This is a genomic window from Peribacillus sp. NPDC076916, assembly GCF_050269675.1.
Taxonomy (GTDB): domain Bacteria; phylum Bacillota; class Bacilli; order Bacillales; family DSM-1321; genus Peribacillus; species Peribacillus aracenensis.
In genome coordinates this window covers 345,296-460,638 of the sequence record NZ_JBNNIU010000001.1, presented here as the reverse complement: position 1 = coordinate 460,638, position 115,343 = coordinate 345,296, and the positions used below count along the sequence as shown (strand labels likewise).

111 protein-coding genes, 4 pseudogenes and 2 riboswitches (1 of these 117 cut by a window edge) are annotated in these 115,343 nt (G+C 39.7%); of the genes and pseudogenes, 80 read left to right on the top strand and 35 right to left on the bottom strand.

Annotated elements, in window-relative coordinates; all coding sequences use genetic code 11:
* Nucleotides 1–769 precede the first annotated feature (769 nt).
* Nucleotides 770–1,027 (bottom strand): hypothetical protein, encoded by a 258-nt coding sequence (locus ACQKFG_RS02305; RefSeq protein WP_427555900.1) that lies wholly within the window; start codon nt 1,025–1,027, stop codon nt 770–772.
* 618 nt (nt 1,028–1,645) lie between these two features.
* Between ACQKFG_RS02305 and ACQKFG_RS02300 the strand changes: the two genes are divergently transcribed.
* The 7 genes from ACQKFG_RS02300 to ACQKFG_RS02270 all read left to right on the top strand — a co-directional run bounded on the left by ACQKFG_RS02300 (nt 1,646) and on the right by ACQKFG_RS02270 (nt 8,547).
* Complete coding sequence (locus tag ACQKFG_RS02300; protein ID WP_427555897.1) at nt 1,646–2,479, top strand: hypothetical protein; 834 nt, start codon at nt 1,646–1,648, stop codon at nt 2,477–2,479.
* 425 nt (nt 2,480–2,904) lie between these two features.
* Nucleotides 2,905–3,144, top strand: a complete 240-nt coding sequence (locus tag ACQKFG_RS02295; RefSeq protein WP_427555894.1) for a helix-turn-helix domain-containing protein — start codon at nt 2,905–2,907, stop codon at nt 3,142–3,144.
* 19 nt (nt 3,145–3,163) lie between these two features.
* Nucleotides 3,164–4,027 (top strand): hypothetical protein, encoded by an 864-nt coding sequence (locus ACQKFG_RS02290; protein WP_427555891.1) that lies wholly within the window; start codon nt 3,164–3,166, stop codon nt 4,025–4,027.
* A gap of 488 nt (nt 4,028–4,515) precedes the next feature.
* Nucleotides 4,516–5,676, top strand: coding sequence for a hypothetical protein (locus ACQKFG_RS02285; RefSeq protein ID WP_427555888.1), 1,161 nt, complete (start codon nt 4,516–4,518; stop codon nt 5,674–5,676).
* Between the two features lie 252 nt (nt 5,677–5,928).
* Entirely contained in the window at nt 5,929–6,558 is a 630-nt protein-coding gene (locus ACQKFG_RS02280) for a hypothetical protein (protein WP_427555885.1), read from the top strand.
* Between the two features lie 346 nt (nt 6,559–6,904).
* Nucleotides 6,905–8,017 carry an SAP domain-containing protein gene (locus ACQKFG_RS02275; RefSeq protein ID WP_427555882.1) on the top strand — a complete coding sequence of 371 codons (1,113 nt, stop codon included), beginning with the start codon at nt 6,905–6,907 and terminating at the stop codon, nt 8,015–8,017.
* 191 nt (nt 8,018–8,208) lie between these two features.
* The gene (locus ACQKFG_RS02270; protein ID WP_427555879.1) at nt 8,209–8,547 is read left to right on the top strand and encodes a YolD-like family protein; all 339 of its coding nucleotides are present in this window, start codon (nt 8,209–8,211) and stop codon (nt 8,545–8,547) included.
* Nucleotides 8,548–8,913: 366 nt separating this feature from the next.
* On the opposite strand, the gene ACQKFG_RS02265 is transcribed toward ACQKFG_RS02270, so the two are convergent.
* From ACQKFG_RS02265 to ACQKFG_RS02255, 3 genes are all read right to left on the bottom strand, one after another.
* Entirely contained in the window at nt 8,914–9,276 is a 363-nt protein-coding gene (locus ACQKFG_RS02265) for a tyrosine-type recombinase/integrase (RefSeq protein ID WP_427556736.1), read from the bottom strand.
* 44 nt (nt 9,277–9,320) lie between these two features.
* On the bottom strand, nt 9,321–10,046 hold the full coding sequence (locus ACQKFG_RS02260; protein WP_427555877.1) for a tyrosine-type recombinase/integrase: 726 nt from the start codon (nt 10,044–10,046) through the stop codon (nt 9,321–9,323).
* Between the two features lie 349 nt (nt 10,047–10,395).
* Nucleotides 10,396–10,593, bottom strand: coding sequence for a helix-turn-helix domain-containing protein (locus ACQKFG_RS02255; protein ID WP_100533856.1), 198 nt, complete (start codon nt 10,591–10,593; stop codon nt 10,396–10,398).
* A 685-nt stretch (nt 10,594–11,278) separates the two neighbouring features.
* Here ACQKFG_RS02255 and ACQKFG_RS02250 point away from each other — a divergent pair.
* From ACQKFG_RS02250 to ACQKFG_RS02240, 3 genes are all read left to right on the top strand, one after another.
* Nucleotides 11,279–12,163, top strand: coding sequence for an AbaSI family restriction endonuclease (locus ACQKFG_RS02250; protein WP_427555873.1), 885 nt, complete (start codon nt 11,279–11,281; stop codon nt 12,161–12,163).
* 59 nt (nt 12,164–12,222) lie between these two features.
* The gene (locus ACQKFG_RS02245; protein ID WP_427555870.1) at nt 12,223–12,429 is read left to right on the top strand and encodes a hypothetical protein; all 207 of its coding nucleotides are present in this window, start codon (nt 12,223–12,225) and stop codon (nt 12,427–12,429) included.
* A 133-nt stretch (nt 12,430–12,562) separates the two neighbouring features.
* Nucleotides 12,563–13,057 (top strand): GNAT family N-acetyltransferase, encoded by a 495-nt coding sequence (locus ACQKFG_RS02240; protein WP_427555867.1) that lies wholly within the window; start codon nt 12,563–12,565, stop codon nt 13,055–13,057.
* 128 nt (nt 13,058–13,185) lie between these two features.
* Here the strand turns inward: ACQKFG_RS02240 and ACQKFG_RS02235 are convergent, their stop codons facing one another.
* Nucleotides 13,186–14,208 (bottom strand): IS1595 family transposase, encoded by a 1,023-nt coding sequence (locus ACQKFG_RS02235; RefSeq protein WP_427555864.1) that lies wholly within the window; start codon nt 14,206–14,208, stop codon nt 13,186–13,188.
* A 330-nt stretch (nt 14,209–14,538) separates the two neighbouring features.
* A complete protein-coding gene (locus ACQKFG_RS02230; RefSeq protein WP_427555861.1) occupies nt 14,539–17,115 on the bottom strand; it encodes an immunoglobulin-like domain-containing protein in 2,577 nt (858 codons plus the stop codon).
* Nucleotides 17,116–17,866: 751 nt separating this feature from the next.
* Between ACQKFG_RS02230 and ACQKFG_RS02225 the strand changes: the two are divergent.
* The 5 genes and pseudogenes from ACQKFG_RS02225 to ACQKFG_RS02205 form a co-directional block, all read left to right on the top strand.
* A pseudogene (locus ACQKFG_RS02225) lies at nt 17,867–18,768 on the top strand (hypothetical protein); the annotation flags it as partial.
* Between the two features lie 63 nt (nt 18,769–18,831).
* A complete protein-coding gene (locus tag ACQKFG_RS02220; protein ID WP_427556733.1) occupies nt 18,832–19,266 on the top strand; it encodes an HNH endonuclease in 435 nt (144 codons plus the stop codon).
* Nucleotides 19,267–19,614: 348 nt separating this feature from the next.
* Nucleotides 19,615–20,031 carry a hypothetical protein gene (locus tag ACQKFG_RS02215; protein ID WP_192203753.1) on the top strand — a complete coding sequence of 139 codons (417 nt, stop codon included), beginning with the start codon at nt 19,615–19,617 and terminating at the stop codon, nt 20,029–20,031.
* Between the two features lie 529 nt (nt 20,032–20,560).
* Nucleotides 20,561–20,821: a twin-arginine translocation signal domain-containing protein gene (locus tag ACQKFG_RS02210; protein ID WP_427555857.1), complete on the top strand. Its 261-nt coding sequence runs from the start codon at nt 20,561–20,563 to the stop codon at nt 20,819–20,821.
* A gap of 30 nt (nt 20,822–20,851) precedes the next feature.
* The gene (locus tag ACQKFG_RS02205; RefSeq protein WP_427555854.1) at nt 20,852–22,204 is read left to right on the top strand and encodes a peptidoglycan-binding protein; all 1,353 of its coding nucleotides are present in this window, start codon (nt 20,852–20,854) and stop codon (nt 22,202–22,204) included.
* A 226-nt stretch (nt 22,205–22,430) separates the two neighbouring features.
* On the opposite strand, the pseudogene ACQKFG_RS02200 reads toward ACQKFG_RS02205, so the two are convergent.
* Nucleotides 22,431–22,544: pseudogene (locus ACQKFG_RS02200) on the bottom strand (YjcZ family sporulation protein); the annotation flags it as partial.
* A 129-nt stretch (nt 22,545–22,673) separates the two neighbouring features.
* Here ACQKFG_RS02200 and ACQKFG_RS02195 point away from each other — a divergent pair.
* Both ACQKFG_RS02195 and ACQKFG_RS02190 read left to right on the top strand, forming a co-directional pair.
* Nucleotides 22,674–22,838: pseudogene (locus ACQKFG_RS02195) on the top strand (IS110 family transposase); the annotation flags it as partial.
* Between the two features lie 473 nt (nt 22,839–23,311).
* Nucleotides 23,312–23,659 (top strand): VOC family protein, encoded by a 348-nt coding sequence (locus tag ACQKFG_RS02190; protein WP_349729243.1) that lies wholly within the window; start codon nt 23,312–23,314, stop codon nt 23,657–23,659.
* A 242-nt stretch (nt 23,660–23,901) separates the two neighbouring features.
* Here the strand turns inward: ACQKFG_RS02190 and ACQKFG_RS02185 are convergent, their stop codons facing one another.
* Nucleotides 23,902–24,903, bottom strand: coding sequence for an SMI1/KNR4 family protein (locus ACQKFG_RS02185; protein WP_427555851.1), 1,002 nt, complete (start codon nt 24,901–24,903; stop codon nt 23,902–23,904).
* A 506-nt stretch (nt 24,904–25,409) separates the two neighbouring features.
* Here ACQKFG_RS02185 and ACQKFG_RS02180 point away from each other — a divergent pair.
* From ACQKFG_RS02180 to ACQKFG_RS02170, 3 genes are all read left to right on the top strand, one after another.
* Nucleotides 25,410–25,730 (top strand): hypothetical protein, encoded by a 321-nt coding sequence (locus tag ACQKFG_RS02180; protein WP_192203754.1) that lies wholly within the window; start codon nt 25,410–25,412, stop codon nt 25,728–25,730.
* 547 nt (nt 25,731–26,277) lie between these two features.
* A complete protein-coding gene (gene truA / locus ACQKFG_RS02175) occupies nt 26,278–27,015 on the top strand; it encodes a tRNA pseudouridine(38-40) synthase TruA (protein ID WP_192203755.1) in 738 nt (245 codons plus the stop codon).
* 92 nt (nt 27,016–27,107) lie between these two features.
* Entirely contained in the window at nt 27,108–27,632 is a 525-nt protein-coding gene (locus ACQKFG_RS02170) for a type 1 glutamine amidotransferase domain-containing protein (RefSeq protein WP_098371262.1), read from the top strand.
* Nucleotides 27,633–27,758: 126 nt separating this feature from the next.
* Here the strand turns inward: ACQKFG_RS02170 and ACQKFG_RS02165 are convergent, their stop codons facing one another.
* Nucleotides 27,759–28,451, bottom strand: coding sequence for a DUF421 domain-containing protein (locus ACQKFG_RS02165; protein WP_349728948.1), 693 nt, complete (start codon nt 28,449–28,451; stop codon nt 27,759–27,761).
* Between the two features lie 462 nt (nt 28,452–28,913).
* On the opposite strand from ACQKFG_RS02165, the gene ACQKFG_RS02160 reads away from it, so the two are divergent.
* From ACQKFG_RS02160 to ACQKFG_RS02145, 4 genes are all read left to right on the top strand, one after another.
* Nucleotides 28,914–31,016, top strand: coding sequence for a YhgE/Pip family protein (locus ACQKFG_RS02160; RefSeq protein WP_427555846.1), 2,103 nt, complete (start codon nt 28,914–28,916; stop codon nt 31,014–31,016).
* A 250-nt stretch (nt 31,017–31,266) separates the two neighbouring features.
* Nucleotides 31,267–32,109: an ABC transporter ATP-binding protein gene (locus tag ACQKFG_RS02155; RefSeq protein WP_427555843.1), complete on the top strand. Its 843-nt coding sequence runs from the start codon at nt 31,267–31,269 to the stop codon at nt 32,107–32,109.
* Nucleotides 32,042–32,794 carry an ABC transporter permease gene (locus ACQKFG_RS02150; protein WP_076367033.1) on the top strand — a complete coding sequence of 251 codons (753 nt, stop codon included), beginning with the start codon at nt 32,042–32,044 and terminating at the stop codon, nt 32,792–32,794. Before ACQKFG_RS02155 ends, ACQKFG_RS02150 begins: the two co-directional genes overlap by 68 nt.
* A gap of 41 nt (nt 32,795–32,835) precedes the next feature.
* Nucleotides 32,836–33,852: an aliphatic sulfonate ABC transporter substrate-binding protein gene (locus ACQKFG_RS02145; protein ID WP_349728944.1), complete on the top strand. Its 1,017-nt coding sequence runs from the start codon at nt 32,836–32,838 to the stop codon at nt 33,850–33,852.
* 135 nt (nt 33,853–33,987) lie between these two features.
* Here ACQKFG_RS02145 and ACQKFG_RS02140 read toward each other — a convergent pair whose 3' ends face one another.
* The gene (locus ACQKFG_RS02140; protein ID WP_427555839.1) at nt 33,988–34,926 is read right to left on the bottom strand and encodes a DHH family phosphoesterase; all 939 of its coding nucleotides are present in this window, start codon (nt 34,924–34,926) and stop codon (nt 33,988–33,990) included.
* Between the two features lie 455 nt (nt 34,927–35,381).
* On the opposite strand from ACQKFG_RS02140, the gene ACQKFG_RS02135 reads away from it, so the two are divergent.
* Genes ACQKFG_RS02135 through ACQKFG_RS02125 form a run of 3 tightly spaced genes read left to right on the top strand, consistent with a single transcriptional unit; the run spans nt 35,382 to nt 38,124 of the window.
* Nucleotides 35,382–36,569, top strand: a complete 1,188-nt coding sequence (locus ACQKFG_RS02135; protein ID WP_349728941.1) for a CaiB/BaiF CoA transferase family protein — start codon at nt 35,382–35,384, stop codon at nt 36,567–36,569.
* Nucleotides 36,570–36,583: 14 nt separating this feature from the next.
* On the top strand, nt 36,584–37,789 hold the full coding sequence (locus ACQKFG_RS02130) for an acyl-CoA dehydrogenase family protein (protein ID WP_349729242.1): 1,206 nt from the start codon (nt 36,584–36,586) through the stop codon (nt 37,787–37,789).
* A gap of 23 nt (nt 37,790–37,812) precedes the next feature.
* Entirely contained in the window at nt 37,813–38,124 is a 312-nt protein-coding gene (locus tag ACQKFG_RS02125) for a DUF3870 domain-containing protein (RefSeq protein ID WP_192203763.1), read from the top strand.
* A gap of 275 nt (nt 38,125–38,399) precedes the next feature.
* On the opposite strand, the gene ACQKFG_RS02120 is transcribed toward ACQKFG_RS02125, so the two are convergent.
* Nucleotides 38,400–38,834, bottom strand: a complete 435-nt coding sequence (locus ACQKFG_RS02120) for a CotG/ExsB N-terminal domain-containing protein (RefSeq protein ID WP_427555835.1) — start codon at nt 38,832–38,834, stop codon at nt 38,400–38,402.
* 154 nt (nt 38,835–38,988) lie between these two features.
* Here ACQKFG_RS02120 and ACQKFG_RS02115 point away from each other — a divergent pair, with 154 nt between their 5' ends.
* From ACQKFG_RS02115 to ACQKFG_RS02105, 3 genes are all read left to right on the top strand, one after another.
* Nucleotides 38,989–40,080, top strand: a complete 1,092-nt coding sequence (locus tag ACQKFG_RS02115) for a CotH kinase family protein (protein ID WP_427555832.1) — start codon at nt 38,989–38,991, stop codon at nt 40,078–40,080.
* Between the two features lie 146 nt (nt 40,081–40,226).
* Nucleotides 40,227–41,198: a TRM11 family SAM-dependent methyltransferase gene (locus tag ACQKFG_RS02110; protein WP_427555829.1), complete on the top strand. Its 972-nt coding sequence runs from the start codon at nt 40,227–40,229 to the stop codon at nt 41,196–41,198.
* Nucleotides 41,191–41,355 carry a hypothetical protein gene (locus ACQKFG_RS02105; protein ID WP_427555826.1) on the top strand — a complete coding sequence of 55 codons (165 nt, stop codon included), beginning with the start codon at nt 41,191–41,193 and terminating at the stop codon, nt 41,353–41,355. Before ACQKFG_RS02110 ends, ACQKFG_RS02105 begins: the two co-directional genes overlap by 8 nt.
* On the opposite strand, the gene ACQKFG_RS02100 is transcribed toward ACQKFG_RS02105, so the two are convergent.
* Both ACQKFG_RS02100 and ACQKFG_RS02095 read right to left on the bottom strand, forming a co-directional pair.
* Nucleotides 41,352–42,548, bottom strand: coding sequence for a M14 family zinc carboxypeptidase (locus ACQKFG_RS02100; RefSeq protein ID WP_427555823.1), 1,197 nt, complete (start codon nt 42,546–42,548; stop codon nt 41,352–41,354). The two genes, ACQKFG_RS02105 and ACQKFG_RS02100, sit on opposite strands and share 4 nt — an antisense overlap.
* 246 nt (nt 42,549–42,794) lie before the next feature.
* Nucleotides 42,795–43,760, bottom strand: coding sequence for an MBL fold metallo-hydrolase (locus ACQKFG_RS02095; RefSeq protein WP_427555820.1), 966 nt, complete (start codon nt 43,758–43,760; stop codon nt 42,795–42,797).
* A 326-nt stretch (nt 43,761–44,086) separates the two neighbouring features.
* Here ACQKFG_RS02095 and ACQKFG_RS02090 point away from each other — a divergent pair, with 326 nt between their 5' ends.
* Nucleotides 44,087–45,064 (top strand): 2-hydroxyacid dehydrogenase, encoded by a 978-nt coding sequence (locus ACQKFG_RS02090; RefSeq protein WP_192203768.1) that lies wholly within the window; start codon nt 44,087–44,089, stop codon nt 45,062–45,064.
* A gap of 437 nt (nt 45,065–45,501) precedes the next feature.
* On the top strand, nt 45,502–46,722 hold the full coding sequence (locus tag ACQKFG_RS02085) for a multidrug effflux MFS transporter (RefSeq protein ID WP_427556729.1): 1,221 nt from the start codon (nt 45,502–45,504) through the stop codon (nt 46,720–46,722).
* Between the two features lie 63 nt (nt 46,723–46,785).
* On the opposite strand, the gene ACQKFG_RS02080 is transcribed toward ACQKFG_RS02085, so the two are convergent.
* Nucleotides 46,786–47,571, bottom strand: coding sequence for an SDR family oxidoreductase (locus ACQKFG_RS02080; RefSeq protein ID WP_192203769.1), 786 nt, complete (start codon nt 47,569–47,571; stop codon nt 46,786–46,788).
* Nucleotides 47,572–47,776: 205 nt separating this feature from the next.
* Between ACQKFG_RS02080 and ACQKFG_RS02075 the strand changes: the two genes are divergently transcribed.
* From ACQKFG_RS02075 to ACQKFG_RS01985, 19 genes are all read left to right on the top strand, one after another.
* A complete protein-coding gene (locus ACQKFG_RS02075) occupies nt 47,777–48,763 on the top strand; it encodes a Gfo/Idh/MocA family oxidoreductase (RefSeq protein ID WP_349729238.1) in 987 nt (328 codons plus the stop codon).
* A 109-nt stretch (nt 48,764–48,872) separates the two neighbouring features.
* A complete protein-coding gene (locus ACQKFG_RS02070; protein WP_427555815.1) occupies nt 48,873–49,181 on the top strand; it encodes an iron-sulfur cluster assembly accessory protein in 309 nt (102 codons plus the stop codon).
* Nucleotides 49,182–49,202: 21 nt separating this feature from the next.
* Nucleotides 49,203–50,324: an NADH-dependent flavin oxidoreductase gene (locus ACQKFG_RS02065; protein WP_192203771.1), complete on the top strand. Its 1,122-nt coding sequence runs from the start codon at nt 49,203–49,205 to the stop codon at nt 50,322–50,324.
* A 278-nt stretch (nt 50,325–50,602) separates the two neighbouring features.
* Nucleotides 50,603–52,012: a GH1 family beta-glucosidase gene (locus ACQKFG_RS02060; protein WP_427555811.1), complete on the top strand. Its 1,410-nt coding sequence runs from the start codon at nt 50,603–50,605 to the stop codon at nt 52,010–52,012.
* Between the two features lie 551 nt (nt 52,013–52,563).
* The gene (locus ACQKFG_RS02055) at nt 52,564–54,204 is read left to right on the top strand and encodes a SulP family inorganic anion transporter (protein ID WP_353872793.1); all 1,641 of its coding nucleotides are present in this window, start codon (nt 52,564–52,566) and stop codon (nt 54,202–54,204) included.
* Between the two features lie 84 nt (nt 54,205–54,288).
* Nucleotides 54,289–54,702 (top strand): MerR family transcriptional regulator, encoded by a 414-nt coding sequence (locus ACQKFG_RS02050; RefSeq protein WP_427555808.1) that lies wholly within the window; start codon nt 54,289–54,291, stop codon nt 54,700–54,702.
* A gap of 226 nt (nt 54,703–54,928) precedes the next feature.
* Nucleotides 54,929–56,446, top strand: a complete 1,518-nt coding sequence (locus tag ACQKFG_RS02045) for a carboxylesterase/lipase family protein (RefSeq protein WP_427555805.1) — start codon at nt 54,929–54,931, stop codon at nt 56,444–56,446.
* Nucleotides 56,447–56,477: 31 nt separating this feature from the next.
* Nucleotides 56,478–56,711, top strand: coding sequence for a hypothetical protein (locus ACQKFG_RS02040; RefSeq protein ID WP_353871661.1), 234 nt, complete (start codon nt 56,478–56,480; stop codon nt 56,709–56,711).
* A gap of 48 nt (nt 56,712–56,759) precedes the next feature.
* Entirely contained in the window at nt 56,760–58,109 is a 1,350-nt protein-coding gene (locus tag ACQKFG_RS02035) for an amino acid permease (RefSeq protein ID WP_427555802.1), read from the top strand.
* A 17-nt stretch (nt 58,110–58,126) separates the two neighbouring features.
* Nucleotides 58,127–58,972 (top strand): tryptophan 2,3-dioxygenase, encoded by an 846-nt coding sequence (gene kynA, locus ACQKFG_RS02030; RefSeq protein ID WP_192203777.1) that lies wholly within the window; start codon nt 58,127–58,129, stop codon nt 58,970–58,972.
* A 396-nt stretch (nt 58,973–59,368) separates the two neighbouring features.
* Complete coding sequence (gene nadD, locus ACQKFG_RS02025; protein WP_349728920.1) at nt 59,369–60,022, top strand: nicotinate (nicotinamide) nucleotide adenylyltransferase; 654 nt, start codon at nt 59,369–59,371, stop codon at nt 60,020–60,022.
* Nucleotides 60,023–60,269: 247 nt separating this feature from the next.
* Nucleotides 60,270–61,301: a sulfate ABC transporter substrate-binding protein gene (locus ACQKFG_RS02020; RefSeq protein ID WP_192203780.1), complete on the top strand. Its 1,032-nt coding sequence runs from the start codon at nt 60,270–60,272 to the stop codon at nt 61,299–61,301.
* A gap of 70 nt (nt 61,302–61,371) precedes the next feature.
* Nucleotides 61,372–62,211 carry a sulfate ABC transporter permease subunit CysT gene (gene cysT, locus ACQKFG_RS02015; protein WP_260284063.1) on the top strand — a complete coding sequence of 280 codons (840 nt, stop codon included), beginning with the start codon at nt 61,372–61,374 and terminating at the stop codon, nt 62,209–62,211.
* Nucleotides 62,212–62,222: 11 nt separating this feature from the next.
* Complete coding sequence (cysW, locus tag ACQKFG_RS02010; RefSeq protein ID WP_427555797.1) at nt 62,223–63,107, top strand: sulfate ABC transporter permease subunit CysW; 885 nt, start codon at nt 62,223–62,225, stop codon at nt 63,105–63,107.
* Nucleotides 63,108–63,117: 10 nt separating this feature from the next.
* Entirely contained in the window at nt 63,118–64,182 is a 1,065-nt protein-coding gene (locus tag ACQKFG_RS02005; RefSeq protein ID WP_192203783.1) for a sulfate/molybdate ABC transporter ATP-binding protein, read from the top strand.
* Nucleotides 64,183–64,703: 521 nt separating this feature from the next.
* Nucleotides 64,704–66,122, top strand: a complete 1,419-nt coding sequence (locus ACQKFG_RS02000) for a PcsB-like coiled-coil domain-containing protein (protein ID WP_427555794.1) — start codon at nt 64,704–64,706, stop codon at nt 66,120–66,122.
* A 201-nt stretch (nt 66,123–66,323) separates the two neighbouring features.
* Nucleotides 66,324–66,758: a hypothetical protein gene (locus tag ACQKFG_RS01995; protein ID WP_192208180.1), complete on the top strand. Its 435-nt coding sequence runs from the start codon at nt 66,324–66,326 to the stop codon at nt 66,756–66,758.
* Nucleotides 66,746–67,045: a YxcD family protein gene (locus ACQKFG_RS01990; protein ID WP_192203785.1), complete on the top strand. Its 300-nt coding sequence runs from the start codon at nt 66,746–66,748 to the stop codon at nt 67,043–67,045. Before ACQKFG_RS01995 ends, ACQKFG_RS01990 begins: the two co-directional genes overlap by 13 nt.
* 228 nt (nt 67,046–67,273) lie before the next feature.
* Nucleotides 67,274–68,248 (top strand): aldose 1-epimerase, encoded by a 975-nt coding sequence (locus ACQKFG_RS01985; RefSeq protein ID WP_427555791.1) that lies wholly within the window; start codon nt 67,274–67,276, stop codon nt 68,246–68,248.
* A 41-nt stretch (nt 68,249–68,289) separates the two neighbouring features.
* Here the strand turns inward: ACQKFG_RS01985 and ACQKFG_RS01980 are convergent, their stop codons facing one another.
* On the bottom strand, nt 68,290–69,678 hold the full coding sequence (locus tag ACQKFG_RS01980) for an amino acid permease (RefSeq protein ID WP_353871664.1): 1,389 nt from the start codon (nt 69,676–69,678) through the stop codon (nt 68,290–68,292).
* A gap of 504 nt (nt 69,679–70,182) precedes the next feature.
* Between ACQKFG_RS01980 and ACQKFG_RS01975 the strand changes: the two genes are divergently transcribed.
* The 3 genes from ACQKFG_RS01975 to ACQKFG_RS01965 all read left to right on the top strand — a co-directional run bounded on the left by ACQKFG_RS01975 (nt 70,183) and on the right by ACQKFG_RS01965 (nt 72,010).
* Nucleotides 70,183–70,350, top strand: coding sequence for a YezD family protein (locus ACQKFG_RS01975; RefSeq protein ID WP_098371233.1), 168 nt, complete (start codon nt 70,183–70,185; stop codon nt 70,348–70,350).
* Nucleotides 70,351–70,522: 172 nt separating this feature from the next.
* Nucleotides 70,523–71,308 carry a serine hydrolase gene (locus tag ACQKFG_RS01970; RefSeq protein WP_192203788.1) on the top strand — a complete coding sequence of 262 codons (786 nt, stop codon included), beginning with the start codon at nt 70,523–70,525 and terminating at the stop codon, nt 71,306–71,308.
* 87 nt (nt 71,309–71,395) lie between these two features.
* A complete protein-coding gene (locus ACQKFG_RS01965) occupies nt 71,396–72,010 on the top strand; it encodes a YdcF family protein (RefSeq protein ID WP_427555787.1) in 615 nt (204 codons plus the stop codon).
* Nucleotides 72,011–72,043: 33 nt separating this feature from the next.
* Here ACQKFG_RS01965 and ACQKFG_RS01960 read toward each other — a convergent pair whose 3' ends face one another.
* Nucleotides 72,044–72,304, bottom strand: a complete 261-nt coding sequence (locus tag ACQKFG_RS01960; RefSeq protein ID WP_427555784.1) for a hypothetical protein — start codon at nt 72,302–72,304, stop codon at nt 72,044–72,046.
* Nucleotides 72,305–72,582: 278 nt separating this feature from the next.
* On the opposite strand from ACQKFG_RS01960, the gene cspC reads away from it, so the two are divergent.
* Complete coding sequence (gene cspC / locus ACQKFG_RS01955) at nt 72,583–72,783, top strand: cold shock protein CspC (protein WP_010331195.1); 201 nt, start codon at nt 72,583–72,585, stop codon at nt 72,781–72,783.
* A 125-nt stretch (nt 72,784–72,908) separates the two neighbouring features.
* Here cspC and ACQKFG_RS01950 read toward each other — a convergent pair whose 3' ends face one another.
* The 3 genes from ACQKFG_RS01950 to ACQKFG_RS01940 all read right to left on the bottom strand — a co-directional run bounded on the left by ACQKFG_RS01950 (nt 72,909) and on the right by ACQKFG_RS01940 (nt 76,395).
* Nucleotides 72,909–73,076, bottom strand: a complete 168-nt coding sequence (locus ACQKFG_RS01950; RefSeq protein ID WP_179086028.1) for a hypothetical protein — start codon at nt 73,074–73,076, stop codon at nt 72,909–72,911.
* 246 nt (nt 73,077–73,322) lie between these two features.
* Entirely contained in the window at nt 73,323–74,555 is a 1,233-nt protein-coding gene (locus ACQKFG_RS01945; protein WP_192208182.1) for an aminopeptidase, read from the bottom strand.
* Between the two features lie 352 nt (nt 74,556–74,907).
* Nucleotides 74,908–76,395, bottom strand: a complete 1,488-nt coding sequence (locus ACQKFG_RS01940) for an aldehyde dehydrogenase family protein (protein ID WP_076366967.1) — start codon at nt 76,393–76,395, stop codon at nt 74,908–74,910.
* A 271-nt stretch (nt 76,396–76,666) separates the two neighbouring features.
* Here ACQKFG_RS01940 and ACQKFG_RS01935 point away from each other — a divergent pair, with 271 nt between their 5' ends.
* Nucleotides 76,667–77,872 (top strand): MFS transporter, encoded by a 1,206-nt coding sequence (locus tag ACQKFG_RS01935; protein WP_192203791.1) that lies wholly within the window; start codon nt 76,667–76,669, stop codon nt 77,870–77,872.
* 38 nt (nt 77,873–77,910) lie between these two features.
* Here ACQKFG_RS01935 and thiE read toward each other — a convergent pair whose 3' ends face one another.
* The 5 genes from thiE to tenA are packed head-to-tail and all read right to left on the bottom strand — an operon-like array spanning nt 77,911 to nt 81,325.
* Nucleotides 77,911–78,543, bottom strand: a complete 633-nt coding sequence (gene thiE / locus ACQKFG_RS01930) for a thiamine phosphate synthase (protein ID WP_427555778.1) — start codon at nt 78,541–78,543, stop codon at nt 77,911–77,913.
* Complete coding sequence (gene thiM / locus ACQKFG_RS01925; protein ID WP_427555775.1) at nt 78,524–79,339, bottom strand: hydroxyethylthiazole kinase; 816 nt, start codon at nt 79,337–79,339, stop codon at nt 78,524–78,526. The genes thiE and thiM overlap by 20 nt, the downstream gene beginning before the upstream one ends.
* Nucleotides 79,336–80,142: a bifunctional hydroxymethylpyrimidine kinase/phosphomethylpyrimidine kinase gene (gene thiD, locus ACQKFG_RS01920; protein WP_427555774.1), complete on the bottom strand. Its 807-nt coding sequence runs from the start codon at nt 80,140–80,142 to the stop codon at nt 79,336–79,338. Before thiD ends, thiM begins: the two co-directional genes overlap by 4 nt.
* Complete coding sequence (thiW, locus tag ACQKFG_RS01915; RefSeq protein ID WP_192208183.1) at nt 80,111–80,632, bottom strand: energy coupling factor transporter S component ThiW; 522 nt, start codon at nt 80,630–80,632, stop codon at nt 80,111–80,113. The genes thiD and thiW overlap by 32 nt, the downstream gene beginning before the upstream one ends.
* A gap of 3 nt (nt 80,633–80,635) precedes the next feature.
* Nucleotides 80,636–81,325, bottom strand: a complete 690-nt coding sequence (gene tenA, locus ACQKFG_RS01910; protein ID WP_427555772.1) for a thiaminase II — start codon at nt 81,323–81,325, stop codon at nt 80,636–80,638.
* Nucleotides 81,326–81,415: 90 nt separating this feature from the next.
* Nucleotides 81,416–81,521, bottom strand: a riboswitch (TPP riboswitch).
* Between the two features lie 157 nt (nt 81,522–81,678).
* A riboswitch (SAM riboswitch) is annotated at nt 81,679–81,783 on the top strand.
* 176 nt (nt 81,784–81,959) lie between these two features.
* On the opposite strand from tenA, the gene ACQKFG_RS01905 reads away from it, so the two are divergent.
* A complete protein-coding gene (locus ACQKFG_RS01905; protein WP_192203796.1) occupies nt 81,960–82,148 on the top strand; it encodes a Fur-regulated basic protein FbpA in 189 nt (62 codons plus the stop codon).
* A 253-nt stretch (nt 82,149–82,401) separates the two neighbouring features.
* Nucleotides 82,402–82,596: an aspartyl-phosphate phosphatase Spo0E family protein gene (locus ACQKFG_RS01900; protein ID WP_192203797.1), complete on the top strand. Its 195-nt coding sequence runs from the start codon at nt 82,402–82,404 to the stop codon at nt 82,594–82,596.
* 68 nt (nt 82,597–82,664) lie between these two features.
* On the opposite strand, the gene ACQKFG_RS01895 is transcribed toward ACQKFG_RS01900, so the two are convergent.
* On the bottom strand, nt 82,665–83,171 hold the full coding sequence (locus ACQKFG_RS01895) for a GNAT family N-acetyltransferase (protein ID WP_192203798.1): 507 nt from the start codon (nt 83,169–83,171) through the stop codon (nt 82,665–82,667).
* Nucleotides 83,172–83,388: 217 nt separating this feature from the next.
* Here ACQKFG_RS01895 and ACQKFG_RS01890 point away from each other — a divergent pair, with 217 nt between their 5' ends.
* Nucleotides 83,389–84,090 carry a GDSL-type esterase/lipase family protein gene (locus ACQKFG_RS01890; RefSeq protein WP_192203799.1) on the top strand — a complete coding sequence of 234 codons (702 nt, stop codon included), beginning with the start codon at nt 83,389–83,391 and terminating at the stop codon, nt 84,088–84,090.
* Between the two features lie 53 nt (nt 84,091–84,143).
* Here the strand turns inward: ACQKFG_RS01890 and ACQKFG_RS01885 are convergent, their stop codons facing one another.
* Nucleotides 84,144–85,961 carry an ABC transporter ATP-binding protein gene (locus ACQKFG_RS01885; RefSeq protein WP_427555765.1) on the bottom strand — a complete coding sequence of 606 codons (1,818 nt, stop codon included), beginning with the start codon at nt 85,959–85,961 and terminating at the stop codon, nt 84,144–84,146.
* 202 nt (nt 85,962–86,163) lie between these two features.
* Here ACQKFG_RS01885 and ACQKFG_RS01880 point away from each other — a divergent pair, with 202 nt between their 5' ends.
* The 3 genes from ACQKFG_RS01880 (at nt 86,164) to ACQKFG_RS01870 (ending at nt 87,944) form a co-directional block, all read left to right on the top strand.
* Nucleotides 86,164–86,655 (top strand): DinB family protein, encoded by a 492-nt coding sequence (locus ACQKFG_RS01880; RefSeq protein ID WP_349728898.1) that lies wholly within the window; start codon nt 86,164–86,166, stop codon nt 86,653–86,655.
* A gap of 125 nt (nt 86,656–86,780) precedes the next feature.
* Nucleotides 86,781–87,269: a M15 family metallopeptidase gene (locus ACQKFG_RS01875; protein WP_192208185.1), complete on the top strand. Its 489-nt coding sequence runs from the start codon at nt 86,781–86,783 to the stop codon at nt 87,267–87,269.
* 132 nt (nt 87,270–87,401) lie between these two features.
* Nucleotides 87,402–87,944: an acyl-CoA thioesterase gene (locus ACQKFG_RS01870; protein WP_192203801.1), complete on the top strand. Its 543-nt coding sequence runs from the start codon at nt 87,402–87,404 to the stop codon at nt 87,942–87,944.
* 171 nt (nt 87,945–88,115) lie between these two features.
* Here ACQKFG_RS01870 and ACQKFG_RS01865 read toward each other — a convergent pair whose 3' ends face one another.
* Nucleotides 88,116–88,751 carry a Bax inhibitor-1/YccA family protein gene (locus tag ACQKFG_RS01865; protein ID WP_427555761.1) on the bottom strand — a complete coding sequence of 212 codons (636 nt, stop codon included), beginning with the start codon at nt 88,749–88,751 and terminating at the stop codon, nt 88,116–88,118.
* Nucleotides 88,752–89,245: 494 nt separating this feature from the next.
* Between ACQKFG_RS01865 and ACQKFG_RS01860 the strand changes: the two genes are divergently transcribed.
* The 8 genes and pseudogenes from ACQKFG_RS01860 to ACQKFG_RS01825 all read left to right on the top strand — a co-directional run bounded on the left by ACQKFG_RS01860 (nt 89,246) and on the right by ACQKFG_RS01825 (nt 96,456).
* The gene (locus tag ACQKFG_RS01860) at nt 89,246–90,271 is read left to right on the top strand and encodes an ABC transporter ATP-binding protein (protein WP_427555758.1); all 1,026 of its coding nucleotides are present in this window, start codon (nt 89,246–89,248) and stop codon (nt 90,269–90,271) included.
* Nucleotides 90,249–91,175, top strand: coding sequence for an ABC transporter ATP-binding protein (locus tag ACQKFG_RS01855; protein WP_427555755.1), 927 nt, complete (start codon nt 90,249–90,251; stop codon nt 91,173–91,175). The genes ACQKFG_RS01860 and ACQKFG_RS01855 overlap by 23 nt, the downstream gene beginning before the upstream one ends.
* A 15-nt stretch (nt 91,176–91,190) precedes the next feature.
* Nucleotides 91,191–92,156, top strand: coding sequence for an oligopeptide ABC transporter permease (gene opp4B, locus ACQKFG_RS01850; RefSeq protein WP_342615305.1), 966 nt, complete (start codon nt 91,191–91,193; stop codon nt 92,154–92,156).
* 22 nt (nt 92,157–92,178) lie between these two features.
* Entirely contained in the window at nt 92,179–93,078 is a 900-nt protein-coding gene (locus ACQKFG_RS01845) for an ABC transporter permease (RefSeq protein WP_427556724.1), read from the top strand.
* 19 nt (nt 93,079–93,097) lie between these two features.
* Nucleotides 93,098–94,851 (top strand): annotated as a pseudogene (gene opp4A / locus ACQKFG_RS01840) (oligopeptide ABC transporter substrate-binding protein).
* 109 nt (nt 94,852–94,960) lie between these two features.
* Nucleotides 94,961–95,149: a hypothetical protein gene (locus ACQKFG_RS01835; RefSeq protein WP_192203807.1), complete on the top strand. Its 189-nt coding sequence runs from the start codon at nt 94,961–94,963 to the stop codon at nt 95,147–95,149.
* 31 nt (nt 95,150–95,180) lie between these two features.
* On the top strand, nt 95,181–95,318 hold the full coding sequence (locus ACQKFG_RS01830; RefSeq protein WP_192203808.1) for a hypothetical protein: 138 nt from the start codon (nt 95,181–95,183) through the stop codon (nt 95,316–95,318).
* A 91-nt stretch (nt 95,319–95,409) separates the two neighbouring features.
* Nucleotides 95,410–96,456 carry a M42 family metallopeptidase gene (locus ACQKFG_RS01825; protein WP_427555751.1) on the top strand — a complete coding sequence of 349 codons (1,047 nt, stop codon included), beginning with the start codon at nt 95,410–95,412 and terminating at the stop codon, nt 96,454–96,456.
* Between the two features lie 148 nt (nt 96,457–96,604).
* Here ACQKFG_RS01825 and ACQKFG_RS01820 read toward each other — a convergent pair whose 3' ends face one another.
* A complete protein-coding gene (locus tag ACQKFG_RS01820) occupies nt 96,605–97,027 on the bottom strand; it encodes a pyridoxamine 5'-phosphate oxidase family protein (protein ID WP_192203810.1) in 423 nt (140 codons plus the stop codon).
* 177 nt (nt 97,028–97,204) lie between these two features.
* Between ACQKFG_RS01820 and ACQKFG_RS01815 the strand changes: the two genes are divergently transcribed.
* Both ACQKFG_RS01815 and cphA read left to right on the top strand, forming a co-directional pair.
* A complete protein-coding gene (locus ACQKFG_RS01815; RefSeq protein ID WP_349729564.1) occupies nt 97,205–98,017 on the top strand; it encodes a cyanophycinase in 813 nt (270 codons plus the stop codon).
* The gene (cphA, locus tag ACQKFG_RS01810; protein WP_427555746.1) at nt 98,014–100,635 is read left to right on the top strand and encodes a cyanophycin synthetase; all 2,622 of its coding nucleotides are present in this window, start codon (nt 98,014–98,016) and stop codon (nt 100,633–100,635) included. The genes ACQKFG_RS01815 and cphA overlap by 4 nt, the downstream gene beginning before the upstream one ends.
* 227 nt (nt 100,636–100,862) lie before the next feature.
* Here the strand turns inward: cphA and ACQKFG_RS01805 are convergent, their stop codons facing one another.
* Nucleotides 100,863–101,009: a hypothetical protein gene (locus ACQKFG_RS01805; protein WP_427555744.1), complete on the bottom strand. Its 147-nt coding sequence runs from the start codon at nt 101,007–101,009 to the stop codon at nt 100,863–100,865.
* A gap of 346 nt (nt 101,010–101,355) precedes the next feature.
* On the opposite strand from ACQKFG_RS01805, the gene ACQKFG_RS01800 reads away from it, so the two are divergent.
* Nucleotides 101,356–101,442: an IS3 family transposase gene (locus tag ACQKFG_RS01800; protein ID WP_353618332.1), complete on the top strand. Its 87-nt coding sequence runs from the start codon at nt 101,356–101,358 to the stop codon at nt 101,440–101,442.
* A gap of 123 nt (nt 101,443–101,565) precedes the next feature.
* Here ACQKFG_RS01800 and yidC read toward each other — a convergent pair whose 3' ends face one another.
* The 3 genes from yidC to ACQKFG_RS01785 all read right to left on the bottom strand — a co-directional run bounded on the left by yidC (nt 101,566) and on the right by ACQKFG_RS01785 (nt 104,385).
* Nucleotides 101,566–102,351: a membrane protein insertase YidC gene (yidC, locus tag ACQKFG_RS01795; protein ID WP_342615307.1), complete on the bottom strand. Its 786-nt coding sequence runs from the start codon at nt 102,349–102,351 to the stop codon at nt 101,566–101,568.
* 28 nt (nt 102,352–102,379) lie between these two features.
* The gene (locus tag ACQKFG_RS01790; RefSeq protein WP_192203815.1) at nt 102,380–102,667 is read right to left on the bottom strand and encodes a hypothetical protein; all 288 of its coding nucleotides are present in this window, start codon (nt 102,665–102,667) and stop codon (nt 102,380–102,382) included.
* Nucleotides 102,668–103,563: 896 nt separating this feature from the next.
* Nucleotides 103,564–104,385: a glycerophosphodiester phosphodiesterase gene (locus ACQKFG_RS01785; RefSeq protein WP_349729568.1), complete on the bottom strand. Its 822-nt coding sequence runs from the start codon at nt 104,383–104,385 to the stop codon at nt 103,564–103,566.
* 215 nt (nt 104,386–104,600) lie between these two features.
* On the opposite strand from ACQKFG_RS01785, the gene ACQKFG_RS01780 reads away from it, so the two are divergent.
* Nucleotides 104,601–105,917 (top strand): MFS transporter, encoded by a 1,317-nt coding sequence (locus tag ACQKFG_RS01780; RefSeq protein ID WP_192203817.1) that lies wholly within the window; start codon nt 104,601–104,603, stop codon nt 105,915–105,917.
* Between the two features lie 52 nt (nt 105,918–105,969).
* On the opposite strand, the gene ACQKFG_RS01775 is transcribed toward ACQKFG_RS01780, so the two are convergent.
* Nucleotides 105,970–106,386, bottom strand: a complete 417-nt coding sequence (locus ACQKFG_RS01775) for an organic hydroperoxide resistance protein (protein WP_076366919.1) — start codon at nt 106,384–106,386, stop codon at nt 105,970–105,972.
* A 181-nt stretch (nt 106,387–106,567) separates the two neighbouring features.
* On the opposite strand from ACQKFG_RS01775, the gene ACQKFG_RS01770 reads away from it, so the two are divergent.
* From ACQKFG_RS01770 to ACQKFG_RS01760, 3 genes are read left to right on the top strand one after another with little or no spacing between them, the layout of a single operon-like run.
* Nucleotides 106,568–106,951 carry a GntR family transcriptional regulator gene (locus ACQKFG_RS01770; RefSeq protein WP_427555737.1) on the top strand — a complete coding sequence of 128 codons (384 nt, stop codon included), beginning with the start codon at nt 106,568–106,570 and terminating at the stop codon, nt 106,949–106,951.
* Nucleotides 106,948–107,847, top strand: a complete 900-nt coding sequence (locus tag ACQKFG_RS01765; protein ID WP_427555734.1) for an ABC transporter ATP-binding protein — start codon at nt 106,948–106,950, stop codon at nt 107,845–107,847. Before ACQKFG_RS01770 ends, ACQKFG_RS01765 begins: the two co-directional genes overlap by 4 nt.
* Nucleotides 107,822–109,789, top strand: a complete 1,968-nt coding sequence (locus ACQKFG_RS01760; protein WP_427555731.1) for a DUF6449 domain-containing protein — start codon at nt 107,822–107,824, stop codon at nt 109,787–109,789. The genes ACQKFG_RS01765 and ACQKFG_RS01760 overlap by 26 nt, the downstream gene beginning before the upstream one ends.
* Before the next feature lie 99 nt (nt 109,790–109,888).
* Here ACQKFG_RS01760 and ACQKFG_RS01755 read toward each other — a convergent pair whose 3' ends face one another.
* On the bottom strand, nt 109,889–110,092 hold the full coding sequence (locus ACQKFG_RS01755; protein ID WP_061462203.1) for a cold-shock protein: 204 nt from the start codon (nt 110,090–110,092) through the stop codon (nt 109,889–109,891).
* 338 nt (nt 110,093–110,430) lie between these two features.
* Between ACQKFG_RS01755 and ACQKFG_RS01750 the strand changes: the two genes are divergently transcribed.
* The 3 genes from ACQKFG_RS01750 (at nt 110,431) to nhaC (ending at nt 114,425) form a co-directional block, all read left to right on the top strand.
* Nucleotides 110,431–110,652, top strand: a complete 222-nt coding sequence (locus tag ACQKFG_RS01750) for a hypothetical protein (protein WP_427555727.1) — start codon at nt 110,431–110,433, stop codon at nt 110,650–110,652.
* Nucleotides 110,653–110,980: 328 nt separating this feature from the next.
* Nucleotides 110,981–112,555: a peptide chain release factor 3 gene (locus tag ACQKFG_RS01745; protein WP_192203821.1), complete on the top strand. Its 1,575-nt coding sequence runs from the start codon at nt 110,981–110,983 to the stop codon at nt 112,553–112,555.
* Between the two features lie 490 nt (nt 112,556–113,045).
* Complete coding sequence (gene nhaC / locus ACQKFG_RS01740; RefSeq protein WP_427555723.1) at nt 113,046–114,425, top strand: Na+/H+ antiporter NhaC; 1,380 nt, start codon at nt 113,046–113,048, stop codon at nt 114,423–114,425.
* A 107-nt stretch (nt 114,426–114,532) separates the two neighbouring features.
* Here the strand turns inward: nhaC and ACQKFG_RS01735 are convergent, their stop codons facing one another.
* On the bottom strand, nt 114,533–115,343 hold the 3' portion of the coding sequence (locus tag ACQKFG_RS01735) for an FtsW/RodA/SpoVE family cell cycle protein (protein WP_427555720.1). It continues 383 nt past the right edge of the window; only the last 811 of its 1,194 coding nucleotides appear in the window; its start codon lies beyond the right edge, outside the window; the stop codon is at nt 114,533–114,535.

Here is a 115,343-nt window from a genome sequence, read left to right as displayed (position 1 = left end):
AGGGTCATACTTACAGTTAAAATGAACCATACTACATCAATCAAAACATAGGGCGTCTCTGCAGTTTTCTATAAGCGATCAAGAGGTTATAGTTCCGATAATATTAAAAGGGTTATCTATTATTGATTTGTACTCAGCAGGAGGCGCAGTAATCTAAAGGATTACAAAGGTCATTTCTATTAGTCTACGCGTCTCTTGGTCGTAGGAATAGCGAGGAACTCCTTCGAAAGGATTTCTTCGCAAACTCTCGGGATCTAACGGTGTACTTTATTCATGAATCTATTCATCGAATGCAACGAATGAACAACGTAATAATGCGGATTGAATGAATGCATAAAACTATTAACAAGTCTATTCGCATTGAAACATCGAACGAAGACCGAGAAAACAACGTTCTTGAGAAATACGAAATGTAACTCTTCGCTGTTGTGTTACGTATTGTATGCGTAAATATTGCATGAAAATGCACGGCAGGGCGAGACAAAATCCTCGATAACCGTTTACCCCAGGCCTCCGGCCCGAAAAGGCCCAGCACTGCTATATAAAATTAGTAACCACAAATTCCACCTCAAGGGGGGAAAGGCGATCTCACCACGAAGCAGCAGCTCGAAAAATTTTCGCTAGTAAAAAATATTTCAGGGTGTCGCATATATCTATAAGTCGAGGGTGATATCGAAAAGAAGTCGTATGGTAGATTTGTCGTTGAGGTAGTGTAAAAAAAGGGAGAGTGTTCGTAGCACTCATCCAAACAATTAATTATATTATGTTGTTATCGCCTTCGGATCTTCGATAGCCTTGTGATACTACTAATCTTTCCTTCTAATGTGCTAATTCGTTGTTCATGTGTTTTGTTGCTAGGGTGTTCGGAATGTGTATCCGGAACTTGCTTTTTTTCCGCCTTGCTTACCCAGTCCCTTAGTGTTCGAGGTCTTAGTCCAAAAATATCGGCAGCTATGTTTATATCCACCCCGTCCATTTCCGCAAATCTTATCATGTACTCTTTTTGTACTCCGTCTATCTTTTTCATACTAATGTCCCTCCAGTAATTACTTTCCGCATTATTATACAAATAAAAACAGCGAATAAAAACATTTTCGTGAATTTAATCTCCTAGCTTATGTCAATTTTGTGAATGAACATGTAAATATAAATTTCTTTTATTCTATTTCCTTTTTTACCATGACATCTTATCGCCTACGAAGAAAAGAGTTTTGATTGCAAATCGTGGGGTCAATTCCGACCAACAACAGCCTTTTGTGGGGTCAATCCCGACCATATGAAAAGGGGTCTCAGACTTAGAGCTGAAAGGGTTTAATGCATTTTTGGTGTGTTGTGTATTCTTTATTCTTAGGAAACACAAACAAACATTACAGTCGAATAAATTCTCCTGTTATCGCATCAAGGATATATCTATATCACGTTATTGTAAGAGAATGCGAGTACCTACGATATTACATAGTGATTGCGAGGGCGAAAGCCCGTAGCTGGGCGAAGCCCAAAGTATTAAATAACGAATTAATGAACGAAAGAGCCTTCGATATCTAGGGGCTCTTTTTCGTGCTGAAATTATGTATCAAGAACGTAATAACCTTCGCTAATGCATAAGAAGGCACGAAGCCTTTAACATGAAAGGGGGAGAAATTCGATGGAAACAAAAAGGCGAGGAATCATAGATATGGATACGGGGTGGTTATTACAAGAGCTTCGCCCCAAAACAGAACAGCAAATGCGTTACGCAGCGAAGAAAAGAGCAATCGAAGAAGGAAAAGGACCGAATTTTATCGCATGCTTTCCGCAAGAGTTACGAAAGATAAACCACGAACTAACGCTTATAGAAGCAGGGGCAGCGATGCGACTACTCGGTTACTTACGATGGAAGGAGAACGGAAGGCTAATCGACTGCGGCAAGTCGCTGAATATTAAGGATCTTGCGAAGATATTCGGTAGGGGATCGACTGCCACGAAGAGTATCATAAATCGTCTCGAAGCGTTCGAACTCGTTAGCAAGGCAAGAGATGGACGGTCGAATGCGTTCTTTATTAATCCTCGATTCTTTCAATTCGGAGGGGAAATCCATACAAAAGACTATACGAAGCTCTTTATAGTAAAGTCCCGAAACCTTGTGGAAGAGCTTTCTATTCAAGAAGCGGGTCTACTATGGAAAGTAATACCGTATTTTCATTTCGCTACATACTATCTATGTGAGAATTATACGGAAAAAGATGCGCGGATAATCAGACATATGTCGCGGGAAACGCTTGCGTACCATATCGGGCACGATAGAAAAACTGTGGGAAAACTCATGAGCGGGCTCAACAAAAAGGGAGCTGTACTTATTAACCAAGCAAACGGATCAAAAAGGTATCTCATCAATCCAGATCTTATTTTCCGTAAGGTAGCCGATAAAGATGAATACACGCGTAACGTAAGGAAGTTATTTAAGCAGCATGAGGAAATCATCAACAAGGAAAGAGAATAAAAGAGGGAGGAGGAGCTAGTGGGCAAAACGGAAAAAAGACATATGTCCTCTGTCTACTCTTCTATTATGTGTATTTCCTGTAGAATCATCGAGTCGTCGATTAATTGTCGATGAGTTTCTTCTAATTATATGTGGTACGGAATTTTGTCGTTCTTTCGTGCGGAGAATTACTTCGAAATGCAGTCGTTAAAGTGTTTTCGGTAAAAAATTTTCCGTCATTATACAATAAAGTATGCCCAACCCGCTATATAGATGAGAAGGCATTTCCCCCTTTCACCTCCTACATTTCTTCTCCTGTCTCCGCAGAGTACAGAATAATTACTTCCTTAGGCTATTTAAATTTACTCTGCGGGATCTCCTAAAGAAATATGGAATTATTTTTTCGTATATTGGTAATAAAATTTCCGTTGAAAAGGAGGCTATTAATGCATATAACACACGACGAGTTACGGCTATTCCGTAATTTACATGGTGCAACGCTCCAGCAGGTCGCTGAGAAAACGGGGTTTTCACCAACATCAATTCTGCGATACGAGCGTGGGGAGAGACTGATCCCGCAAGGCTTTGCAGAGGTCTTCTATGAGCATTTCTCAGTTACTCCGAATTTTAAGACGGATGTAATGATGCTCAGAGCTATCGTAAGGAACAACAAAAAAACTTATTAAAACTAGGAGGAAACAATCAATGAAACTAAACATACAAGACATGCGAGGCCTAATCGAGTACATAAACGAAGAGCATAACGCTACAACCCGATATTTCCGTGAACAGATAATCGATCCCTTTCGTGAGAAAAAGGCAGATATAAATCGCTCTCGGGACTTAAGTGACGTGGGTAAGCTAAATAAAATAGCCGAGCTACAAAAGGTTTACGAGAGGAAGGCCCTTGAACTAAGTCGGGATTTACATACAGGGACGGAGGAAACGGCACGCATGGTAAAACAAGCTGCGGAGGAACTACTCATTAGTGAAATCAAACCGGTAGACCCTCACAAGAAAGCTCTTTTCGACCAGAAAGTCGAGAAGCTTACAGCAGACGTTAAATTCGCCGTGACACCGAAGCGAGCTTCCGACGCCTTAAAAGAGCTCCTAACTCTTGCGGACGAACCTGCCTTAGCAAACGAGGTAAAGGGTAAGATTCTCGAACTCTCCGATTACGTGGTCGATGCGTCGGCTCCGATCGAGAGGGTGAAGGTTCGTAAAGAACTGGGAGACCTATACAACACAGCGTCTAGAAAGGCAATGCCGGAAGGGGGGGAGGAAGCGGCGGGCATCTTAGAATCGGCGACTCGACTAATCGAATCCTCGGGCATCTCACAACCAGTCGTAACGGCTCTACGTGAGGTTTCGATCCACGCATCGACCTTCATCTATAACCCGGAAGAGGGGCTTGCTACCTTAAACGTAACCGAGCCGTGCCCGCAGGATGCGCAGAAGACGGCGCAGCAAGAAAGCCTCGAGCGCTTGGCGGAAAAGGCGAGACGTACAAATCATATCGACGATAGAATCGCTTACACTCAAGCGAAAATGGCACTGATGCGAGCTTAAATAACGAGAGCGCTAAAAAGGTCAATACTGTATAAACACCATATAAACAAAACGGAGCTATTCGCTTTTTTCTTGCGAAGGCTCTTTTTTATTAAGGAGGGAAAGAAAATGGGAAGACAAGGGCCAAAAGCAGAACCAAACGTTTTAATGGAAAAAAAGGTACGTTGAAAATGAAGCCCTGCGTATCATGCGACAAAACGCTAATTAACTAACGGGTGCGGTCTTTATTAAGAAGGATCGCTTTTTTTATGGGACTAACGGGGCAGTTTAGTTCAAGCGTGCTGTTTAGTCTTTGTTCAACAATTGGGCCATATTCTTGAATAACTAATTGTGGAAATAATGGATATTTGAGATGATTGTTATTAAGTTAAAGGGCAGTTTAGTCAAAAATACTTTGTAACTATCTAACTAACTTTGATTTTGGGGCGGTGCGATAGATAAAGAAATTGAGTATGGGGTGAATTAGATTGGTCTATGGAGATATAAAGTTGAATCTATTAAATCATTTTAGAATTAGTAAATGGGAAAGTTGTCCTTGTGGCAGTGGAAAGATATATAATGACTGTTGTAAAAATAAAGAAATCTTACCAGCTCAAGTATCAAAAAAACCACCAGAAGTTCAGGTAATGGAAATGATGCGAAAGTCTATGAAAAAATGCTGTATGCACCCAGACCAGAATAATTGCAAAGGTAAAATTAAGGGTGCTCATGCTTTGCAAAATAATAAAATAGTATCTTTACTGGGAGGTAGCGAACGGCATGTTTACTTATTAGACTCTAAGAAAAGTCCTTTGTTAGTTCCTCTTAAAAATGGCAAAACGGAACTTATCGTTGAAGTAAGTAAAACAAGTGTTAAAAATGCAACTACTCAAACTTGCTTTTGTGACTTGCATGATAATATAGCTTTTGCAGTAATTGAAAAAGGAGCACCTGATTTTGATGAATCAAATGAGGTAATGAAATTTGTCTATGCCTATAAAGCCTTTATATTTGAATATTATAAGCAATGGATGGCTATGGATATTTTTAGAATCAGTTTTGCAAACCGCCCCGAGGTATTCAATACATTTAAAATGGTAGGAATGTATCGAATGTTACATCTCAAAATGAACGAATTTGAACCAATAAAAGAACATTTTGATAATCAAATTCTTACAGGGAAACATGGTGGTATTAAAACTTGTGTTGTCAAATTGCCTGAACAAATAAAATTTGCAAATTATGCTTACATTGCTCCAGATTACGATTTGGACGGTCGAAAAATAAAACATACTATAAAAGGAGTAATGCATCGGATTGCTGTAACAGTTTTTCCAGAAAAAACACAGTCGTACATTTTATTAAGTTGCTTGGAGAGTGAGAAAGCAATATATCAAAACTTATTTAATCAACTACAAAATTCATCGATAGATAAAATAAAGTTATATTTGTCAATGTTCTTGCCATTGTATTCGGAAAACATGGTATTAAGCCCAAATCTATGGAATAACTGGGATGAAGAAACTCGAATGGCTTATACCTTTTATGCCAATCGACAGGGAAATGATGCTATTATTTATAGTAAAACCATTGGTATGAGTTTACGAAATGCCGCAAAAAACACTACTTTTGATTATAGTAACAGAGGTAAAATAGATTTATTTGTATGAGGACATGTGGGGAATACCCTTACAACAAGGAAGGATAAGTGATTCCTAAAGTCCTTTACCTAAGTCTTTAACAATGCCCATTCCGTTATTTCAAAGAGCACGTTTCTCTAGGATCGTGTCTTTTTTATTTTTGGGCTAATTAATTGAATAAGGCATAGAGGATTGAGTAGCTTAACGGAGAATTTCATATATATACAAGGCTTAACTAAAATAACAAAAAACCACCATTTAAGGTGTTGAAGGAGATTTTTTTTGGAAACACAAATTACTTATTCTACAAATGAATTGGAAAATGCTATTGATTATTTAGAAAAAGCAGCATTCTTTTTTAATGAAAGTAATGATAAACACCGTTTTAAATGGCTAATGATTTCTTTACATGGAGCTTTATATAGTTTTGGAGTATGTAATATAAAGGGCACAAATCCAAGTAAAAGAATATTCAAGACTATTAAGAGAAAGGAATTAGAAAGGATTATTGAAAGAGTTAAGAGAAATTATACTGATTTTATTTATGGTGATCAAAGTGACGAATCTTTTTTACAGTATGGAACATTTATGAGTGGAAAAATTCTAGATATAAATAGTGTATTATCAAGATGTGAATCAGAAGCGTATATGATGCAATTTACACATAGTAAAACGTTAAAAATTGGGGCCGAACAAAGATTGGCCATTGACAAGTTAATAAGGTATCGAAATGATTTTGCACACTTTAAACCAATGGCATATGGGATTACGGGGGATTACGAAAATGATATTGTACTTCCAGTATTAAAAGTTATTGAATTTTTAGCCCTGGAAACAAATAATATATTATATCTTCAATTAGAGAGTTGCGAGAGAGTTAAGCATGCTATCAAACACTTTTCTTTAAATTAGTGATTAATCCCGACAATAACAAACAGGGATGGTCCAGGACGATTTTCAACAATCGAGTGTGACTCTTTAATAAGAAACTTATCTTAATGACTACCATGAAAATAGGTTTTTTAAGAATGGAAAAATGACAATACTTAAGAAGACCATGCTCAATTTTTTTAAAAGAGGAGAGTGTTAATTAATTAGTCTATGGATTAGGGGTGACTGGATTAAGGTCAGTTTTCAGTATTGACATTACCTAACCATTTTCATTCTTTGTGGTGAATCGCTGATTTTTACGATACATGGATGATAAAAGGGAGCGTTAGTTAAATTACATATTACGGAAATAAAAGAGGGGGGTATCATGGGCTTCTTTAATATTATTAAGAAAGTCTTTTCGGGGAATGGTTCTCAGCAGAGCACAAAAAGTTACACGGAAGCATCTTCGAAAATATCATCAAAGGTTTCATATTCTTACGTGATTGAACCAATTCTAACAAAAAAGTTTCCGAACGGGCTAGTACCGGGAGAAATACTGTTAATTAATTGGATAGCAGGAAAAAACAAGGACGCGCAATTCCCTCGCTATTTCGAAACTACATATGGGATCGACGCTCAACGTTCATTATATAAGTTATTAAAAGAAGGTTACGTAGCAGAAGCGTCGGCTATCGAATCGCTATCTTCATTAAAGCTTCCCGAATTAAAAGAAATTTTGAAATCGAAAGAGTTAAAAGTAAGCGGGAACAAAGCTGATTTAATATCGAGAATCGGAGATAACTTCACAAATGAAGAAGTAGATACGTTTATAGATAGTCCAATGCTCAAAGTAACCGAAAAAGGCGATAAAGTCCTGGAGGAGTATTATTATATCGTTCCTGCACATCGTAACGACTCAAAAGACGGAGTGTATAACGTAGCGACCACGATTAGACACGTCAACAAACTAAGCTATAAACCGAAGAACGGGGATGTTTCGTGGGCTTTGTTTCAAAAAGCGTACATGAAACATGCGGAAGAATTTAAATACGGTTTAATGCGTAATGATATACTTAATATGGCAAGGCAGTTAGAAAGAGAGAGAAAATATAAGGACTCGTTATTTCACTATTTAAGAGTATACATAATCGACCTAAGCGGATTGAGTAACAGTTCTCGTTTAGATCACCCCAAATTGATGATGTACGAGGTACCTTCGAAGCATCAGATTAAAAAGTTAATTGAGATTTTAGAATACGATGAATCGGATATACAAGACTTTTTTGTTGATACGTGGGATAAAACAAGCCCGGGTTTAAAGTATCACTATTTAACGTCAGAAGAGTGTTTGCGTTGTCTTACTTACTCATTAAAAGATGAAGATGATAATGTAGAAAAGGCGTTGTTTAACGCATACGATCGATTAAATAAAACTATGAACGAAGAGCCCTTTCGCAATAAATATGGACTAGAGTTCCCGATTGATTACACGGGATAATACGAATGAATCGGTGGTATCGCCCTGGCTTGACAAGAATGGTTACATAATTGAAATTTCAGATTTATGTCAGTTCATTCGTAATCTTGAAGTACGCTTAGCCTCGAATTAATTCGGGGTTTTCTTTTGTATGTTTACAGAACGTTTGTTCGTGTTATAATATCGTTATCCATACGAGGGGAATGATGGATATGACGTTACGTGACCGCGGAAAACTAAAGTGGGCGCCTGCTGCCTTTCTACCGGAATATACGAAGATGCTGCGTGATTTGGATACGGATTATCATCGACAACAAAAACCGATTATAGACGAGTTTCAGTATGAAGAGTTCGACCAGCGGATTTGCTACTCAATGGAATATAATTTTGCGGTGAAGATTACGAAGTGGGTGGACGGCTTTAATCACGAAATAGTTGGACGCATACATTACATCGATCCTATACATAAGGAAGTGCGCCTGAAAACGGAAACTGACGAAGTGGAACGCTTAAAGATGGCGGAGATAATTGCCGTAGAAGTTATCGAATAAGTACCCGACTGTAGCTCGGCTTTTTCGCTGATAAGAGATTTCCTCACCCCCCACTTTGAAACGTTTTTGTGAATCGTCAATTTTAAATTTGAGCCCTTTGGATTTTACTTCCAATGTCCTTGACTCTGCTAGTAAGAAAGTGGTACAATCGCCATAATAGGTCGAATGACCGTTCAATGACCGTTTCAACAAGCGATTAAATAGGCGTCCAAAGTTACGTAATTTTTACCGAACGTGGGTTCGAATCCCTCACAGGTCATCAACTAACAAAGGCTTAAATCCTTGATATAACAAGGATTTGGGCCTTTTTTTGTTTTGTCTTACGGGATGCGTTTAGATCAATGATAGTGATTTGCTCACATTTTGCTAACGAGACTTCTGAAGTGCGTTGTGGAAAATATCAGCGACTTCATCATCTTGGTTTGGCATCATATGGGCGTAATGCTCTAACGTGATGCTAGGTTTCGAATGTCCTAAACGAGTTTGTACTTTGACGATATCTACCCCTTCAGAAATTAAGACGGAAGCGTGTGTGTGCCGGATATCGTGAAACCGAATGGGTGTTACGTTAGCCGCTTCACTTATACGCTTCATCACACGTAACACGTTCCGTGGATCTTGAAAGGTGCCAATCTCCGTACAAATGACTAAGTTCTGGTCTTGATACTGTTCCCGAAGTCTTTTTCTCTGGGTTTCTTGACGTTCCTTATGAGCCTTTAATGCCTTGATCAGGAAATCTTGAATCGGAACCTGCCGTTTTGATTTTTTCGTTTTCAGCGTGGATAATTGATACCCTTTATTAGGAATGTGAGAAAGGGACCGTTGTATCCGGATGACTTTTTTTCAAAGTCAATATCGCTCCATTTTAACCCAAGGAGCTCACCTTTCCTCATACCCGTATAAATGGCGAGTAAGAAGGTTAGATAATGTCGTTCCCCTTTGCATTGATTAAGGAACGAATCAATCTCATCAAAGGACCATATCTTCATTTCTTCTTTTTTCACGGAGGGTGGATCAGCATTGATCACCGGATTGAAACTAATCTTTTTCCACTTTACAGCTTGACCGAAGGACTGATTTAACAACTGGTGTAATTTTCGAATGGTACTTGTACTATACTCCTCATCTAATTTGAGGTTATAAAAAGCATCGATATCTTCGGTCGTAATTTTTGAAAGCATTTTGTTGGCAAAAGGGTTTTCCCGTATTAAGTGCTTATCCATCAAATACTTTCTGCTTGAGGCCGTTGTTTCTTTAATCCTTTTTTGATAATGGGACGTAAACCAAAATTCCATATAGGATGAAAAGGATTCTTTGCTCGGATCGACAAATCGATCTTCATCCAGTTCAGTCTGAATCTTTCGAAGAGCAGCTTGTGCATCTTTTTTTCGAGAGAACCCGCCTTTTGTTTTTTGCCTTCGTTTACCCGTAATAGGGTCTCGGCCTATATCCATAATATATGTCCAAGTATTTCCTCTTTGTTTAACAGTGCCTTTCATTTTGCTTGCCCCCATATCCTATTATAGTTCGTGTTTGAACAATGGAAAGCAAGTGGTCTAGTATCAGTTTGACCACTTACTTTCCGTTCTATAAGCCGCTCTTTTCCTCTAGTTTTCAGATTGCAGCTTGAAAAGTATTGCTCGTGTATCTTTTTGGCGTATGAATCTGCTTTTTATTTTTTGTCTACATTCACCTGTTAGCGAATTTTTCTCAAAATCTCCTATATGTCCAAGAGTTTCCTCTCTTTTTTGAGCTACCTCTCATTATGCTAACCACCGTAAATGTTTGATAATAATTATGTAAGGGAAGTAAGTAGTTCATTGATATGACCACTACGAACTTCCGGTTTTATAAGCTGCTCACTTGTTGTTGGGTCAGCCAATTAAAAAACTCATCACGGAGCACACGTTTGCTGCGCCCTAATTTAATAAGTGGAAATGATTTTTGTTCCATTAACTCATAAGCGGTTGGCTTAGATACCATCAAAATTTCAGATAAATGTACGGCTGTTAGAATCATTGGATAATCTTCGATGTTTTTAGGCATAATTTTTTTCTCCTCTTAGTTCTAATATATTAGTTTAATAGTAATTAATTTGAACTTACTTATTTAATTCAGAGACATTATATTTTTTTAGATTTTCCGTTTTCAAGGGTTATCCGAAAAAACGTTATTAAGATTGAATTAATGTTATGAGTTGGAAGGGGAAATTTATCGAGCTAAGTAATAGGTAGGTGGTCAGCTATCTCCAAATCAAGATCGAATGATCCGTACTACAGCTTCTTAAAACAGTTAGTTTATAGCGTGGGGAAAAATAGGATATAATAAAAATAAAGACTTTAGCGAGATTAACCACCTATGCTTGCGACGCGGGGTGGTTTTTCTTTTTCGTGAAGGATTGTAGCTCAGTCCATTTTATTTTTGTTCGGCTTTGTAAAAGAATGCTGTAGATTTTTTATAAGGGAACAGACTAGTTGAAGAATGACTAATATACTAAAAATAACAGTCATTTAGAGTAAAGATGGTTATAACTTGTAGGGCTTTTCTTCAATATTTGCAGCTTTTCAGGTTCTTTTTTTTGAGAGACTTAAAGGGAAAAGTGTATTTTGTGGTGATATGATGCCTGTAAACGATCTCTTTTATTTTTCCGGTGTGAGATTTAGGAGATTCCATTAAGGTTTATCAAATGTCTGATACAAACAAACTAGAATGAACAACGTGGGGGAAAATGATGGTTGCGAAAAGAGAATATTTAGTTCGAACATTTTCCAGAACTAAAAGAAAAGACTACGAGAATTATATTTTAAACAGAATTTGGAATAGGTTAAATCGCTTAGATTTAAAACCTGTCACGCAACAATATATAAAAAGGGCTGATGGTAAATATGCTTTGATTGATCTATATTTTCCACAGATTCATTTAGGGATTGAATGTGACGAGGGATTTCACATAAGGAACGAACTTAATGATGAAATCCGAACTTTAGAAATTGGGAAAATGTATCAAGCAGTTAAGGAAAATGAAATCAGAATCGAACGAGTAGATGCTACCGAATCAATAGAAGCGATACATACAAAAATTGAAGAAATCGTTCAACTAATCAATAAAATGGCTTCTAACAGCAAGATTATTTCTTGGTCTGAAGATGTAGATTATGCAGAGTTAGCGATCAAGAATGGGGTATTATCCATTTATGATGAGTACACATTCAGTACAATTACTGAGGCAATGCGTTGCCTAGGGAAGAATTATAAGGGTATACAAAGAGCTTATTGGAAGTTTAATGAACAGTATATGATGTGGTTCCCCCAGCTTTCTTTTGATACTGGGAAAGGGAAAGTTTCAAATGCTCGGGGTTGGATTAACGTTTTTAATCAAGATTGGACAGAAATTGAAGAAAAAAGAATGGAAAGTGATTATACACCTTATAATCTCCCTGAGGGTACCCAAAGAAATCGAATTACTTTTATGAAGGTTAAAGACCCCGTATTTGGAACTTATAAGTATCAATTTGTCGGTATTTTTCAATGGGATCGAATCGAGGATAATAGGGTGATATTTAAACGAATTGCTGAAGAGATAGATTTAACACCCTACAATCGAATGAACCGTTAAGGGGGTGCTATGTATTACTTGTACAAGTAGTTAAATATATTTAGGGGGATAATTAAGCTATGTTAGATTTTCTTTTAGGGGTTCTTTCCGCAGGATTCGGTGATAATTCTTTGGATACTCGAAAAATTGGTCGAAATATAGAAATGCTGAAGAATCATACTTGGCTTAAAGATATATACGAAGATGAAAAATATCATCGATTGTTTTTTGTAAAGGCTATGTTAAAGGAAAAGGTTGATTTATCGTCAACTGGATATTTATGTTAAAATAAAAATTAGTATGTGGGAGGTTTACACTTAAACTAACGGGGCAGGTTTGTGCGATAAGAATAGAGGTCTTAATAACCTAAAAGTTGAAAGAGAGATTGTATAGCTTAATGCCAACATAAGGAGAGATAATTTGAAAAGAATTAGGGAAGCAACAAAAGAAGATATGATAATGATTTATATGATGGGTTTTGATTTTTGGGGTGATGATATGCCATCCGAAGAATATATAACAATGTGTGAAGATTCCAGTAAATACAAAAAAGGGAAATGGTACGTTCTCGAAGAAACAGATACAGAGGAATTATTAAGCTCTCTCATCATATATGAACTTAATCCTTCAAAAGAGTTAATTGTAAAAGGGATTGGTTCTATCGCTACCCCAATACATTTAAGAAAAAATGGATATGCCTCTTTATTAGTCAAAGAAACAATAAATAAATTAGAACAGGAAGAAAACTGTAACAATTTTTTCCTGTATAGTGATATTGGGACAAATTTTTACAAAAAATTAGGCTTTATTGTGCTACCTAATGAAAGTCAAAAATATGAAGATAGTGTTTGTATGTACTACTCAAAAGAAAGTGGTCTCGACTCCATAACATATGATATCCCCAGTTACTTTTAAAACTACTATTCTCCAACTAACGGGTGCTTAGTAAAAAAAGGACATCAAAATACAATGAGCTTGGAGACACATTTACCAGCTCATTTTTTATGTTAGTTTTTACTTTCCAATAAAAAGACATTAGGCACTCAAAATGAAAAGTCTCTCAGTCTTAACTTATCTGCGGTTTCCCAAGTTCCATAAACACTGGCCAAGATAAGCATTTGCTTTTTCTTACTCAAATCACTTTCCATTTTTCTATTGTCGAGGAATTGAAACCACACTAAATAAAGTTGTAAATACTTCGTAGAAACACCATTAAAACGACTTATCCATTTCTTTAAATGGGAATGGTAATTGTTAATATTATTGAGGTGGTAGATGCCTTTCTTTACATATTCTTTCTTACTGCCGTTTATGATGACGTGCTCCACATCGTTACTAGACGTATAAGATTTGTAAGAATTGTGAGCATCAGAAATAAGCACCGTATCACTCTTAAAATGCGATGTAAGGGTGGTATCAATTTGTTCCATTAGAATCCTGCCTGAACCGACCCGTTTTGAAAGGGTTGTTTTGTTTCGGTCTCTAGCTACTAATACACAGATTTGTTCATTGGAAATACCTCTTTTGGAAGCAGAACCGCCACGTTTTCTTGGTTTGCGATTCGGAATCACTCTTCGTCCTTTATGGCTTTCTAAGAAGTATGTTTCATCTACTTCTACTAGTCCTTCAAAAATACCGATACTTTCTTTTGCGAGAGCAGACAGCACTTTATGCCTCCAGTAAAAAGCGGTTACGTGAGTGATGCCAATTTGTGAAGCTGTTTCACGAAGTGATAGACCATTCAACATACACTCTATAAATGGAATCCATTTATCTGCCTTTTTCGAACGATACATAGGGGAGTTGGTCAAATCACTGCTTAATTTATAACAGTCTTTGCACTTATAACGTTGACGACCCTCTCGCTTCCCGTAACGAACCACTGAAGTACTTCCACAATGCCGACAATGAAAACCATAAGAAAACTTTCTCTCTCGCAATTCACCGATTAAAGCTCCTTGTTGTGAGGTAGACGGCGAGAAATGACGAGTTAGATAATCTAAAATGTATTCTTTGTCCTTATCATTCAAGGAAGAAATATTAGCTATTATGTTCGTTAAAGTCATTTGAATTGCCCCTTTTGCTTTGTATACAGTCAGGATACTACAAAAGAGTTCGTTTTATTCAAAATCAACCCATAACTTTAACATAGCCTTTGTAAATAGAAATGTTAGGCAATTTTACAAAGTACACTAAGTGTAAAAAGAATTATAAAAAAGGAAAAATCTCAAAGAGTATTTATTGTATTTTTTAATAAACAGTTACAAATCTCTTTATAGAACAAACGGGTCCGCTAGCTGAAGATCAGCATCCCCATTTTGCAGTAGGTCCAAACAATATAAAAAGAACAACAGATATACAATCTGTTGCTCCTTCTTGTTGAAATGCTTTGACATTTAGTCTCTAAACTTTATTGAATATTCATAGGTGTTGCCGTTTGGTATTGTAGCAAAAATAGAAAGCCTACCGTCCTTTATAAGGGGGCCTTTCCCTTCTTCAAAATCGATACTCACATTCGTCCTGGATGACGGTGTAAGGTTGGTAACAAAATCCAACTTAACTAACTCCTCTGGAGAAGAACCGTTAGGATCATAAATTTTAACGCTATCTATAGTGACTGGTACTTCGCCATCATTAATAGCATCGAAATCCATTTTGTCAATTCGCAGATACCTAGTACTAGGATCGGCTTCCCACCCCCCGGTAAAGAAACGGAGATCGGGTCTCCCGGAAACAGTAATTGTGATTGAGTCTTTGACACCATCCACTGTAGCGGTAAGCGTAACTGTTCCGTCCGCTAAGGGTTTTACGTAGCCTTCTTCATCAACAGTAGCAATAGTTTCATCAGAAGATTCCCAAGAAGTTACCTCTGGAAAGCTAGCGTTTTTTGGGTAGGCATCGATATGCAGGTAAAATGGAGCTCCTGGTTTTACGATGTAATCAATATCAGAAATCTTTACTTCTGTCACTGGAACCTTCTTGACAGTAATGGTAGATTGAACTTCTGCCTTATTCCCCATTTTATCTGTAACAGAATACGTAACGATATATTCTCCTTCGATTTTAGTATCCACATTTTGCGTATCAACAGTGATTTTTCTTGTCAAATCCCCATCAATGTTGTCATTTGCCTCAACCCATTTTAGTAAATTTGGCAGACTAGAATTTTGATCAACTGTCCAATCCTGTACCCCGGTAATAACTGGAGGGATGTTATCAACGACCGTTACTCTGCGGTAAATTCCCGATCTTATTCCTTTCTCTGAAATATTGTAGATTATTGTATAGGTACCTATGTAGTTTACATCTACATCTCCACTCACTTTAATTAAAGAGGTGACATCTTCTCCACTCGCGTAATCTGTAGCAGTTACTCCTTTTAACGGGTTGAACGTTTCACCTATATTTATTTTCACATCATTTGTTCCAAAAAACTCCGCTTGTCGATACGTTAAAATTACTTGACGCTTTACGGTTGTGGTATTGCCAGCTTCATCAGACACAGAGTACTCATATGTGAAAGTGCCCGAAAGAGATAAATCTGAAGTATTTAACTTCTCGCCGATAGCTTTAACAACCACTTTGGAGGTGAGATCTCCATCATTATTATCTGAAGAAGTGACCCCTTCCATCGGATCAAAATGATCAAAATATAAGACTTTTCGGTCAGCGACTCCACTAATTTTTGGAGCGATATTGTCTATAACCGTAACCTTACGTTCAGCGGTCGTCTTGTTCCCTGATTTATCAGTGACGGAATAAATTAAAGTATAGATTCCAGCCTTATCAACGTTCACTGTACCCTCTACGTTGATTTCTGAGGTAAGGTTCCCGTCAGCATTATCATAAGATGTGATTCCGTATAAAAGGGGAAAATAATCATAACTACCGATTGCAAACGTTGTATCCTTTAGTCCTGTACCCATCAGCGTAGGCTTTACTTTATCGACTACATTAATAGTGCGTGTTACAGTTGTTGTATTGCCTGTCTTGTCCTTTACACTGTAAACCAGCTTATACGTTCCAACCTTCAGCACATTTACGCTACCGGTTAACGTTATCTTACTGGTGATGGTTCCATCTAAATTATCCGTAGCTTTCACACCGGTCCTTGAATTAAAGGACGTACCATAAATAATGGTAGTATCACCCGCACCGGTAATTTGTGGTTTGGTCGTATCCGTTTTAACTGTAATGGTACGTGTTACGGTCGTCTTATTACCGGTTTTGTCTTTTGCGGTATACTGGAGCTTGTAAATTCCCACTTCGTTAACATTTACTTTACCACTGACGGTGATTTTGCTCGTAATGTTTCCATCAACATTGTCTGTAGCTGATACACTTGTTTTGGTGTTAAATGAATATCCCTTATAAACAGTTTTATTGGTAGCTCCTGTGATTTTTGGTTTTTCTTTATCCTTTTTAACCGTAATGACACGAGTGACCGTTCTTGTATTCTTTCCTTTGTCCGTCACAGAATATTTCAACTTGTAGGTTCCTTCTTTTTTTGTGTTGACCTGTCCGGTAATCTTGATTTTAGAAGTAATGGTACCGTCTGCGTTATCCGTTGCCTTCACACCGGATTTCGCGTCAAAGGAATATCCAAGATAGGCTGTTTTATTAGTGGCCCCAGTGATGGTTGGAACGGTCGTGTCTTTTTTGACGGTAACAACTCGCTTTGTAGTAGTTGTATTCTTCGCTGAGTCGGTTACTTTATATGTTAGCGTGTATTTCCCAATTTTTTTTGTATCAACCTTACCTGAAATTCCAATCAAACTGGTGATATTTCCATCAACATTATCCTTGGCTGTGACACCTTTTTTTGGATTGAAAGTTTGATTCAAATAAACCGTAGTATTGGCAGCACCTGAAATCGTTGGTTTTTTGGTATCTGCTGCCGCCATACCGCTAGTTGGCACCAAAAGAATAATAAGAACAACAAGACCGATCAGGCTATACAATATCCTCTTCATTTTTTAAGACCCTCCTATAGATCCAATGCTTAACCGATAAGCGGTTCCAAAGCCTATTGGCAAGAGTCTTTTTTCATCCTCAGCTACTTCATATAATATCTAGTAAAAAAGAATTAATTATCCTGCTTTTCTTTGAAATCGTTATAAACCGAAATGAAATTATCCATTTTGGGTATAATCACTTAGTTATGGTTGGCATTTTTTTCTTATTGTAAAATAGTCGTGATTCTTCTAACCTATTATACTTCGGATTGGTACGTCATATAATGGGTTTTATGGACTATTTATCTAAGATAGGCTTTGGATTTGCGTAAAAAGATAGAGACTTGGATTCTGCCCCCAATCTCTTATTTAACGTACTGCTTTAATTTTGTGGTATTCGTTAAAATATACAAATAAAGGGGATAGGGAGCTGGTTTTATTGAAGAAATTAAATATTGATCCCGAATTACTGGAGCAAATCAAGGTAGCTTTATTTGCAATGCTAAACCAAGGGTAAGGAGCTTATATGATGGCATTTATAAAACTTTAAACGGTGAAAGAATCGATTGAATGAAATTTTATGTATGATCGCTTCGGGTCCGGAAAGTATAATTTTTACCATATGAATGATATGAAATGATTGGAGCAGACAAGGTATCGTAAGGCTGGTAAATACTCTGTAAAGCAAACCAATGGTTCGAAAGTCTATGTTTACTTAATAATTGGGAGCCTTTTAGTTGTAATGAAGAATTAAAATTGGGGGGATTTGATGTTTTATAACGACAAAGTTAAAACGGATTTTATAGAGCATATGAAAAATAGTTATGGAGGGCAAAGTCGTAGTATTTTTGCTGCCAGTTCTCCTATGGAAGAAGAATTGGGAAAGGATTTGTATGATTTCAATTTAGTGGATTTAGGTAAATTAATGGGACAAATGGGTACAACAACCGCGAATGCTTCTAGAACTAAATATTATGTGATGTTTAACTATATTAATTTTTATAAACATTTTAGGTCAGACAAAAGCAATCCTTTTTTATTGGTTGAACCTAATTGGCACGAGCAGTTTGTTGATAAAACTGAACGAAGTATTTTAACAGAAACAGAGCTAGATAAAATTATAGAGCAGTGTGTTAATGCTCAGGACGCACTTACTTTTAGGTTACTATTTGAAGGCTTATGGAAAGGTGAAGGGCCTGCATATAGTGAATTGTTAAATTTGAAAGAAAATGATATTAATTGGGAAAAGAATTCACTGTATTTAAACGATGGAGTAGGCGAAAGAGAATTAAAAGTATCTGGAAAGTGTATAGATTTGTTAAAAAGAGCAATCAAGGAAAAAATTATTTTGATAAGAATGGTAAATCTAAAGGATATATTAAAAAACGTCCACTTATAGAAAGTGACTATGTTATAAGAGGTGTAGACCCTGGATTAAGAAATGTAGAAAAAAAGGATAGATATCGTAAATTTTTAGTATCCAGAAGGGTAGCTATCATAAAAGAAGTTTTTAAATATAGTAAAGTAACTCCTGCTACATTACGATACAGTGGAATGGTAAAATTGGCAGTCGATATTAGTGCGGCAAATAACGTTCCGGTGCAAAAATTTAATCATAAGGATCATTGGTCTAAAGTGGCCGAGAGATTTAACGTAAATCACTATAAAGGGATATATAAAGGTGTAACAGACAATATAAATAGTGAAGATGTTAAGGATTTATATGGAGAGTTAGTGGAGTATAAAGTTAAAGATTTTGAATTAGTAGAGAACGATAAAAGTGATGTTGAAACAATTGAAAGAAAGAAAAAAATTGATGGTCCTGCTTTTAAGGATTCGTTAATCAAGATTTATGATAAATGTGTAATCACAGATGAAAGTTTTTCCGGTGTCCTAGAAGGGTGTCACATACAACCTTACGTTAAGGAAGAAAGCAATCATATTCAGAATGGTTTATTGCTCAGAGCTGATATACATAAATTATTTGATGATGGTTATATAATCATTGATGAAAATTATATAGTGCGAGTGAGTTCTCTACTAAAATCTGAATACTATAAATCATTAAATGGAAAGAAAATAAATTTACCAAAAGAAAAAAGATATTATCCATCTCAAAAAGCTTTAAAAGATAAAATGAAATTTTTTAAGAGGGCTGATGAAATTTAAAATGATTTTAATACTTTGTTTATAAACCGCAAAGTGCAGCTTATTATGTAACCTTATTGCGATTACTTTCCAACCGACCTGAAAATTAAACTAGAATGTCGTTAAATATGTATTGATTGAATCTAACAATTGGGGTGCAGTTCACTTTTAGGCTTTTCTTTAAAAGGTAATAATCATGTTCTTCGGAAAAATCCACTTTTCTATCATGTATTGGGTACCAAATACCGTGCACGGAAATTTTTAACTGTGTGATTTTAATATCTCAACAGTTTATTATATTGATAAAGGAATAAGAATTTAATCTACTACTAGAATGAAGTAAGTCTCTAAAAGGGGAGTGATAGTTAAATGATTTATATAAGCGATATCGAAAAGATAATTAATAACACATTGAATGAGCACAATTTGGATATTATTCATGAATTTGACAATAACCTAAGTGCACCTATGAGTTATAACGTATCGACCAATACTATAAAATTCAATTACCTTCAAGTTAACGGTTATAAAGGGAAAATTAGAATTAAAGAGACAGAGGAAGACTTTGTTAAAATTATTCTTTATCGTATGATTGGTTATTATTTAGATTTTAAGAAAAACAAACATGATTTAAGGATTTTAATGTATGGTCACGAAGAAGAAAAAGAAAAGCTAAAATCTGAAATAGAAACTAATGCTTGGGATTATGGGAGAACATTAATACCTGAACAACTATTGGAGTCATATGATAAAGTTCGTGAATTAGATAAAATGCTAATAAAATAATGTACTCTAAGAAAATGGAGACCCGACTTTAAACTAAAACAAGAAAAAGAAGCCTCCTTGGAGAATCTCTCTGGATCTGACTTTTGATTGAGAAATTAAACTGATATCCAATAAGACAAGACCCAGAGAAAGAGGAGTACTCTTAGCAAACAGGTTCAATTCATCTGAAAAATCCATCATATTACCTCATTTATCCTGGAACTAATTGCCCATTTGTTAATCAAGAAAAGCAATACCCTCACTTAAGCATTGCGACCATTCCATAAAAAAGGAATCTTATATTTGTTGGTATTCAAGGTGACCTGCCACTATCAATTAATCCTCAATAACTAGTTTTTCCTTCCTCTACTCACCTGTAAAATAATGTAATATTTACTATATTTAGAAGGGATCTAAAATGCTCATTACATTATTTTTAAATTAAAGTATAATTTTGGAAAAGGAAGATGAACATCTGATTATTCTAAATGAATTTCATATTCTATTTACTATGTCCTATATAGAGTTTAATTGGGGGAGGATGGAAATAGTGGCTAAGAAAAAGTTAAGTAGACGTAAGTTTTTAGGTTATTTAGGAGCTGGTCTAGTAACTGTGACAGCAGCTAGTTTACCTATTAAAGCTTTAGCAGGATTAAACGAAACGAATGCTACATCTGAAGTTAATTCAGAAGATTTGCCTAAAGAACCTGGTTCATGGGGCGATACAATTTTAGAAATGGAAATTGAACTACCTCAAGACCCAAATGTTCTCCTGATGGATGTAGAGACCATTTATAATTTAAATCAATGAAAGTGAATATTAAATCAGGGGGGAGTTTTTATGTCTTTACGAATTAATATGGTCAACACAGCCATATCTCAGATTGGCACATTAGAAGGGAATAATAATGACAATAAGTATGGGAGATGGTTTGGTCTAAACAATCAGCCATGGTGTGCCATTTTTGTGAGCTGGTGTGCTGCTCAATCAGGAAATATGGAATTCAATGGGGAACACCGTCCACTTTTTGCTCGCAGTGCTGCAGTAAGAGATCATCGATGGTTTCATGATACTTTTGGTGAATATTTTACTAAATCTGGATTCATCAATTATATTGGGAATGACTCCAAGAAAGTTGCCAGGGCGACAGGATGCCTTATTTTTTTTAGTGGAGACTCTCATATAGGGATCGTTGAGCAATATTATCCTGGGGAACAAGCAGTTCTTACAGTAGAAGGGAATACTTACACCCCCTCTAAAGGAGAGGAAATTCAAGGCGTGTTTCGTCGTTATCGCCGTCTTTCTGATTCGAAAATAGTGGGATTTGCTCTTCCTTACTATGAATTTTATAGCAGCGGATCCCCTGGGGGCGTAAAGCCGGTACCACCTCCTTACGGTAACAGTGGAACTGTGGATAACCCCACATCATTCCCAGGAGCAAGGTATTTCTATATTGGTGCCTATAATAACTATGTAACGCTATTAGGGAAAATGCTAATAAAAGCGGGATATGGTAATTTTTATCAAGTAGGTGCAGGTCCTCGCTTTACTGAAACAGACCGGCAAGCATGCGCAGCCTTTCAAAGAGCACAAGGTTGGAGTGGAAGTGACGCAGATGGTATTCCTGGAAAATCCACATGGGAGCGGCTTAGTGCCATCTATTATGGTGGTGGCGGAAGTGGTGGAAGCGACTGGCCGCCAGCATTTCCAGGTGCACAATATTTTAAGGCTGGAGCCTCTAACCAATACGTAAAATTATTGGGCGTTCAGTTAGTAAAGACTGGATTCGGTCGACACTATACCGTTGGACCGGGTCCTGCGTGGAGTGAAGCAGATCGCCTAAACTGTCAAGAGTTCCAAAGAGCACAAGGTTGGACAGGCAACGATGCAGATGGATATCCGGGTCCTACGACATGGCAAAGATTGTTTGATATAGTAGGTAGCACCCCAAATGTTTCGATATTTCCCGGAAGCCATTTCTTTGGCCCTGGTGCAAATAACGAATATGTTACTACCCTTGGTAAAAGATTAATTAACAAAGGGTATAGTCAGTATTATTCTGTCGGAGCAGGTCCAAAGTGGAGTGAGGCTGACCGTCAAGCTTGCGCTGCTTTCCAACGTGCTCAAGGTTGGTCTGGAAGTGATGCGGATGGCATTCCTGGTCCTTCAACATGGCAAAAGCTCTTTGCTTGAAATTTTGCTTTGAAGGAAATTCTGGGTTTTATTTTACATGGAATGTATTATCATAGTTTTTCGCGTTTTGTCGTCTGGACCATAATTAGAGTTTTCAAATTAGCTATCATTCCCTAGAAATAGGAATCAATTTGAAGATGCCGACCAATAATGGTCGGCTATTTTCATACTATTTTTAGCAGCAGCTTCCGTAACCGCCCCCGTAACCATAGCCACGGCCGCCGGATCCACCGACAAAGCTAGCTCCAACAATGATTAAGAGTATAAACAAAACGACTATAAAGGCGAAACCTCCACCAAATCCAAAACCGTCGTCACATCTTGATTCACAACCTGACATAAGACATCTCCTTAATTGTTTTTAAGGAGGAAATTATTTAAATGGTAGATTCACAGCCAATAACTATTGTTTTTTTTTTACAATATTTTCCTTATCGTATTTTTTTCGCGTTTTGCTGGTAGGACCACAGGTATTGAGCCAACAGGCCACTACTGGATGAACTTAGCTAATTTCTTAGATCATTACGGCATAACACTAGTCATGGTGAATCCAATGCATGTCAAACGATCGAAGGAACTGGACGATAATGTACCGACAAAGAACGATAAAAAAGATGCATTAGTCATTAAGGATCTATACTGCTCTCAGAGGCAGCGTAAGAATTTCTAACTATCGATTTATAACAAGAAGGATGACACGGAGAAGCCCGCAACATTACTAAACTAAGACCAAAAGTCCCCGGGGCAGCTTAGCAGGACTCTGCCTTATAAATAGACCGAACGAAGGAATGTAAGCGCAAATGTCCCTAAGAGACTTGGGAGGGTACGTCATCAAAGATTTCGCAGAGATCTATTGTGCATCACATAGTGGAGAAAATAGCTAATGATTTCCATTAGTTTTAGCGAAGCGTACGCTCAATTTAGTGATAAAAACTATAATTTCAATACTCTGTTTAAAAATAGGATAAAAAAATTCCCCAAATACACCGAGTGGTGCAAACCGTTGAAACATCAAGGTTTATAGAGGCAGGGTAGTGAAAGAAGGAATTCGCTATCAAAACTAGAATTTAAATTAATAACTAACGGGATAGGAAGGGGATTCTAATGATAATAAAGGGTTTTGGAGGAATCTTTTGGAGGACTAAAAATCTAGAGGATATAAAAAAATGGTACAGTAAAGTCCTGAAAATTGAAATTGAAAATTGGAATGGCACCATTATTACACCACAATCAGGCAATGAAACTATCTTTTCCTTCTTTTCTGAAAATGACCGCTATTTTCCGACAGAACAACAAGTGATGTTAAACTTTCAAGTGGAAAATTTGGATGACAGTATCAAACATCTAGAAAAAGTGGGTGTTCCCCTTGTTATGGAAAAGACGATTAATGAATTTGGAAAGTTTATTTGGATTGAAGATCCAGATGGAAGACGTATAGAGCTTTGGGAGAAGTGATGGATAATAATAAATATTGTTGTTGAACTAAAGGGTGCTTTAGTTCAGTAAGCTTACAAACAATGTCCGTTTATATCGGTCGATTTCTTAGGCACTGTTAATGATTATGTCCTTATTTATTATAAACCAGAGGAAAAAGCTCTCCGGAACCGGACAGCTTTTTTGTTTTATCAAGTATCAACATTTGCCACAGGGACTGTAGACTTATTCGATAGAGACTTAGCCAACAGATAACGAATAGCCTAATAAACCTTTTTAATATGGCTCCATACTTCTTGTAATGACTTCCCGTCAAACATGGATTGTTCTAATAACTCCTCTATCGAATCAAACGATTGCAAATCAGATTGGTAGTCAGATAGATGCCATTGATTGGAATGTTCGTTGACGTGATATATTATATCTTGAAAAGCAAAACCGACCCTTTCTCTCTTATAGACATCTTCTTTTAGCTGTTCATATGAATAGTTCATTTGTTCAAGAGCAAGTTCAGCATACATTCGAACTTCACTATCATCATTCTTAAAATTTTCTATCAATGAATGTAGAATTTCATCATCCAATCTATATGTAAGAGAATTCCAAACACTGTTAGCAACCATTCTTCTCACATTTTCGTCGTGATAATTACTTAAAGTTAAAAGTTGATTTCCAAACCACTTCAAATCCACATCGCCTTGTGCTAGGTCCGGTATAGCATATATTAATTCATCTATATTATCTTCTTGTATAAACGTTTCAAATTCTTGTTTACTGTATACCCTTACTTCCATTCCCTCAAAATCAAATTCCTCATTTTCAACGTATAGGTTTTTTAGAAATTCTTCAAAGTTATTTGCAATTTGTATGGTTTTTTCCAAATCAACGTCTACATAAACAATGGGGGGAGCAGAGGTGGCATCGCGGTAATCAAATGCGAGCCAAGTATGACCGTCTCCATTGAATAAAATTAGTCCTTCCGGCAGTTCCCACTCTTTTATGTAATAATCATTTTCAAGGATTCCATTCCCGGCACCAATCCCTTTAATGTGTTCCACTATAACAAAAGTTTCACCCCAGACCGTTGGAACAGGAGAAGGGTGAGCATTACAGATAGGCTGCCCCCCATTTTGTTGCTTAAGAATAGCAATGTACGAGTTTGGTAACGTTACATTAAATAATTCTTCTGCTTTTTTTATGATTTCGTCTGTTAATGGTTGTAACATATACTCGTCATTACTTGCTTCCCATATACTTTTTACCAAAAAATTCACCTCATAGATGTTTAATTAATATTAGAATTGCAAGTGGTTGATTCTTTCTTGTACGAACTTTCAATATCATACTACAAAAGAATGATTCCTTATTTTTTAGGCAGTAATCTTTTACGAAAACAGCCTTCATTAACAAGGCTAAACTCATAACGCTCACTTCTATACATTAGATGTATACTGTGAAAAATTGGAGTAAGTTTATGATGGAACCAAAATATTTCCCTTATTGCCAAAAAGAACTTGTTGATGAATCTTTATAATAACACTTTAACAAAGGCTTGTTGCGGCAACCTTTTTCTTATTCACAGGCTCTTTTCGTAAAGATTGTTGTTTTTAAAACAAAACGCTTTAAGGTAAATAGCAACAAAGTATGCGGAAACAGCCTATTCAAAAATCTGGAAAGGTTAGTTGAAGATCATTTTCAATAAAATGACATATATAAGCCATTTCCATACAAAGATGTTGTAATATAAAAGGACAAGTAGGAGGTTGAGAAGATGAAAACTTTTGAATTAAAATCAGGAACAAAAGTAATAATAGATGAAAGTAGAATAGTAATAGAAAGAACAGGTGGAAAAAGTGCGATGAAGGGTTTGCTTGCAGGGCGAGCAATGGGGCAAATGACCATAAAAACGTCAGCAGTGACTGGGTTAATTCACTTTGCTGACTATTTAATGATTTGTGCTTTTGGACTCCCTACTCCCAATGACTTTAAATTGTCCAGCGTGGCAGAGATAAAACAATACCCTAACTGTATTGTGGCAAAAGAAAGTGAATTAGAAGAGTTATATCAATTTCTCAATGGATTTATCAAGTGATGATTCCATAAAAGGCTTACCTTTAAGGTAAGTCTTTTTGTTTTGAGGTTCCCATATAGGAAAATAAAATACAACTGCTTTGGTTTTTGAAAAGGTAATTTACGTTATAGTTCAAATACAATTGGTTGTCATTTGAGCAATTAATAAATCGAAGCTCCTGTTCATGCACAAAGTTGTACAGAAACTGCGCATGACGGTGAATCGTTCGTTGCATGACGTTACCCACTTTGGTAAACTATGCAGAAGTGCATTTCACTTTGATTGTTAGTATTTACTATCGAGTGGCATAGATAAGATGTATGATCTTACATAAATCAGGGCCTGTAAGCTTTGGGCGCTCCTTTACTGCATTCACTGCAGACTTGTGGAAGTAAGGGGATAAAGGGACAAAACTCATTGCATGGTGATACAAAACCTTAACGATTTAAATATGTTTCTAAGAAAAGACCATCTGTTCCCTCATACAGCAGGAGTTGTATGGGGGCTTGTATTTTATCAAGAATTTTCTGTTTAGATGACTATACTGTAATAAAATAAGGAGGAAGCAATGAACAATTATAAATTGACCATTCAATATGATGGCGGGCGCTATAAAGGCTGGCAACGACTCGGTAATAGTGATGATACGATTCAGGGGAAAATAGAAAATGTATTAACGGAAATGGCGGGGGAAAAAATCGAGATCATCGGGTGCAGCAGAACGGATGCCGGTGTACATGCCCTTGCTCAAATCGCCAATTTTAAGATTGGTGAAAATCTGACTGAAGCTGAAATCATGAATTATTTGAATAGGTATTTACCAAGAGATATCAGCATTGTCGAGGTCAGGCTAGTTCCTGATCGGTTTCATGCCCGTTATAATGCTAAGGATAAAACCTATTTGTATAAAATCTGGAACGAGCCATATACAAATCCTTTCATGCGCAAATACAGTATGCATGTAGAGAAAAAGCTGGATATCACAAGAATGAAAAAAGCATGTCAACATTTTATAGGTGAACATGATTTCACGGCTTTTTCAAATGCAAAGTCTAAGAAAAAAACCATGGTGCGTGAAATATATTCCATAGATATAGAAGAAGATGCCGGATTCATCCAAATTACAGTTCGAGGGGATGGATTTCTTTATAATATGGTTAGAAAGATTGTCGGGACGTTGATAGAAGTTGGGTTGGGTGAAATAGATGCTGGAAATATACCAAGCATTTTAGAGTCAAAAGAAAGAATCCAAACGGGCCGTATGGCGGAGGCAGCTGGGTTATACTTGGTGAAGGTTGATTTTTAGACAAATATTGATGCATCGGTTAGCGCATGTAAAGTGTACAAGCAGTAGAGAAAGGGAAGTAATGGAATAGAACGAAAAAAGGAGAGATTTTCATGAGATTAGCAGGAAAGAAAATAATCAGTCTTGTGCACCATGAATTTGAAGATTTAGAGCTCTGGTATCCGATTTTACGTTTAAAAGAAGAAGGAGCGATTGTTCACCTCGCTGGAGAAAAGGCGAATGAAACGTATATTGGGAAATATGGTGTGCCAGCTATATCTGATTATGAGTATGGCAGTATTAAAGCTGAAGAATATGATGCCATTCTTGTACCGGGCGGATGGGCACCTGACAAAATTCGCCGGTTTCCTGAAGTGATATCACTTATCCAAAGCATGGAAGAAAATAAAAAACCAATCGGGCAAATTTGTCATGCTGGCTGGGTGTTGATCTCCGCTAAAATTTTACAAGGGAAGAATGTAACGAGTACTCCGGGCATTAAAGATGATATGGAAAATGCAGGGGCGACTTGGATAGATAAGCCCGTCGTCGTAGATGGTAACCTTGTGTCAAGCAGGCGTCCACCTGATCTACCGGATTATTTAAGGGAATTGATAAACGTGATTGAAAAGAGTTAATCACCATATTCTGAAAAAGTGGTTTTTTCTTCTGGAAAAACCACTTTTATTATTCCTGCCATCCAATTACGCGAATGCGATATATTTAACGGCAATTGATCATGATTCCCGCTGAAAGGCAATGGATTATACCCTTGATTGATCCTTAATCAAATCTATATACAAATTTCCTTTTGTCCCTACGACAGCATAAGAGATGTCAAAAACAGAAAGGTTCCTTTTTTTGAGCTCAGCCATTAACCATTCGTCATCGTAAGTTTGTTTGGATAAATTTTCGTATAGGATCTTCCCATCATAGACCATCTCTATCGGTACAGTTCCAGCTGAGGACAGTAAAGCTATATCCTGCTTGGTGGTATTTTGGTATTGTGTTTTTTTTAATACAGAGAGGGAGCCATTTATCTCTAAAATGGCACACTCCACTTCTTCTAAATTGAAGATATCCTTTCCCCGCAAAGCCTGTTTAAGAGAATCCAGTGAATACCCCATCCGCTGCATTGACTCTTCGTGTATTTTTCCTTTTTGAATTAAGGCAACGGGTTCTCCAGCGATCCATTTTCCGAAGCGCGGATTTCGAACCGCTACAAGATTCAGTATAAAAACGATGGAACCCATAATAATAATTGCAATGATAGGATACAGGAATTTAACTTTAATATTGAATGCTAGATTTCCTGCAAGTGTCCCCATCGTAATTGAAGCGATATAAAGGTGGTAAGTCCTTTGGGAAATCGTCTGTTTACCGAGCAGATGGACAAATACCCATAATAAAATAAAAGCTATAAAGGGTCGAAAGATGATTTCAACAAATTCTTGCATGACTATTTCTCCCTTTTAAAAATCCCGACAGTTCGTAATAGTATGTTCTTACAGTAAGCCCATTATTCTGTAATTTAAAAAGGAAAAAGACAGGAAACTGTCTTTCAATGGGTGAGATAGTTGAAGAAGAATTAAGTTTTTTTGAATCGTGGCCATAATTTAGATATTCCATAAAGGGCGCGATTCTTTAATAAAAGAGGTCCGGAAACTAATTGAAATTTTTTTGTGATTAATGTGATTAATTATTACAGGTGAAGAAAAAATGACGTATACCAGATTAATTATGAAACGTGCTTCCTTATAAACCAGGCATTCAAGATAAGTGATCTAGGAAGCAAGTAGCATATCGTTACTTGCTTCTTTTTATTTGGTTCTATAAATCGATGGATATGTTTACTTAGTATCGATTAAGAAATTTCTTCGAATAATAGTATCAAAAATACATCTGTACGGGGGTATGTTTTGAGAAATATTCGGGAAATTTTCATTGACGATTTAAAAAGCATTTATAAAAATTTCTTTGTTTGTATTGTAGTAGTTTTTCTCATGTTCATCCCTTCCATTTATGCGTGGTTTAATATTGTCGCATCTTGGGACCCGTATGCAAATACGGAAGGAATTCTTGTCGGCGTTGCCAATAATGATAAAGGTGCGGAGTTAAATGGCGAAGCCGTGAATATAGGCAAGGAAGTGATAGAGGGGTTAAAGGAGAATAAGGATTTAGGCTGGAGATTCACTTCGGAAAAAGAGGCGAAAGCTAAGGTGGAAAAGGGGCAGTATTATGCATCCATCATCATTCCGGAGAACTTTTCTGAACATATAGCGACAATCATGACCGATGTCCCTAAAAAGGCGGAGATTGATTACTATGTAAATGAAAAAATCAATTCCATTGCTCCTAAAATTACGGCAGCGGGTGCGAACAGCATTGTGGACAACGTGAGCAAAACCTTTATCAAATCGGCCAGTGGGAGTATCCTAGCGATCTTTAATGAACTGGGAGTCACCCTGCAAAATGAGTTGCCGACAATTCAAAAAATGAAGAATATGGTGTATTTATTAGAGGGGCAACTGCCTGAGCTTGAACAAAATATCAAAACCGTTCAAACACATGTTAAAAAGGCTGAGGATATCATTAAGAAGGTCAATGATGGATTGGATTCAATAGAAGGAATAACGTCGCAGAAGGACAAATTGGTATCGGACGTATCTAGTTATGTAGATTCAACAAGGCAGGCATTCGAAGGAATCGCTCCCCTCTTGCAAAATGATATCGCGAACATCAGGAGCGATAATGAATCCGTTTTAGTGGTGGCGAACCGGTTAACGGGTCAGGATTTGCCTGATAATGAGTCGGATCAGCTAGTGGTACAAGGGGTAACAAGGATAAATAAAGAGTTGTACCTTTTGGACAGTATGTATAATTTATTGGTGAGAGTCAATCAATTTAATGAGAAAAACTTGCTTCAGCCAGAAATGCAGCTAGTTGATGAATTAAGGGATAATACTTCGAACCAACTTCAAGCGCTGAATGACCGAGCCTATGGCAATCTTATAGAACTTGGCAGGAACAATGATCAAGTTTTGACAAGCTTCCAGGAAAGTTATTCAAAGGAATCAAGGCCAAAATTCAATGAAATCTGGAACGAAACGGAAGCAATATTGAATAATGTCCAGGTCACGATGGCGGAGGGAACCGAGGTTCTTCCTGAGGTGAGAACGCTGTTGAATGAGACCAATCGAACATTGGAAACACGTACAGGGGATATCGATAAGTTAATGAATAAGTTTCCGGAAATCGAAACGAAAATAAAGGCTCTAGCTTCTAAAATGAGGGAAATCGATAAGTCTTATGATATGGAAGAAGTGATCGATTTCCTAAGAAATGATATTGAACAAGAAAGTGAATTTTTTTCAGAGCCGGTGCTGCTCAATAAACACAGTCTCTTTCCGATTCCGAACTATGGATCCGCCATGTCCCCTTTCTTTACGGCCCTTTCCCTTTGGGTCGGCGGTACAATATTGATTTCCATGCTTAGCGTGGGTGTTTCTCAAAAAGTTTACAGCCCGTATCAAATCTATATCGGGAGGTATCTTATATTTTTCATCATTGGGGTAATGCAGGCTCTTAGTGTTTCCATTGGGAATATCATCTTTATCGGTGTTTATGTAGCGGATAAGTTTGAGTACATCCTGTTTTCCGTTCTGATAAGTACAGTATTTACACTCATTGTCTACACCTTCGTTTCCGTTCTTGGAAATGTTGGAAAAGGGATAAGCGTCGTCTTGATGGTCCTTCAAATATCAAGTTCTGGCGGCACTTTCCCCATTCAAGTCACACCGCCCTTTTTTCAACATATTAACCCTTTCTTGCCATTCACCTATGCTGTGGGTTTACTTCGTGAATCCGTTGGGGGAATAACATGGAGCGTAGCTGGCAAGGACATTTTTATCCTGATTATCTTTTTAATAATCACGCTTATATTAGGTATCATTTTGAAAAAGCCATTGCATGCAAGGACACAAAAAATGAAGGATAAGTTGTATGGAAGCAGGATTTTTTAAGGTTATAAAAGTGGATATAAAAATTAGCCTGAACCCTTACATGGGCTCAGGTTTTTTATTTCTGAATGGAATTTGTCCATATGTATTTTTGTGTAAGTTTGGAATATTTATCAATAAAATGACAATTGGATAGAAAGATACCGATAAATTAGAATTTTTGCATTTTTATAGTTGACAAAAACCATTGGATTAATCATTATTAAGAAATAATGTTTAGTAAATCGATGCGATATAAAAGTGGGGTGACTTTATGTATTTATCAATAGATGGCATTGAAAAAAGTTTTAAGAATGAAAAGAAAGAAAGCATAAAGGTGCTCGATAAGATAAACCTAGAGGTCGAGAAGGGAAGCTTCGTTTCAATCGTCGGCCCTTCAGGGTGTGGTAAATCCACACTCCTTTATCTGGTTGCCGGCCTTGATAAGGCAGATGCAGGGGAAATACGTGTAGCTGGGAAAAAAGTGATGAAGCCAGGTCCGGAACGGGTCGTAGTATTTCAAGAGGCGGGGTTATTCCCTTGGTTAACGGTACTTGAAAATGTTACATACGGATTGAAGTTAAAGAAGATTCCCAATGAAGAGGCTAAAGCAAAGGCATTGGACATTTTAAAAATGGTTCACCTCAGCCGATATGTTGACTCCTATCCACATCAACTATCAGGGGGCATGAAACAGAGGGTAGCCATCGCAAGAGCGTTGGTGATGGAACCGGATATCCTGTTGATGGATGAGCCATTCTCTGCGCTGGATGAGCAAACGAGGATGGTCTTGCATAAAGAACTGCTCGAAATCTGGAGAAAAACTAAAGTGACAATCTTTTTCGTTACCCATAATATTCGTGAGGCTGTTCAGCTTTCCGAAAAAATCATCGTCTTTGCAACCCGTCCCGGGAAAATTAAAGAGACGATTTCCGTCCCTTCCATGAAAGATGGAGTTATGCCGGATAGTGTAACTTTGCATACAGAACAAAGGGTTCTATCGATTTTACAGGAGGAAATTGAAAAAGTGCTGAAGGAGGAAATGGGGAATGATTACAGCTTTAAGACGAATCATATTCATCGCGATGATAGCGGGGATATGGGAAGTCACATCTAGACTTTCCAGTCTTCCGGAATTCATGTTCCCAAGCCTGACCCAGGTTTTGGAAACTCTGTTTAATGGACTGATGAGCGGACAAATAACTGAAGCCATCGGAAAAAGCCTTGGCCGTATCCTGATCGGCTTTACGATTGCCATTATAGTAGGTCTAATATTAGGATATTTCATTTGGCGCTTTAAATTGGTTGAAGACACTCTAGGATTCGTCGTGACGGCCTTACAGTCCATCCCGAGTATCGTGTGGTTCCCTTTAGCGATCATTTGGTTTGGATTGAATGATTTTTCGATTCTCTTTATCGTCACCATCGGCGCAACTTGGACGATGACGGTTAATGCAACAAGTGGCTTCCGGAATGTACCCCAGTTGTATCAGCGGGTTGCCAAAACATATGGATCGACCGGGTTTCATTTTCTTCGCACCGTGATTTTACCAGCATCCGTCCCGCAAATAATATCCGGTCTCCGAATTGCATGGGCCTTTTCCTGGCGTGCACTGATGGCAGGTGAATTACTTGGCGGGGGAGGCGGTCTTGGGCAATTGCTGGAAATGGGCAGATCACTGGGACAAATGGATTTGGTCATCTCCGTGATGATCATCATCGCAATCATCGGAACAATCGTGGATAATGTTGTCTTTTCCCGCCTTGAACGTAATGTTCAACTGAAATGGGGAGTGAAGTAACGGTAGTTTAATAAAATAATAGTTCAAAAGGAGAGAAAAGTATGCTGAAAAAATCATTTTTTGCCCTTATTCTGTCTGTGTTGTTAATCGGGATAGTAAGCGGATGTACTCAGTCCAGCAGCAATGATGAAGAAGGAGAAGGTTCTGGGGGGAAATCCGTGAAAATTGGGTATTTTCCTAACTTAACCCACAGTGCAACGATCATTGCACTCGAAAAGGGCTTCTTCGAAGAAGAGTTCGGTAAAGATGTTAAGATTGAAACCAAAACAGTGGCCAATGGCGGATTATTCATGGAAGCAATGGCTACAAACGCCATTGATGTCGGAACGGTCGGGCCTGGTCCATTGCTTAACTTTTACGTGAAAAACCCTGAATACCACTTGATCTCCGGGGCTGTTAATGGAGGTGCCGTACTAGTGGCCAGCGAGGGCAGCAAAGTTACAGACTTAAAAGATTTGGGCGGTAAAAAGGTAGCGATTCCCGTCATTGGTAGCACACAGGATGTCATGCTAAGGAAGGCCCTTCAAGATGTTGACTTAAAACCGACTACGAATGGGGGGACGGTTGAGCTGTATGCGGCCGCGCCTGCTGACACAACCGCGCTTTTTGTCCAAAAATCTGTCGATGCAGCAGCAACTCAGGAACCATGGGGTTATGTATTGGAAAACCAGGCAAAAGGAAAGTTATTGCTTGACTGGGATCAATTTGCATGGGGGAAAGATTCACCTAACACGGTAGTGGCTGCAAGCCAGAAGTTCTTGGATAAAAAGGGGCTCGCTGCTTCTTATTTGAAGGCGCATGAAAAAGCGGTGAAGTTTATCCAAGACAACCCTGAAGAAAGCCAAGAGCTGGTTATTAAGCATTTGAAGGAACTGACTGGAAAAGAATTAAGTAAAGATGAAGTGGCTTCAGCATTTTCACGCCTTGAAGTGACGACTGAAGTTAATGAGCAAGTCATTCAGGAAATGGCAGACATAAGCAAAGAAGCTGGTTATATCCCTAGCAATGATATAAAAGGCATGATCGATTTATCAATTCTTGAAGGAGTGTCCAAATAAATTGAAACAAGCAAGCGCCTCAGCCATCCTGGCTTTGGCGCTTTTTTTGTAATCAGGTAAAGGCTGAATTATTCCATCGCATTGCGCCTGGGAATATAATCATGCATATAACCACGGCAGGTCATGAAATCCCTGTTATGGGCATACTTGATCCAATGCTTGGATAACGTGATCAACCTCATCCCAGGAATGGATGGTAGCGCCTGAAGCCAGTGAATGTCCCCCGCCATTGAATTGACGTGCGACTGAAGCGATGGGAATGTTCCGTGAACGTATCCTGACACGGATTTCAGAAGGATATTCGATGAAGAAAGCCCAGATTTTATTGCTCCTGACACTCGATAGCGTGTTAACTAAATTCGAAGCTTCAATTCGATCCACGCCGTACATATTTAACAGATCCTCCGTAATAATGAAGTAAGCTACCCCTTTATCGGTTAAATTGAAGCTCATGAGGATGTCTGTTTGAAGTCTTGAAGCATTTTTTGTCTTTATATTAAGGCTGTTATGGATTCTTTCTGGATGAATATGATAAGTTCTTAAGTGCGAAACCATTTTTAATGTCCTGGAAGTCGTATTCCCATTCATGAAATTACCTGTATCACTAAGTATTCCTGCATAAAATGATTTAGCCGCTTCTTTATTCATGATAAAGCCTTCCGGAGATTCCAAGAATAAATCAACAAGCATTTCACTGGCAGAGCTATAAGAAGGGTCGACCCAGGAAAAATCACCAAACTGCTCATATTCGGGGTGGTGATCAATCTTGATTAGCATGTCCCCGTGATCATATCGTGAATCACTGATCCGTGAAATGTTGGCAGTATCACAAACAATCACTAAGGCACCTTTGTATTTGTTATCGGAAATGACATCCATATCACCAATGAATAGAAGATTATCCACTTCCTCGCCTACCGCATAGACTTCTTTAGAAGGATAGGAATGCTTCAAAAGCTTCTTTAAACCGATTTGTGATCCCAATGCATCCGGGTCCGGATTAACATGGCGATGAATGATAATTGTGTGGTATTTCTTAATCGCTTCGATTATTTCCGCTTTTTTATTGTCCATATCGCCATCTCCTTTCAATCTTTCCTTGTCTGTCAAGCGATAATCGATAGTATGAAAAATTCATATATTGACAATTATGCATATTCAATCATCCCATGCCTCACGAATAAAGGCAATTTCCGATTACTATGGATTGAGGGCTGTATGTTTATATTAAACGGGAAGTAAGCGAAAGAGTATTTCATTGGAAGTAATGAAAACACCTGAACTAAATTATTGCAAAATTCAAAAAATAGGACTATACTTAATTTACCAAACCGATGACAGCAAGTTACCTTGCTGCATGGCCGGCTTGTCATAAAACTGGAATCCATAAAAATTGACTTGGTTCACTTGATCTTCCTTTGCAGGAAGACAGTTCGTGGATAAGGGTCAGTGAAACATTCAATGTAATGACATTGTTGGTTTTACTGGCTCTTTTTTGTGTATCCCGACAGTTTGAAAGGGGTGATGATATGAATGGAGCTTTGGAAGGAGTCAGGATTATCGATGTATCCCGTGTTTTGGCGGGGCCGTTTTGTTCAATGATCCTCGGTGATTTGGGTGCCGATGTTATTAAAATCGAGCATCATGAGGCAGGGGATGAAACGAGAGGATGGGGTCCGCCATTCGCCCAAGGAGAAAGCGCTTACTATTTATGTGCCAATCGAAATAAGCAAAGCATGACCTTGAATTTAAAGTCGGAACAAGGGAAAGAAATCTTCCGGAAGTTGGTGTCTTCAGGGGATATTGTGATACAAAATTTCAAGACGGGCACGTTGGAAAAAATGGGGCTGGGCTATGAGGGTTTAAAGGAAATGAACCCCAAACTGATCATGGCCTCGATTACGGGATTTGGTTTAACCGGACCTTATAAAGATTTGCCTGGCTATGATTATATCATTCAAGCGATGAGTGGTTTGATGAGTATCACAGGAGAAAAAGATGGAAGCCCCGTGAAGGTCGGGGTGGCCATAGCTGACATATTGACTGGCTTGTATACATGCATTGGCATTTTATCCGCTTTGCATCATAGGGATGAAGCGGGGGAAGGACAGGAAATTGATATTTCGTTAATGGATTGCCAGGTTTCTTCATTGGTGAATGTCGCCAGCAACTATTTATTCAGTGGCCAGACCCCTGAACGAATGGGAAATCAACATCCCAATATCGTTCCATACCAAACGTTCCGTACAAGTGATGGGGAGCTTGTTGTGGCTGTAGGGAATGATGATCAGTTCAGGAGATTTTCAGCCGTTATCGGCAGACCTGATTTAGCCGAGCAGGAACAGTTTAAGCATAATGAAAAACGTTTGCTGAACAAGGAAGGATTAATACCGATAATAGAGGATTTGTTGAAAGGAAAGACAAAGAAAGAATGGAAAAGGCTATTTGATGATGCAGGGATACCCAATGGACCGATTAATGATATTGCAGAGATGTTCGAGGACCCGCAAATCATCGCAAGAGGGATGTTGGTGAACATGGAACATCCCACAATCGAAGATCTTAGAGTGACGGGATCGCCACTGAACCTTTCAAAAACGCCGGTAACGATGAGAAAGCATCCGCCACTGTATGGTGAGCATACCGCTTCTATTCTGGCTGAAATTGGATATAGTCCAGACCAAATAAGCAAATTCAAGGAAAATAAAATTATTTAGGAGGAATTTTAATGATGAATTTCGAATTAACAGAAGAGCAGCAAAGTGTGAAGAAAGTGGTAAGGAAATTTGTTGATAAGGAAATTATCCCATACATTCAAGAGTGGGATAGGGAAGGTCAATTCCAGCCGCATATTTTAAAAAGGTTAGCGGAATTGCAGTTGATGGGCGTTTGTATACCAGAAGAGTATGGTGGAGTCGGAATGGATTATAATACGCTTGCAATCGTTTGTGAAGAGCTGGAGCGAGGCGATACGGCTTACCGAACTGCAGTTTCTGTACATACAGGGTTAAATAGCATGACCTTGCTGCAATGGGGTACGGAAGAACAAAAACAGAAATATTTAGTACCGCAGGCAAAAGGGATCAAGATTGGCGCTTTTGGGCTGACTGAACCGAATGCAGGGTCTGATGTTGCGGCTATGAAATCAACGGCAAAACGTGTTGGGGACCATTATATCTTGAACGGGTCAAAAACATGGATTTCGCTCTGTGATTATGCAGATCACTTCCTCATTTTCGCCAAGACGGATCATGATGCCGGTTCAAGGGGAATCACTGCTTTTATTGTGGAACGGACTTTCGAGGGAGTGGAGTCGAAAGCCATTAAAGGGAAATTAGGAATTCGTGCCGGGAATACAGGCGAAATCTTTTTAACCGATGTAAAAGTTCCGGTCGAGAATAGGCTTGGTGAAGAAGGTGAGGGCTTTAAAATTTCCATGTCGGCATTGGACAGCGGCCGGTTTACAGTGGCCGCAGGTGCTGTAGGGTTAATTGAAGCAAGCCTGGAAGCAAGCTTGAAATATTGCCATGAACGAAGTACATTCGGAAAAGAGATTGGCAGGCATCAGCTCGTTCAACAGATGATTGCCAAGATGACCGCAAATTTAGAGATTTCCAGATTGCTGGTCTTTAAAGCCGGTACTTTGAAAAATCAAGGAAAAAGGAATACGAAGGAAACATCACTTGCAAAGTGGATATCATGTAATGCTGCTAACGAAGCGGCCAATGATGCTGTTCAAATTCATGGTGCCTACGGATACTCGGATGAATATCCAGTGGAACGTTTTCTGCGGAATTCAAAAGCCCCGGTCATTTACGAAGGAACCCGTGAGATTCATACTGTAATGCAGGGCGAATACGCACTTGGCTACAGACAAGATAAAGAGCTTCGAAAGCAATTGCCTGCATGGCCCTTCGAGCAGGTTTCCGTCCATTAACTATAGATAGAGGAGATCAGATGATGAACACATACTTTATTGCAGGGCATGCAAAACTTCCACAAGGGATGGCAGCGAGAAATTTATATGATTCCATCACGATCACGGTAGAGCTTGACTTTAAATATGGTGTAATAGTCGACGCTTCCTGTACACTTGCTACAGAACATGGCAGGGAATTCATTCGTCAACTGCTGCGGGGTTATTGCCTGAAAGATGGTATCGAAGAATTGATTGATCGTGTACAAATGCATTATCGTGGGAAGGCTGGTCAAGCCATTCAAGCAGGGCTGAAGGATGTGTATGCACAGTTCGAATTGGTCTCCGTTAAATAAGCGAAACTGGGAGGATCCTACCATATGTATAAGGGTGGGATCCTTTGTTATAGGTTCGGGTACATGGCAAATAAGTCCACTTTCATTTTAAATGTCAGTGTTTTTCATTGTTTAAGGAACGGTACATTTGAATGGATATAACGATCGTGATTAAAAAAACACAAAACTCGCCCTTTACGACGAGTTTGTGTTTTTTTTGTTGGAAATTGGACTTTAAATTAAAGCTTAATATCCAGTAAAAAAAATTAGTTGTACATTAAAACGGAACCAAGAAACTAGAAGCAACATCTCCGTTTATTTCGAAAGTTATTGCCGCAAAGCCAACTGCAGTGGTTGGAGGAACACCGGTTTCTGCTGGTGCACCTTTGCATATGGCAAGTGGACCTCCTCCTGCTGGTGCACCTTTGCATATGGCAAGTGGACCTCCTCCTGCTAGTGCGCCTTTGCGTACGGCAAGTGGACCTCCTCCTGCTAGTGCGCATTTGCATACGGCAAGTGGACCTCCTCCTGCTAGTGCGCCTTTGCGTACGGCAAGTGGACCTCCTCATGTTAAAGCAACGTTTAGTGCGTCTGCGGGAAGTTCGCTTATTTTTGTTGTTTTTACGTGAAGAACGGCCTTTTGAACAAGGGTCATTATACATGAAATCGCCTAACCCGAAGGAATTGGCTCTATCTACCGCATTTTGTATATTTTGAATGATGTCAGACATATTTACATTTCCCCCTTTCTATACGTTAAACTATGCGCTTGTACGTAATATGCCAGGGATAATAGCACAATTTTTAATGAAAATTTGTTTTTTGTGACACCCCTCGCTTTTTTTCATAATTTAATATGAAAGTGAAAGGGAAGTGAAGGGTTATATGAATTCTGACAAGAAGCTGCCTGTGTACCAGCTTTTTATTCCACCAGTTAATTTAAGGGAACTTCGCAGAGATATATGGTGCAATGATCCTTTACCGGCAAAGTTAACACTTAACAGAAAAAAACTGGATATTGATATTGTTTACCGTGGCTCACATATCCGCGGTTTTCCCAAAAAATCCTATAATGTAGTCTTTTATAAACCAAATACTTATAAGAATGCCAAGGAAATTCATTTAAATGCCGAATATAAGGATAAATCTTTATTAAGAAATAAATTATCTTTAGACTTTTTTGCGGATATAGGCACCTTATCGCCGAACTCCCAGTTCGTTTTCCTGAATCTGAACGGAAAGGACGAAGGGATATACCTAGAATTGGAATCAGTGGATGAATATTATTTGAAGAAAAGGGGGCTGCCCAAGGGTGCCATTTTCTATGCAGTAGATGGTGATGCCAATTTCTCATTGATGAGCGATTTGGATAAAGGGATCAAAAAATCATTGGAGATGGGCTATCAAAAAAAATGCGGGACAGCAAAGGATGAATTATATTTACAAGAGTTGATCCTCCAAATCAATACAATTTCAAGAGTGGATTTTGAAAAGGAAATCGTAAAATATGTCGATGTGGAAAAGTACCTGCGCTGGCTGGCTGGTGTCATATTTACGCAAAACTATGATGGGTTCGTTCATAACTATGCCTTGTATCGAAATGGAGATACTGGACTCTTTGAAATGATTCCATGGGATTATGATGCGACATGGGGCAGGGATGTTAACGGGAAAGTGATGGAAGAGAATTATGTGGGAATCGAAGGATTCAATACATTGACTGCTAGAATCCTTGATGTAAGGGGATTTCGTGTCCGGTACCAAGAACTTCTTAAGGAGATTTTGAACAATCATTTTAACGTGGACTATATGAAACCTATCATTCAGGAAATGCATGATCAAATAAAACCTTATGTTTCAAAAGATCCATATATCAAGGGGAATATTGTGAAATTTGATAATGAGCCCAAATTCATCCTGGAATTCATTGAGGCCCGTGCAAAGTATATAAGTAGCCGGCTGCATAAATTGGATTAATAATTCCTTTACTATAGTGAAGGAACAATGATGAATTTAACGGCATGAGTGTTAAAAGAAAAGCATTCATGCTTTTTTACATACGATTCCATTTGCTTTTCTATACCATTACAGCTATGTTTGATAGAAAGATATAATCTAAAGTAATGAAGGATGGGAATGGATTGACTAATCATAGCCGCAAACCGGCATATATATATACGTTTACATGCAGCCCTGACGAACGCTCATTATCTAAAATGGAGATGCGCTCGTTCTTTGGCTTTGAGACTTCAGGGAATATTCTGAAAAGTGATATAGCAATTGAACCGAGCAGGAGCCCTTTTATAAAAGGGCGTGTCGACGTTATGTTTGAAGGGAAAAGCATATCCGAAATCGTTGAGCAAGTGAAAGGTATTCATTTGCCTGATTCTACATTCAAAGTATTATTCGTAAAAATTAATGATCTGAATAAAGACGCAAAAATAGATTATGATGGACAGCGCGAAATTGAAAGGGAGATAGGCTGGCATATTCAGGGGAATGCCGATGTGCGTAATCCTGATCAGGTCTTTGGAATCGTGACCCTTGGCGGACGTTGGTATTTTGGGAAGTATGTCAAGCCTGAAGCGGTTTGGTTAAAACACATGAAGAAGCCCCGGGAATATTCGACAGCGCTTAGCACAAGAGTGGCAAGGGCCATTGCTAACATAGCCGTTCCACATCCGGATGGAGTGAAGGCAATTGATCCATGCTGCGGAATTGGAACGGTATTGGTAGAAGCCCTATCGATGGGGATCAATATTGATGGCCGGGATATCAACCCGCTTGTTACCGACGGTTCCAGGGAGAATATTGCCTATTTCGGCCTCGAAGGTGATGTAACTACAGGTCCGATTTCGGAGGTCACCAGTAAATATGATGTAGCGATTATCGATATGCCTTACAATTTATATACACATGCGACGCCGGAAGATCAGCTATCGATCCTTAAACATGCCAGAAGCTTTGCTGACAAGGTCGTCGTCGTAACGATCGACACGATGGATCATATGATTGAAGAAGCAGGATTTGAAATTGCTGATCGCTGTGTGGCCAGGAAAGGCATTTTTTCCAGAGAGGTTGTAGTGTGTGTGTAGGTTCCATCATCAAGAAAAGGCTGAAATCTTTGAATGGATATGGACTTACCCGATCAAGTTGACAACAAAAAAAGGCTATGCTGCCATCTGGCTCGATATTCAACCGGTGCTGGATGGCGGACAAGCCCCCTTTAAATTAAGTTTTAAACTTGACTAAATTCCCGGTGTAGATGAACTTTCAGGAATATTTTCATAGTCTGATGGATTAAGATTATGAACGGATCCATCTGTTACACCATTGATAATACCCATTAGACCCGTTTCAACTGTTTTTACTAGCTGGCCTTTCTTTTTTTGCCCAAAGTTTTGTGTTTGTCCACTTACTTCAAATAGAACCGTACCACTTCCGTTTAAAGCAAACGTTCCTAAAGCAGTACCTGGCAGGTCGATAGATTGATCGTACAATGAAATATTTGTGAACACGGAATTCCCTTTTGCTTGTAGTGCGTTATAAGCAGTAAGTGTCAACTGACGGGAGAAATCATATTTAAAATTATCTGCATACTCTGCATATTTAGCCCCTTCAGGAGTGCTTGGGTTGGCAACAAATTTTCCGGATATTGACATCGTTACACGATCATCAGTTCCTTCGATATATGGGAACCCTTGGTGATGAAGGTCGATAAAAACATCCACTTTACCAAATTTCGATTTTAACCCTTTATATATGTCACGTACCGTTTGCGATTCAGGTGTAATAAACCAGCCCGGCTTTTCAGATGCCCCTGGGAAGTCTTGAGGCTTTGGTTCATAGTTTAGGTTCGGATTAAAGTCACGATTAACATCAAATCCCGGTTTGCTAGCATAGTCGTCGCCTGATCTGGGAGTAGTGTAATAGTTCCAAGTAGGTTTCACATTAGAAAGTTGGGGAAATTTCCCTACAACCTCAGACCATGTCATCTCATTTCCACGACGATCAAGCTCCGAGCCGTCTACGTTCATCATTGGAATAGCAACAATTGTTAGTTCATCAAGCACTTTCTTTACCTCAGGTGAGTTACTTTGACCAAGGTTTTCAAGAATGTTCAATAACGCAACAGTTCCTGTTTTTTCATTTCCATGAATTTCACTTTGAATAAGAACGACTTTGTCACCATGACCGACAGTCACTTTTTGAATGGAACGACCCTGATTTGTTTGTCCAGCGACTTCTACTTTGACTTTCCCTGCACTCACTTGCTCAAGTTGATTTAATTTTTTTACAAGTTCGTCATAATTAAGGAATGCTTCGGTGGAGAGATTCGTTCCACCTGTCGGATTTGGTCCTCGTTCAGCTAAGCTGACATTTGGGCCGAGTAATGCTGCGGCCACTACTGTTGAACTTAAAACCTTTAAAAATTTTCTTTTCACATTCATTCTCCTGTTCTGAAAATATTTAATATTCAGATATTAATTCTTCGTTTTCACTCCCTATTCCTGTTCGATTAATTAAAACACCTAAATAGGCCTATGTATTTCAGATTCAATGTGGTTTACATATTTTTCTAGATATAGTAAAATCCCCTCCAAGTGGTAGTGTATCAACTACGGTTTACCAGTAGCCTTTTACATTTTCCACTTAGTGGGGATAATATCAATTCCAGCCTTTTTTTGATGTCACTTAGCTTGATAATGAACTACATTTTCAACGAGTTGTTTCGTGACCTTCCCTTGATATTCTAAATAATCCAAATGGCCAATGATTTCTGACATGACGAGCGGGAATTCCGCTATATACTTTTGTTTATAAAACTCCTTTGCCAGTTCATTGCCGGTAGAAATTCCGGATGCTATCAAGCTAAGGATTTTTTGTGATTTTCTCTCTATGCTGTTGAGTCTTTTTTCAATCAAAAGACCAGGCTGTTCAATGATGTTACCATGACCAGGATAGAGGAGATTCACCTGTAATGCCAAACATCGTTTTAATGAATCGATATGATCTACAAGAGTCAGCATTCTATTTCCGTTTTCATCAGGTTCGATCAAGGCATTGCTTGATATATGTTCAATCAATAAATCACCTGCAAGAAGCCGTTTCGCTTCCTGGTCAAGGAAAGCAATTTGATCCGGGGCATGCCCGGGAAATTCGATCACTTCAAAATTCAGCCATTGTTTTTCCGTGATTGCGATGATGTCACCATTCAGTTTTTGATCTTTATTATTATCGACAGCGTTGAATAGGTAAGCCACTTGTTTATCTCCAAGTTCACCACAGCCCATTTCAATGTAAAGCTGCTTATAGAATTCAATTCTCATACTTAAGAAGTCAGGGTCCCTTTTTAAACGGGGAATGGATTTAGAATGGGCATAAACGGGAATCGGATGGAGTTCGGTAATCCGATTGACCAAACCAACATGGTCTCCATGGTGATGGGTTAATAAAATTCCCGTGATATCTCCGACGGTAAATCCATTTTCGTTTAATGTTTGCTGAAGTGCATTCCAGCAGACGTCATCATTCATGCCTGCATCGACTAATGTTAAAGATTCATCCTGCTTAACTAAATAAAAGTTTATACTTTTTAAAGATAAAGCGCTTGGAGCTATGATTGGATAAATTTTAAATGTTGTTTTCGTTTTCATGAACTTCCCATATCCTCCTAAATCGAGATAAACATCATCTGGAAAATTGTTGTATTACTAATGACCGACTAGATTTAAAGGGTTATTATTCTATGATTAGTTGAGTGAATTGAAACTGTCAAGCGGAAGCCTCCTTGTAAACGAGAAAATTAATAGTAGAATGATTGGAAATAGATGGTCTATTTATCTAGTTTATTTTAAAATTGAATAAACAAGCTAGTAATTTAGCCAATATTCTTATAATTAATTATTGGGTAACGAAAACTGAAGGTGAAAAATGGTGCAAGAATGCGTTAATGGAATGAAACGGTATAGGAGGTTATGGTTTGAAGCCAAAAATTTATATTACAAGGAAATTGCCGGAACAAATCATCGAAGGTCTTAGTCGGAAATATGATGTCAGGATGTGGGAACAAGAGGATATACCGGTCCCTAGAGAGGTCCTTGAAGAAGAAATGAAAGAAGTAGAGGGGCTGCTTTGTTTATTGACGGAACAAATCGATGAGTCACTGATTCAACGGGCGCCTAACCTGAAAATCATAGCGAATATGGCAGTGGGCCATAATAATATTGATGTTCGAAGTGCAACAAAACGGGGCATCATGGTCACGAACACACCGGGGGTTTTAACGGAAACGACAGCTGATTTAACCTTCGGCTTGCTGCTTGCAACGGCAAGAAGGATGATGGAGGCAGAAGATTATTTAAGGAGTGGAAAGTGGGAAACATGGTCGCCGATGCAACTGACCGGACAGGATGTACACGGTGCAACGCTTGGTATAATCGGTTTGGGTAGGATTGGGGAAGCCCTTGCAAAAAGAGCTAAGGGATTTGATATGAACTTGGTTTATTTTAATCGAAGCCGTAAATATGAACAGGAAAAAGAATTAGGAATCGAATATCAGTCCCTTGAAAAATTGCTCCGAATATCGGATTTCGTTTGTGTCATGCTGCCGCTCACACCGGAAACCACTTATATGATTGGTAAGGAGCAGCTTGAATTAATGAAAGGGACGGCTGTGCTCATTAATACAGCAAGAGGCGGGATTATCGATGAAAAGGCGTTATACCAGGCACTGGAAAACCGAGAGATATGGGCGGCTGGATTGGATGTATTCGAAGAAGAGCCCGTCCCTGTGGATCACCCGCTGCTAACATTGCCCAATGTCGTTACACTGCCGCATATTGGGAGTGCCAGCATTGCCACAAGATTGAAGATGGCAGCTCTTGCGGTACAAAACTTGATGGATGGATTATCTGGTGATACTCCGCGTAATTTAGTATTGTTGAATAAATCAAAATGACTCTGAATATGGGATTCGGAATGCCCTTATCCCGAATGACTGTCTAGCCGAGACCCCCAGGCGCTCGCTTTGATGAGGCTTGGCAACGGTCGGCGGAAAGGGAGCGGATTTCTGAAATGCAAACTGGCTTTTCTTCGAGTTTGTCTAGAGTTTGAAATGACTCCAAAATGGGGTCATTTTTTATGTGGAATTGTTTGGACCTTTTATAGCCTTACTTTGGTTCGCAGTATCCTCAAATATATTTCCTGATTTAAGATTTTTCCTTTTAGAAGATTTCTGAGTTTTGAACATTACTTAATTGAGTGCTCGAGGGAAGAATCCAATTCTAGGGGAAGCATACTTATCGTAAATTGTTCGGATCTTTTGTAAAATAAAGAAAGTCGGGTTTTATCCAGGAAAACAATTAGTTGAAAGGGATAGGGGTAATAATGATTGAAATGAAGGAAACGATACCATCAGGCAACGAAATGACTAAATCCAAAAGGCTGTTGATGGCTCTTATGCTGGGGTCTTTTGCAGCGATTGGGCCGTTGTCACTTGATATGTATTTACCGGGTCTTCCCACACTGGCGGAGGATCTGAAAAGCAGTACATCTTTAGCGCAGCTGAGCTTGACGGCCTGTTTGTTAGGATTGGCTTTAGGCCAAATTTATTTAGGGCCGCTAAGTGATGCAAAAGGAAGACGGACACCGTTAATCATATCTTTATCCATTTATTGCATATCCTCTCTGTTATGCGCTTTTGCTCCAACCATTGAATTGCTTTTATTATTACGTTTTATCCAAGGTATTGCTGGAGCGGGGGGCATTGTCATTTCAAGGGCGATAGTTCGTGACCTTTTTTCAGGATCGGATTTGACCAAGTTCTTCTCCATGTTAATGCTGGTGAATGGGGCGGCTCCGATATTGGCTCCGGTTTTTGGCGGTCAGCTTTTGCAGTTCACGTCTTGGCGGGGAGTCTTCGTTGTCATTTCAGTATTAAGTATCATTATGGTTGCAGCTGCATTTTGGGGGATAAAGGAAACTTTAACGTTTAATCTCAGAAGTGCAGGTGGGGTAAAAGATACTATCAGGACATTTGGGAACTTATTGAGAGATCGTGTGTTTATGGGCTATGCTTTTGCACAAGGATTCATAAGTGCCGCCATGTTCGCTTATATTTCCGGATCGCCTTTTGTTCTCCAGAACATTTATGGCGTTTCTCCACAGACCTTCAGTTTGATTTTTGCAATAAACGGAATTGGGATCATCATCGCTTCACAAGTTGCCGGGAAGCTTGCAGGGAAGGTCAAAGAGGAAAAACTGCTTCAAATGGGATTATGTCTAGCATTGTTTGGGGGGATATTACTACTTGCCTCAGTCCTTCTCGAAATTGGGTTGGCAGGAATCTTGGTCGCTTTATTCCTCTCCGTCTCCAGCGTCGGTATTGTCGGCACTACGAGTTTTTCTTTAGCGATGCAAAATCAGAAAAAAACAGCAGGCAGTGCTTCGGCTTTAATTGGCCTGCTTCCTTTCATATTAGGATCACTAATGGCTCCCTTGGTGGGACTAGGCTCAGGTGAGTCACCCTTGCCTATGGGAATTGTGATGGTAAGTTGTCATGTCATCGCAATGTTCGCTTATTTAATTCTTGCCCGTCGTGGGTTAAGGCGAGTTTAATTAGGAAAAGCTGAAATCCTTGATGTGGATTTCAGCTTTTTCCTTTAGGGGCGTAAGTATGAATCATAATAGTGATTCTGCTCCATCGATATAAACTTCCGTGCCCGTAATATGGGAAGACATGTCCGATGCTAGAAACAATACGAGATCACCAGCTTGTTCGGTAGTCCCCGCTTTCTTCGCCAGGGGCTGAGAGCCTTGCGGATATTCAATGGGAATCCTGATTTTTTTTAAGTTTTCATCTTCCGGGAATGTGTTATCGTGAATGTTCGTATCGATGGAGCCGGGACAAATGGTATTTACCCTGATTTTATATCTTGCCAATTCGAGTGCAGCCATTTTCCCAAAAGCGACCTGACCAGCTTTGGATGAACTATAAGCGGAAAAACCAAAATTCTTGAAATATCGGTTTCCATTGATGGAGCTGTTGATTACGATGCTGCCACCCGTTTCCTTCATGTAGGGAATGGCATATTTGATGGTGAGAAAAGTGCCTTTGAGGTTGATGGTATGTGTCTGATCCCAATCTTCTGGCTTTATATCTTCTATAGGGGCAATCACTCCGTTAATGCCTGCGTTTGCAAATACAAAATCAATTTTCCCAAACTGTTCATGGGCCGTCTTGAAGGCATGTTCAACTTGCTCAGCCTTGGAAACGTCCGTTTTAATGATTAATGCCTTTCGACCCAGGTTTTCCACTTCTTCCTTCACTTTTTCGGCATTTTCGACTGTACGGTCAAAAAAGATGATGTTCGCGCCGTTTTCAGCTAGTTTCAGTGCGGCACCCCGGCCAATTCCCGACCCTCCACCGGTAATGATGGCAACTTTGTTTATCATTAATTCTGTCATACACTTCACACGCTCCTTTTAAGTTTGCTTTCCCGTTAGGGAGTATGTAGAAACATCATGGCAGTGGTATTATAGAAAAATTATAAACGAATATTGCCTGAAAAATCCAATTTAAACAGTTGCGAGTGTTCATTATACTTTGTTTTTCAGTGAAATGTCTGTATATTGAGGACATGATTACGTTAGCTTGAAAGGGGATAGAATGTTGATAAGATTAGGGGTAATAGGTACAAATTGGATCACGGAACGATTTTTGGAGGCTGCAAAGCATGTAGAGGATTTATCGTTAACCGCCGTGTACTCACGTACAGAAGAGAAAGCCAAGGAATTTGCCAATAAATACGAAGTACATACGACTTTTACGAATTTAGAAGTCATGGCCGCCAGTGATGAAATCGACGCAGTATACATAGCAAGCCCTAATTCTCATCATTGCAGGCAAGCCGTGTTGTTTTTACAAAATAAAAAACATGTATTATGTGAAAAACCAATGGCTTCAAATGCGGAAGAAGTAAGGGAAATGATTGAGGCTGCAAAACAAAATGATGTTCTATTGATGGAAGCAATGAAATCGACCATCATGCCGAATTTTGAAAGTATAAAGGGAAATCTGGATAAAATCGGGAAGGTACGGCGTTTCTCGGGAAGCTTTTGTCAATATTCATCTAGATATGATTCGTATAAACAAGGCACTGTGCTGAATGCATTCAATCCTGAATTCTCCAGTGGCTCTTTAATGGATCTTGGTATTTACGTACTCTATCCGCTTGTTGTTCTGTTCGGTAAACCAAATAAGGTACAGGCATCAGGAACGATGCTTGAATCAGGAGTCGATGGGCAGGGTACGATTCTGCTTTCCTATGATGAAATGGAGGCAGTCGTCATGTTCTCCAAGATTACTGAGTCCAATTTGCCTTCGGAAATTCAAGGTGAACATGGAAGCATCATCATTCAGAAAATTTCAGGACCGCAAGCGGTTGATATTCAGTATCGGGATGGAACCACTGAAAATATTTCAGTTAAACAGGATATGCCTACCATGTATTATGAAGCGAAAGAGTTTGTTGAATTGATACAGCAGGGGAAAATGGAGTCCGATATAAATTCGTATACGAATTCACTATTGACTATGGAAATCATGGATGAAGCAAGAAAGCAAATCGGAATCGTCTTTCCTTCAGACCGCTTATAAGCATATTAGTGGACATGGCCAATAAGGAAGGGGAAAAATGGATGTTACTGATAACCGGTAATTGGGTAAAATTCAGTACAGGGATAATTTTATTGTTGGGGGAATGGACATGAAATGCAAAATTAATCGTAATGCAGCTAAGGTCTTACAAAAAATGCTGATCACTGAAGAAGCGAAAGGGAAAATGATTCGTGTATATATCACCCATATGCATGGCGATCATGCCCATTATGACATGAAACTAGATACACCGGCAGAACATGATGAAATCGTCAAAACTGATAAAGATATCGATATTTTACTGGATTCACGTGAAGAATTTCTGGATGGTGTCTGGATAAAATATTTTTATGTACCTGAAGAAGGCTTTGAAATCACGAACCCTTCTAAAGAACCGCACGGACATCATCACCACTAAGAGTAAAGGGGGAGGATTGACATGAATCAAAAATACGAAAAGATCTTTCAACCATATAAATTTCCATCAGGGGTAGAAGTGAAGAATCGTATCATGATGGCTCCTATGACCACTTATTCTTCGGATGATCAAGGCTTTGTAACCGATGATGAACTGGCCTATTACGCTGAGCGCTCGGCTGGTGTAGGAGCGGTGGTCACGGCATGTGCCTATGTATCTGCTGGAGGCAAGGGATTCCCAGGCCAGCTTAGTGCAGATGACGATTCCTTTATCCCATCCTTGAGAAAACTAGCCGAAACGATCCAGTCCAACGGGTCAAAAGCGATTCTGCAAATATACCATGGAGGCCGGCAAAGTCCGCCGGATTTATTGCCTGATAACCAACCTGTATCTGCAAGTGCCATTGCTTCAAACGATGAAGCACCTGTACCGCGGGAAATGAGTGAAGACGAAATACAAGAGGTTATTAAGGCATTTAGCGAAGCAACAAGAAGGGCCATCGAAGCAGGATTTGATGGTGTGGAAATCCATGGTGCCAATACGTACTTGCTTCAACAATTCTTCTCGCCACACTCGAACCGTCGTACGGATAACTGGGGTGGGACACTGGGACAACGATTGATTTTCCCGCTTACCATTGTGAATGAAGTCGAGAAAACGGTTGCTGAGCATGCGAGAAAGCCGTTTATCATCGGCTACCGCCTTTCCCCTGAAGAAGGCAGCAATCCTGGAATCACTTTAGATGATACGATCCAACTCGTTGACAGACTAGCGAATCAAAACCTGGATTATCTACATATATCGGTAGGTCACTTCTGGAATGGCTCATTCCGTGAGAGTGATAGGACAAAGTCACGCATCGTTAAAATTTACGATAAAGTAGGTAATCGTATCCCTGTGGTCGGTGTAGGATCACTGCATACACCTGATGAAGTAGCAGAAGCTATGGAAACGGGTGTCCCTTTCATCGCCCTTGGCCGTGAGCTTCTTATGGAACCGCATTGGATTGAAAAAATCAGATCTGGAAAAGAAGCGGAAATACGGACTACTCTCTCCAAAAAAGATCAGGATGAACTGGTCATTCCAGATCCGCTTTGGGAAAAGTTGATCGGGATAAAAGGTTGGCTCCCGGTTGTGGAGTGATTGTTAATGTCAGAAATAATATGTTACCCGTCCTCCAAAGGAGGACGGGTTTTGTATGTTTACATATGAAACTAACAACAGATGTAAGTTATTCATCCTTTGCTACAAGTGAGATTGAATCTGGATTTATTCATTCTTCATAGTGAATACTATCTTTAATGCAAAGTTTATGTAGGCAAATATGAATGAAAGTAATATAATCATGTTAATATTTGTACCAATAAATAAAATATATTATTATCAATTTTATAAGTTGGTATGAAAACGGAGGGGTTGTAATGAGGTTTCCACACGATTTTTTATTCGGAGCAGCTTCTGCTTCTTTTCAAATAGAAGGAGCATGGGATGAAGATGGAAAAGGTATAACGAATTGGGATGTCTTTTCAAAGATTCCAGGGAAAACATATGAAGGTACAAACGGGGATGTAGCTATAGACCATTATCATCGTTACAAAGAAGATATTAAATTAATGGCAGAGATGGGACTTGAATCGTACCGGTTTTCCATTTCATGGGCACGTATTTTGCCGACAGGTGACGGGGAAGTAAATGAAAAAGGCGTGGAATTTTATAATAATGTGATAGATGAATGCTTAAAATATGGGATTGTTCCATTTGTTACGCTGTATCATTGGGATTTGCCTTTGACCCTTGAACAAGATGGGGGATGGACGAATAAGCGAACAGCTGAAGCATTCGTCAAGTATGCGGAAATTTGCTTTCGCGCATTCGGAGACCGCATCAAACATTGGATCACGTTTAATGAAACGGTTATGTTTTGCGGTCTGGGCTATTTAAAAGGAGCGCACCCGCCTGGAATCCAAAACGATGAAAATAAATACTTTCAAGCGACACATTATGTTTTTTATGCACACGCAAAAGCGGTAGAGGTATACAAGTCACTGAATCATTACGGTGAAATTGGGATTACCCATGTTTTCCTGCCTGCTTACAGTATAAATGACAAACATGAGAATGTATTGGCTGCTCGTCATGCCAATGAATATGAAACTTTTTGGTATTATGACCCTATTTTAAAAGGTGAATATCCAGCTTATGTGGTTGAGCAATTAAAGGGAAAAGGCTGGACGCCAAGTTGGACCGAAGAAGAACTGGATACGCTAAAAAGAAATGCGGGGAAAAATGATTTTATTGGACTCAATTATTACCAGCCCATTCGCGTGGAAAAAAATCGGGAAGCCGTTTCAAACATGGAGCATTCAAGAGAAACATCTACTCTGGCTCCAGGGAACCCGTCTTTTGATGGCTTTTATCGGACTGTAAAAATGGATGATAAAACATATACAAAATGGGGCTGGGAAATCTCACCTCAAGGATTTTTAGATGGACTGCATATGTTAAAAGAACGTTATGGTGAAATTAAAATGTATGTTACAGAGAACGGACTTGGTGATGAGGATCCGATTATCGATGGTGAAATAGTGGATGTTCCCCGTATTAAATATATTGAGGAACACTTAAAAGTGATTAAACGTGCAATCAAAGAAGGCATCCATTTAAAAGGGTATTACGCATGGTCTGTCATTGATCTATTAAGTTGGTTAAACGGGTATAAGAAGCAATACGGATTTATTTACGTAGATCATCATGATCAGTTAAACCGGAAAAAGAAGCTGTCGTTTCATTGGTATAAGCATATTATCGAGACGAGAGGAGAAGAGCTGTAAACTAAAAAGAAAACCTCTTGGTTTTGATCAAAAGGTTTTTGTGTATATTTAGAGCCTGAACCGAAATACAAAATTAGGTTTATAGGGCATGTTTTGAGCAATCTTTCTCAAAACATGCTTTTTCTATTGTAATAAGGTTTCCGGCATGGGGAATTAGTCCAAAGTTCAAATCTCCTGATTCGTAGTCTGAATCTCCAGCTTCAAATTAACCAGACTGGAAGTATGGTCCCGGATTGTAATGTAAATGTAAAAAGGCGAAAAAACTGTAAACAAATGTTAATGTTACTAATAATGTACAGTTTAACGTTTTACTGTATAATGTTGAAGCGTGGTCAAGACCATGTCAAATAACTTAACAAAGGAGATTACATATGACGATTATTTCTTAGTCTTGAAAAGTCCCCCGCATGGTTTGTCCCGTTGAAACAACCTACAATAGTTAGATTCATTTCGATCAAGCAACTCCCTCAAGAATGAAAGAGTGTCATTTTTTCCTGTTGATGGTAGATTCATATTTTAAAAAAACGACTAAGGATGTGAGTTTGAAAAGGATGATAAAAGATTCTAGATTTCAAGGGTATAATATGAAGGGTTTTCAAAAGGACGTAACGGCAGGATTGGTTGTAGGTGTTGTAGCCATTCCTCTAGGATTGGCTTTTGCAATTGCTTCAGGCGTCGAACCAATATATGGGTTATATACGACCATCATCGCTGGAATCCTCATATCGATTTTGGGTGGCTCCAAGTATCAAATTGGAGGACCAACCGGGGCGTTTGTTCCTTTATTATTTGGAATCGTCATGCAATATGGGTATGAAAGTCTGCTTATTGCCGGGTTTTTAGCGGGGATGATATTAGTCTTGATGGGTCTTCTTAAGTTGGGCAATTTGATGAAGTTCATTCCCCGTCCAGTCATTATTGGATTTACAACAGGAATTGCGATAATAATCTTTTCAGGGCAAATTGCCAACTTCTTTGGCATGAAAGTGGAAAAACATGAAGCGTTCATGGATAACATGAAGGAACTGGTGATTAAAGCAGACACGATCAATATATATAGTGTGTTTGTTGCGATTATATGTTTTGTCGTCATACTGCTGGCACCTAGACTCCTGCCCCGAGTGCCGGGACCGCTTCTGGGCCTGCTGCTATCAACAATGGCAGCCTACTTTTTATTTCCCGATAAGGTGGCCACGATTGGTTCCACGTATGGAGCGATTCCGAAAGGTTTTCCGGAATTCCAAGTGCCGGAGCTTTCAGTGGAAGTCATTATTACACTCCTTCCCGTTGCGTTTACAATTGCCTTGTTAGGCGGTGTCGAGTCATTGTTATCCGCTACCGTGGCCGATAACATGGGGGGAACCAAGCATGATAGCAATAAGGAATTGGTTGGGCAAGGAATTGCGAACATCGCAACCCCATTCTTCGGCGGGATACCTGCAACAGGGGCTATTGCCAGGACAGCTACCAATATAAAAAGCGGGGCAGTCTCCCCGATGTCCGGAGTCATTCACGGTATTGTCGTTTTACTGGTTTTGCTGGTGCTTTCTCCATATGCAGCACATATACCTTTGGCTAGCATGGCTCCCATATTGATGTTTGTTGCCTGGAATATGAGTGAAAGAAAGGAATTCGCTCATGTATTGAAAACGAAGACGTCGGATTCTGCCGTTTTGCTGGTCACCTTCCTCATCACTGTCTTCACTGATTTAATCATGGGAGTGGGAATCGGCTTATTGATTGCATTCATCACCTTCATTGCAAAAATGAGCCACACGTTAAAGGTTAGGGAAAGAAGTCATGAGATTACTGAGATTGTTCCAATTGATAATTCGGAGTCAAAGATCAATGTGTATAACTTGGAAGGTCCTCTCTTCTTTGGTTCGATAGACGTCCTGGAGTCATCGATATTGGAGAACTTGGATAATAAGACGAAAGTGTTGGTATTAAGCATGCGCCGGGTAACATATATGGACACTTCAGCAGAGGCTGCACTATTGGCGATTGTTAATCGCATCGGTAAATATAAGGGGAAATTAATCATTTCCGGAATCCAGCAGCAACCAAAGGAATTGTTACTCAGTACAGGTTTGTATCATAAGATAGAAAAACAGCACTTTTTTAAATCGAAGGAAGATGCCCTGTATTTTGCCAAGAAGCAGTTGAAGGGCAATTCGGATAAAGTAGTCTAATAGATTCATCCTCGAAGTCACCTTTTAGGATAGTTATGTTATAGTATCGTTAACAGTAGATTTTAAAAGAAGGTGACTATCTGGGTGAATGTATATCGGATTGGCCAGCTTGCTGAACTTGCGAATGTTTCGCGAAGAACCATTGACTATTACACACAATTAGGAATGCTGAACTATGAAAAAACTGGGTCAAGATATCGATATTACACAGAAGATGCTTTAAATCGTCTTCAAATGATTAATCGGTATAAGGAACAGAATATGCCGTTGACTGAAATCAAGGAACGGTTACAAGTCTTGTATGAAACCACAGTTGAGTCCGAGCAAGTCCTCTTGATGGTGGACAAGATATCTACAGATCTTAAAGGACTGGAGAATGAATTGCTTGAATTAAAACCGTTACTGGAACAGCTCGATGAACAGCAATTAACATATGCTGCACAACAGCTTTCCGTTCGTGGCAGCTCTTTATTGAGCATCATTGCCATGCTCACTTAAGCTAATTGCCGAGTTCAACAAAAAAGACCTGATTGGGTCTTTTTTTTGTTGAACTGTTGATTTGAAAATCTATATCCAAACTCATAAACTGAGCTTTATACGATAGCAGTACTTTATTTTTGCTGAACTGACTCTATAAATCTTTTTTTCGATAAAGATGAAGGATATAAGGGAATGGAAAAAGAAGAACTTAAATATCTACTACTATATGATGAGGTGAAAGGGAATGATTGGATCAATAGTTACGACGGTAAAAGGACATCTTCAAGGTACTATGGAAAACGATATATGCGTTTGGCGTGGAGTCAGGTATGCTAAAGCGCCGATCGAGGATCTGCGTTTCCGCTCACCGGAGCCAGTTGATAAGTGGAGCGGTGTCATCGATGCAGTGGAATTTGGTCCCATTCCCCCGCAGCCGATGGATCGGGCGGTAAGAACAGGAATGGACGGAAATGAAAAAAAGGATGAGGATTGTTTGTTCTTGAATATTTGGTCACCTAGAGCTGATGATAAAAAACGCCCGGTCATGGTCTGGATTCCTGGAGGAGCATATATAACGGGAGCTGGATCCATTGATATGTACAATGGACATTTACTGGCTAAAAATGGAGATGTAGTCGTAGTAAGCATCAACTATAGGCTGGGGGCACTGGGATATCTGGATTTTACCGAGTTTGCAGGTGATGGGGAAATATTTGAAACCAATTTAGGTTTACGTGATCAAGTTGCGTCTCTTAAATGGGTTAAGGAGAATATAGAAGTGTTTGGCGGCGACCCTGATAATGTTACGATATTTGGAGAATCAGCTGGAGGCAATGCGGTTACCACTTTACTTACTGTTCCATCAGCGAGAGGTCTTTTTAAACAGGCCATTGCAGAAAGTCCCGCTCCGACATCTGTTTACGGAAAAGGATTTGCGCGCCAATTCAGTGAACGGTTCCTTGAGATATTGGGCATTGGAAAGAATGAATTCCATCGGTTAAAAACACTTCCAGTTCAAGAGATTGTCGCGGCCTCCTACCAACTCTTACAGGAAAACTCACAAGCCATGCCGGGCTCACTACCCTTTGGACCTGTCGTAGATGGTGACTTCCTGCCCGATTATCCACTAGATTCGATTCGATCCGGAAAAGCAAAGGGCATACCCTTGCTTATAGGAACAAATAGGGACGAAGCGACCTTATTCGAACAGATGGATCCCCCTTTGATCCCAACTAATGCGGCAATGATTCATAAAATGTTCGAAAATACAGATCCAGAGGCGAAAGAGCGAATTACGAATGCCTATATAAACTACCCAGAAAAGAAAGCTGTGCTTGGCATTGGCCGTGATGCGACCTTCCATATTCCCTCAGTTTGGTATGCGGAGGCATACAGCCGCTTTGAAAAAAAAACTTGGATGTATCGTTTTGATTATAAAACGGCGGCAATGCGCATAAGTAAATTAGGGGCGACGCATGGTATGGAAATCCCTTTTGCCTTCCAGACTTTCGACTCGGCATTTGGGAAACGGATCACTTCATTTGGTTCAAGGTCAGCTGCCCTAAAGGTTTCCCACAGAATGCAGGGCCATTGGGTCAACTTTGCGAAACATGGAAACCCCAATCCCCCGGAAGGTGAAATTTGGCCAAAATATGATGAAACCAACCACTACACCATGATTTTTGATAAAAAGGATTATATTGAAAAAGACCCTGACAGGATGATAAGGTTGGCATGGGAAGGGGTGGGGATTTACAAGTGAAAAATAGTGGATGGGAAGAAAGCGGGAGAACTTGGATATCAATAATTTCATGTCAACGAAAGGTTATGCGAAAATTTTGGATCAGGAATATCCATTAGTTTCTTACAGAGAAGAGTTCTATTTGAATCCATGGATGATTTATAAGGATGACAACTCATTGGGACTTTTATCGAAACGGGCTGAGGAAAGTTTCAATGAGTTGTCATTGGAAGATTGGAAAAGGTATGGAATAGACGGCTGGGGCCTAGCCCGGCAGATTATATGAAAACTATGAAAACAAAAGGGGAATCATTGCCTAGAATGGGAGCAACATATGGAGAAAAATAAACTGCATCGTGAATTATCATCGAGTCAAATCACAATGATTGCCATGGGGTGTGCAATTGGCACCGGATTATTTTTGGGGAGCGGCCTTGCAATTTCTACGGCAGGTCCAAGTGTACTTATCAGCTATGCAATTGGTGCATTCATTGTCCTTCTGCTGATGGGCTGTTTGGCGGAAATGACTGTAGCCCACCCAACATCGGGATCCTTTGGGACCATTGCTGAAAAATATATAAGTCCATTTGCGGGTTTTGTTGTGAGATATTCATATTGGATAGCGAATGTCCTTGCCATCGGTGTCGAGGTGAGTGCCATCGCTGTTTATATGAAATATTGGTTCCCGGATGTACCTGGGAGCGTTTGGATTTTCCTTTTTGCTGCACTGCTAATCTATGTAAATGCGACGAGTGTCAATACATTCGGGAATTTTGAGTATGTATTTTCCATGATCAAAATCAGCGCCATTGTCATATTCATACTACTGGGCGCCTACGTGGTGTTTGGCGCTGAACCGTCAAGCGGAATCGGTGTAGAGAACTATGTCAATGATGGCGGTTTTATGCCTTTCGGTTTTTGGGGGCTCTGGGTCGCCATATTCATTTCTCTCTTCAGCTTTTTAGGAACTGAGTTGATTGCGGTGACGGCGGGGGAAGCGAAGGATCCTGATATTGCCGTCCCTAAAGCTTTGAAGGCAACTGTCTTCAGGCTTGCCACTTTTTATGTACTGACAATCGGGATCATGTTAATGATTGTTCCCTGGCAATCGGCCGGTATTGATAAAAGCCCATTTGTTAGGGTTATGGAAACCCTGAATGTTCCCGGGGCATCGGGGATCATGAATTTCATTATTTTAACCGCTGCAATATCTGCAATGAACAGTCAATTATATGCCTCCACCAGAATGATATTTTCATTATCCGAGCAAAAGCAGGCTCCAGCCCTATTTCAAAAAGTGAGCAATAAAGGAGTCCCGGTAAGGGCCCTCCTCATATCCACTTTGGGCATATTTCTTGCTGCAGGAGTAAAGGTCCTGCTTCCGGATACTTCATATGCATTCATGATGGGCATATCGATGTTCGGAGCCATTTTTACCTGGTTCATGGTGTTCATTTCCCACTTATTTTTCAGGAAGAGGTGGGAGAAATCGGGGGGACGCAAATTACCGGTTAAAATGTATGGATTTCCATATCTAACGCTACTTGGTGCATTTCTTTTGTTTGCTTTGACGGTATCCACCTGGTTCACTGGCCCGTTTAAAATTGTACTCCAGTTCGGTGTACCATGGCTGATCTTTCTTTGCATTGTTTATGCATTGATGTCGAAAATCAAAAGAATGTAAAGGGAAAGAGGGATAGTATGGATAAGGGTCCAAGAGATGAACACCGTCCGGAAGAAAGTATGGTAACTGATTTTGAAAAAGATATGTCCTATGGGGACTACCTGCATTTAAAACAAATATTATCAAGTCAGCATCGGCTTTCCGGTCATCACGATGAAATGTTGTTCATCATCATTCACCAAACAAGTGAATTATGGATGAAATTGATCCTTCATGAATTGACTGCAGCAACAGCCCTTATTGAGGCAGGACGTTTGGAGCCTTCCTTTAAGATGCTATCCCGAGTGGCCAGGATCCAACAGCAACTTGTTCAATCCTGGAATGTGCTTTCGACCTTGACGCCATCCGATTATATGGAATTCCGGGAGAAACTAGGAAACTCTTCAGGGTTCCAATCATTTCAGAACAGGTTGATAGAATTTGCAATGGGTCAAAAGAATTCGCAAATATTGGCCGTTTTCCGTCACAAGCCCGAGCTTTATGAGTCGATGATGGCAGCCTTGAATAAACCTAGTATTTATGATGCGGCTATAGGGGCTTTGGCTGCAAGAGGGCTTCCCATTGATCAATCGGTCCGGAACAGGGATTGGTCTGTTATTTATCAGGGAAATGCAAGTGTTGAAAACGCGTGGCTGACAGTTTACCGTGATGTGCATAAATACTGGGATTTATATGAATTGGCCGAAAAGCTCGTGGATATTGGAAGTCAACAACAGTTCTGGAGATTCAATCATATGAGCACCGTCGAACGGATCATCGGTAATAAAAAGGGAACTGGCGGATCGTCCGGTGTAAGTTATCTTAAGAAAGTGGTCGAACAGCCATTTTTTCCTGAGCTTTGGACATTAAGGACCAAACTGTAAGCTTGGACTTGCGGGAGAAATACATGAATCAATGGTTAGATATTTTAAAGCGCCTGAATGAAAATATGCTATATTGGCCAGGAGATACGCAATATCATATCGGCTGAATTCATCAATGGCTGAAGGGTCAACTGTCACTGTAGGGGAAAATGGAAGGAAATCCTATTTGTATAATTGGCACTGCTACTGTGGTGGATGCAGCTGAAGCATTGGCATGAAAGATATTGAAGGCATACAGGGGGCCGGCAGTTGCTGACAAGAGGTCAATGGAAGGGCTGGTCCTTGACTGACTGGAGCCTGGACTGTACGATTTGGCCGCATTGCCGATTTGCATGAGGGGAAGGGAGTCCGGTCAGGGCCGCTGTGAAAAAGAAAGGCAGATGGGGAGAGATAAGGATGGGCAAAATTGGAGTTTATGGATCTTCCTTCGATCCGGTCACGAATGTGCATTTATGGACAGCATCGACCATTGCGCATCGTGCAAAGCTAGACAAGGTGATTTTTTTACCTTGCGCAAATGGCCGTATCGATAAACAGATGAAAACAAGCAATGAACATCGGTGGGAAATGCTAAATTTGGCAATAGGGGGCAACCCGCTATTCGAAGTTAGTGATTATGAAATCAATGAACGCGCCGGAACGAGTAAACAATATACTTGGTACACGATGGAATATTTTAAATCACGATTTCCAAATGACGAAGTTTATTTCATAATGGGTGCAGATTTACTTGAAGATATTGATAATCAAGAGTTACCGGTACACTTACGATGGAAATTCAGGGAAAAATTGATTGCCAATCATAAATTCATCGTCATGGCACGGGATGGGATCGATATGCTGAAAATCATTTCCAAAAGTCCATTGCTAAGAAATTATGATGATGGCAATACATTTCACCTTATAGATAAAGGGCTTTCCATGGAAATCAGTTCTACATATATAAGGGATGAATTCGCGATGGGCGGGGAGCCAAGATATTTACTGCCTGATAAGTGTTATCAGTATATCGTGGACAATAAGCTGTATCAAAAAGCATCAAATTCATAAGTGTTGGCCAGGTATTAAAGGGCTCGATCTCCCCGTTGGATCGAGCCCTTTTCGTTTGGGAAGTTTGCATTGAAATAAAAGTACATGTTTATTTATAAAACACAGTTGACAACTTGGTATACTTTGATTTATGTTAATATAAGTAAATTCAGAATATTTGCTGATCAGAGAACTGAAGGCATACTATCTCCAAAAATAAAAAGGGAAGTAGTGTGCTTTTTTTGTTGCAAAAAACAGGGGGGATTCCATGAAAAAATTGATGGTATTATTGACAAGTTTGATTTTAGCCTTCGGTGTACTTGCAGGATGCAACTCGGAAAAAACGGAAGGGGATGGGTCATCAAAGTCAGTCGAGCTACTGAATGTGTCATATGATCCGACACGGGAATTGTACCAGGAATTCAATGAAGCATTCGTGAAGCACTGGAAAGAAGAATCCGGTCAGGATGTAACGATTCAACAATCACATGGCGGATCTGGTAAACAGGGCAGGGCCGTAATTGATGGATTGGAGGCGGATGTCGTTACATTGGCATTGGCTTATGATATTGATGCCATTTATGAAGCGAGTAACCTATTAGCGAAGGATTGGCAAAAACGTTTACCGGAAAACTCGACACCATACACATCAACGATTGTGTTTTTGGTGAAAAAAGATAACCCTAAAGGCATTAAAGATTGGGATGATCTTATTAAAAAGGATGTATCCGTCATTACACCAAACCCAAAGACAAGCGGAGGGGCAAGGTGGAATTACCTGGCTGCCTGGGCTTATGCAGAGAAGAATTTCGATAAAGACGAAACTAAAGTGAAGGATTTCATGAAAAAACTTTATCAGAACGTTGAAGTCCTGGATTCAGGGGCCCGCGGTGCAACCACGACTTTTGTAGAAAGGGGTATTGGTGACGTACTTATAGCTTGGGAGAATGAAGCCTATTTAACACTGGAAGAATTCGGTGATGACAAATATGAAATCGTCAATCCTTCCATCAGTATATTAGCAGAGCCACCGGTAGCTGTTGTCGACGAAGTGGTCGAGAAAAAAGGAACAAAGGAAGTGGCTGAAGCTTACCTGGAATACCTATATACGGATGTCGGTCAGGAAATTGCCGCGAAAAACTTCTATCGTCCAAGGGATGAGAAGGTTCTGGCTGAATACGAAGACCAATTTGCAAAAATCGATATGGTTACTGTTGAAGATACGTTTGGCGGCTGGAAAAAGGCCCAAGAAACACATTTTAATGATGGCGGTACATTTGACGAGATTTATCAGCAGTAATAAGCATGAAGGAGAAGATGGCTTTATCACCTTCTCCTTCATAAATCGGAAAAAGAGCTGAGGCGAAGCTATGAATATAGTGACAGAAGGTAAACAGACGAAAAAGAGGACCATACCCGGTTTTGGATTGACGATGGGTTTTACGTTACTTTATCTTTCCATCATCGTTTTGATACCGTTATCCATGGTTTTTCTAAACACATTTTCAATGGGGCTTCAGGACTTTTGGGCGACCATAACTGAGCCGAGGGTTGTTGCTTCATATAAATTGAGTTTCCTGACAGCGTTAACTGCGGCCTTTGTGAACGCAGTTTTTGGTGTGTTAATTGCCTGGGTGCTTACTCGTTATGAGTTTCCCGGCAAACGGATCATCGATGGACTGGTGGATTTGCCTTTTGCCCTCCCTACTGCCGTGGCAGGAATTACTTTGACCACCTTGTACTCACCGAACGGATGGATTGGGCAATTTTTCGGCTTTAAAATCGCTTTCACTCCTGCCGGAATCATCATCGCCCTAATATTTATCGGCCTTCCATTCGTGGTGCGGATGGTTCAACCGGTGCTTGAAAATATCGAAAAAGGAATGGAAGAAGCGTCTGCTTCTTTAGGGGCGAATCGAATGCAGACATTCATTAAAATCATCTTCCCGGAATTGATTCCAGCGATATTGACGGGTTTTGCACTTTCGTTTGCGAGAGCACTTGGAGAGTATGGGTCCGTAGTCTTCATTGCCGGAAATATGCCGTTTAAAACGGAGATTTCCCCGCTGATCATCATGACAAAGCTTGAACAATATGATTATGAAGGGGCAACAGCTATTGCGGCCGTCATGCTCATGATTACATTTATAATTTTGTTCACCATCAATATCTTGCAATGGTGGACCGGCAAAAGGTATTCAGGGAAGTAGGAGGAAATATGATGGAACATGGTAATTCAGTGGTTGCTGAAACGAAGCACCCAGTCAGCATTAAGAGAAACGCGACAAAAGAGCCTAAATCGATACAATGGGTCCTTATTTCGGTTGTATTGCTATTTTTGACATTGTTTTTAGTTGTCCCATTAATCGCAATCTTTGTAAAGGCTTTTGAAAAAGGTGCAGAAGCCTATTTTGCGGCCATTGCCCATCCTGATTCCTTGGCTGCGATTAAGTTAACATTGATCGTTGTCCTCATCACCTTGCCACTAAATGCCATATTCGGGGTTGTGGCTGCGTGGACCATAACAAAATATGATTTCAAGGGAAAAAACTTCTTAATAACACTGATAGATCTGCCTTTTTCCGTTTCACCCGTCATCGCTGGGTTGATTTTTGTTCTTCTGTTTGGCTTACATGGAACATTTGGTCCACTGCTGCAATCCTATGACATTAAAGTGATATTTTCAGTACCAGGGATTGTCATCGCTTCCATTTTCATTACCTTCCCATTCATTGCACGCGAATTGATCCCGCTCATGCAAAGTCAGGGGACGTCTGAAGAAGAGGCTTCACTCACGCTGGGTGCTGGAGGGTTTAAGACATTTTGGTATGTGACGCTTCCCAATATAAAATGGGGACTTCTATATGGAGTCATCCTTTGCAATGCAAGGACAATCGGGGAGTTTGGGGCTGTATCGGTCGTATCGGGCCATATACGGGGCATGACCAATACGATGCCGCTTCATATTGAAATCTTATACAATGAATATCAATTTTCGGCTGCATTTGCAGTTGCATCCCTGATGTCCATCTTTGCAATCATGACCTTGATCATTAAAAGTTTCATAGAATGGAAAACCGACTTTAAATCAACCAAAGCGAGTTAGGAGGAATGAAATGAGTATCATCATTGAAAATGTTACAAAATATTACGGGTCCTATCAAGCACTCCAAAACATCAATTTGGAAATAAAGAGCGGTGAACTCGTAGCCCTCCTTGGCCCTTCCGGATCGGGGAAAACGTCATTACTGCGTATCATCGCCGGTCTTGAACAAGCAGAGAACGGGAGGATCCTCTTCAATGAAGAGAATTATACGCATAAACATGTAAAAGATCGAAATGTGGGATTCGTCTTTCAGCATTACGCCCTTTTTCGAAATATGACGATTTTTGATAACATTGCCTATGGATTAAAGGTCCGCCCTAGAAAAATAAGGCCAAGTAAAAAAGATATTGAACAAAAAGTCACTGAATTGCTTCAGCTTGTCAAGTTGGAAGGATATAAAGATCGTTATCCATCCCAATTATCTGGCGGCCAGCGGCAACGTGTCGCATTGGCAAGGGCACTTGCGGTTGAACCGAATATCCTTTTGCTTGATGAACCATTCGGGGCATTGGATGCCAAGGTTCGCAAAGAACTTAGGCGTTGGCTAAGAAGGCTTCACGACGAATTCAATGTTACGAGTGTGTTCGTGACGCATGATCAAGAAGAAGCGATGGATGTTGCTGATCGGGTCGTAATCATGAATGAAGGGAAAATTGAACAGATTGGAACTCCGGAAGAAGTATATGATCACCCTGAAAATCCTTTTGTTTATGATTTTCTCGGCAGTGTCAATCTATTAAAGGGCAACGTCCATAAAGGAAAATTGGTAACTGGGAATGTGGAAATGAATGCCCCGGACATTGAAGATGGAATGGGCACTGGTTATGTAAGGAATCATAACTTTATCATAGAAAGAGAACCATCGGAAAAGGACTCGATCGCATCCATCATTGACCATATCCATACGATTGGTCCCATCGTCCGGATAGAAGTCATTCGTCAGGATACAAACGAACCGCTGGAAATCGAACTGACGAAAGAACAATATTTGAATCTGGGAATAAGCAAAGGGGAAAGGGTATATGTCCGTCCAAAAGAATTGAGAGTTTTTGTCGACTTTATGGCTGGGATTTAAGAATGGGTCGAATATTGACGGAAAAACCGCTAAAAGCGGTTTTTTTTAGTTTTTTTAAGGGTGCTGACAGCAGGAACTTCCCGTAAAGGTAAATAAGCTGCAAACTGTTATAAAAGGGCTTCCTTGCAATCGGAAATGGAGAGTTTTTACCCGTCAATAGTCTATGATCATATGGTGCCATACACTAGATAAAAAGTCTTGCATCAAAATAAGAAGAGTGTTATGTAAGATATTGGATGTTATATCACGAGAAAAAGTCGAATTTTTATGTTTAATGTTAAAATTGAAATATAATTGTAATATTGTTATTACGCATTTGACAAAATCTGATGATATACTACGACTTAGATGAAAACATAGTAGAGTTTAAGAAATGTATTTAATATAATCACAACGTTAGAAGATTACATAAAGAGTAAAAAAAATAGAGAAGAGTTCCCAGCAATTTATTTTGACTAATGATTTTTCATAGAGAAAAAGAAGTGGGTCGATGGAAATGCAAGGGGAGGAAAGCAGGGGAAATGAGTTTGAAGAAAAAACTTATCGTATTGAACACTACAATTATGCTTGGATTAGGGAGCGCTTTTGCCATACCGTCTGTAAAAGCTGAATCTATCACGGATATTCAATCACAACGCACGGGAATACAATCAGATATTTCAGAGGCAGAACAAGTTATTCAGGAATTGAAAAAAGAACAAACGAAGATGAATGCCCAAATTGCCCAGATAGAATCGGCAATGAAAGAAAACGACCAAAAAATCAAAGATACTAAACAAGAAATTAAAGACACCGAAAAAGACATAGATTCTTTAAAGAAAGAAATTAAAGCGTTGGAAGAAAGAATCGCAAAACGCGAGGAAGTCTTGAAAGAGCGCGCGCTTTCATTCCAAGAGAGCGGCGGGGACGTTGAGTACCTGGAAGTTGTTTTAGGTTCTAAAAGCTTTGGTGAATTCGTTAATCGTGTTGGAGCGGTAGCCACCATCGTGGAAGCTGACCAACAGATTCTTAGAGAACAGGAAGCGGATAAAGCTGACTTAGAAAAAAAACAAGCGACTGTTGAGAAAAAATTGCAAAGCCTAAAGGATATGGAAGTAGAACTGAAGGGCATGCAATCTCAAATTAAAGATCAAAAAGCTGAAACTGTCAAAATGAAGGAAATCGTTGGAAAGAAAGAATCGGAAACAAAGGCCCTAAAACAATCTTTAGAGAATAAAGATGCCGGTTTAGAAGCACAAATTGCGTCCATTCGTGAAAATATCAAAAAAGAGGAAGAACGTAAAGCAGCAGAGAAAGCGGATCTTGACCGTGCTGCTGAAGAAGTGAGTTCTTCAAATTCTTCCAATGATGGATCATCAAGTTCTTCTAATGATGGATCATCAAGTTCTTCTAGTAAAGAATCAACAAGTGCTTCTAAAGCTGAATCGTCAGCATCTGGTTCTTCAAAAGGTGAAGCATCATCTAATTCATCTAAAAGCAGTTCTGTTGATAAACCTGCAGCAGCTAGTAAGCCAGCAGTAAGTAAAACTGAAACATCAAGCAAGCCTAGCAGTGCAAATACAGGCTCTGCCATTACAGCCGGTTATAAATATATCGGTAACTCCACTTATAAATTTGGTGGCGGAAGAACGGCATCCGATATCGCTAACGGTCTTTTCGATTGTTCAGGATTCGTTGCATGGGCTTATAAACAAGCTGGTGTGAACCTTCCAGCAAGTACGGGTGCATTGACGAGTGCAGGACGTCAAGTATCCAAGAGTCAAATGCAACCTGGAGATTTAGTGTTTTTCAATACGTATAAAACTGATGGGCATGTCGGTATTTATGTCGGAGGCGGCAAATTTATCGGTTCCCAAAGTTCAACAGGTGTTGCGATCGCCAATATGGAAAGCGGATATTGGGCAAGTAAATTCAACGGCCGTGTCGTTCGTGTAAACTAATCGTTCTTTAAGTAAGCAGGGGAGTAAATGCCCCTGCTTATTTTTTTTTTGAAAAAAATCGAAAAAAATGAAACTTATTTTGAAATTCAACGTAAATACTATAAGATAAAACAAGGATAGGTGATGTGGACTTTCAGTAAATCTGGGAAAACATTTATAGAATCAACATTCCATACTATTAAACGGAGGCAAAAAAACATGATGAAAAAATTTATGGCTGCATTACTTACAATTACACTAGCATTCTCGCCAGTCGGCACTTATGTATTCCAAGATCATTCGGAGTCAGTCGATGCAAGGGGTTACAAGTCCGGAAAAAGAAGTTTTAACAGCAACAACAATAACAAATCGAATTTCCAAAATAAAGAAACGAAGAAGTCCGATGCTACTACTGCTAATAAAGCCAAGACTGGAAATACGTTCTCAAAAGGCGGCTTAATGAAAGGAATTATGTTAGGTGGACTGGCAGGTTTACTTTTTGGTAGCCTATTCGCCAATATGGGAGCCCTTGGTTCTATACTTGGTCTATTAATCAACGTGTTAGCGGTCGTTGTATTAATCGTTGTAATCCGTAAAATATTCACATATTTCAAAGATAAGAAGAAGAAAGAGGATACAAACCCATGGAGAGGCTAAAGATTTCCGAACAAGATATCATCAATGCGGTTTGTGTTTACATTGCCCGTAAAAAGCAGGTACAACCCAATGAGGTAGAAGTGGAGTTAATGTTTGATGATGATTATGGCTTTTCGGCGGAAGCGTTCGTCGATGGCCGGAAACAAGTGTTAATTACCATCAACTTGATAGAGGCGCTTCGCTTATGGCTGGATGAATATCTGAATAAAGATCCATACTCTGGTATTGAACTTGTATTGGATGATGAAGAAGGCATAGTCGCTTTAGTAAGTGAAAGTAATAGATAATAAAAAAAGGATGCCGTAACGGCATCCTTTTTTTATTTAATAAGGCACAGGGCGATCTATGCGGAGGAAAAGGATAAAAGAGAAATAGAAAAATAGTAAAGCGAACTAAGCAAAATCCTAGATTACCAACGCTTATTACAAACTCGAAATTATATATTTTCCATTTGTTGCAAAAAATGGTCCGTGGAAGTAGGATTGATATATGTTCAAGTCAAAGGAGGAGAAAAAGTGAAAGGTTATATTGAGGATATCACTTTTTTAAATGAAAAGGCCATAAAGTTCGGCAATGAAAAAGTGGAAGCGATACTTGCGCCATCTTTGGGAAGCAATCTGCTTTCGTTGAAGTACAAGCACAAGGATATTGAGTTGCTGCGCACTCCGGATAGTGTAGAAGAGTATAACAAAGCTCCCATTTTATATGGAATGCCAATCCTGTTTCCTCCTAATCGAATTGAAGATGGTCAATTTACATATAAGGGGATTGTATATAAGTTTCCAATCAATGAAATGAAAAAATCCAATCATATTCATGGTTTTTTGCATGACAAGCCGTGGAAAGTCTGCAAAAAGGAAGTGAACGGGAAAGCAGTCGTCATTAATACTGAATTTTCAAGCAGCGATTTTGATCTAAAAGGCAGCTTTCCACAAGATATCACTGTGAATATGTCTTTCTCTTTAAAGGCAGAAACATTGGAAATACAATTGGAAATCACTAACAAGGGCATTGAACCCTTTCCATGGGGAGCAGGTTATCATACTGTATTCAATTTCCCATTTGGAACAGGGAGTAAATTGGAGAATTGCAGAATATCACTTCCTGTCAATAAACATTGGGAGTTGAATGAAAGGTCATTGCCAACTGGTGCAATTCATGAAACGGACAATACATTGGAAATCCAAAATGGTATTAGTTTGGACGGCAGGCTATTTGATGACCTATTTGGCTATGATGAGGAAAGAGCGCTGGAAAACGAGTGCATACTTACTGACCAAGAGGCTGGAATGCAGGTCATCTATCATGTCGATCGACATTTTAAGTTTTGGGTATTGTTCAACCAGCAGGGGTTTGTCTGTCCTGAACCATATACATGGGTAACGAATGCTCCTAATTTGGATTTGTCTGCAAAAATGACTGGATTGCGGGAGTTATGCTCAGGGGAAACGGTACAGCTGAAAACTAGATTGATTATGAAAGATATATAAAAAAAACACCTTGGCACTTATGGATGCCAAGGTGTTTAAGGTTATGCTTTTTTTCTCATCCACAATGGGTATAGGACGATTCCGAATACATATAAGGCTATGCCAAGTATGAATGTATTCATATCAGCTGTACCTGTCTTGATGACCCAGATCGAGTAAATTAACGCCAGGATGGTAATGATGCCATCACGTACCCTTGAGCCTTTCATGATGTCATAGGTTTCCCCAGTCATGACTAACTTCAATTGATACAGAACCGAAGCAAGATACGGGATCAAGTAAGCGAGTGTAGCGACGATCATCGAGAATTGATAAGCTTCCAAAATCGTACCCGAAATAGTGGAGAATAAGAATATCTGTGTCATGATATTTGTTATTGTCATAGAACGGACGGGTGTGCCATTTTTGTTCGCTTTCGCAAAATAGGGCGGAAACAGGTCCGATTTCGCTGCCTGGTAAGGAACCTCTGATGCAACGACAATCCATCCGATTGTAGATCCCAATAAGGAAATGACGGCAAGAGCAGCCATTAAATACGTACCGCTTGAACCAACTACAGCTTGCAATGCGTCAACAAGCGGTTTTTGAGATATTTTCAAATCGTCTTGCGATATGGCACCCATCGTCAATAAAGTAATGCCGATATAAATGGCAACAGCGATAAGTAAACCTAGGATCGTCGCTTTCTTTACATCATTTTGTGACTTGGCGCGGTTTGACAGCATGACGGCAGCTTCAATACCGATGAAAGCCCATAATGTTGAAATTGCAGCAGCATTCACTTGATCACCTAAAGAGATTGCAGATCCCGCCTTATCATAAAATTCAGCCCCGTTCCCTAGGTTGGAAGTATCGAAGATGAAAATCGTGATAATGATGAAAAATAAGAATCCAAGCACTTTGGTAACCGTAGCAAAAAGATTCATTTTCCCAGCGCTGTTAAAACTTCTTACCAAGATTGCCTGAATCCCCCAAAGGGCAACGGAACATACCGCAAACGTTAATGCTTTACCTAGTTCAAGTTGAAACGAACCGGCTGTATAAATTACTTTCGCACTATGCATCACCGGGAAAAACGTTGATAGGTAACCAGCAAATGAAATGATGACAGAAGCTGTCGCAGCCCAATTCGCAGCCCAATAGCCCCAAGCCATGCTATACCCTGAAACCCTTCCTTTAGCAGGGGATTTAAATAATGATTGAGCATAACTTTGCGGTCCGGCTTTCAAATCAGGTTTCCGCACTGCCAGGTTACCAAACACCAAAGCTATTAGAAAAACTCCCAGTCCAGTAACGATCCATGCCAATGTGGCCCCTAATGGACTGGATACCTGTGCTAATTGAGCAGGGAGCATGAAAATTCCGCCGCCGACCATATTCCCAATAACGAATGTGGTCAAAATCAATAAACCCCATTTTTTATTTACCATTTATATCGAACCTTTCTTAAATACAGTGTGTGTTTATACCGACAACTTATACTAAAATAGTATATCTCAAATAGTTTAGTTTGGTAAAGTGGTAAATAAGTAAAATGTAAAACGCAGACTAATCAGAAAATTATAATTCGTATTGACAAAACGAGGGAATTGGATTATATTAGTAAATACCAAGTTAGTTGGTAAGAATAATGCGATTTCCCTTTTGAACGTATTTTTCAATAACATATGCAACTCCTAAATATTGCCGATTAGTCAACTAAAGGCACCCTTACATCTACTTCTGTTAGATGGCGGGTGCCTTTTATCTTTTATTAGTGAGGGGAGGGGAATCTGGATTTCCTATTAACTGGTTATTCTTATACGGAAAGTAATGTGAGGATATGATAGGTAAACCAACTTCCTCAAGAAAACATGGAAAGCGGGAAGCGTACGTGCGCTTTAAACAGTAGGCATGAAACGAAACTTTATTACCAGTAGTGAAGGGGAGATATCATGGAAAAGAAAGAAGAATTGAAAATCAGGCATATCATTTCAAGCTTGGAAGATCTGCAATATGGATCCGTGATAATAACCATACATGATGGTGAAATCACACAGGTGGATACAACCGAAAAGAAACGATTCCCATTAGTGAAGGGCAGGGCAGTTAAATCCAGATGAATATTCCGTTATTAACGGGGCTTTCGATATGAAGGCTCTTTTTTATGCAAAAAATTATTGAATTGGAATTTAGAAGAAGATTGTACTGCATTCAACATGGTAGAATAAGTTAGGGGATAAGGGAGTTTTTTATAGGGGTTTACATGATATCTAAGGGAGGAACAGGAAATAGATGACCTTACAAACTATAGAACATGATATCTTGGCATTAATTGAAACATTTAATGGGAAAATCGCATATAAAATTGAAAATGGTCATGGGGAAACGATTGGATACCACGAGAATGAATCCTTTCAATCAGCGAGTCTTATCAAAATACCGATGATCATCGAAGGTTATCGTCAAAGTGAACAAAAGGAAATCTATTTGAATCAACCAGTGACCATCCCGCCTAATGAAGTGACAGGGGGATCTGGGGTTCTGCATGTCTTATCGAATAAGGTATTTTTAACTGTTGAGGATTTATTGACATTGATGATAACTGTTTCTGACAATACATCCACGAACATGATGATGAACCTGTTGGGATTTGAGGAAATTAATCAATGCATCAAGGATCTTGGTTTGAAAAATACTGTCCTTGAACGAAAAATGCAGGATTTTAAGGCATTAAAAGAAGGGCGCGACAATACCATATCGGCGGAAGATACGATTACCTGCCTGAAAGCGATACATACAGGAAACTTTTTAACGAAAGAAAGCCAAGAAAGAATATTGCGTGTATTTGACAATCAACAATTAAGGGATAAACTTCCATCACTGATGGGCAAAGGGGTCAAGGTAGCAAGCAAAACTGGCGGAATTCGCGGAGTTTCCCATGATTGTGCAATCATTCGTTCAGAAACACAAACAGTCTATGCTGCAGTTCTTACCGAAGATATGAAATCAGAGGAAGAGAGCCGTCAAGTAATCAGTAAAATTGGAAAATTGATATATGATGATATTGTCGCAGAATAAACAGTCAGTTTGAATATTTTTGGAAGTGCGGGAAGTCTTTCGGGATTTCACGCTCTTCGATTTTGGGTATAGAGGGGTCAGTGAAGAATGTTAAATGAAAGGAACATGAAGCGGGGAAAAACCTTGAAAAGCGCGATGAAATTAGGCGTAATGAGTGTTGTTATATTACTGGGGTATTTTGGTTTTTTACACATGAAAATTCAAGAAAGCATTCACCAGCAAATTCCTGTAAATGCCGATTACCTCATTATTCTTGGAGCAAGGGTCAAAGGTTCGGTTCCATCTTTATCCTTACAATACCGGATTGATAAAGCTGCAGAATATTTAAAGGCCAATAAACATACAGTGGCCATTGTATCTGGCGGTAAAGGACCGGGGGAAGATATATCGGAAGCGAAAGCAATGCAACAGGGGCTAATCGCCCAGGGAATTGAAGAAGCGCGCATCATGATGGAAGACAAATCTACAACAACTCACGAGAATATTGTTTTCTCAAAAGAACTCATTCCTGATACAGCAGCTTCAGGATTGATCGTAAGCAATGACTTTCATATCTACCGGGCAGTTGAAATAGCAAGAAAAGAAGGCTTGGACATGAAGGGGATGCCGGCAAAAACACCAAAAGTGTCACTGTTGAAATCATATACCCGTGAATATCTTGCAATTACCAAATACTATTTAACAGAGTTGATTGGGGGGTAACATTCAGTGGCTAAAGATGGGAGGTTGCTTTCTTTACTCAACTTCCACGACAACATTAGGAACTTTCCAAAAGTCTTTCTCTTGATATAGCTCCTTAAGTGTCTTAAAAACGGGAAAACCCGTATAGGAAATCTCGACTTGTTCATCAGCATCCACTTCTTCCACATCTATATCATCAACAAAACCAAGTTGATCATTGCTTTCCATTAAATAATATCCGAGTGCCTCATACCCGCTATAGGCTACAATTACCTTACTGTCAAAACCCTTATTGGATACCTTGTAATATTTCATTGATTGACCTCCTTATTGATCATTCTTGGTTCTGTTTCTTATTACTCTGATATACCCATTTATTAATATCTGAATCATTAAATTGGATAAATAAAGAAAATGGGAAGTAGAAAAGAACTGAAGTCTGTTTTTAAAATATCACTGGATAATTTGCTATCTTCATCAATTCATGTTACTCTAATAAAGAATTGTTTTTGATTGTGGAAGAGGATATGATTATTTTCCAAATGATTAAAAATAGTAATACAATGTGTGTGATGCACTAGGAGGCAACAACAATGGAACAAGGTACAGTTAAATGGTTTAATGCAGAAAAAGGTTTTGGATTTATCGAACGTGAAAACGGAGACGACGTATTCGTACATTTCTCAGCTATCCAAAGCGAAGGCTTCAAATCTTTAGACGAAGGTCAAAAAGTAACTTTCGACGTTGAGCAAGGTGCTCGTGGAGCTCAAGCAGCTAACGTTCAAAAAGCTTAATTTCTAAATTAAATCGTAATCGATATGAACAGACTTCCTCGACGGGAGTCTGTTTTTTATTATGCTAAAAAATGAAAGCGAAAAAAATCCCACTCTGAAATGAGTAGGGTTTTAGTGACTTGTCATTAAGCTTTTTTTAATTCCTCTTCAAAGAAAAAAGTAGTTGGATGTTCTTTAACAGTGTAAGAATATCTCTTCATGTTTTTTACATATGCCCATTTATTAATGGTTACTGATTCATTAGTATCCTGGATAGTTACTGTTTCACCAGTATTATACTTATTGCTTCTCAATTTAGCCACCCTCTTTATTAATAGTATAACATATTTGCGAATGAAAGATGTGTTCAAGATATTCCAATGATATATTGGGGTTGAAAAATCAGGCTATGTATACGGAACTAGTCCAATTATTTTGGCTGTACAAAAGCTAAAAGCCTGAGGGTGATTATAAACGTGCATAAAAAAACAGCCACATGTTCCTAAGTAATTCAGGAATCACGCGGCTATATATCAGAAGATTTCAAGACTGTCAGTTAATTAAAACGCCCAATCCCCATTACGGAAGACAGGTTCGGAAGTGCCGTCCTGTTTGATGCCGTCGATGTTCATTTTCTCTGATCCAATCATGAAATCGACATGTGTAAGGCTTTCATTCAGTCCATTTTCTGCAAGCTCTTCTGGACTCATGTTTTTTCCGCCTTCAATACAGAAAGCATAGGAGCTGCCGATAGCGAGATGGTTTGAAGCATTTTCATCGAATAATGTGTTGAAGAATAAAACATTCGATTGGGAAATCGGTGAGTTGAATGGAACAAGTGCCACTTCACCAAGATAGTGTGAACCCTCATCCGTTTCAACCAATTGTTTTAGGATTTCTTCCCCTTCCTCTGCTTTTACTTCAATGATCCGTCCTTCCTTAAAGGTCACGGAAAAATTATTAATGATGTTGCCGCCGTAACTAAGGGGTTTCGTACTGGAAACCGTACCATTAACACCTGTTTTCAATGGAACCGTAAACACTTCTTCGGTAGGCATGTTAGCCATGAATTCATGACCCTGTACGTTGATGCTTCCTGCTCCGACCCATAGGTGTTTCTCGGGTAACTCGATTGTCAGGTCTGTTCCAGGAGCCGTGTAATGCAATTTTTGGTAATGCTTGTCATTTAAATAATCAACCTTTTCATGCAGGGTATCATCGTGTTTTTTCCAGGCCTCCACAGGGTCCTTCACATCAACACGAACTGCTTTGAAAATGGCTTCCCATAGCAGATCAACGCGTTTTTCTTCTGCCTCTTCAGGGAATACTTTATCAGCCCAAGCTTCTGAAGGGACGGCAACGATGGACCAGCTTACTTTATCGGATTGCATATACTGACGCCACTTCTTCAGTGCAGTCCCGGATGCTTTTTGGAAGTTGGCAATCCTTTCTGGCTTTACACCTTTTAATAAGTCAGGGCTGGAGGAGATGACGGATAGATAGGCAGCTCCGTTTTCTGCAAGTTCGATCGTTTCTTCCGCTCGCCACTTTGGATACTCTTGGAACACTTCATCCGGAGCCAGTTCATATTTGGTACGTGAAACGATATCGTCATTCCAATTAACGATGACATTACGCGCACCGTTCTCATAAGCCTTTTTTACAATGAGACGCACAAGGTCAGCACCCTCTAATGTTGTGTTTACGACCAGGGTTTGATCTTGTTGGATGTTTACACCGACTTTTACGGCAAGTTCTGCATATTTTTCCAAATTCGTTTGAAAATCACTCATCATTCAAAAACTCCTTTTCCATTTTCTATAATTGTACTTAATTGTCATATAAAAAAGAAACTTTTTACATCGTTTGTGAAAACTTATAGGTATTAGACGAAGGAGTTCATTATAACCGGCATTGAAATGAATCAGTTAAGGCTCATTCACTTTAGCACAAACCCCGGCACCATTATCGTATAACCACCTCAAGTAGCAGCCGGTTTGTCTATCTTGCATTCTACCAAAATTATCGAGGGAAAGACTATTGAAAAGGTTTGAATAGTTGAATAATTTGATTATTCGGAACAGTGAACAATGGACTGAAAGAAAGAGGGCCTCTTTGAGACCCTCTTTCTTAATAGTCAAAAAATCACTTACCCAAATTAATCCAGACACTTTTCACTTCAGAATAGTTGTCCAGGGCATAGGATCCCATTTCACGTCCGATTCCGGATTGTTTGTAACCGCCGAAAGGGGAAGCTGCGTCGAACGCGTTATAACAGTTCACCCATACAGTACCGGCACGGAGTTTTCCTGCAACATAATGGGCATTGGCTATATCGCTGGTCCATAAGCCGGCAGCCAATCCATACTCACTTGCATTTGCACGGTTAATGACATCATCTAAATCCTCGAATGGCATTGCCGCTATGACCGGACCGAAAATCTCTTCTTTGGCTATCGTCATATCCTCTTCGACACCAGCAAATATAGTAGGAGAAACAAAGTAGCCTTGTTCACCCGGTTTATTTCCGCCGACAAGTACTTCCGCACCCTCGTTTTTCCCTTTTTCAATATAGCCCATTACTCGATTTTGCTGCTCCTCGGAAACAAGCGGTCCAATTTGTGTACTTGGATCTAAACCTACCCCTTGTTTGATGTTTTTTGCATGGCTTGCCATATCGGCAACTACGTTATCATAATGCTTCTTTTGGATATAAACCCTGGAACCGGCACAGCATACCTGCCCTTGGTTAAACATGACCCCATTCAAAGCACCAGGGATGGCTTTTGAGAAATCGGCATCAGGCAGGATGATGTTTGGCGATTTCCCTCCAAGTTCCAATGTGACCCGTTTCAATGAATATGAAGCGGAGCGCATGATCAGTTTTCCAACTTCGGTCGAACCGGTAAATGCAATTTTATTTACTTGCGGATGGTCGACAAGTGCTTGTCCAGCGGTTTCACCAAAACCGGGAACGATATTGACGACCCCATCAGGGAAACCGGCTTCAGCCAATAATTCAGCCAGGTAAAGCGCGGAAAGCGGAGTTTGTTCAGCAGGCTTTAATACAACCGTACAACCTGTAGCAAGTGCCGCTCCCAGTTTCCACATTGCCATAAGAAGCGGAAAGTTCCATGGGATGATTTGGCCGACAACACCAACCGCCTCGTGTTTTGTGTAGTTAAAGTAATTTCCGCTTACTGGAATGGTCTGTCCGACAATCTTGGTGGACCAGCCGGCAAAATATCTCATATGTTCTATAGCTAAAGGAATGTCGGCATTGGTAGTTTCACTGATTGGTTTACCATTATCCAACGTTTCCAATTGAGCAAGTTCGGTTTTATTTTCTTCCATTAAATCGGCAAGTTTATACATTAGCCTACTGCGTGAAGCTGCACTCATTCTAGACCAAGGCCCCTCATCGAATGCTTTGCGTGCAGCCTTGACGGCTAAGTCGATATCTTCTTTATCAGCTTCATAAACATCGGCAAGTTTTTGTCCTGTAGCAGGATTGGGTGTGGAGAAGGTTTTTTTTGAAGCACTTTCTACAAACTGACCATTAATATAGAGCTTTTTTGGTCCTGTTAAAAATTTTTGCAGCTTTCCACTTACTTCTAACGTTAGATTTGTCATAATTACCCTCCTGAATAAAATGATTATCTTGGGCAGAACATGATGACTTATTGTTAACGCTATGATTTATGCCAATTTTTATGATAAATGAAAAAATACGAATATTCAATCTATATCATTCGACATAATATTCAAGATTTCTTCATCATAAAAAAAATGAAGTATTATTTTGTCATGACATGTGTAAATACTATAGCAAAAATGAAAGTTAATAGTTAAAATGAATAAGGATAAAATAACAAGAAGGTCTAAAGTTCTTCAGGAGGAATATATGGGAAATGATGCGAAAATGATATCGCAACGTAAGATACTAGGCGTTGCGGGTCTTGGATGGATGTTCGATGCACTTGATGTCGGTATGCTTTCTTTCATCATTGTTGCTTTGAAACAGGACTGGAACTTAACCAGTGAGCAGGTTGGCTGGATTGGGAGCATAAACTCTATCGGAATGGCTGTAGGAGCCGTATTCTTTGGTGCGATGGCTGACAGGGTCGGACGGAAGAATGTCTTTATCATTACATTATTATTGTTTTCAATCGCAAGTGGCCTGTCTGCAGCAGTCAGTACACTCAGTTTGTTCTTGATATTGCGATTTTTGATTGGCATGGGACTTGGAGGAGAACTTCCGGTTGCCTCGACATTGGTTTCTGAAAGTGTTGAAGCAAGTAAAAGGGGAAGGGTTGTTGTCCTTCTTGAAAGTTTTTGGGCGGTTGGATGGATTTTGGCAGCACTCATCTCCTATTTCATCATTCCGGCTTATGGTTGGCGCGTTGCATTGTTATTGAGCGCAGTTCCAGCTTTATATGCTCTGTATCTGCGCTTGAAACTGCCGGATTCACCGAAGTATACGGAACTAGAAAAAAAGCAGAGGCCATCTGTATTAACCAATATGAAAAGTGTCTGGAAAAAGGAATACTCCCGTCAGACCCTTGTATTGTGGATTCTATGGTTTTGCGTGGTCTTTTCTTATTATGGGATGTTTTTATGGCTGCCAAGTGTGATGGTCTTAAAAGGCTTCAGCATGATTCAAAGCTTTGAATATGTTTTGATCATGACGCTTGCACAGCTTCCGGGCTATTTTTCAGCTGCATGGCTGATAGAGAAGATGGGACGTAAATTCGTTTTGATCACATACTTAATTGGAACGGCCGTCAGTGCCTTTTTCTTTGGATCATCAGAGGGGCTGGCACTGCTGATAGTTTCCGGGATGTTTCTATCTTTCTTCAATCTGGGGGCATGGGGTGCACTATATGCATATACACCTGAGCAGTATCCAACAGCAGTTCGTGGTACAGGTGCTGGGTTAGCTGCAGGAATCGGGAGGATTGGCGGTGTCCTGGGTCCGTTGCTTGTAGGGTATTTAGTTGCAGCAGACACCCCTATATCCTCGATTTTTACCATTTTTACAATCGCTATACTAGTGGGTGCGATTGCCGTAGCTTTTGGGAAGGAAACAAAGAATACCGTTTTGACATGAACAAAAGGAAGGGGACTGTAATCAGTCCCCTCTTTTCATTAAGTAAAGTCTTTTATGATTTTTAAAAGTGATTCGGAGGCGCTCTTCGGACTTTCTGCATTCATGATCGCCGATACGACAGCGGTACCTGATAGCCTGCTATCAGAAAGAGCGGATATGTTATCTGCAGTGATACCCCCGATGGCTACGGCGGGAATGGATACGCTGCGGCAAATTTCCTCCAGATCCCCAATGGCCATCAGGGTTGCATCTTGTTTGGTCTTTGTAGGGAAAACGGAACCGACTCCGATATAGTCTGCTCCATTTCGTTCGGCTTCGTGAGCTTCTTCAAGTGTGGAGACAGATACACCGACAATCATATCTTCAGGAACCATTTGTTTGACGACAGTCAGAGGAAGGTCATCTTGCCCAATATGAATTCCGTCCGCTCCAACCGCAAGTGCTATATCCACCCGGTCGTTGATGATAAGGGGAATGGACAGCTCGTTCAATAACTGTTTCAATGCAGAAGCTTTTTTATAAAAGGAAAGGGAGGAATTGTTTTTCTCCCTAAGTTGTACGATTGAGACTCCTCCTGAAACCGATTCTGCAATGATTTCGGTCAATTTTTCTAATGCTATGGACTCTTCCGTAACTAAATACAAGCTTAAATCAATTTGGGACTTCTTCATTCATTTTCACCTCATCCATCCAGATTTCCCTATCCATTCTTGATATTGCATCGATTAATCGCACACGAAACGTTCCTGTTCCTTCATCTTTTTGAAGGTTTGCAGCAGCTAGTTCCCCTGAAATGCTCATGGTTGAGATTCCAGCAATTGCCGCAGAATAGAAATCGTCGGTGACTCCGGAAAAAGTGCCGATAAGAGCGGTGGACATGCAACCGGTACCTGTAACATTAGTTAAAAGGAGGTTTCCATTGTCGATGATGGACGTATGTTTTCCATCGCTGACTGCATCCTTTGCTCCGCTGACCACGACGATGCTATTCAATTTATTAGCTGCTTGTGCAGCCAGCTCTGCATGGCTAATCGCTAATTCCCCCGAATCCACCCCGCGTGTAACGGTATCCCCACCCATCAATGAAAGAATCTCACTCGCATTCCCGCGAATGATTTGGAAAGTAACCTTACTAAGGAGCTCTTTGACCTGCTCTGTACGATAGGGGGTGGCACCAACTCCCACCGGGTCCAAGATGACCGGGATATCCATGGTATTTGCCGTCTTACCGGCAATCTCCATTGCTTCCAAGGCTTTATCATCGATCGTACCGAAATTCAAAACCAATGCATCTGCTAATTTGACCATATCCGCCACTTCTCTTGGGCTCGAAGTCATTACTGGTGAACCACCGATGGCAAGGGTGGCATTTGCACAGTCGTTGACAGTAACAAAGTTGGTGATTTGGTGAATGAGTGGTTTTCTTTCTTTTACCTTCACGAATAAATCGGCTGCAGAAACCTTCATATTAATTCACTCCGTTCTTTTTTTGAAAATGAATGAAAATGATGGACAGGTCCATGACCTTTACCGATTGAAAAGCTATTGCGTATCGCTTCAGAAATATAGGTCTTGGCCTTTTCTATCGACTCTTGCAATGGCAGCCCATTTGCCAGGTTTGATGTAATGGCGGATGATAGGGTACAGCCCGTGCCATGAGTGTTCTTAGTATGAATGCGCTCCCCCTCGATCCATTGGAAGTCAGTCCCATCATAAAAAAGATCATTTGGATTTCCAGCTGCATGGCCTCCTTTAAGTAAAACGGCTTTGGGACCCATTTCTTGTATTGAAATGCATGCTTTGTAGAAATCTTGTTCCGTTCGAATCGACAAGCCAGTAAGTACTTCCGCTTCCGGTACATTAGGGGTTACAAGTGTTGCAAGCGGAAGCAAATTCATTTTTAAGGCAGAGACAGCCTTATCGTCGAGCAAATGATGACCGCTTTTGGAAATCATGACAGGGTCAAGGATAACGATGGCAGGCAAGAAGGTTTTAAGGGACGCAGCGACAGTTTCCACGATTTCTTTTGATCCAAGCATGCCTATTTTTACTGCGTCGACAGTAATATCTTCAAAGATAGCTGCAATTTGATCTGATATGATAGCTGTTTCAATTGGCTGTACTGAACGGACTTCCATTGTATTTTGTGCGGTTACGGCTGTGATGGCAGACATGCCAAAGACACCATGTGCAGAAAATGTTTTTAAATCCGCTTGGATTCCAGCCCCGCCCCCTGAATCAGAGCCTGCGATGGTTAATGCTGTTTTCATAAAAAAACCCCTTCATATAAGTATTTTTTAGAAGTATTTTAAGTAATATAAAAGCTAAAATCGCACCAGCGAATGAACTGAGCATAAAAGCCGGTAAAAAACCAAAAAGAGCAGCTTTTTCTCCCAATAGGAGGAGGGCAAGTGGATAACAGGCTAGGGAACCGATAATGCCGGTCCCGATCACTTCCCCTAAACAAGCGAATTTTAAGCTTTGTGTTTTTCGATAAAGGATTGCGGCCAAAAGTGCACCGATCATGCTACCGGGAAAGGCGAAAATTGAACCGGTACCAGACATGTTTCTAATGATGGAAACTAAAAAAGCTTGTGTCACTGCATAAGCTGGCCCCAATAGAACGGCCGTCAGGACATTTGCCAGATGCTGAATAGGAAAGACCTTTGCAAATCCTGCAGGAATGAAAATAAATGAACTGGTCAGCGTCGTAATAGCCGTAATCATGGCAGTCAACGTCAGTTTCTTGACAGGATTCATCATCTACAGCGGCCAAACTTGCTCATTATGAACCATATCCCAGAATAAATATTCATATCGGGATGTAACCAAAAAGTGCTTTTCTAATCTAAGAAGTTCCTTTTCTGGCATGCCTTCCGTCAATTCTTCCAACAAAGCGATCAGCCATTTGTGTGCTTCCCCGAATTCAGGAGATGAATAGGACCTTATCCAATCTGCGTAGCGATTGTTTTCCAATGATGCTCCATTTTGTTCTTTTAGTAGCAAACCGATTTCATAATAATCCCAAGCGCAGGGCAGGAGACAGGCGATCAAGTCTGCCAAAGTCCCATGCTGAGCTGCATTTAGCATGTAGCCTGTATAGGCTAGAGTCGTTGGAGTAGGTTCTGTATCTTCCAATTCCTTGGAAGTGATCCCGAATTCGGAAGCATAATGCCGATGAATATCCATTTCCACTTGAAGGGTTTCATTTAAAATACTCGCAAACTTTGCCATGGTTTCGATGTTATGAGCTTTGATTACACCTAAAGCAAAGAGCTTGGAATAATCCATGAGATAGATATAGTCCTGCTTCAGGTAATAGGCAAATTTCTTTTCAGGAAGCGTACCATTTCCAATTGCCTGGACGAAGGGATGTGAATGGTTCCTTTTCCAAATCTCTTTTGACCGTGCATGTAGTCTATCACTGAATGTTTCTAATTTAACATTCTCCATTGTTCATCCTCCTTTAGAATGGATCCCTTTGTTAATGAAAAAACCCCGTTCCTGAATACGGAACGGGGTAGATGGATATAGTCTGAAAATGGACGATATCATCCACTTCCCTCCGCCGGTATGAGCCGGTTCAGGTTCAAAGGGTCCGGAACTAATTCCATCTCAGTCTTAAAAAAAGACTCCCCTAGTGGTGTGAATTGTATGTAATTACTGACATCATATCAGAAAGACAAGAAAATGCAACCCGCATTTAAAGAGGGACCATTTTATGTCCAGGAAAAAAGGGAGAACCAGGTAATTGACTTTTGATGGTTATTAGGATAAAATCATGTCTACATCATTTATATATCGATTTCTTATCCAGAGAGGTGGAGGGACTTGGCCCAAAGAAACCTCGGCAGCGGACCCGTTTTGGGAACTGTGCTAAATCCAACAAGCATATGCTTGGAAGATAAGAAGAGCCGTACGGACACTGTCAGCCTCTTCTTGAATTAGAAGGGGCTTTTATTTTTGGGAAATAACGTTTAGTGACATAATAGAAAAGGTATATATAATTTGGTGAAAATAAAACAAGTTGATAAAGATTAGCTAACTAGAAGCAGGCTCTAGGATGACTAGGAAAGGAGCCATTTACATGGCAGAATTATTTAAGAGGATCGAACAGAGGAAGGCAAAGCTTATTGAAGAGTTATTGGCCAATGGAGTATACAAAACCTCTGATGAAAGGCACCTTTATGATGCCCCATTAAAAGTACTTGAAGATGAATATAAGATTGTTATAAATAAACCAAATACCGAGTCACCTTCTGAATGGATGACATAGTAAACGATGGACTATAGTTTGGGTTCTTGGATAAGAGATATGATGTAAGCATTCACAGTCTACACTAGTGGATGCTTTTTTGCGTTTAATAGAAAATGACACAAAATATACATAATTACAGAAAAAATAGTCATTTTGTCACATTTAACCTTTAAAATAACACATTTAATTTCTGAAAAATAGTTGATTTTAACTAGTAGATTCATTATGATGAAAGTGTAAAAAAATTGAATAAATGGGAGGTGGCTATATAATGCCTTGCCGTAAGGTAACTATAGAAAAAATAGAAGAGAAAAGAAAAGAAATGATCAACTTGGCAGCAATTTACGGCTTATCAAGTCTGCTAACTGTTCAAGCAAGTCAAGAATTGGATACGCTATTAAATGCGTTAACAAGTAAAAGAGAGTGTGAACATTTTTACCTCCAGAAAGCATATAGGTATTTTTAAATTAGCCAATTCGCACTCGATTAATATGAAAAAGCTACTGCTCAAGGCAATAGCTCTAAAGAATGATATTACATATCGACACGTTTACCAAGAATGAGCAAATCCCGCTCGATTCCATCCAACTCGGCAACTTGAGGTAAATGTGCCCATTCTTCAAACCCGAATTTGGAAAAAAGCTTAAGGCTTGGTGTATTGTGGGCGAAAATGAAACCCAATAGAGTCTTAACACCTAATTTTGGACTCCATTCAATTGCCTTTTGAATCGAAATTTGTCCGATTCCTTTTCCCCGGAAATAATCATCTATATAAATGCTGATTTCGGCAGTGGAATTATATGCCGGTCGGCCATAGAAGGATTGAAAGCTCATCCATCCAGCAGTTTTCCCTTTTATAGTAATGATAAATAGCGGTCTACTTTCTGAATGATGTTCCTCAAACCATTTAACCCTCGATTGGACGGATACAGGCTCCGTATCTGCCGTGACCATTCTTGAAGCAATTGTTGAATTATATATTTCAACAATTCTGGGTAGATCGGATAGTCCTGCCTCTCTAAACTCTATGAGCTCTTCCATGATTTAAACTCCTAACTATCATTTATTAAATCTCCAGAATGAAGGGTAATCCCGTATTTTGTTTTAGGGACGGTGAATGACACCCAAACCATTGAAAGTTTTATATTATCATACACTCTTGAATCTTTATCTGACAATTTTTTTATGTTAAGACTGTAGATTTTTTGGGTATGTAAAAGATTAAATACTTCTAGTAAAGAGACAAGAGGGGAACCAAATGAAAAAATTGGCAGGTTTATTGATTATAGTACTCGTTATATGTTTTGCTGCGTATGAATTTCAGGCCTCGGAGTCGGAAGATGTGCAAAGGGTGATGGCTTTTGGAGATTCATTAACCTATGGAAAAGGGGATAAGGATGGGGAAGGATATATAGAAGGCCTTGAGGATGAATTGAATAATCCACAATCGGAACAAAAAGTGAGTTTTTGGAATTACGGTATAAAAGGCCAGGAAACGGATGGGGTGATGAAACAGCTTGATGATTACCGCATTAAAACGAAACTTGATGAAGCAGATACTTTCATCGTTTTTATTGGAACGAATGACTTGATCAATAGTAACGGAGGGGACTTGGAGAAAATAAGTGACCGAAAAATCATTGAGGGGAAACAGGAGTATATCAACCATCTCAAAAAGATTACATCAACCTTGATAGAGGCAAACGATAAGGCGGATATTCTGGTAGTAGGACTATATAACCCAATAAAAGACAATCAAAAACTTGAAAAGGACATTCGTGATTATAACCTGTCAATAAAGGGAATAGCGGATAAAGATAAAAGGATGTTATTCATTCCTACAAATGATCTTTTTGAAGATAAAAAGAAAACAGAGTATTTCAGTGATAAGTTACATCCGAATGAAAAAGGGTATCAGCTCATTGCGAACCGGGTTTTGGAAAGTTATGATTTCAAATGAAAGCAAAAATGCACAGGAAGGCTTCCTGTGCATTTTTGCCCTCCAAGAAGTAGCTAGGAATTTGATATCGCTTTAAGTTGAGGGAACTGCAAGTCATGGAGTTGCTTGTATCTGCCGTTGTTTAGCAATAACTGTTCATGTGTTCCTTTTTCATGAACCTGCCCTTTTTCCAGAACGATAATTTGATCCGCATCATGAATGGTCGATAAACGATGTGCAATTACTATTGAAGTCCGGTTTTTCATTAAACGTGACAATGCTTGCTGGATCAAATGTTCGGATTCTGTATCCAAGGCCGCCGTTGCTTCATCGAGAATGATGATTTGCGGATTTTTCAAAAGTGCCCTAGCTATGGCAATGCGCTGTTTTTGTCCGCCTGAAAGCTTGACTCCGCGCTCTCCAATCTGTGAATCATAACCATCAGGAAAGGCACTGATAAAGTCATGCGCATTTGCCGCTTTGGCGGATTCGATGATTTCAGCATCTGTAGCATCAAGTTTGCCATACACGATGTTATCACGAATGGAGCCATTGAATAAAATGATATCCTGGGAAACAATCCCCATTTGTCCCCGTAATGATTTCAGTGACACATCCTTGATATCAAGACCATCCATTTTAATCATGCCATCTTGCGGATCATAAAATCGGATCAAAAGGCTCGTGATGGTCGATTTTCCAGCGCCAGAGGAGCCAACCAGAGCAGTTACTTGACCAGCTTTCATTGACAGGCTTAAATGGCTGAGGACAGGTACACTCTCATCATACGCAAAATCAACACATTGAAATTCAATTTTCCTTTTTATATAAGGGAGTTCGATGGCATTTTCCTTGTCACTTATTTCAGGTTGGGTTTCCAATATTTCAGTTATCCGCTCAAAGGCCGCGGCTGATTGCTGGACAATGCTGATGACCCGGCTAAAATTGCGAACGGGACTCTGCAGTAACCTCAAATAGGCGAGAAAGGCCACGATTAACCCTATTGTGAATTCACCTTCCATCACTTGCCAAGCACCGAACACAATGACTGCTACAAGACCGATATTGTTCAATAAATCAATTATCGGACCGAACATGGAGCGTAGCCGAACGGACTTAAGGTTTGCAGCCATATTTTCCTGATTACGCTCCGCAAACTTCCTTGATTCGAATTCTTCATTTGTAAAAGATTGAATGAGCCGCATTCCTGAAATGGAATCCTGTAACTGGTTGCTGATGTCTCCTGCGGAACTTTGCACAGACCTAAATGACATCCTGATGCGTTTACCGAATACCCTTGTGATATAGAACATGAAAGGGAATGTAAAAAGAAGGACAATGGTCAGCTTCCAATTAATGAAAAGCATATAAACCGCCACGGCAATGAAAGTCACCGTGTCAGTCAAGACTTGAAGCATGCTTGAAGAGATGAGCTGCTGCAGTAAATTGACATCATTGGTCAACCGCGACATTAAGTCACCAGTACGGTTTTTATCAAAGAATTTCATATCCAGTGTTTGAATATGGTCATACATGCTATTCCGTATATCCGTAATAGCCTTTTGACCGACCTTGGAAACGATATAGCTGTTAAAGTAGTTCAGTAAAGCCAATAAAATGGCAGCACAAAGAATACCTGCGCCAATCCAGATTAATGAGTCATATCTTTTTTCGGGAATGATTGTATCAATCGTAAACTGCGTCAACTGGGGGATGGAGAACTCAAGCAATGAAATGAAAAGCATGATACATAAAACCAAAGTGCAAAACTTCCACTTCGATGGGACCCGATTGAACATTTGTTTGAGCATCAACCATATGCTTCCTTTTGAGGGGATTGCATGCATGGTACTGCGGCCTTTGTGGCTGAATGGAATATGTCCTCCACTCATAGCGATCACTCCTATTTAGACTAACCTTGGTGTTTTGAAAGTCATTTGAATTAGATGAATTTTGCCTTTATGACTATCATAGAGCTTTTCAAAAAATAGACAACTTTTAAGCGGTTCATTTCAGTCAAAAAGTATAATTATTTTACACGTTCATATAGGACATGGAATAATTAAGGGAGATTAGCGAGGCTGATAAGAGGAGATGCTAAAAGTGAATGAAAATGAAAAAGTCAGGGAAGAACTTTTAAATGCGGTCATCGGTCTAACGGATGAACAGCTGAACACCCATCCTGAACCAGGAAGATGGAGCATCATGCAGGTTTTGGATCATTTATATTTAATGGAGAGGGCCATAACAAAGGGCATTTCCGATAAATTGAAAAGCGATGATAGCATTCCTGCTGTGGATAAACCGATCGAGCTTACTTTAAATCGTGAAATGAAGGTCCAGGCCCCGTCCTTTGTCATTCCGTCAGAATCATACCAAACTTTGAGTGAGATTAAGGAAAAGTTGTCCGAATCCCGAAAAGCTTTTGTACGGGTCGTTGACGATGTAAAGGAAATTGATCTCGAACAAAAATCTTTTCCACACCCTTTGTTTAAAGATTTAAGCTTGAAGCAATGGATCCCATTTGTGGGACTGCATGAAAAACGGCATTTATTGCAAATTGAAGAATTGAAAGCAAAGTTATAATAGAAGAAAAACTCATCCGTCTTTGGTTGAGTTTTTCATTTTCGGACAGATATTCGTAAAGGAAGGATTTTTCAGTGAAAGCCACTTGGGTAAGGACATGTTTGGTATTGGGCTTTTTCGGATTGATGCTAGGGCTCTTGTTCAAGTATATGCTTCCGCCTGATCTAGATGAAATCGAACTGACTGACGAGCTGAATCCGATCGTCGCCGAAAAAAAAGACGAGCTCATTCAACTGGCTAATGACAAAGGCATCCCGATTATCATTACGGCAGGGTTCCGGTCTGTAGCCGAGCAAAATGAACTCTATGAAAAGGGCAGATCAGGCTCGGGCAACATCGTAACGAATGCAAGAGGTGGCGAGTCTCTGCATAATTTCGGTTTGGCGATAGATTTTGCCCTCCTTAACAAACAAGGCGAGGCCATTTGGGATATGAATTATGACGGCAACGATAATGGAAAGCCGGATTGGATGGAAGTTGTAACCATCGCTAAAGGGTTAGGTTTTGATTGGGGTGGGGATTGGGCTGGGTTCAAGGATTATCCGCATTTACAAATGACATTTGGCTTGAACCTGCGTGAGCTGCAACAAGGCAAGCGGCCAAAAGCGCAGTGATAGTGGATGGTTTCTATGTATGCCGCATAAATTTTGACTTAAAGCAGGAAAATAAGCATGTGAATTGCTTTACAGGTAAGAATTCGATAAAGTGGAATAGTGAGAAATCAGACATAAAGGAGTGCAGTCACCATGGAAGAAACAAAATATTGCCGGGACTCTTTGGTCATAAAAACAAGCCTTGTCCTCCCGCCGGATACAAATAATATTGGTACGATGTTCGGAGGCAAATTAATGGCATATATTGATGATGTAGCGGCTATATCAGCCATGCGTCATGCGCGAAGCAACGTCGTTACGGCATCAACTGATTCTGTCGATTTCCTGCACCCTATTCACGAAGGAAATGCAGTTTGCCTTGAAAGCTTCGTGACTTATACGGGCAGAACATCAATGGAAATCATCGTAAAGGTGATTGCAGAGGATTTAGTTACAGGAGATCGGAATTTATGTGTCATTTCTTTCTTGACATTTGTTGCCATTAATGAAGAAGGTAAACCAATTCCGGTCCCGCGTTTGGTTCCTGAAACAGAGATGGAAATGAATTTAAATGAATCAGCAAAACAACGGGCACAAATAAGGAAAAAAAGAAGGGAAGATACACAGTTCATAGCAAGTACTTTCGGTGTGAAGCTGCCATGGACCGATCAATCGAAGCCTGGATTATATAAATAAGATACGCATTCCTTCAGCCTTCTTATTGATGATTTTAGACCAAATTCATTGTGATTTGGTCTTTTATTAAATGCCATTGGTTTTGGGGCATTATCCGGATGGGAAAGAAACGTGAAAAGACGCTTGGATAAGTCCAAGCGTCTTTTTTGTTAGGTTTGATCATATCACTTTTCAGTCATCGTTTGCTAAAATACCGAAGAAGCGCAAGATGTTAATGAATAGGTTAATGAAATCTAGATATAGATTCAAGGCCATGAGCGGTACTTCCTCGGCTGTTACCCCGTAATGCTTCATTCGGTTGAAATCATATAAAATATAACCACTGAAAACTAAAATCCCAATAAAGGAAAAGACCAGCATGGCTGTAGAGCTTAATGGAGAGAAAATGTTGAAAATGCTAATGACCACTAAAGCTAGCAAGGCTGCAAATAACATTCCGCCCAAGAAAGAAAGGTCCCTTTTGGTGGTTGTGGCATAAACCGCCAGTCCACCAAATACGACTGTCGTCGTAACACCTGCCAGAATCACCACATTTGCCCCTGCAGCGGCTAGGTAGTGTGCAATGATCGGATATGTCGTAATTCCTGAAATCAATGTGAAACTATACAAAAATGTATAACCGATGGCTTTTTTCCTCCGCAATATGAATGCTCCAATCAACATCGCGATCTCAAGTATCGCTAAGGGAAGAAACAAGGATGGCGGAACAAGTGTGCCGAGAGCCATCCCTAAGACGGAAACGGCAAGTGACATAGCGAACGTCCGCATGACGGACGGCATATATGTTTGTACAGTTTGTGAATACATTCAAACACCTCATCATATATTTTCTACCGTTTTCTACGAATCTGTTTTAAAAAGGTTTCATGCCATTTAATGAAAATAAAGTGTTTTTTTTTTTAGTATTGAAATATATATGAAATAATTACCTGTTTTATGATATCCTAACAAATGTACTAACTTTTCTGAAATATCAAAAAAATTCAATTTGAACCATTCTGCGGTATGTAGAACGACAAGGCCAATAAATAGATATGAACGTTAAGGTTATTATCTTGGAATAGTAAATTAATAATTATTGCTTCTTTACATTTAATCGGACTTCAAAACTTTACTGTATAACCGTTATAAAGGAAACGATTTTTTATTGCGGAAAATTATTCTTAAAGTTATAAAATATGAAAAAAATGTGATTATTTTCTATAAAACCTATTGTATAATTGTAAAAAATTGATTAAAATTCTAGATAATTATCAGAAGATTAATTATTTTCCCGATAAAATAGTTTAGGGGGAGCAAGAATGAAGAAAGCTATTTTGCAAATAGAGAACCTAACTACCTCATTTCGAATCGGCAACAAATATCATGCAGCGGTGGATGATGTTTCGTTTACGGTGAATGAAAATGAAATTGTAGCAGTTGTTGGAGAATCAGGTTGTGGAAAGAGTGCATTGGCCTTATCTATCATTCAATTACATAATAGGCAGAGAACGAAATCCGAAGGAAATATCAATTATAAAGATCAAAATCTACTAAAGTTGAATGATGTACAAATGAATAAAGTCCGGGGTAAGGAATTGGGGATGATATTCCAGGAACCTTTAACGGCTTTGAACCCGCTCATGACCATCGGAAAACAGATCGAGGAGAACCTTGATTACCATACTGAACTCTCAACTGCTGAAAAAAAGAACAGGACGATCGAACTTTTGACACAAGTGGGAATTCCATACCCTGAACGGACGTACAAGCAATATCCGCATGAGCTCTCGGGCGGAATGCGCCAAAGGGCAATGATCTCGATTGCCATTGCTTGCAACCCTGCACTGGTCATCGCCGATGAACCCACGACGGCACTGGATGTTACGATTCAAGCGCAAATACTTGATCTGCTGAAAGATATCCAGAGCAGGACAAGAATGGGGATCATCTTAATAACACACGATCTGAGCGTCGTAGCAGAGATCGCAGACAGGATCGTTGTCATGTATGCAGGTCAGGTAGTGGAAACGGGAAGTGTTAAAGAGATATTCAACAATCCGCTGCATCCATATACGAGGTCGTTATTAAATTCGATACCTTCTGCTGCAAACGAGAAAAACCGTTTGCACGTTATCGAAGGAATCGTTCCATCGATAGCGAAAATGGATCGGATAGGATGTCGCTTCCAAGATAGGATTCCTTGGATACCTAAACATGCGCATGAAGAGACACCCCGGCTTCACGATGTGGGCAACGATCATTTAGTGCGCTGTACCTGCTATAAAGAATTTTATTTTCAAGCTGAAGGAGATGCAACGGCCAATGACATTACTCAAATTAGATAATCTCAAAGTGCATTTTCCGATAAGGGGCGGTTTTTTTCGAAGGGTGGTCGATCACGTAAAGGCCGTGGACGGTGTTTCCTTGGAGTTGCAGCAAGGGGAAACATATGGTTTGGTCGGTGAATCCGGAAGCGGCAAGTCCACGACAGGCAAGGCAGTGGTCAAACTGAATGAGGTGACATCCGGACAAATCCTATTTGAAGGCAGGGATTTAGCCTCTCTAAGTAGAAGAGAAATTAAACCTTTCAGAAAAGATATACAAATGATTTTCCAAGACCCGTATTCATCATTGAATCCGAAGAAGAGGGTACTGGACATCATTGCCGAACCGCTGAGGAACTTCGAACGGTTATCCCCTTCAGAGGAAAGGAAAATCGTACAGGACTTCTTGGACAAAGTCGGACTGAGTCCTGAATCGATTCACAAGTATCCTCATGAATTTTCAGGGGGGCAGCGGCAGCGGATTGGGATTGCCCGATCATTGACATTGAAACCTAAACTGATCATTGCGGATGAACCGGTGTCAGCATTGGATGTTTCCGTTCAGGCACAGGTATTGAATTTTCTTCAGGATCTCCAACAAGAGTTCAATTTGACTTATTTATTTGTCGGGCATGATTTAGGCGTAATCCGGCATATGTGTGACCGGATGGGTGTTATGTATCGCGGTAGATTGGTAGAGGAAGGCAAAAGTGAGGAAATCTATGAAAATCCCCAACATATATACACGAAGCGCCTGATTGCGGCCATTCCGGATTTAGAGCCGGAAGTTCGCCAAGATAAAGTGCAGCTTAGAAAAAAACTCACCTCGGAATATGAGTCTACCTACTCAAAATATTTCGATGAGAATGGACGTGCTTACGATTTGAAGCCAATCTCATCAACACATAGAGTCGCAATACAATAAGGAGGTGGAAGGACTATGTGGAAGTTTATCCTAAGACGATTATTAGTAATGATCCCGCAGCTCTTTTTATTGAGCATCATCGTTTTCATGATGGCAAAAGCAATGCCCGGAGATGCACTGTCAGGCCAGGAAATCAATCCTAGGGCCAATCCAGCCGAGCTTGAAAGGGTCAGGGAAGAGCTGGGTTTGAATGACCCTTGGTACCAACAATATTTAAGGTGGGCATCCAATGCAGTACAGGGGGATTTCGGTATTTCCTATACACATAAGACGCCCGTCATGGATGTGATCGAAGACAGGCTTTGGAACACAGTGTTCCTGGCGTTGGTCACGCTGATCTTTACATATATGCTTGCTATTCCATTAGGCATACTTAGCGGAAGGTATAACGATACCTGGGTGGATAAAACCGTTACGGGATATAGCTATTTAGGATTTGGCACGCCGATTTTCATTTTTGCTTTAATCATGTTATTCGTTTTCGGCTTTGCCCTGGATTGGTTCCCGTCTGGGGGCAGTGTCGATTCAAAAGTGGATGAAGGAACATTCGCCTATGTTGTAAGCAAGATCAATCATTTGATTTTACCAGCTTTAAGTACAGCTTTAATTGCAACAACAAGTACGATCCAATATTTGCGTAATGAAATCATCGATAATAAAATCAAGGATTTCGTAAGGACAGCGCGTTCGAAGGGAGTGCCTGAATCAAAAGTTTATTCACGGCATATCCTGAGAAATTCCTTTTTACCGATAGCAGCATTCTTAGGTTATGAAATTACTGGATTGGTCGGCGGCGCGGTCATAATCGAAACCATTTTCAGTTATCCGGGTCTTGGGCAGCTTTTCCTTAGTTCGGTGAGTCTGCGGGATTTCAGTGTTGTCACGGCCATCGTCATGATGACGGGATTTGCCACTCTGCTTGGCACCCTTCTTTCGGACATCATACTTAGTGCGGTCGATCCGCGCATACGGATAGAATAGGAGCGGGGTGAGTCATATGGAAATGAAAGTGGAATCCGGAAAGAACATACAAGTTAACGATGTAAGCCCTTCAGGAATCAATATCATCTGGCAGGAAATCAAAAGGGATAAGCTTGCAATGGGCTCCTTGATTACATTGGCTGCTATATTGATTTTCGTTTATGGCGCGGCTTTCTTCATGGATGCCAAAGAAATTGCCAAGGTCGATTTCCTCTCCATTTATTTGGAGCCATCTTCAGACTATTGGCTTGGAACCGATTATGGTGGCCGGGATGTATTCGGCCAACTGATAGTAGGTACCAGGAATTCATTCACGATCAGTTTATTCATTACATTATTCACGGCTATCATCGGTTTATCATTAGGGCTTATTGCTGGTTATTTCGGCGGGGCAACCGATAATGTGATCATGCGTATTATCGATTTCGTGATTGCCCTGCCGCAAATGATGTTCATCATCGTTGTAGTCACGATTGTGCCGATCTTCAATGTATATGTTTTCATTTTAATCATGACGATGTTTTTATGGACAGGAAAGGCACGGCTGATTCGTTCGAAGGCTTTGTCTGAGCGTGAGCTGGATTATATCCACGCCTCACAGACACTGGGGACACCACATTGGAAAATCATCCTGTTTCAGCTTCTGCCCAATGTCAGTTCGTTGATCATCGTCAACTTCATTTTGAACCTTGCAGGCAATATTGGCCTAGAATCCAGTTTGACTTTCTTAGGGTTCGGTCTTCCGGAGAGCACACCGAGTTTAGGGACGCTCATCAGTTATGCTCGAAATCCAGATGTTCTGGAAAACAAGTGGTGGATATGGGTACCCGCATCACTCATGATTCTAGTGTTGATGCTGAGTATAAATTTCGTTGGCCAAGCGTTAAAACGCGCCGCCGATGCAAGACAAAGAAGAGGATAAAAAAAGGGGAGTGTAGGATATGAAAATCAAAAGCTATAGTAAGGTATTAAGTGCATTGGCCATTTCGTCTCTAATGCTTGCTGCATGTTCGAATGATACGGAGAAAACGTCAACGAAAGAGAAAAAAGGGAAAGATGTCGAACAGGTCGATACCTCTAAATTCCCAACAAAGACGACGAATCAAGGGGAGCCGATTAAAGGCGGCCATTTGACATATGGTTTGGTATCCGATACCCCGTTTGAAGGGATATTAAACAAAGTTTTCTATCAAGGCGAACCAGATCATCAAATTATCACTTTCCTGGATGATGAAGATTTATTGGATACAGACGAAAACTATGTGTTCACGAATGAAGGGGCCGCTTCCTATGAGATTTCAGACGATCATAAAACGGTTACGCTAATGTAAATTGGCAAGATGGAAAACCTGTGACAGGTGCAGATTTAGAATATGCATATCTTGTCATAGGCAGCAAAGATTACAAAGGTGTACGCTATGATGAACAAATGGCATTAATCGAGGGTATGGAAGAGTATCATGAAGGGAAAGCGGATAAGATTTCAGGCATTAAAGTCGACGGCAAGAAAATCACTTTCACATTCAAAAAAGCGAATCCTTCCGTCACGACTGGATTATGGACATACCCGCTTCATAAAGAATACTTAAAAGATGTTCCGATTGCAGAGTTGGAATCATCGGATAAAATCCGTAAAAATCCGATTGGCTTTGGACCATTCAAAGTGAAGAAAATCGTTCAAGGGGAAGCAGTCGAATTTGAAGCGAATAAAGATTATTACCGCGGTGCACCTAAATTGGACAGTGTCACATTAAAAGTCGTGAATCCGTCCGTTGTCGTCAAGTCACTTAAAAATGGTGACCTCGATGTAGCAGAGGTCCTGGCAGAGCAATATGAACAGGCCAAGGAATTGGATAATGTCGAATTATTGGGGAAAGTTGAATTGGCTTATTCCTATATTGGTTTCAATTTCGGCTACTATGATAAAGAAAAAGAAGAAAATATTATGGATGAGAATCCTAAATTCGGAGACAAACGCCTTCGTCAGGCGATGGCATATGCCATCAATAATGAAGAAGTTGGCGAAAAGATGTACAAGGGCCTTCGCTTCCCTGCTAACTCTGTCATTACACCGAACTTTAAATATAATAATAAAGATGTAAAACCATATGAATATGATCCTGAAAAAGCAAAAAAACTTTTGGATGAAGCAGGATTTGTAGATACGAATAAGGATGGCATTCGTGAAGATGCAGATGGAAAAGAGTTCAAGATCAATTTTGCTTCCATGAGCGGTTCCGATGTTTCCGAGCCTCTTGCAAGGTATTATATCCAACAATGGGAACAAGTAGGTTTGGACGTTGAATTGCAGGATGGTAGGCTGCATGAGTTCAATTCATTCTATGACCTTTTGAAAAAGGATAATGACAAAGTTGATATTTACCAAGCTGCATGGGGAGTAGCTTCCGATCCGGATCCATCAGGCTTATGGTCTAGATCTGCAGAATTTAACTATACCCGCTGGGTGAATGAAAAAAATGATGAGCTTCTTGCTAAAGGGATTTCTGAGGAAGCCTTTGATGATCAATATCGGATCGACACGTATAATGAGTGGCAAGAATTGATCCATGATGAGGTTCCGGTCATTCCGACATTATTCCGTTATCAATTGGCAGGAGTGAATGAACGCGTTACAGGTTATGATTATCTCGCAGGCCGCCAATATCAGTGGCATAATGTGGGTGTAACGAAATAATTTAATTGATGACTATCGACTGCCTTTATGGGCGGTCGATTTTTTTGCGTTTCGATGAAGTGGATAAAGGTTATATAGATAATAGTAAGTAATTGGAAGGGTGATATTGATGGAAGTGAGAAATCCTAATGAAACAAAGAGAGAGTTAGAAATATTGTTTACTGAATCGGTTGGCCGATTACTGAAGCCTCTTGAAGAGGAAATCATTACTGACATTGTAGCCTATCCAGACGAAAAGAGAATTGCCTTCTTGGAATATATGAAGGAAATGTCCAACAAACAAAGACAGTTGAAGTAAGTTGAACTTTCATCATGAAGGAGGTTTTTTTATGGGAAACGAAGAAATGAGCAGATACAAAGTATGGCGCGAAAAGTGGAAAAGAAAAGTTAATATGGAGAATTTAGCATTATATGGGATTTCGTCATTAGTTATGGCCATCTTGCCTGTTCTGGCTCATATGAGTTAAATCGATTAAAGGACCGTCTTTTGGCGGTCTTTTAATATGTTAAAAGTTGCCATGAAAAGATATAATGAACAAGAGGAAAGGAGAGATATGCATGAGTGTTATCAAAGAGGAAGAAATCGTATCTTACATAAAAGAATTGGTGTCCATACCCAGCCCCTCCGGTTATACAGATCAAGCCATTAAATACGCGGCCGATTTCATGGAGCAAAGGAAGGTTCCTTACAAGGTCACGAATAAAGGGGCATTGCTTGCTTCATTAAAAGGGGAAGATGATGGCAAACATCGATTGTTGACTGCCCATGTCGATACTCTGGGTGCCATGGTAAAGGAAATCAAGGCAAATGGCCGCCTTAAATTGACGATGATCGGCGGTTTTCGCTGGAACTCAGTCGAAGGGGAGTATTGTAAAATTCACACAGCTGACGGAGCAATTATCACCGGGACCATATTAATCAATCAGACCTCTGTCCACGTATATAAAAATGCCGGGGATGCCAAGCGTGATGATGAGACAATTGAGGTCCGGATAGATGCTGTCGTGAAAACAAAAGCGGAAACTGAAGCGATTGGCATTTCTGTTGGAGATTTTGTCTCCTTCGAGCCAAGGGTGGAAGTTACGGATACTGGCTTTTTGAAATCAAGGCATTTGGATGATAAAGCAAGCGTCGGCATCCTGCTTCATATCATTGACCTCATTTCCGCAGGAAAGATAAAATTGGCATATACGACCCATTTCCTGATTTCAAACAATGAAGAAATAGGTTATGGCGGCAATTCCAATATCCCTGAGAAAACAGTCGAATATCTAGCTGTCGATATGGGAGCGATCGGTGACGGACAATCAACGGATGAATTCAGCGTTTCCATTTGTGCGAAAGACTCCTCGGGTCCTTATCATTATAAATTACGTCAGCATCTAGTCGCCCTTTCCAAAGCAAATGCTGTCGACTATCGCGTCGATATTTATCCATATTATGGTTCGGACGCTTCCGCTGCAATCCGGGCAGGATATGATGTCGTACATGGTCTGATCGGACCGGGGATCGATGCTTCACATGCCTTCGAGCGGACGCATGTCTCTTCATTAAAGCATACAGCCAATCTGATTTTGCATTATATCCAATCAGAGTTGGCTTAATCGTAAAAAAGCCCGCACTCATATCAGATGAGTGCGGGCTTTTCCTGTTTTTAGCGAAAGTTTCATTATACTCGTGAGTTTCTGCGTAATACTCGTGAATTTCGTTGTTTTATTCTTGAATTACGTTCAAATACTCGTGAATGACAAATTATAATGATAATTCTTGTGGAGGTTCCCCATTGTTGTTCATCAACCGAATGCTTTCCGGTTTAATTTGAAGGATTAAATAATTGGGATCTTTCGGACCTTCGAACCAATCTTCAAATGATTCATTCCATAATTTATCCTTTAGTTCCTGTGAGTCGTTTATTTTCGAGGTACCTGAGATTTCCAGGTAGGAATCGCCTAATCCTTCATTATCATAGCCGATCAGAATATGAACATTAGGATTCTTTTCAATTTCATCAATTTTTTCCGTCTTTCCACTCGTTGGTGTGTATAAAGTTAATTCATCGTTAAAGAATGTCATATAGCGCGAATGTGGTTTGTTGTTTTCAACTGTCGATAAAACTCCTATTTTATGATCACGAATGATGTTCAATACTTTTTCTTTTATTTGGGTTTGGCTCATTTTTGCACACTCCTTTTATTTTTTACTCTATTACTTTTCCTCTTTTTCCTTTAAGTTAAACAAAATTATGCAGTTTGCCATTTTTATGAATGAAGACTGAAAGAAGTTGCCATACTAGTCATTATGTGTTCTGTTTCATGATGTTAATCAATCCATTTGTAAAGGTGAGTATGATGAATGAATTGTGGTGAATTACTTATCATTGGAGGGGCAGAGGATAAGTGCCTTGAAGGTGAAGTATTAAATAAATTTGTCGAGCTTGCAGCCCATAACGACGGCGGAATAGGAATATTGCCTTCAGCAAGTGAAATTCCTGAGGAAGTGAGTGCAGAGTATATCAAGATCTTCAGGAATTTAGGCGTGAACAGGGTGGAAGTGATCAAGCTGGATTCAAGGCAGGATGCAGACGATCCAGAAATTTGTGAACAGCTGAAATCTTTTTCAGCTATCTTCATTTCAGGGGGAAACCAAAGCCGATTGTCTGAACTGATTGGTAAAACCAAGTTCCACGATGCCCTTTCTAAAGCCTGGCATAAAGGAATGGTGATAGCAGGGACAAGTGCTGGCGCTTCGATTTTAGGTAAGTATATGATCGTCGCTGCTGACACGATGCTGAATGACAATAAATTAAAGGTTGAAATTGGAGTAGGTTTCGGCTTCCTTGACGGCCTGATAATCGATCAACATTTTTCCCAGCGTGGCCGCTTTGACCGTCTGTTAAGTGCGATAGCAGGGAAAAAAGAAATTATGGGTATTGGCATTGATGAAAATACAGCAATTTTAGTTAAAGACGGTCATTTTGAAGTTGTTGGCCAACATCAAGTATTGGTTCTTGATGGCAGCACCAGTGATTATATCAGTATCACAACTTCTGATAATGGCAGTGAAGAGTTGACTCTTTCGGGATTTAACCTTCATGCCCTAACAAGGGGATACCGTTTTGACCTGCTTACCAGGAAATTGTTGATGAAAAAGGGGATCCAACAATGAAGATCAATCGAGTCCGTTATTTAAAAGGACCTAATTATTTTGCTTATACACCTACGATTTGCATTGAATTGGATATAGGGAAACTTGAACAGAAACCATCTGATTCAATACCTGGATTCAATGAAAAATTGTTAAAGACGCTCCCGAACTTGGGAAGCCATACATGTTCAAAAGGGTATCGAGGCGGTTTCGCCGAAAGGCTGAGAAAAGGAACATGGATGGGACATATATTGGAGCATATGACGATTGAGCTTCAAAACTTGGCCGGAATCGAAGCCATTCGTGGAAAAACGATAATGATGGAAAAAAAAGGTGTTTATTATGTTACCTTTGACTATCAGGAGCCTCACTCAGGTTTTCAAGCTTTTTTAGCAGCAAAAGATATCGTGGAAGCGATCCTGAGTGGTGAAAAACTTATAAATGTACAATCTTATGTAAAACAAATAGAGCAGTTATATTATAAAAATAAACTGGGGCCAAGTACCGAAGCCATTTTTAAGGCAGCGCAGGCAAAAGATATCCCTGTCGAGCGAATGGGTGATGAAAGCTTACTGCGTTTAGGAACCGGTGCAAGGCAGAAGTATGTCCAGGCAACAATATCTAGCCAAACTTCGAATATTGCCGTTGAGAATTCATGTGACAAATCATTGACCAAATCAATTTTAAGAGGATGTGGCCTCCCTGTACCTGAAGGGGAAGTTGCCCATTCGATTGAAGATATCTTTGCCTCGGCGGACAGGCTGGGTTTTCCACTGGTCATAAAACCGTATAATGGAAGACAGGGGCAAGGTGTCATCACTCATATCAAAAATAAGGATGAGCTATTCAATGTAATTAATTGTTTGGAGTTGCATGTGGAGAAGTACATAGTCGAACGGCATATTGAAGGACATGATTATCGGTTACTGATAGTCAACGGAGAACTTATCGCCGCTAGTTTGAGGCTTCCTCCCTATGTTATTGGAAACGGTAAGGAAACGATACGCAGTTTGATAGAAAAGGAAAATTGTAATGAGTTGCGGGGAGAAGGTCATGAAAAGCCGATGTCAAAAATCCCGCTTACACATACCGTGACATGCTACTTGGAAAAATCGAATCGGACGCTCGAAACCATTCCGAATCAAGGGGAATTGGTTCAAGTTGTGGGCAATGCAAATCTTTCGACTGGTGGAAAGGCAATCGATGTAACGGACCAGGTTCACCCCACCATAAAAAATATGGCTGTTGCTGCCGCGAAAGCGATTGGTTTGGATATAGCCGGAATAGATTTTATCTGTGAGGATATATCAAAGCCAATCGAACATTCAAGGACTGCGATTATTGAAGTGAATGCTGCACCGGGAATTCGAATGCATCATTATCCGAGTGAAGGAAAAAAAAGGGATGTAGGCAAAGCCATTGTCGATTACTTATTTCCGACTAGGGAAGAGGCTGCTATACCGATCATCGCAGTGACCGGAACAAATGGAAAGACGACAACGACGCGATTGGTTCATTATTTTCTTACTAATGAAAAAACAAAGGTTGGCATGACAAATTCTGATGGAGTATATATCGGCGATGAGGTATTGGATCAAGGTGACTGCAGTGGCCCTGTCAGTGCAAGAATGGTATTGGCCCATCCTGAAGTTGATGTAGCCGTATTGGAAACGGCCCGGGGCGGAATTCTGCGTGAAGGTCTGGCTTTTCGGAAATGTGATGTGGGGATCATCACCAATGTAAGTGAGGATCACCTCGGCCGTGATGGAATCGATACATTGGATGATCTCATAAAATTAAAGAGGCTGATTGCCGAAGTCGTAATGAAAACAGGTTATTGTGTGCTGAATGCAGATGATCCGAATGTAGCTGCCATGAACGCCTATACAGATGGGGAGGTCATTTACACCTCTACAGATGCCACCCAGCCTCACGTTAAGGCTGCGATTAATGGTGGATGTAAAGTTTGGTTCGTCAATGAACAAGGCGTGATTTGTCATTCATCTGATGGAGTCATCCATCCATTCATGGATTGCACCGTTATTCCAATTACGATTTCCGGCATGGCACGTCATAATATCGCCAATTTACTTCAGGCGTTAGCCGCAGCCGAAACACAAGGCGTTTCAATGGAAGAACTAAGAAGGAAGGCTGCCACATTTATGCCTGATACGAATTTGTCCAAAGGACGTTTCAATTTAAAGAAGTTGAAAGAGCGCACGATCATCATCGACTATGCTCATAATGAAGCTGGATTGAAGGCTATATTCGAAACGGTCAGTGCCTATAATAAAAATCGTCTAATCACTGTTTTGGCAGGACCAGGGGATCGTATTAATGAAGAGCTTACCAGGCTCTCCAAGGTGGCGGCCATGAATTCTGATCTATTCATCATTAAAGAAGATGATGATTTACGTGGAAGGGAACCGTACGAAGTAGCCGGGCTGCTTCAGGAAGCTGCCGTAGAAGCTGGGTTACAGAAAAATCGGATATTCATCGAACCTAATGAATTGGACGCATTCATAAAAGCCTGGGAAACATCACAACCGGGTGACCTATTATTGTTCTTTTACACGGATTTCGAATATGTAGAGAGGTTTTTCGAAAAGGTTTCAACTAATCCACTGCCGAAGAAATAAAAGAACGTGCATTCCGCCCTGCGGAGTGCACGTTCTAATAATTTCCTTCCCCATATAGTAGAATAAGAATGGCTGCTAGTCTCAGCTTGGTACGTATAGGTACTAAAAGCATTCATAGTTTAAAACAAGAGATCTCAAAAAGTAAGAATGAAGAAGTACGTTTTTGGGCTAGTTGGGCTTTAGCCATGATTGATTCTAGTGAAATCGATAAAGATTCAATAGCAATCCTAGTCAAGTTCATTAATTAACTCAGGAACTGCTATAGAGGCTTTTTCTCCTATTTCTCCTAAAACAACAATTGCCATCGTTTTTAAATCACTGTTTTCATTATTTCTGAGCATTTCTCTTAAGATTGGAATTGCTTGTTCTCCCATGGAGCCAATTGTTTGTAAACCTTTTAATGAATCGTGTTGATTAGTACTTATTAAAAGTTGATTTATTTCTGAAGTAATTAGTTCCTTATTATTATCCCAATTAGATTCTCCTTTCTAAACTTATATGAAATAATTCGATAAAACTAATACAAAACTTTTAATAGTTGAAATTAGGTAAATAAATCGGATACATTCATTTAAATTTCTTTTTTTCATTCATATGTGCAGGCGCGTCAAATAATCCTTCTTTCTAGTTTAAATCAAGAGAATGAGACTACTGATATTGTTATAAAACTCATGAGGTTATAAATGAATGAAGTTGTTATTCACACAGTAGGACTGTGTGATGCTGAGAATAGTATTTAAAAGAGCAGAGCACTTTGAAAAGGAATTGGATCAGTATATTTATTACTATAACCACAAACGTATGTAGGGAAAATTAAAAGACCTGAGTCCGATAGAAGATCGAACTCAGGTCTTAGAAGATAATTAAACTATATGTCTAACTTTATTGGGTCAGATCAGTTTGTCTACAGTATGAGCTAACCCAAGTGGATTAGCTTTTTTTGATAACCGTTTCATTTGCAGCCGGGACAGCGGCATGGTCTTTTTTATATATTCGCTGAAGCACGATTGACTGAACAATCATGAATATACCTCCGATCGACCAATACAGCGGCAATGCAGCAGGAGCAGAGAAAGAAATGAATAAAATCATTGCTGGTGAGAGCAGGCTCATCAGCTTCATTTGTTTCTGCTGTTCTTCCGGCATTTGTCTCATGGAAATGACCGATTGGAAGTAATAAATGACACCAGCAATAATCGCCATGGCAATATTCGGCTGGCCAAGACTGTACCAAAGGAAATTATGGGTCGCAATTTCATGGGAACCTTGAATCGCATAATAAAAGCCCATTAGAATCGGCATTTGAATCAAGAGCGGCAGACATCCCATGTTTAAAGGATTGACTCCATGCTTTTGGTAAAGCTGCATCATTTCCTGCTGAAGGGCCTTTTGTTTAGCTGGATCTTTCGTCTCTTTGATTTTCTGCTGGATTGCTGTCATTTCCGGTTTCAGCCCATTCATCTTCGTTTTCATGCTAAGCTGTGTTTTATATTGCTTGGCAGTCAGTGGAAGCAAGACAAGGCGAATCAAAAATGTCATCATGATGATGCTTAAACCATAGTTGCCATTAAATAAATGAGCATTAAATTCTAGCATTTTTGTCATCGGGTTAACCAATGCAGTATGAAATGGTCCGCTCGTTGCTGCTGAGCAACCTGTCAAAAGGGTCGTTGCCAAAAATAGGACGGCAATTAAAAGCATGTTTTTCTTATTCAATATAATTTCCTCCTCGAATTGTTATTGTTTAAACAACGAGAAGGAGGCTTGGCTCATCGGAATCATCTGGTGAATCCTTGTGCCGGATAAATGTGAAAAAGCGCTGTGCACCGCGCCAGTCAAAAATGTTGCCTTTCTGAACTGGGGATTTACTTTTATCTGTATGGACGGAAGCTTGATATTTGTCGTTCAAGAGTGATTGCTTTTTATTTAAGAAGTAAAACGCAGCCAGTGGAAAGACAAAGGTAAATAAGTAACCTGCCCATACCGCATGGCGAACGGTCTGATAATCGAATTCTAATAATAATTCCCACATAGGAATCCCTCGTTTTTTCTAAGATAAGAAAATTTAGTTCGGTTGGTCCCCAAAAACGATTTCGGGACTGGAATAAGTTTAAATCATTAAGAACACTATATCAAATTCTAGTACAAGAATGCCAAAAAATATAGGGATTTTTTCAAAAAATAAACAGGGAATATTTTCTGGTGCATCAATTTATGATTAAAGTTCATATAGAACCTGGATTTGAGAGCGAAGATTTCACACATGGTCATTCGTCCACATACGGATAAAAGGTGGCTCAATTCATTCGAAAAACAGAACCACCATAATGGTACTGAAAATAATTTATATCAAAATGCACATCCCCGAAGCATGGATAATCCATTAAGAAATCAAATAATGGAAGTAAGGATTCTGCCTGGCCCGCCCGGTCCGTCCTACAGAGGAGGACCGCTCATATAGCTCCGCCTTTATTTATTCCACAACTTCACGATGGAATGTATAAGGCAATTGACGCTGGTTCAATGAATGGGCGCTTTTACCAACATACTTATGTATGGCTTAAGAATGTCCGCTCATTTTGTTTTTCCCCCAACTTGTCGGTTAAATTCCGTGGCAGGTTATCGATGGTGACGGGGCGACAGCGATGGCCTATTATGGTACGGGTGGGCATGAGATACGATCATTTCAATGTTATTAAAAAAAAAATCCGCATTTGCGGATTGTTCAGTCGACATAGGGGGAGTTCGAAATGGTCTCACCCCGAACCATGATTATAAAAGAAGACTTGAAATGAAACCCTGACTGGATTGGAGGAATTTGCAATACCCCTACCGAATAGCTGGCTAGTCAAGATCTCGCTAGATGTTGAAAGGGGAGGAGTTCTTAAATCAACTGGAACGTTTATAAAGAAAAACACTTTCAAAGTTTCAATCCAAGAAATAATCAGGAAAATCAGAAATGATGCCATCTACCTGCATCTTTTTGAACATGCGCATTTGTTTTTTATTGTTGACGGTCCATGTATATACTTTCATACCATGCTTTTGGATTCGCATTTGCAGCTTCGTACTTAAAATCGTTTGCTTTGGATTCAAAAATGATGCAAATTCGGCAATCTCTTTTAATTTTTGGTCATTAATTCGCCGTTTAATCAAAACGCCCACTTGTATGTCCGGCATTAATTGATGAAACCTTTTCATGGATTCCATATCGAACGAATGTACCATTATCCTATTTTTACTTGTTGAATATTCTCGGAATTTCTCTAATTCTTCTGCAAGTTTTTGTTCAATGCCAGGATAAGCAGATGGATGTTTTATTTCGATTAAGATTCCAACTTCTGACCCGAAATTCTCCAATACCTCACTCAGTAAAGGAATCCTCTCATTCTTATAGCGAGAATGATACCAGCTTCCTGCATCCAATTCCTTTAATTCGGCTGCCGTGTAATTACGGAGGCTCCCTTTGCCGTTTGTGGTTCGATCCAGTGTGGGATCATGATGAACCACAAGTACATCATCTTTACTAAGATGGATATCCACTTCCAGGAAATCAGCTCCCAATTCAATTGCTTTAATATAAGATGCCATTGTATTCTCGGGGCAATATCCAGATGCACCGCGATGTCCAATTTTAAGGGGGGAATGCTGCATTATGAAGCTTTCAGGGAAATCGCTCTTTGATCTTTTAGCGTAGATAGCGAACAGTACAAGTATGGTTAACAAGATAATAAGAATAAATGCAATCATCTTTTACACTCCTATTAGGCACATTATTTTAAATATCCTTTACCCAAACTTAAAGAATATAAAGAAGAAGTCAGCAGCTCAGCCTCATTTCATAATTTTACATGTTAGCCAGGAAAAAATCATGTTTTACACAATGTTATAATCCAGGCTTAAAGGATTTATTGGAAAGGTATGGAATACATATAATTTAAGCATCTATAAAGGAGGGAAAGCGGATGGAATTGCAGGTGAAACCGAAGTCTAAAAAATGGAAGGGGAATTTTGGTTTGTATTTTTCCCTGCCCATTCTCTCTTGGGCGTTTTACGATTTTGCCAATACGATTTTTTCTTCTAATATCAATACGATTTTCTTTCCATTCTTCCTCCAGGAACAGATTGGGGAAAATGCCGTTCTTGATCAGATTGCAAGTACCTTCATCTCCTACGCTAATGCGATTGCCAGTTTGTTTCTTGTTTTATTTTCCCCGCTGTTCGGAGTCATGATCGATCGAACGGGAAAAATGAAAAAATACATTATAATTTTTACACTCATTTCTGTTGTATGTACATTTTTAATGGGGGTATTTGGAGGGGCTCCGTTCGAAGGAAAGCTTCTGGGCATTCCAATTTCTTTAGCAATCGTCATTCTTTTATTTGTGATAGCAAAGTTTTTCTATCATTCGAGTCTTGTTTTCTATGATACGATGATGAGTGATTTAGGCACGAAACAGCAATTGCCGCTTATATCAGGATTTGGAGTGGCGGTAGGCTATCTTGGAACGTTAGTGGGACTGTCGATCTATCCATTCATTAGTAAGGGGAGTTCACATGAAGCCTTTATTCCGACGGCCATTTTATTTCTGGTTTTTTCCCTTCCTTTATTCTTTTTTTTAAAAGAGACTCCAAAACAACAAAAAGCGAAACAACCTTTTTTATCAGGTTATAAGGAAATTAAATCAACATTTAAAGAGATGCAATCTTATCGATCGGTTTTTACATTCATGATTGCTTATTTCTTTTTAAACGATGCAATTGCAACCACTATCGGCATGATGGCCGTATATGCCAAGACTGTTGTTGGATTTTCCTCAAGCGGATTCATTTTGCTTTACTTGGTATCGACAGTTTCGAGTATTGCCGGATCGTTTCTGTTTGGATATATCACGCAGTCGAAGGGTCCGCGACTAGCTGTGACATATGTGGGAGTTCTGCTCTTGGTCGCTTTATTTATTGCAGTCTTCGCACAAACGGCTCTTTGGTTCTGGATTGCAGGGAGTATGTTCGGCATTTCACTAGGTTCGATGTGGGTGACATCACGGACATATATCGTTGAATTGACCCCGGTAGGGAAAAGGGGGCAATTTTTTGGACTATTTGCATTTTCCGGAAAAGTTTCTTCCATAATCGGTCCGCTTTTATATGGGACGATAACGTTGGTATTCCATGACCTCGGTACATTGGCGAGCCGGATGGCATTAGGGTCACTGATCATCATGACAGTAATAGGCCTGGGCTTTCTTTTGAAGCTGAAGGGATTGGAAGAAGTGAAATAGTAAAAAGGGAATGGAGCCGGCCTTAATGCCGTATCCATTCCCTTGCATATTTTTATACTAAAATCAAGGTGACATCGACGTTCCCGCGAGTTGCTTTTGAATATGGGCAGGTCATGTGAGCTTTTTTGGCAAAGTCTTCGGCTTCTTCCCTGCTTAGGTCCGGGATCGAAACATCCAACCTTACAGCCAATTTAAAACCACCGTCTTCCTCATCTTTACCGATCGTGACATTTGCCGTAACGGAAGTATCGACTTTTTTCTTTTCTTTTTGCAGAACAAGATTCAAGGCACTATCAAAACATGCGGCATAGCCGGCTGCAAATAGCTGTTCAGGATTTGTAGCGCGCTCACCGGAACCACCTAATTCCTTCGGTGACCTCACATCGAAATCCAGAATCCCGTCCTCTGATTTTACATGTCCCTCACGACCACCGTGTACGGTAACTGTAGCTGTATATAATGGTTTCAATGAAAACAACTCCTTTGTTCATTCTTATTATCTTTAGTTCCCTAATGTAAGTCGTGTTAAACAAAATGAAAGCAAATGTATGGATGGTATTGTTTGAAATCGGTTTTAAAATGGAAGATATTGTTTTATAATGTACTGTATTAGGAGATGTAATACACCCATTTGCCAGGAGGGGTTGATGATGTTTGAGTTGGATGTCCAAAGTGGAAAGCCGATATATGAGCAATTGATGGATAAGTTTAAGGAACTAATGATCAATGAAGTTTTACAGGAACATAATCAGCTTCCATCCATACGAATATTGGCTCAGGAATTGACCATCAATCCAAATACGATCCAGAAAGCGTACAAGCAGCTTGAATCTGATGGGTTTATATATACATTGCCAGGCAAAGGGAATTTTGTGGCACCTCCTAAATATTTAAAAAACTCATTAAAAGAAGAAAAGATCAGAAACGAGCTCTCAAAGGTACTCGCTGAAGCTCTGTATATCGGAATCGATAAACATGAAATTTATAGATTAATAAAGGAAATCAGCCCATTGGCAATGGGGGGAGAATCATGATTGAATTAAAACAGGTGAGTAAATTATATGAAGGAAAAGAAGCGATCAAAAACGTCACCTTAGTCATACAAAAAGGCTCCATATTCGGGTTATTAGGTTCAAATGGGGCGGGGAAAACGACTTTATTAAAAATGCTTTCAGGCAATCTGATACAGGACGCAGGTGAAGTTCTTATTGATCGATCATATGTGTTTGAAAACCGTGTAGTGAAAAATCGTTGTTTCTTCCTTCCTGATACACCTTATTTTCTGGCTAACTATACGATCATGCAAATGGCAGGTTTTTATAGTCATATTTATAGTGAGTGGAATCAAGAACGTTTCTATCAATTACAGGAAATATTCCAGATCCCCATCCAATCTAAAATACATAAACTATCGAAGGGGATGCAGAGACAGGTTGCTTTTTGGCTCGCACTCTCGACGATGCCGGAAGTTCTCATCCTGGATGAACCGTTTGATGGATTAGATCCGGTCATGCGTAAAAATGTGAGACAGTTGTTGATTCAGGATGTCTCGGAAAGGGATATGACGATTTTACTATCGTCCCATAATCTCCGGGAAATTGAAGATTTAGCCGATCATGTAGGGATTTTACACAAGGGTGAGCTTGTTATCAAGAAGGATTTGGATGACTTAAAAGCCGATGTACATAAAGTGCAAATTGCCTTCAAACATAAAATTCCCCACGGATTATATCGCGGAATTCAAATTCTTAACAAGGAAAGACGCGGCAGCGTGATCGTTTGCATCGTTAAAGGTAAAGAATCCATGATTAAATCGCACTTTAATCAGTTTCAGCCAGAAATATTAGATATTCTCCCACTTACTCTGGAGGAGATATTCATTTATGAAATGGGGGATATCGGTTATGTCATCCAGAATAACCTGGTTTAATAGAGAACTGATTATCTATATTTTCAGAACTACTGGCTGGATTGGCTTCCTGTCTCTCGTAGGCCTCATATTTGCTCTGCCTTTGAAAATGTTAGCGATTATCTTGAATGAGAATAATGATTATGTGGAATTCGAAAACCTTTTTTCCTGTCAGCAGATGATACAGTTTGTCTTGGTCATCGTTATTCCAGTATTACTTGCCATCTTCCTTTTTCGGTTCTTACAAATGAAACAAGCTTCAGACTTTATTCATAGTTTACCGATTACTAGACGCAGCATCTACGTTCATATGATTGGGACGGGAATTGGCTTCATGGGTTTGCCGATTTTACTTACAGGTTCAATATTGATATTATTTCACTCGGCAATTGATATAGAAAGGCTATATACCATGACGGATATATGGTCTTGGATGGGGACTACATTCATTTTGGAAACTTTGATCTTTTCTGTTGCCGTTCTTGTTGGAATGGTGACGGGATTATCAGCATTTCAAGGATTGCTGACCTATATTTTTCTTGCTTTGCCGGTGGGGCTGTTTGTTTTGTTTGCAGCCAATGTGAAGTTTTTGATAGCAGGATTTTCTGCAGATTATTATCTAAGTGCCAATATGAATGGCATCTCCCCCTTATTAGCAGCAACGGAGATGGATAAAATCACTTTCTTCTCTATCAATACATTAATTTATAGTATATTAACCTTTCTATTTCTGATCTGCTCTCTTTTTCTCTATGAGAGGAGAAAGCTGGAGCATGTGTCGCAGGCATTTGTTTACCCGAAGATTAAGCCATTATTTAAATTCGGCCTGACATTATGCATGATGCTGTTTACTGGGCTTTATTTTAGCGAAACGACAGGTGAACCTGGGTGGATTTTCTTCGGATATGCTGTCGGTTCTTTGCTTGGATATTATTTAGGGGAAATCGTCCTGCAAAAGACTTGGCGAATACGGGTCAACCTGAAAGGTTATGTAGCATTTATAGTGGCTATCATTGTGCTGGCACTCATTATAAGAATAGATCCCCTTCAGTATAAGGCCAAGATACCTGATGAAAAGATGATTAGCCAAATTTATATTGGCGATTCTCCTTTATTTTTTGAAGATGATGACACGTCGAAAAAAGCTTTCAATCATCTTAAAGAGAAGGAAAATATAGAAGCGATCAGGTTATTGCATCAGGAAATTATCGATAAGGGTAAAAAGGTTTCCATTGGTGAAGTGAATGATGGACAATCCGTATTTCTGATGTATGAACTCAAGAATGAAAAACGGTTAACAAGAGAGTATCATTTGCAAAATTACGACTCATACATGCCACTGTTGGCGAAAATTTATGAGTCGAATGAATATAAAAAAATGGTTAACGAGTTATTGAATGTATCCGCTGTAGACGTTTCTAAAATCAAGATAACGGCGAGCGGACAAGTGGACAAATCAATAACGATCACGGACGGTCAACAGTTGGAAGCTGCTGTAAAGGCATTGTCGGAGGATCTGAATAATCAATCGTTTACCCAAATGACATCTTCTTTTGGTGATTATGCCTCCATCGAAATTCTTTTGAATAATAACAAAACCATTTATATGAATTGGGACTCTTCATATACTCAGTTTTCAAAATGGATGGAAAGTACCGATCAATATGAAAAAGCGCGGTTAATGGCTGATGATATCTCTTATATCCTGGTTGCGAAAACCGATTCGGAATTTTATCATTCGAAATCTGAAAGTGAACTTGCACAGCAGATTGAACAACAGCCAAATCGCATGAAAATCAAGACGGCTTTGGAAATCGAGACGGCTATTGATAATGCTCAAATCGATTGGGGCGGAGAGTATTCAGCTGCCTTTTATTATAAAGAAAGCAGAGATGTGGATATCAAGAGTTTTTCTGGCGAACATGTTCCAGGCTTCATTTTGGATCATTTTAATGAAAGATAACGTGAATATTTTGCTTTTACATATATACAGGGAAAGGGGCCGCCCAATATGGCGGCCTCCTTTTGCATTGCCTATCAAATATGTTTGTGTATCTATGCTTTAGAGTTTTACGACGTTTTTAGCTTGAGGTCCACGGTTTCCTTCTTCGATCTCAAATTCAACCTCTTGACCTTCATCAAGGCTCTTGAAACCTTCTCCTTGAATGGCGGAAAAATGAACGAAAACATCATCTTCGTTTGGTACTTCGATGAATCCAAATCCTTTGTCACTATTGAACCATTTCACTTTACCTGTTACTGTCATTCGATGAATCCTCCTAAAAAGTTAAAAAATATTAATGGTGATGATTTTACCTGGATGGAAAAATCAATTTCACACATTATCCAGCACCCTCATTCAAGTTAAAGTCATCATTCGAAGATGATTGATAATATGTGAAATCCTAGAAAAAAAGTAATCCACTAACCTCTGGATCAATTTCCAGTTTTTTAGTATATACCCACCTTTATAAAGGATAAAACAAATGGAAGCAAATTATACATTCCCGTTTAGGGAAAATAATTTTAGTAAGGTTTAATAAGGGGAAGCATAACGGTATTGCCGTGCAGGAATTTCCTCGATAGAAATTTGACAGGGTTACCATGTCCAAGAACAGTAGCCTTGATAAGTTGAAATCAGGAAAACTATTTGGCATTAAGTTTTTCACGAAAATAATCGGGTATAGGTATAAGAAAGAAAGGACTGATGAAATGAAGAAATTATTAAAAAAGGCCCTTATTTTTGCTGCTCCCATCATATTCAAGGAAGTAAAAAAACGCTGGAAGAACAAGCGGAATCAAAAAGCGATTAAAACTGCAAGGTAAATGTTAAACGATGAATAAATGAAAGATAACCATATGGATTAAGATAAGGGGCGCTGATTAAGCGTCTTTTGTTTTGCCATCTGAACAAATCCTCTTATGGTGTTTCATTCACCTCTACATCTTTCCTTCATATCGTGTTAAAATAGAAAGGTTGATTGACAAGAATGAGAGTAGCCAAGGCTCATGCCTTATGATATATTTTTTCTTACATATATTGTGTAGGATCAGGATTTTTGCATGCAAAGAAAGGTTGCCATACCAATGTAAAAAATACAGTAAACCTCCTATAAATTTTTTTTGATTACTCCAATAATGAAAGGAACATTTTATGACTACATTAAAAGACGAGGTTCAATCCCGACGGACCTTCGCAATCATCTCTCACCCGGATGCCGGGAAAACGACTTTGACAGAAAAATTATTGCTGTTTGGCGGCGCGATTCGTGATGCCGGAACAGTTAAAGCTAGAAAAACAGGGAAGTATGCAACAAGTGACTGGATGGAGATTGAAAAACAACGGGGAATTTCCGTTACATCTTCAGTGATGCAATTCGAATATGATGATTTCCGTGTCAATATTCTCGATACACCAGGCCACCAAGATTTCAGTGAAGACACATATCGCACACTAATGGCTGTTGATAGCGCCGTGATGATTATCGATTCGGCAAAGGGTATCGAGGATCAGACAGTTAAGTTATTCAAAGTATGCCGGATGAGGGGCATCCCGATTTTCACTTTTATCAATAAAATGGACCGACAAGGTAAAATGCCGCTTGAATTGCTTGCCGAACTCGAAGAGGTATTAGGTATAGAAACATATCCAATGAACTGGCCGATTGGGATGGGAAAAGACTTCGTGGGCATTTACGACAGGTTCAATAATCGGATTGAACAGTTCAAAACCGAAGGGGAAGAGCGTTTCCTTCCGTTGAATGACGAAGGTGAACTTGAAGTGGATCATAAACTTAAGGATTCCCAGCTATATGAGCAAACATTGGAAGAAATTATGCTGTTGACGGAAGCGGGTAACCAATTCTCTGAAGAAAACATTGCGAATGGAAAACTAAGTCCCGTATTTTTCGGAAGTGCTTTAACGACATTCGGTGTTCAGACGTTTTTGGATGCTTATTTGAAATTTGCACCAGCTCCACAAGCTCGGATGACGACGTCTGGCGAAATGGACCCTGTGAGTCATGATTTTTCTGGCTTCATTTTCAAGATCCAAGCGAATATGAACCCAAAACACCGTGACCGGATCGCTTTCCTTCGTATCTGCTCCGGTAAATTCGAGCGTGGAATGAGCGTAAACTTAAGCAGGACAGGGAAACCGATTAACCTGTCTTCTTCTACCCAATTCATGGCTGATGATCGGAACACCGTAAATGAAGCGGTAAGCGGAGATATCATCGGTTTATATGATACCGGTAACTACCAGATTGGAGATACGATCACAACAAGCAAAGACATGTTCCAGTTTGAAAAGCTGCCTCAGTTTACACCGGAACTATTCATGAGGGTAACAGCTAAAAACGTCATGAAACAGAAACATTTCCATAAAGGAATTAACCAACTTGTACAGGAAGGGGCAATACAGCTCTTCAAAACGGTTCGGATGGAAGAATATCTGCTTGGTGCGGTTGGGCAACTTCAATTCGAAGTATTCGAGCATCGAATGAGGAACGAGTACAATGTTGAAGTCGTGATGGAGCGCATGGGCAGTAAGATAACACGTTGGGCTGAAGATGAAAAGCTTGATGAAAACCTTCATAGCTCAAGAAGCATTCTTGTTAAAGACAGGTTCGACAAATATGCATTCTTATTTGAAAATGAGTTTGCACTACGTTGGTTCCAAGATAAAAATCCTGACGTGGAATTATATAATCCAATGGATTTGAAATAATGGAGAAGCCCGTGTTAAGAACACGGGCTTTCAGTTTGTAGACAGAAGGGTTTCGGAATGGTCTCATTCGGAAACCCTTTTGATTTTTTAATGTACTTGAAGCGGTTACACAGAATATTTGACCTCTTCGATATTTAGATCATATTTCCCTCTCGCGAAGTCCAGTTTGACCATCTTTTTCCGTAAAGAAAGGCTACATGATCCTGATCCATCATGATGAGAAAAAACTGTTCATTAGTTAACGAAGAACGATGGGACAACCAAGGGCTTTCAATTAGCCCAGATAATGATTGAATCACATAAAAGTCTTTTTAGAGAAATATCATTGGAAAAATCAACATATACCAAATTATTCCTTTGACAATCTCCTTAAACTCCTTTATATTTAGCTAGTACTTTAGTACTTAAAAGCGTTTCAGTAATTATGAGGGGTGAAAAGGTCCGATCCTTACCTCAGAGAATATACAACATGAAAGCGGGGAAATACATTATGCGTCTTGAAGATGCAAAGCTGAAACTTTCCTTACCTGAAGCAATTGGGGTTTTGGCCGTTCTATTCTTTATTATTGCAACTGGTATCATACATTATGGACTTGCCCCCCATATTCCAATTATAGCAGCAATCCTATTTCTATTTGTCTATGGAAAGATCAAGAAGCTGCCATTTTCAATTATGGAGTCAGCTATGGTCAAAGGTGCAGTTTCTGGTATGGGGGCCATCTATATATTCTTTTTCATTGGAATGCTGATTTCCATCTGGATGGCAAGCGGGACGATCCCTACCATCATGTACTATGGGTTTGACTGGATTTCTGGTGAATATTTCTATGCGATCACATTTCTGGTGTGTTCGCTAATAGGGCTCTGCATCGGGAGTTCACTTACAACATCAGCCACAATCGGCGTTGCTTTAATAGGCATGGCGGCTGCGATGGATTTATCGTTGGCGATCACAGCCGGTGCAATCATTTCCGGTGCATTTCTTGGGGATAAAATGTCTCCATTATCCGACTCGACCAACCTTGCATCGGGAACGGTTGGAGCATCATTATTTGAACATATTAATAATATGCTTTGGACAACGATTCCAGGTTTTTTAATATCACTTATCAGCTTTTACTTCCTTTCACCGAATGTCAAAGTGGCTCGTGTTGAGGAAATCGAAGCCATGACCAAAGCCCTGGAAATGGAGACGAATATAAGCATATGGAGTTTGATTCCGTTTGTCATCGTTCTAGTCATGGCTTTGAAAAAGGTGTCGGCGATTCCGACATTGTCAGCAGGAATCATTTCGGCGGCCGTGGTTGCTTTCATACAAACGCCAAGCTTGACCGTTGCAAAACTAGCGGATATCTTATACGGGGGTTTTGTACTGAAGAGTGGAATGGATCAACTTGACTCAATCCTATCGCGGGGCGGCATTGAAAGTATGATGTTCTCCGTTTCGATGGTGTTGTTGGCATTGGCGATGGGCGGACTATTGTTCGAATTGGGGGTCATCCCTTCTATTTTAAAAGCGGTCCAGAATTCATTGACGAGTGTAGCGAAAGTGATTTCCGCTACTGTATTTGCAGGAATCAGCGTGAATTTCCTGGTGGGTGAACAGTATTTGTCAGTTATACTGCCTGGGAAGGCCTTTCAGCAGAAATATGAAGATTTAGGCTTGCAGCCCAAAACGCTTGCGAGGGTACTTGAAGATGCGGGAACAGTTGTGAATCCTCTGGTTCCTTGGGGTGTCTGCGGTGTATTCCTGACACAGGTATTGGGTGTTTCAACCCTTGAATATGCCCCATTTGCATTCTTCTGCTTACTTTGTCCTTTGCTCAGTCTGATTTCTGGCTTTACGAAAATCGGTATCCATTATAAATGAAAAAAAACAGGCGGTCGGTTTCGACTGCCTGTTTTTTTTTATATGAACTTCAATAGGGAAAACCCCCTGACATGAACAGAAATGTCAGGGGGTATAGGACTTTACGTTTATTTTGAAGACGCAATCTCATCCTTTGGGATGGACACGACCTTTTCTTTCTGTTCAAGTAAGTTCATTCGCATGACGACATTTTGGAATATGCCCATTGAAAGCATGAGCAGCAGTAAGGAAGATCCTCCATAACTGATGAATGGAAGGGTGATCCCTGTAATTGGGATAAGTCCAGTCACTCCGCCTACGTTAATGCCAACTTGAATGCCGATCATGGATGAGATGCCGATCAATAAAAGACTTCCAAAAGGATCTTTGCATTTTGCGGAAAGCACATATCCCCTTAGGACGATAAAACCTAGTGTCAATAGAACGAACCCTACTCCGAATATCCCGAGTTCTTCTGCAATGACGGCCATGATGAAATCAGTATGTGATTCAGGCAGGTATCCGTATTTTTGTACACTGTCACCAAGTCCCACTCCAGTAAGGCCACCGGATCCTATCGCGAATAATGAATTGACGAGTTGATACCCGCTTTCTCCTGCCGTTCCAAATGGATCGGCAAACCCCGTAAAACGAGACACCTTATTTTGAGAGAAGACGGATGAGAAATTACCTGTCACGAGTACTCCTAATGCGAATATCGCAACGAATATCGCAGTGATCAATGAAAGTTTGAATATGCTCTTAAAAGACATCCCGGATGAAATGATCATGGTACTTGAAATCAGGAAAATGACCGCTGCCGTACCATAGTCAGGTTGTATCCCGATTAAAAAACAGATGAATACCAGAAAGAAAATCGGGGGGATGACGGCTTTATCAATACTATTGATTCGATCCTGCCTTTTTCCGTAAATGGCT

Bases quoted from the DNA above. Each gene is read 5' to 3' on its own strand.
- ACQKFG_RS01800 (WP_353618332.1), top strand. From the start codon at position 101,356: ATGCTGAGAATAGTATTTAAAAGAGCAGAGCACTTTGAAAAGGAATTG.
- cphA (WP_427555746.1), top strand. From the start codon at position 98,014: ATGAAGATCAATCGAGTCCGTTATTTAAAAGGACCTAATTATTTTGCT.
- ACQKFG_RS02245 (WP_427555870.1), top strand. From the start codon at position 12,223: ATGTTAGATTTTCTTTTAGGGGTTCTTTCCGCAGGATTCGGTGATAAT.
- ACQKFG_RS02270 (WP_427555879.1), top strand. From the start codon at position 8,209: ATGACGTTACGTGACCGCGGAAAACTAAAGTGGGCGCCTGCTGCCTTT.
- cysT (WP_260284063.1), top strand. From the start codon at position 61,372: ATGAATATAGTGACAGAAGGTAAACAGACGAAAAAGAGGACCATACCC.
- ACQKFG_RS02060 (WP_427555811.1), top strand. From the start codon at position 50,603: ATGAGGTTTCCACACGATTTTTTATTCGGAGCAGCTTCTGCTTCTTTT.
- ACQKFG_RS02095 (WP_427555820.1), bottom strand. From the start codon at position 43,760: ATGAAAACGAAAACAACATTTAAAATTTATCCAATCATAGCTCCAAGC.
- ACQKFG_RS02155 (WP_427555843.1), top strand. From the start codon at position 31,267: ATGTATTTATCAATAGATGGCATTGAAAAAAGTTTTAAGAATGAAAAG.
- ACQKFG_RS01860 (WP_427555758.1), top strand. From the start codon at position 89,246: ATGAAGAAAGCTATTTTGCAAATAGAGAACCTAACTACCTCATTTCGA.
- thiD (WP_427555774.1), bottom strand. From the start codon at position 80,142: ATGAAAACAGCATTAACCATCGCAGGCTCTGATTCAGGGGGCGGGGCT.
- ACQKFG_RS01865 (WP_427555761.1), bottom strand. From the start codon at position 88,751: ATGTATTCACAAACTGTACAAACATATATGCCGTCCGTCATGCGGACG.
- ACQKFG_RS02235 (WP_427555864.1), bottom strand. From the start codon at position 14,208: ATGACTTTAACGAACATAATAGCTAATATTTCTTCCTTGAATGATAAG.
- ACQKFG_RS02275 (WP_427555882.1), top strand. From the start codon at position 6,905: ATGGGCTTCTTTAATATTATTAAGAAAGTCTTTTCGGGGAATGGTTCT.
- ACQKFG_RS02005 (WP_192203783.1), top strand. From the start codon at position 63,118: ATGAGTATCATCATTGAAAATGTTACAAAATATTACGGGTCCTATCAA.
- ACQKFG_RS02000 (WP_427555794.1), top strand. From the start codon at position 64,704: ATGAGTTTGAAGAAAAAACTTATCGTATTGAACACTACAATTATGCTT.
- ACQKFG_RS01945 (WP_192208182.1), bottom strand. From the start codon at position 74,555: ATGAGTGATTTTCAAACGAATTTGGAAAAATATGCAGAACTTGCCGTA.
- ACQKFG_RS02250 (WP_427555873.1), top strand. From the start codon at position 11,279: ATGGTTGCGAAAAGAGAATATTTAGTTCGAACATTTTCCAGAACTAAA.
- ACQKFG_RS02020 (WP_192203780.1), top strand. From the start codon at position 60,270: ATGAAAAAATTGATGGTATTATTGACAAGTTTGATTTTAGCCTTCGGT.
- ACQKFG_RS02255 (WP_100533856.1), bottom strand. From the start codon at position 10,593: ATGCCTAAAAACATCGAAGATTATCCAATGATTCTAACAGCCGTACAT.
- ACQKFG_RS01970 (WP_192203788.1), top strand. From the start codon at position 70,523: ATGACCTTACAAACTATAGAACATGATATCTTGGCATTAATTGAAACA.
- ACQKFG_RS01825 (WP_427555751.1), top strand. From the start codon at position 95,410: ATGAGTGTTATCAAAGAGGAAGAAATCGTATCTTACATAAAAGAATTG.
- ACQKFG_RS01770 (WP_427555737.1), top strand. From the start codon at position 106,568: ATGTTTGAGTTGGATGTCCAAAGTGGAAAGCCGATATATGAGCAATTG.
- truA (WP_192203755.1), top strand. From the start codon at position 26,278: ATGAACAATTATAAATTGACCATTCAATATGATGGCGGGCGCTATAAA.
- ACQKFG_RS02070 (WP_427555815.1), top strand. From the start codon at position 48,873: ATGAAATGCAAAATTAATCGTAATGCAGCTAAGGTCTTACAAAAAATG.
- ACQKFG_RS01805 (WP_427555744.1), bottom strand. From the start codon at position 101,009: ATGGGAGAACAAGCAATTCCAATCTTAAGAGAAATGCTCAGAAATAAT.
- ACQKFG_RS01960 (WP_427555784.1), bottom strand. From the start codon at position 72,304: ATGAAATATTACAAGGTATCCAATAAGGGTTTTGACAGTAAGGTAATT.
- ACQKFG_RS02260 (WP_427555877.1), bottom strand. From the start codon at position 10,046: ATGAAAGGCACTGTTAAACAAAGAGGAAATACTTGGACATATATTATG.
- kynA (WP_192203777.1), top strand. From the start codon at position 58,127: ATGGATAAGGGTCCAAGAGATGAACACCGTCCGGAAGAAAGTATGGTA.
- ACQKFG_RS01905 (WP_192203796.1), top strand. From the start codon at position 81,960: ATGGCAGAATTATTTAAGAGGATCGAACAGAGGAAGGCAAAGCTTATT.
- ACQKFG_RS01900 (WP_192203797.1), top strand. From the start codon at position 82,402: ATGCCTTGCCGTAAGGTAACTATAGAAAAAATAGAAGAGAAAAGAAAA.
- ACQKFG_RS01980 (WP_353871664.1), bottom strand. From the start codon at position 69,678: ATGGTAAATAAAAAATGGGGTTTATTGATTTTGACCACATTCGTTATT.
- tenA (WP_427555772.1), bottom strand. From the start codon at position 81,325: ATGGAGAATGTTAAATTAGAAACATTCAGTGATAGACTACATGCACGG.
- ACQKFG_RS01820 (WP_192203810.1), bottom strand. From the start codon at position 97,027: ATGAGCCAAACCCAAATAAAAGAAAAAGTATTGAACATCATTCGTGAT.
- ACQKFG_RS01750 (WP_427555727.1), top strand. From the start codon at position 110,431: ATGTCCAAGAACAGTAGCCTTGATAAGTTGAAATCAGGAAAACTATTT.
- ACQKFG_RS02130 (WP_349729242.1), top strand. From the start codon at position 36,584: ATGAATTTCGAATTAACAGAAGAGCAGCAAAGTGTGAAGAAAGTGGTA.
- ACQKFG_RS01870 (WP_192203801.1), top strand. From the start codon at position 87,402: ATGGAAGAAACAAAATATTGCCGGGACTCTTTGGTCATAAAAACAAGC.
- ACQKFG_RS01990 (WP_192203785.1), top strand. From the start codon at position 66,746: ATGGAGAGGCTAAAGATTTCCGAACAAGATATCATCAATGCGGTTTGT.
- cspC (WP_010331195.1), top strand. From the start codon at position 72,583: ATGGAACAAGGTACAGTTAAATGGTTTAATGCAGAAAAAGGTTTTGGA.
- cysW (WP_427555797.1), top strand. From the start codon at position 62,223: ATGGAACATGGTAATTCAGTGGTTGCTGAAACGAAGCACCCAGTCAGC.
- ACQKFG_RS02045 (WP_427555805.1), top strand. From the start codon at position 54,929: ATGATTGGATCAATAGTTACGACGGTAAAAGGACATCTTCAAGGTACT.
- ACQKFG_RS02110 (WP_427555829.1), top strand. From the start codon at position 40,227: ATGAAGGATGGGAATGGATTGACTAATCATAGCCGCAAACCGGCATAT.
- ACQKFG_RS02305 (WP_427555900.1), bottom strand. From the start codon at position 1,027: ATGAAAAAGATAGACGGAGTACAAAAAGAGTACATGATAAGATTTGCG.
- ACQKFG_RS01880 (WP_349728898.1), top strand. From the start codon at position 86,164: ATGCTAAAAGTGAATGAAAATGAAAAAGTCAGGGAAGAACTTTTAAAT.
- ACQKFG_RS02150 (WP_076367033.1), top strand. From the start codon at position 32,042: ATGATTACAGCTTTAAGACGAATCATATTCATCGCGATGATAGCGGGG.
- ACQKFG_RS01885 (WP_427555765.1), bottom strand. From the start codon at position 85,961: ATGAGTGGAGGACATATTCCATTCAGCCACAAAGGCCGCAGTACCATG.
- nhaC (WP_427555723.1), top strand. From the start codon at position 113,046: ATGCGTCTTGAAGATGCAAAGCTGAAACTTTCCTTACCTGAAGCAATT.
- ACQKFG_RS02180 (WP_192203754.1), top strand. From the start codon at position 25,410: ATGAAAACTTTTGAATTAAAATCAGGAACAAAAGTAATAATAGATGAA.
- ACQKFG_RS01855 (WP_427555755.1), top strand. From the start codon at position 90,249: ATGACATTACTCAAATTAGATAATCTCAAAGTGCATTTTCCGATAAGG.
- ACQKFG_RS02140 (WP_427555839.1), bottom strand. From the start codon at position 34,926: ATGGACAATAAAAAAGCGGAAATAATCGAAGCGATTAAGAAATACCAC.
- ACQKFG_RS01890 (WP_192203799.1), top strand. From the start codon at position 83,389: ATGAAAAAATTGGCAGGTTTATTGATTATAGTACTCGTTATATGTTTT.
- ACQKFG_RS02120 (WP_427555835.1), bottom strand. From the start codon at position 38,834: ATGTCTGACATCATTCAAAATATACAAAATGCGGTAGATAGAGCCAAT.
- ACQKFG_RS01835 (WP_192203807.1), top strand. From the start codon at position 94,961: ATGGAAGTGAGAAATCCTAATGAAACAAAGAGAGAGTTAGAAATATTG.
- nadD (WP_349728920.1), top strand. From the start codon at position 59,369: ATGGGCAAAATTGGAGTTTATGGATCTTCCTTCGATCCGGTCACGAAT.
- ACQKFG_RS01815 (WP_349729564.1), top strand. From the start codon at position 97,205: ATGAATTGTGGTGAATTACTTATCATTGGAGGGGCAGAGGATAAGTGC.
- ACQKFG_RS01760 (WP_427555731.1), top strand. From the start codon at position 107,822: ATGTCATCCAGAATAACCTGGTTTAATAGAGAACTGATTATCTATATT.
- ACQKFG_RS01780 (WP_192203817.1), top strand. From the start codon at position 104,601: ATGGAATTGCAGGTGAAACCGAAGTCTAAAAAATGGAAGGGGAATTTT.
- ACQKFG_RS01845 (WP_427556724.1), top strand. From the start codon at position 92,179: ATGAAAGTGGAATCCGGAAAGAACATACAAGTTAACGATGTAAGCCCT.
- ACQKFG_RS02125 (WP_192203763.1), top strand. From the start codon at position 37,813: ATGAACACATACTTTATTGCAGGGCATGCAAAACTTCCACAAGGGATG.
- opp4B (WP_342615305.1), top strand. From the start codon at position 91,191: ATGTGGAAGTTTATCCTAAGACGATTATTAGTAATGATCCCGCAGCTC.
- ACQKFG_RS02035 (WP_427555802.1), top strand. From the start codon at position 56,760: ATGGAGAAAAATAAACTGCATCGTGAATTATCATCGAGTCAAATCACA.
- ACQKFG_RS01940 (WP_076366967.1), bottom strand. From the start codon at position 76,395: ATGACAAATCTAACGTTAGAAGTAAGTGGAAAGCTGCAAAAATTTTTA.
- ACQKFG_RS02230 (WP_427555861.1), bottom strand. From the start codon at position 17,115: ATGAAGAGGATATTGTATAGCCTGATCGGTCTTGTTGTTCTTATTATT.
- ACQKFG_RS02055 (WP_353872793.1), top strand. From the start codon at position 52,564: ATGATAAAAGATTCTAGATTTCAAGGGTATAATATGAAGGGTTTTCAA.
- ACQKFG_RS01745 (WP_192203821.1), top strand. From the start codon at position 110,981: ATGACTACATTAAAAGACGAGGTTCAATCCCGACGGACCTTCGCAATC.
- ACQKFG_RS02170 (WP_098371262.1), top strand. From the start codon at position 27,108: ATGAGATTAGCAGGAAAGAAAATAATCAGTCTTGTGCACCATGAATTT.
- ACQKFG_RS01875 (WP_192208185.1), top strand. From the start codon at position 86,781: ATGCTAGGGCTCTTGTTCAAGTATATGCTTCCGCCTGATCTAGATGAA.
- thiM (WP_427555775.1), bottom strand. From the start codon at position 79,339: ATGAAGGTTTCTGCAGCCGATTTATTCGTGAAGGTAAAAGAAAGAAAA.
- ACQKFG_RS01965 (WP_427555787.1), top strand. From the start codon at position 71,396: ATGTTAAATGAAAGGAACATGAAGCGGGGAAAAACCTTGAAAAGCGCG.
- thiE (WP_427555778.1), bottom strand. From the start codon at position 78,543: ATGAAGAAGTCCCAAATTGATTTAAGCTTGTATTTAGTTACGGAAGAG.
- ACQKFG_RS01830 (WP_192203808.1), top strand. From the start codon at position 95,181: ATGGGAAACGAAGAAATGAGCAGATACAAAGTATGGCGCGAAAAGTGG.
- ACQKFG_RS02165 (WP_349728948.1), bottom strand. From the start codon at position 28,451: ATGCAAGAATTTGTTGAAATCATCTTTCGACCCTTTATAGCTTTTATT.
- ACQKFG_RS01935 (WP_192203791.1), top strand. From the start codon at position 76,667: ATGGGAAATGATGCGAAAATGATATCGCAACGTAAGATACTAGGCGTT.
- ACQKFG_RS02135 (WP_349728941.1), top strand. From the start codon at position 35,382: ATGAATGGAGCTTTGGAAGGAGTCAGGATTATCGATGTATCCCGTGTT.
- ACQKFG_RS02115 (WP_427555832.1), top strand. From the start codon at position 38,989: ATGAATTCTGACAAGAAGCTGCCTGTGTACCAGCTTTTTATTCCACCA.
- ACQKFG_RS02290 (WP_427555891.1), top strand. From the start codon at position 3,164: ATGAAACTAAACATACAAGACATGCGAGGCCTAATCGAGTACATAAAC.
- thiW (WP_192208183.1), bottom strand. From the start codon at position 80,632: ATGAATCCTGTCAAGAAACTGACGTTGACTGCCATGATTACGGCTATT.
- ACQKFG_RS02300 (WP_427555897.1), top strand. From the start codon at position 1,646: ATGGAAACAAAAAGGCGAGGAATCATAGATATGGATACGGGGTGGTTA.
- ACQKFG_RS02295 (WP_427555894.1), top strand. From the start codon at position 2,905: ATGCATATAACACACGACGAGTTACGGCTATTCCGTAATTTACATGGT.
- ACQKFG_RS01765 (WP_427555734.1), top strand. From the start codon at position 106,948: ATGATTGAATTAAAACAGGTGAGTAAATTATATGAAGGAAAAGAAGCG.
- ACQKFG_RS01755 (WP_061462203.1), bottom strand. From the start codon at position 110,092: ATGACAGTAACAGGTAAAGTGAAATGGTTCAATAGTGACAAAGGATTT.
- ACQKFG_RS01995 (WP_192208180.1), top strand. From the start codon at position 66,324: ATGAAAAAATTTATGGCTGCATTACTTACAATTACACTAGCATTCTCG.
- ACQKFG_RS02205 (WP_427555854.1), top strand. From the start codon at position 20,852: ATGTCTTTACGAATTAATATGGTCAACACAGCCATATCTCAGATTGGC.
- ACQKFG_RS02080 (WP_192203769.1), bottom strand. From the start codon at position 47,571: ATGACAGAATTAATGATAAACAAAGTTGCCATCATTACCGGTGGAGGG.
- ACQKFG_RS02085 (WP_427556729.1), top strand. From the start codon at position 45,502: ATGAAGGAAACGATACCATCAGGCAACGAAATGACTAAATCCAAAAGG.
- ACQKFG_RS02145 (WP_349728944.1), top strand. From the start codon at position 32,836: ATGCTGAAAAAATCATTTTTTGCCCTTATTCTGTCTGTGTTGTTAATC.
- ACQKFG_RS01975 (WP_098371233.1), top strand. From the start codon at position 70,183: ATGGAAAAGAAAGAAGAATTGAAAATCAGGCATATCATTTCAAGCTTG.
- ACQKFG_RS02215 (WP_192203753.1), top strand. From the start codon at position 19,615: ATGATTTATATAAGCGATATCGAAAAGATAATTAATAACACATTGAAT.
- ACQKFG_RS02065 (WP_192203771.1), top strand. From the start codon at position 49,203: ATGAATCAAAAATACGAAAAGATCTTTCAACCATATAAATTTCCATCA.
- ACQKFG_RS01785 (WP_349729568.1), bottom strand. From the start codon at position 104,385: ATGATTGCATTTATTCTTATTATCTTGTTAACCATACTTGTACTGTTC.
- ACQKFG_RS01895 (WP_192203798.1), bottom strand. From the start codon at position 83,171: ATGGAAGAGCTCATAGAGTTTAGAGAGGCAGGACTATCCGATCTACCC.
- ACQKFG_RS01790 (WP_192203815.1), bottom strand. From the start codon at position 102,667: ATGTGGGAATTATTATTAGAATTCGATTATCAGACCGTTCGCCATGCG.